Origin of the sequence: Erythrobacter sp. JK5 (assembly GCF_018205975.1) — a bacterium.
Classification (GTDB): Bacteria; Pseudomonadota; Alphaproteobacteria; order Sphingomonadales; family Sphingomonadaceae; genus Erythrobacter.
In genome coordinates, this window is record NZ_CP073577.1 from 112,101 (window position 1) to 227,443 (window position 115,343).

General features: G+C 64.8%; 80 protein-coding genes, 1 tRNA gene and 1 pseudogene (2 of these 82 cut by a window edge). 39 read left to right on the top strand and 43 right to left on the bottom strand.

The genetic code is table 11. The features are described from left to right. The 3 genes from KDC96_RS00570 to KDC96_RS00580 all read left to right on the top strand — a co-directional run. On the top strand, positions 1-2,908 hold the 3' portion of the coding sequence (locus tag KDC96_RS00570; protein WP_212449801.1) for a WD40 repeat domain-containing protein. The gene continues 284 nt to the left of window position 1, outside the view; only the last 2,908 of its 3,192 coding nucleotides appear in the window; its start codon lies off the left edge, out of view; its stop codon occupies positions 2,906-2,908. A 106-nt stretch (positions 2,909-3,014) separates the two neighbouring features. Further along, positions 3,015-5,054: a caspase family protein gene (locus KDC96_RS00575; protein ID WP_212449803.1), complete on the top strand. Its 2,040-nt coding sequence runs from the start codon at positions 3,015-3,017 to the stop codon at positions 5,052-5,054. A 3-nt stretch (positions 5,055-5,057) separates the two neighbouring features. After that, positions 5,058-6,200 carry a serine protease gene (locus KDC96_RS00580; protein WP_212449805.1) on the top strand — a complete coding sequence of 381 codons (1,143 nt, stop codon included), beginning with the start codon at positions 5,058-5,060 and terminating at the stop codon, positions 6,198-6,200. A gap of 44 nt (positions 6,201-6,244) precedes the next feature. Here the strand turns inward: KDC96_RS00580 and KDC96_RS00585 are convergent, their stop codons facing one another. From KDC96_RS00585 to KDC96_RS00605, 5 genes are all read right to left on the bottom strand, one after another. Next, a complete protein-coding gene (locus KDC96_RS00585; RefSeq protein WP_212449807.1) occupies positions 6,245-6,505 on the bottom strand; it encodes a hypothetical protein in 261 nt (86 codons plus the stop codon). 31 nt (positions 6,506-6,536) lie between these two features. Next, on the bottom strand, positions 6,537-8,474 hold the full coding sequence (locus KDC96_RS00590) for a TIR domain-containing protein (protein ID WP_212449809.1): 1,938 nt from the start codon (positions 8,472-8,474) through the stop codon (positions 6,537-6,539). An 84-nt stretch (positions 8,475-8,558) separates the two neighbouring features. Then, the gene (locus KDC96_RS00595) at positions 8,559-10,475 is read right to left on the bottom strand and encodes a hypothetical protein (protein ID WP_212449812.1); all 1,917 of its coding nucleotides are present in this window, start codon (positions 10,473-10,475) and stop codon (positions 8,559-8,561) included. 237 nt (positions 10,476-10,712) lie between these two features. Next, positions 10,713-10,803 (bottom strand) — tRNA-Ser (locus KDC96_RS00600). A 61-nt stretch (positions 10,804-10,864) separates the two neighbouring features. After that, positions 10,865-12,427 carry an aldehyde dehydrogenase (NADP(+)) gene (locus KDC96_RS00605; RefSeq protein ID WP_212449814.1) on the bottom strand — a complete coding sequence of 521 codons (1,563 nt, stop codon included), beginning with the start codon at positions 12,425-12,427 and terminating at the stop codon, positions 10,865-10,867. Between the two features lie 124 nt (positions 12,428-12,551). On the opposite strand from KDC96_RS00605, the gene KDC96_RS00610 reads away from it, so the two are divergent. The 3 genes from KDC96_RS00610 to KDC96_RS00620 are packed head-to-tail and all read left to right on the top strand — an operon-like array spanning position 12,552 to position 16,952. Then, the gene (locus KDC96_RS00610) at positions 12,552-13,955 is read left to right on the top strand and encodes a sugar porter family MFS transporter (protein ID WP_212449816.1); all 1,404 of its coding nucleotides are present in this window, start codon (positions 12,552-12,554) and stop codon (positions 13,953-13,955) included. 16 nt (positions 13,956-13,971) lie between these two features. Next, entirely contained in the window at positions 13,972-15,495 is a 1,524-nt protein-coding gene (locus tag KDC96_RS00615; protein ID WP_212449819.1) for a tryptophan halogenase family protein, read from the top strand. Further along, the gene (locus KDC96_RS00620) at positions 15,492-16,952 is read left to right on the top strand and encodes a tryptophan 7-halogenase (RefSeq protein ID WP_212449820.1); all 1,461 of its coding nucleotides are present in this window, start codon (positions 15,492-15,494) and stop codon (positions 16,950-16,952) included. The genes KDC96_RS00615 and KDC96_RS00620 overlap by 4 nt, the downstream gene beginning before the upstream one ends. A gap of 9 nt (positions 16,953-16,961) precedes the next feature. Here the strand turns inward: KDC96_RS00620 and KDC96_RS00625 are convergent, their stop codons facing one another. After that, positions 16,962-18,497 (bottom strand): tryptophan halogenase family protein, encoded by a 1,536-nt coding sequence (locus KDC96_RS00625; protein ID WP_212449821.1) that lies wholly within the window; start codon positions 18,495-18,497, stop codon positions 16,962-16,964. Beyond that, positions 18,494-20,062 (bottom strand): tryptophan halogenase family protein, encoded by a 1,569-nt coding sequence (locus KDC96_RS00630; protein WP_212449822.1) that lies wholly within the window; start codon positions 20,060-20,062, stop codon positions 18,494-18,496. The genes KDC96_RS00625 and KDC96_RS00630 overlap by 4 nt, the downstream gene beginning before the upstream one ends. 152 nt (positions 20,063-20,214) lie before the next feature. On the opposite strand from KDC96_RS00630, the gene KDC96_RS00635 reads away from it, so the two are divergent. Next, the gene (locus KDC96_RS00635; protein ID WP_249171852.1) at positions 20,215-23,604 is read left to right on the top strand and encodes a TonB-dependent receptor; all 3,390 of its coding nucleotides are present in this window, start codon (positions 20,215-20,217) and stop codon (positions 23,602-23,604) included. Positions 23,605-23,716: 112 nt separating this feature from the next. On the opposite strand, the gene KDC96_RS00640 is transcribed toward KDC96_RS00635, so the two are convergent. Together KDC96_RS00640 and KDC96_RS00645 are read right to left on the bottom strand one after the other, a co-directional pair. Further along, a complete protein-coding gene (locus tag KDC96_RS00640; protein WP_212449824.1) occupies positions 23,717-24,886 on the bottom strand; it encodes an endo-1,4-beta-xylanase in 1,170 nt (389 codons plus the stop codon). Continuing rightward, entirely contained in the window at positions 24,883-27,300 is a 2,418-nt protein-coding gene (locus KDC96_RS00645; protein ID WP_212449825.1) for a glycoside hydrolase family 3 N-terminal domain-containing protein, read from the bottom strand. Before KDC96_RS00645 ends, KDC96_RS00640 begins: the two co-directional genes overlap by 4 nt. Before the next feature lie 159 nt (positions 27,301-27,459). Between KDC96_RS00645 and KDC96_RS00650 the strand changes: the two genes are divergently transcribed. Continuing rightward, complete coding sequence (locus KDC96_RS00650) at positions 27,460-28,572, top strand: LacI family DNA-binding transcriptional regulator (protein WP_212449827.1); 1,113 nt, start codon at positions 27,460-27,462, stop codon at positions 28,570-28,572. After that, positions 28,569-30,350 carry an IlvD/Edd family dehydratase gene (locus KDC96_RS00655; protein WP_212449829.1) on the top strand — a complete coding sequence of 594 codons (1,782 nt, stop codon included), beginning with the start codon at positions 28,569-28,571 and terminating at the stop codon, positions 30,348-30,350. Before KDC96_RS00650 ends, KDC96_RS00655 begins: the two co-directional genes overlap by 4 nt. Positions 30,351-30,359: 9 nt before the next feature. Here the strand turns inward: KDC96_RS00655 and KDC96_RS00660 are convergent, their stop codons facing one another. The 7 genes from KDC96_RS00660 to KDC96_RS00690 all read right to left on the bottom strand — a co-directional run bounded on the left by KDC96_RS00660 (position 30,360) and on the right by KDC96_RS00690 (position 38,076). Continuing rightward, positions 30,360-31,238 carry an SMP-30/gluconolactonase/LRE family protein gene (locus tag KDC96_RS00660; RefSeq protein WP_249171853.1) on the bottom strand — a complete coding sequence of 293 codons (879 nt, stop codon included), beginning with the start codon at positions 31,236-31,238 and terminating at the stop codon, positions 30,360-30,362. Next, positions 31,235-31,999 carry an SDR family NAD(P)-dependent oxidoreductase gene (locus KDC96_RS00665; RefSeq protein WP_212449831.1) on the bottom strand — a complete coding sequence of 255 codons (765 nt, stop codon included), beginning with the start codon at positions 31,997-31,999 and terminating at the stop codon, positions 31,235-31,237. The genes KDC96_RS00660 and KDC96_RS00665 overlap by 4 nt, the downstream gene beginning before the upstream one ends. Before the next feature lie 31 nt (positions 32,000-32,030). Beyond that, entirely contained in the window at positions 32,031-33,155 is a 1,125-nt protein-coding gene (locus tag KDC96_RS00670) for a fumarylacetoacetate hydrolase family protein (protein ID WP_212449833.1), read from the bottom strand. Continuing rightward, positions 33,124-34,194, bottom strand: coding sequence for a glycoside hydrolase family 5 protein (locus tag KDC96_RS00675; RefSeq protein ID WP_249171854.1), 1,071 nt, complete (start codon positions 34,192-34,194; stop codon positions 33,124-33,126). Before KDC96_RS00675 ends, KDC96_RS00670 begins: the two co-directional genes overlap by 32 nt. 19 nt (positions 34,195-34,213) lie before the next feature. Then, positions 34,214-35,215 (bottom strand): cupin-like domain-containing protein, encoded by a 1,002-nt coding sequence (locus KDC96_RS00680; protein ID WP_212449834.1) that lies wholly within the window; start codon positions 35,213-35,215, stop codon positions 34,214-34,216. Positions 35,216-35,219: 4 nt separating this feature from the next. After that, entirely contained in the window at positions 35,220-37,667 is a 2,448-nt protein-coding gene (locus tag KDC96_RS00685) for a glycoside hydrolase family 3 protein (protein WP_249171855.1), read from the bottom strand. A gap of 136 nt (positions 37,668-37,803) precedes the next feature. Then, entirely contained in the window at positions 37,804-38,076 is a 273-nt protein-coding gene (locus KDC96_RS00690; RefSeq protein ID WP_212449838.1) for a hypothetical protein, read from the bottom strand. Between the two features lie 339 nt (positions 38,077-38,415). Between KDC96_RS00690 and KDC96_RS00695 the strand changes: the two genes are divergently transcribed. The 7 genes from KDC96_RS00695 (at position 38,416) to KDC96_RS00725 (ending at position 60,146) form a co-directional block, all read left to right on the top strand. After that, positions 38,416-40,641, top strand: coding sequence for an Ig-like domain-containing protein (locus tag KDC96_RS00695; RefSeq protein ID WP_212449840.1), 2,226 nt, complete (start codon positions 38,416-38,418; stop codon positions 40,639-40,641). Then, positions 40,590-53,552, top strand: a complete 12,963-nt coding sequence (locus KDC96_RS00700; RefSeq protein ID WP_212449842.1) for a DUF5801 repeats-in-toxin domain-containing protein — start codon at positions 40,590-40,592, stop codon at positions 53,550-53,552. The genes KDC96_RS00695 and KDC96_RS00700 overlap by 52 nt, the downstream gene beginning before the upstream one ends. A 120-nt stretch (positions 53,553-53,672) precedes the next feature. Then, positions 53,673-54,299, top strand: a complete 627-nt coding sequence (locus KDC96_RS00705; protein ID WP_249171856.1) for an OmpA family protein — start codon at positions 53,673-53,675, stop codon at positions 54,297-54,299. Positions 54,300-54,316: 17 nt separating this feature from the next. After that, positions 54,317-55,717: a TolC family protein gene (locus KDC96_RS00710; RefSeq protein ID WP_212449847.1), complete on the top strand. Its 1,401-nt coding sequence runs from the start codon at positions 54,317-54,319 to the stop codon at positions 55,715-55,717. A 19-nt stretch (positions 55,718-55,736) separates the two neighbouring features. Beyond that, positions 55,737-57,881, top strand: a complete 2,145-nt coding sequence (locus KDC96_RS00715) for an ATP-binding cassette domain-containing protein (RefSeq protein WP_212449849.1) — start codon at positions 55,737-55,739, stop codon at positions 57,879-57,881. Then, complete coding sequence (locus KDC96_RS00720; RefSeq protein WP_212449852.1) at positions 57,878-58,885, top strand: cell wall hydrolase; 1,008 nt, start codon at positions 57,878-57,880, stop codon at positions 58,883-58,885. Before KDC96_RS00715 ends, KDC96_RS00720 begins: the two co-directional genes overlap by 4 nt. 13 nt (positions 58,886-58,898) lie before the next feature. Then, a complete protein-coding gene (locus tag KDC96_RS00725; RefSeq protein ID WP_371815510.1) occupies positions 58,899-60,146 on the top strand; it encodes an HlyD family type I secretion periplasmic adaptor subunit in 1,248 nt (415 codons plus the stop codon). 27 nt (positions 60,147-60,173) lie between these two features. Here KDC96_RS00725 and KDC96_RS00730 read toward each other — a convergent pair whose 3' ends face one another. Further along, positions 60,174-61,106, bottom strand: a complete 933-nt coding sequence (locus KDC96_RS00730; protein WP_249171857.1) for a transglutaminase-like cysteine peptidase — start codon at positions 61,104-61,106, stop codon at positions 60,174-60,176. A gap of 355 nt (positions 61,107-61,461) precedes the next feature. Here KDC96_RS00730 and KDC96_RS00735 point away from each other — a divergent pair, with 355 nt between their 5' ends. The 7 genes from KDC96_RS00735 (at position 61,462) to KDC96_RS00765 (ending at position 71,131) form a co-directional block, all read left to right on the top strand. Further along, positions 61,462-65,076, top strand: coding sequence for a hydantoinase B/oxoprolinase family protein (locus KDC96_RS00735; RefSeq protein ID WP_212449856.1), 3,615 nt, complete (start codon positions 61,462-61,464; stop codon positions 65,074-65,076). Continuing rightward, positions 65,073-66,296 carry an Nramp family divalent metal transporter gene (locus tag KDC96_RS00740; RefSeq protein ID WP_249171858.1) on the top strand — a complete coding sequence of 408 codons (1,224 nt, stop codon included), beginning with the start codon at positions 65,073-65,075 and terminating at the stop codon, positions 66,294-66,296. The genes KDC96_RS00735 and KDC96_RS00740 overlap by 4 nt, the downstream gene beginning before the upstream one ends. A gap of 78 nt (positions 66,297-66,374) precedes the next feature. Then, entirely contained in the window at positions 66,375-66,854 is a 480-nt protein-coding gene (locus KDC96_RS00745; RefSeq protein ID WP_212449858.1) for a (2Fe-2S)-binding protein, read from the top strand. 3 nt (positions 66,855-66,857) lie between these two features. Continuing rightward, entirely contained in the window at positions 66,858-69,110 is a 2,253-nt protein-coding gene (locus KDC96_RS00750; RefSeq protein WP_212449861.1) for a molybdopterin cofactor-binding domain-containing protein, read from the top strand. A gap of 23 nt (positions 69,111-69,133) precedes the next feature. After that, entirely contained in the window at positions 69,134-69,538 is a 405-nt protein-coding gene (locus tag KDC96_RS00755; RefSeq protein WP_212449863.1) for a cytochrome c family protein, read from the top strand. A gap of 113 nt (positions 69,539-69,651) precedes the next feature. Then, complete coding sequence (locus KDC96_RS00760) at positions 69,652-70,554, top strand: XdhC family protein (RefSeq protein WP_249171859.1); 903 nt, start codon at positions 69,652-69,654, stop codon at positions 70,552-70,554. Beyond that, positions 70,547-71,131, top strand: coding sequence for an NTP transferase domain-containing protein (locus KDC96_RS00765; RefSeq protein WP_212449864.1), 585 nt, complete (start codon positions 70,547-70,549; stop codon positions 71,129-71,131). The genes KDC96_RS00760 and KDC96_RS00765 overlap by 8 nt, the downstream gene beginning before the upstream one ends. 15 nt (positions 71,132-71,146) lie before the next feature. Here KDC96_RS00765 and ccoS read toward each other — a convergent pair whose 3' ends face one another. The 9 genes from ccoS to KDC96_RS00810 all read right to left on the bottom strand — a co-directional run bounded on the left by ccoS (position 71,147) and on the right by KDC96_RS00810 (position 79,781). After that, the gene (gene ccoS / locus KDC96_RS00770) at positions 71,147-71,296 is read right to left on the bottom strand and encodes a cbb3-type cytochrome oxidase assembly protein CcoS (RefSeq protein WP_212449866.1); all 150 of its coding nucleotides are present in this window, start codon (positions 71,294-71,296) and stop codon (positions 71,147-71,149) included. Next, positions 71,293-73,416 carry a heavy metal translocating P-type ATPase gene (locus KDC96_RS00775; protein WP_212449868.1) on the bottom strand — a complete coding sequence of 708 codons (2,124 nt, stop codon included), beginning with the start codon at positions 73,414-73,416 and terminating at the stop codon, positions 71,293-71,295. Before KDC96_RS00775 ends, ccoS begins: the two co-directional genes overlap by 4 nt. Further along, on the bottom strand, positions 73,413-73,874 hold the full coding sequence (locus KDC96_RS00780) for a FixH family protein (protein ID WP_212449870.1): 462 nt from the start codon (positions 73,872-73,874) through the stop codon (positions 73,413-73,415). Before KDC96_RS00780 ends, KDC96_RS00775 begins: the two co-directional genes overlap by 4 nt. Further along, a complete protein-coding gene (ccoG, locus tag KDC96_RS00785) occupies positions 73,874-75,394 on the bottom strand; it encodes a cytochrome c oxidase accessory protein CcoG (protein WP_212449872.1) in 1,521 nt (506 codons plus the stop codon). The genes KDC96_RS00780 and ccoG overlap by 1 nt, the downstream gene beginning before the upstream one ends. Further along, positions 75,381-76,355, bottom strand: a complete 975-nt coding sequence (gene ccoP, locus KDC96_RS00790) for a cytochrome-c oxidase, cbb3-type subunit III (RefSeq protein WP_212449873.1) — start codon at positions 76,353-76,355, stop codon at positions 75,381-75,383. Before ccoP ends, ccoG begins: the two co-directional genes overlap by 14 nt. Continuing rightward, the gene (locus KDC96_RS00795; protein WP_212449874.1) at positions 76,348-76,509 is read right to left on the bottom strand and encodes a cbb3-type cytochrome c oxidase subunit 3; all 162 of its coding nucleotides are present in this window, start codon (positions 76,507-76,509) and stop codon (positions 76,348-76,350) included. The genes ccoP and KDC96_RS00795 overlap by 8 nt, the downstream gene beginning before the upstream one ends. Next, complete coding sequence (gene ccoO, locus KDC96_RS00800; RefSeq protein WP_212449875.1) at positions 76,506-77,267, bottom strand: cytochrome-c oxidase, cbb3-type subunit II; 762 nt, start codon at positions 77,265-77,267, stop codon at positions 76,506-76,508. Before ccoO ends, KDC96_RS00795 begins: the two co-directional genes overlap by 4 nt. 12 nt (positions 77,268-77,279) lie before the next feature. Then, positions 77,280-78,953, bottom strand: a complete 1,674-nt coding sequence (ccoN, locus tag KDC96_RS00805) for a cytochrome-c oxidase, cbb3-type subunit I (RefSeq protein ID WP_212449876.1) — start codon at positions 78,951-78,953, stop codon at positions 77,280-77,282. 66 nt (positions 78,954-79,019) lie between these two features. Further along, a complete protein-coding gene (locus KDC96_RS00810) occupies positions 79,020-79,781 on the bottom strand; it encodes a helix-turn-helix domain-containing protein (RefSeq protein WP_212449878.1) in 762 nt (253 codons plus the stop codon). Positions 79,782-79,927: 146 nt separating this feature from the next. Between KDC96_RS00810 and KDC96_RS00815 the strand changes: the two genes are divergently transcribed. After that, positions 79,928-80,602, top strand: coding sequence for an OmpW family protein (locus KDC96_RS00815; protein WP_212449880.1), 675 nt, complete (start codon positions 79,928-79,930; stop codon positions 80,600-80,602). A gap of 119 nt (positions 80,603-80,721) precedes the next feature. Then, positions 80,722-82,647: an acetate--CoA ligase gene (gene acs, locus KDC96_RS00820; protein ID WP_212449882.1), complete on the top strand. Its 1,926-nt coding sequence runs from the start codon at positions 80,722-80,724 to the stop codon at positions 82,645-82,647. A 4-nt stretch (positions 82,648-82,651) separates the two neighbouring features. On the opposite strand, the pseudogene KDC96_RS00825 reads toward acs, so the two are convergent. Both KDC96_RS00825 and KDC96_RS00830 read right to left on the bottom strand, forming a co-directional pair. Beyond that, positions 82,652-84,426: pseudogene (locus KDC96_RS00825) on the bottom strand (sodium:solute symporter family protein). Between the two features lie 5 nt (positions 84,427-84,431). Beyond that, positions 84,432-84,752, bottom strand: coding sequence for a DUF4212 domain-containing protein (locus KDC96_RS00830; RefSeq protein WP_249171862.1), 321 nt, complete (start codon positions 84,750-84,752; stop codon positions 84,432-84,434). Positions 84,753-84,949: 197 nt separating this feature from the next. On the opposite strand from KDC96_RS00830, the gene KDC96_RS00835 reads away from it, so the two are divergent. The 6 genes from KDC96_RS00835 to KDC96_RS00860 are packed head-to-tail and all read left to right on the top strand — an operon-like array spanning position 84,950 to position 91,252. Continuing rightward, on the top strand, positions 84,950-85,594 hold the full coding sequence (locus KDC96_RS00835) for a bifunctional 4-hydroxy-2-oxoglutarate aldolase/2-dehydro-3-deoxy-phosphogluconate aldolase (protein WP_212449885.1): 645 nt from the start codon (positions 84,950-84,952) through the stop codon (positions 85,592-85,594). Further along, on the top strand, positions 85,591-86,694 hold the full coding sequence (locus tag KDC96_RS00840; RefSeq protein ID WP_212449886.1) for an FAD-dependent oxidoreductase: 1,104 nt from the start codon (positions 85,591-85,593) through the stop codon (positions 86,692-86,694). The genes KDC96_RS00835 and KDC96_RS00840 overlap by 4 nt, the downstream gene beginning before the upstream one ends. A gap of 44 nt (positions 86,695-86,738) precedes the next feature. Continuing rightward, positions 86,739-88,877, top strand: a complete 2,139-nt coding sequence (locus tag KDC96_RS00845; RefSeq protein ID WP_212449888.1) for an FAD-dependent oxidoreductase — start codon at positions 86,739-86,741, stop codon at positions 88,875-88,877. Between the two features lie 27 nt (positions 88,878-88,904). Then, positions 88,905-89,348 carry a hypothetical protein gene (locus tag KDC96_RS00850; protein ID WP_212449891.1) on the top strand — a complete coding sequence of 148 codons (444 nt, stop codon included), beginning with the start codon at positions 88,905-88,907 and terminating at the stop codon, positions 89,346-89,348. Positions 89,349-89,357: 9 nt separating this feature from the next. Beyond that, positions 89,358-90,647 carry a NupC/NupG family nucleoside CNT transporter gene (locus KDC96_RS00855; protein ID WP_212449893.1) on the top strand — a complete coding sequence of 430 codons (1,290 nt, stop codon included), beginning with the start codon at positions 89,358-89,360 and terminating at the stop codon, positions 90,645-90,647. Continuing rightward, positions 90,647-91,252: a CDP-alcohol phosphatidyltransferase family protein gene (locus tag KDC96_RS00860; RefSeq protein WP_212449895.1), complete on the top strand. Its 606-nt coding sequence runs from the start codon at positions 90,647-90,649 to the stop codon at positions 91,250-91,252. The genes KDC96_RS00855 and KDC96_RS00860 overlap by 1 nt, the downstream gene beginning before the upstream one ends. Here the strand turns inward: KDC96_RS00860 and KDC96_RS00865 are convergent. Beyond that, a complete protein-coding gene (locus tag KDC96_RS00865) occupies positions 91,249-92,052 on the bottom strand; it encodes a DUF1499 domain-containing protein (protein WP_212449896.1) in 804 nt (267 codons plus the stop codon). The genes KDC96_RS00860 and KDC96_RS00865 overlap by 4 nt on opposite strands. A 233-nt stretch (positions 92,053-92,285) precedes the next feature. Here KDC96_RS00865 and KDC96_RS00870 point away from each other — a divergent pair, with 233 nt between their 5' ends. Beyond that, positions 92,286-92,864 carry a pseudoazurin gene (locus tag KDC96_RS00870; protein WP_212449897.1) on the top strand — a complete coding sequence of 193 codons (579 nt, stop codon included), beginning with the start codon at positions 92,286-92,288 and terminating at the stop codon, positions 92,862-92,864. Between the two features lie 118 nt (positions 92,865-92,982). Here the strand turns inward: KDC96_RS00870 and hemA are convergent, their stop codons facing one another. The 14 genes from hemA to bchF are packed head-to-tail and all read right to left on the bottom strand — an operon-like array spanning position 92,983 to position 108,508. Then, positions 92,983-94,203 carry a 5-aminolevulinate synthase gene (hemA, locus tag KDC96_RS00875; RefSeq protein ID WP_212449898.1) on the bottom strand — a complete coding sequence of 407 codons (1,221 nt, stop codon included), beginning with the start codon at positions 94,201-94,203 and terminating at the stop codon, positions 92,983-92,985. A 23-nt stretch (positions 94,204-94,226) separates the two neighbouring features. Next, positions 94,227-95,024 carry a putative photosynthetic complex assembly protein PuhE gene (puhE, locus tag KDC96_RS00880; RefSeq protein ID WP_212449899.1) on the bottom strand — a complete coding sequence of 266 codons (798 nt, stop codon included), beginning with the start codon at positions 95,022-95,024 and terminating at the stop codon, positions 94,227-94,229. Further along, positions 95,018-96,094 (bottom strand): magnesium-protoporphyrin IX monomethyl ester (oxidative) cyclase, encoded by a 1,077-nt coding sequence (gene acsF, locus KDC96_RS00885; RefSeq protein WP_212449900.1) that lies wholly within the window; start codon positions 96,092-96,094, stop codon positions 95,018-95,020. Before acsF ends, puhE begins: the two co-directional genes overlap by 7 nt. Further along, positions 96,091-96,420, bottom strand: a complete 330-nt coding sequence (locus KDC96_RS00890; RefSeq protein ID WP_212449901.1) for a hypothetical protein — start codon at positions 96,418-96,420, stop codon at positions 96,091-96,093. Before KDC96_RS00890 ends, acsF begins: the two co-directional genes overlap by 4 nt. Further along, the gene (gene puhC / locus KDC96_RS00895) at positions 96,420-96,914 is read right to left on the bottom strand and encodes a photosynthetic complex assembly protein PuhC (protein WP_212449903.1); all 495 of its coding nucleotides are present in this window, start codon (positions 96,912-96,914) and stop codon (positions 96,420-96,422) included. Before puhC ends, KDC96_RS00890 begins: the two co-directional genes overlap by 1 nt. After that, complete coding sequence (gene puhB / locus KDC96_RS00900) at positions 96,911-97,639, bottom strand: photosynthetic complex putative assembly protein PuhB (protein ID WP_249171863.1); 729 nt, start codon at positions 97,637-97,639, stop codon at positions 96,911-96,913. The genes puhC and puhB overlap by 4 nt, the downstream gene beginning before the upstream one ends. Beyond that, on the bottom strand, positions 97,630-98,430 hold the full coding sequence (gene puhA / locus KDC96_RS00905; RefSeq protein WP_212449906.1) for a photosynthetic reaction center subunit H: 801 nt from the start codon (positions 98,428-98,430) through the stop codon (positions 97,630-97,632). Before puhA ends, puhB begins: the two co-directional genes overlap by 10 nt. Positions 98,431-98,476: 46 nt before the next feature. Continuing rightward, complete coding sequence (locus tag KDC96_RS00910; RefSeq protein WP_249171864.1) at positions 98,477-99,913, bottom strand: BCD family MFS transporter; 1,437 nt, start codon at positions 99,911-99,913, stop codon at positions 98,477-98,479. Continuing rightward, the gene (bchM, locus tag KDC96_RS00915; RefSeq protein ID WP_212452260.1) at positions 99,910-100,629 is read right to left on the bottom strand and encodes a magnesium protoporphyrin IX methyltransferase; all 720 of its coding nucleotides are present in this window, start codon (positions 100,627-100,629) and stop codon (positions 99,910-99,912) included. The genes KDC96_RS00910 and bchM overlap by 4 nt, the downstream gene beginning before the upstream one ends. Continuing rightward, positions 100,629-101,525, bottom strand: a complete 897-nt coding sequence (gene bchL, locus KDC96_RS00920; protein ID WP_212449908.1) for a ferredoxin:protochlorophyllide reductase (ATP-dependent) iron-sulfur ATP-binding protein — start codon at positions 101,523-101,525, stop codon at positions 100,629-100,631. Before bchL ends, bchM begins: the two co-directional genes overlap by 1 nt. Positions 101,526-101,544: 19 nt before the next feature. Continuing rightward, the gene (locus KDC96_RS00925; protein ID WP_212449910.1) at positions 101,545-105,117 is read right to left on the bottom strand and encodes a magnesium chelatase subunit H; all 3,573 of its coding nucleotides are present in this window, start codon (positions 105,115-105,117) and stop codon (positions 101,545-101,547) included. After that, a complete protein-coding gene (bchB, locus tag KDC96_RS00930; protein WP_212449912.1) occupies positions 105,107-106,669 on the bottom strand; it encodes a ferredoxin:protochlorophyllide reductase (ATP-dependent) subunit B in 1,563 nt (520 codons plus the stop codon). The genes KDC96_RS00925 and bchB overlap by 11 nt, the downstream gene beginning before the upstream one ends. Positions 106,670-106,673: 4 nt before the next feature. Next, a complete protein-coding gene (locus KDC96_RS00935) occupies positions 106,674-107,966 on the bottom strand; it encodes a ferredoxin:protochlorophyllide reductase (ATP-dependent) subunit N (protein ID WP_212449914.1) in 1,293 nt (430 codons plus the stop codon). Beyond that, entirely contained in the window at positions 107,963-108,508 is a 546-nt protein-coding gene (gene bchF / locus KDC96_RS00940) for a 2-vinyl bacteriochlorophyllide hydratase (RefSeq protein WP_212449916.1), read from the bottom strand. Before bchF ends, KDC96_RS00935 begins: the two co-directional genes overlap by 4 nt. A 252-nt stretch (positions 108,509-108,760) precedes the next feature. Here bchF and KDC96_RS00945 point away from each other — a divergent pair, with 252 nt between their 5' ends. The 7 genes from KDC96_RS00945 to KDC96_RS00975 form a co-directional block, all read left to right on the top strand. Beyond that, positions 108,761-109,669 carry a B12-binding domain-containing protein gene (locus KDC96_RS00945; RefSeq protein ID WP_212449918.1) on the top strand — a complete coding sequence of 303 codons (909 nt, stop codon included), beginning with the start codon at positions 108,761-108,763 and terminating at the stop codon, positions 109,667-109,669. A gap of 11 nt (positions 109,670-109,680) precedes the next feature. Then, positions 109,681-111,102 (top strand): transcriptional regulator PpsR, encoded by a 1,422-nt coding sequence (gene ppsR, locus KDC96_RS00950; protein WP_212449920.1) that lies wholly within the window; start codon positions 109,681-109,683, stop codon positions 111,100-111,102. Positions 111,103-111,236: 134 nt separating this feature from the next. Next, positions 111,237-112,142: a chlorophyll synthase ChlG gene (chlG, locus tag KDC96_RS00955; protein WP_212449922.1), complete on the top strand. Its 906-nt coding sequence runs from the start codon at positions 111,237-111,239 to the stop codon at positions 112,140-112,142. Further along, a complete protein-coding gene (locus tag KDC96_RS00960) occupies positions 112,139-113,476 on the top strand; it encodes a BCD family MFS transporter (RefSeq protein ID WP_249171865.1) in 1,338 nt (445 codons plus the stop codon). Before chlG ends, KDC96_RS00960 begins: the two co-directional genes overlap by 4 nt. Then, positions 113,473-114,669 carry a geranylgeranyl diphosphate reductase gene (locus tag KDC96_RS00965; RefSeq protein ID WP_212449924.1) on the top strand — a complete coding sequence of 399 codons (1,197 nt, stop codon included), beginning with the start codon at positions 113,473-113,475 and terminating at the stop codon, positions 114,667-114,669. Before KDC96_RS00960 ends, KDC96_RS00965 begins: the two co-directional genes overlap by 4 nt. A 10-nt stretch (positions 114,670-114,679) precedes the next feature. After that, entirely contained in the window at positions 114,680-115,162 is a 483-nt protein-coding gene (locus KDC96_RS00970; protein ID WP_212449926.1) for a TspO/MBR family protein, read from the top strand. A 10-nt stretch (positions 115,163-115,172) separates the two neighbouring features. Next, positions 115,173-115,343 carry the 5' portion of a hypothetical protein gene (locus KDC96_RS00975; RefSeq protein ID WP_212449928.1) on the top strand. The gene runs 93 nt beyond the window's last position, so 171 of the gene's 264 nt are visible here — the first part of the coding sequence; its start codon is at positions 115,173-115,175; its stop codon lies beyond the right edge, outside the window.

The following is a 115,343-nucleotide window of genomic DNA, read 5'->3' on the forward strand; positions in this document are numbered from 1 at the left end:
CGGCATGGAGGTCACCCCGGACGGCAATACCGCCGTGATCGAAGGGCTGTCTGCGCGATACGTTCGGGAAGGCGAATATGTCGATCCGCGAACGATGCGATACGAACTGGATCTGAAAACGCACACGGTCACCATCGCCGCTTCGGATCCGGAGCCAGGCGTCGATCTACAAGAAATCGAGCTGGCCGCCGATGCGCTCGAGGCGATATTCGAGAACGACGAAGAGGAATTCGACACCCTCGACGAGGCGTTTGACGAACTCCCGAGCCTGCCGGACTCGCCTGATGGCACATGGACGCTGACGCGGCTACCGGTCCCGACCGAGCTCGAAGAGGACGAAATTCCGGAAGGTGGCCTCCTGCTTGTCAACACCGTTGATGGGTCGGAGAGGGAATTGCTTCACTCGCCGATGCAGAAGTACGACGCGGCGACGCTTTCGCCCACCGGTCGCTGGCTCGCGATGACCAATGACAAGCTGGACGGAGGCGGGGATGAAGAGGGCGGGCTCGAATATTCGATTATCGAAATCTACGACATTCAGACCGCGGCCTTCGAACCGCAAGTCAGGATCTTGGGCGATTACAGTCATATCCAGTGGCTGTCCGACGATCACTTCGTCGTTACCGAAACCTCGGTGCGACATGACGGGATGCGCGACGGTGCGCCAGACACGGGGCCGCCGCCCGATGCCGTTATCGTCAATGCGCGCGGCGGTGAAATCGAGCTGCGGATCGAGGCAAGGTGTTACATGCTGGCGGTGGCCGAAGAGACCTTCGTGGGCGCCGGGGCGAAAACCTGCCGGGCGTTTCCGCAGGGCTCTTATGGCCTCCAGAAATTTGATGTGGAGACCGACGAATGGGTCGGCTTCGGCCCGAGCGAACTCCAGGAAAACCCGCTGATCGATCTGATCGCCGTCTCCCCTGACGGCTCGCTACTGGCGGTGACCGAAGCGACGTCGGCTGATATCGATGACGGCGCGCTGGTCGGTCACATCATCGATGCGGCAACGGGCGAATTGTTGATAAGCCGGGTGTTCGAAGAACTGTCGTTCAGCGACATGATCGCATTCTCGCGGGACGGTGAAGACCTTTTTGTCTCCGGCAACGGGCAGATATTTCGCTGGAAATTCGAATCCGACGAATGGGGCCCGATGGCGATCTCCTCGCTCGATACGACGCTGTTGCACCAGCATGGAGATCTGTTTGCGGTTGCAGGCGAGGCCGACGATGCAATCGGATTGCTCGATTTCGCCAGCGGAAAATCCTTGCCCTCGCTGCACTTCGGCAATGTTTCGTCGGGCGGGTTCTTCCCCGACAAACCGTTGTTCTGGGCGTTCTCTGCCGAAGAGGGGCTGCGCCTGTGGGACACGCGCGACTGGTCGGTCGTGCTGACCACCTTCTTCTTCGATCATCAGGGCTTCCTCGCGGTCACGCCCGATGGCCGCTACGACAGCAACGTCCATCCCTACGATGCCCGATTCCGCTGGCTAGTCCCGGACCAGCCGAATGTGTCGCTGAACCCCGATGCCTTCAGCCGGGATTACTATACGCCCGGACTGACCGAGCGCTGGATCGATTGCACCGTCGACGACGATTGCGACAGTGCCTTTGCCCCGATCAAGCCGCTCGCGTTTCTCAACCGCGACTTGCCCAAGGTGGAGATCGTCGACGTCGTGCCGGGAGAGAGTGCGAGCGAGGCCATCGTAACCGTCGAGATCAGCCGTCCGCAGGGCTCGGGAACCGACGAAAGTCTTCCGTGGGCTTACGACCCGCGCGTGTTCCGCAACCACCAGCTCGTCTTCCGCCAGTCCGGCTCCGCGAATCAGGACGGCGACGACCTGCTGGAGTGGCGTCATTCCAACGCATTGGCATCAGAGGATGCAGACGAAACGGGGACCATTCGGCTGACCAGCGTGGTCTCGCTCGGCACGAGCGATCGACCCGAAGATCAGGTCCCTGTATTCACCGCCTATGCCTTCAATGAAGACCGGATCAAATCGGAAACCGCGTTTCTCGACTATACCCGGCCCGAAGTCGAGCCGCGCACTCCCAGGGCTTTCGTAATCGCGATCGGCATCGATCACTACCAGGAACCGCGCCTCAATCTCAATTTCGCCGGAAACGATGCGACCTTGATGGCCGAAAGTCTGGGCCAGATTCCCGGCCATGAAATACGCACGCTCTCGCTTCGCACCACAGGGACTGGCGCTGACACTGCACTTGCTGACCCGGGGGCGGATACAGGCAGGGTCGCCAGTGCGTCTGCATTCATCTCTCCTGCGATCATCAGCGATATTCTCGCCATTCTCTCCCAACCGCAGGCTCCCGAGGCGCGCCTGCGGCTGAGTGCGCTGGGCATCGACGCCTCGATGCTCGAGCAGGCGACACCCGACGATCTGGTGATCCTCTCATACGCGGGCCACGGCTGGACCGACAGCAGAGGCGAGTTCTACCTCGTGACTTCGGACGCCGTCTGGTCGGAGGACGAGGGCGCGCCCGACGAAGGCGGGCTCGTGTCTTCCGTCGACCTGGCCAACTGGATGAGCGCTATCGACGCCGGCACGATGGCGCTGATCATCGATGCCTGCCATTCGGCAGCGAGCGTCGAAAACGGCAGCTTCAAGCCCGGGCCGCTCGGCGATCCCGGCCTTGGCCAACTGGCTTTCGACAATGGCGTGCTCATCCTCACCGCGACCCAGGCCGATGACGTTGCGCTCGAAGATGCCAATCTCAATCACGGCCTGTTGACCTATGTCCTGGCTGGAGAAGGGCTCAATTCGGAAGGGGGCGAAGCCGACTACGATCGCGACAAGCAGATCACGCTGACCGAATGGCTCGACTATGCGGTCGAGCGATTGCCCGCCATGCAATCCGACCCAAGGGTCGGGGGCTGGCAGCGCGGACGGTGATTTTCCACGATCAACCCGAAGGTTTCGTCGAAAAGCGCATTCAGGAACCTTCGCTGTTCGACTTCACGGTGATCCCGCGCCCGATCGTCTTGCGACAGGCGGCGCGATGAAGCCGGGATGGGCCTTGACCTGCACGCTGGCGTTGGCGGCATTCCTATCGTCGTGCACCGATGAGGCGCCGGTCGAAGCCGATCAGGTGCGCAGCGCGCTCTTGAGCGCTGCTGGGGGAGACGAGGAGACGCTCGAAAACGTCTACGGCCTGTTCGTCGGCATCGACCGATACCAGTTTTCGCGAGCGCAGCTGAGCTCCGCTGAGTTTGAGGATCTGCGCGGAGCTGTCGGCGATACAAGGCGGTTCAAGGCCGCGCTGCGCGATGTCTACGGACTGGAGCTGGACGAGGTCCCGCAGGACGATTGCCGGTCGGAAAACGCGCTGTCATCGACCTTGCTCGATGCCTGTGCGACGCGCGATGAAATCCTGTCTGCGCTTGATCAGCGTATCGAGGCGCTGGGCCCAGGAGATACGCTGCTGTTCTATTTCGCCGGACACGGCTCGCAGTATCGCGACGACGAAAATTTCGATCAGGATTCCGGCTATAACGGGACGATCCTGCCCTACGATGCGCGCAATCCCGATGGCTCGCCGGGCGAGATCTTCGACATCGAGCTGAAGCGGCGCAAGGATCGCGCAACGGCAAAGGGCATCTATTTCGTTTCGGTCTTCGACAGCTGCAATTCCGGCACGGCGACGCGCGATGGAGCAAGCGGCCAATCGCGCAGCGTTCCGGTATCGACCACCCCCCCTCCTGTCACTCAGGAGCCGGTACAGGAGCCGGTTACCGTCGCCGCTGACGAGGGGTACTGGGTGCATCTGGCTGCGGCGCAGGATGGCCAGGAGGCGCAGGAAGCCGTCAGCGGCGAGATCGGCGAGCGCGCAGGGGTCTTTACCAATGCGCTGATCGAAACTTTGCATATGCCGGCCATGCGCCATGCAAGCTTCGGCGACATTATCAGCGAGGTGCAGCTGCGCGTTTCGCGCATGGGCCACACCGCGCAGGTTCCCTCAGCAGAGGGCGAATTGACCGCTGCCCTCGGGTCGCGCGCGGGATCAGCGATCGTCTTCAACGCGCAGGCTCAGGGTGACGCGGTGACACTCGAGGCCGGATCGCTCTCCGGGATGACGATCGGTTCGCGATTTGCCCTGTATCATTCGCAGACCGACGCAATCGCGCGCGAAAATTCGCTCGGGACGGCAGCGATCGCCGCGCTCACGCCCACGTCGGCACGGCTGGAACTGGAAAGCGAACCCGGCGATCCGTTGCCCCAACAGCTCTTTGCCGAAGAAATTGCGCATTTCTTCGCTCCGGAGAGCCTGCAGGTGAGCAATCGCATCAGCGGCGGCGTGAGCCGGGGCGAGGTTTCGGATGCACTCGCCGAGATTGCATTTGTCGCAGTCGTCCCCAGCGGCGCAATCCAGATCACGTCTGCGCCCGACAATCCCGCCTCGGTGCGCCTGCAGGCCAGCGACGGAACCTTGCTGGCCGAACTGGGCGATGCCGGGGCGCCGACCTTCGTCGCCCGGCTCGAAGCGGAGCTGACCAAGATCGCGCGGGTCAATCAGCTACTGTCGCTGAGAACCACGACCCGCTCCGGCGATCCCGAGAGCGAGGTCGGGCCGGTCGAATTCTGCATCGCCCAAGAGGGCTACCGGGCCTCGAGTTGTCCGGCACCGGATGCAGGCGGGATACGCCAGATCGCGCTTGGCGACATGACCTTTGCGACCGTCATCAACCGGGGACGCGAACCGCTGTTTGTCTACGTGCTCGCGATCGATCCCCTCAACGGCGTCATCCAGGTGTTGCCGCAAACGGGAGAGATCGACGCCAAGCTGGAGCCGGATCGCCCGTATCAGCGCGGCCCCATCTCGTTCGCCGAGCCCGGAGCCTATCGCTTCGTCACGATCGCCAGCGATCAGCGCATCCGGGTCGATGCGCTCAGGCAAAGCGGCAGTGGCATGCGCGACATCGCGGCGTGCCGAAGTCCGCTTGAACGGCTGTTGTGCTCGGCCAGCAAGGGCACGCGCGATCCGTCGGTCGGGGCGGTCGGCAACTGGCTGGCCAACGTTTCATCGGCGGTGGTGAGCTAGGTCATGGTGCGTACGACGCTTGCCGCGCCATTGGCCGTCCTGATCTTTGCAACAGGCGCGCTCACGGCGTGCCAGCAGAGCCAGCCTGCCAGCGAACGAGCCGAGGACGCAGCGCCTGTGGCTTCGGCCGAAGGCTCGTCGCGGAGCGAGCGGTGCAGGGCGCGGCTTGAAAGCAACAGCGGCGGCCGGATCGTCGGGGGCGAACCGGCGCGCCCGCGCTCGGCCCCATGGCAGATCGCGATCATGTCCGATCCCGGATATTCCGATGCCGAGCGCCGGTTCGATGCGACGCTGCAGGATGGCGACGAGTGCAAGAGCTACTTGGCGGAGCGCGAGGAGTTCGAGCTCGCGCACAAATGCGGTGGTTCGTATCTCGGCGACGGGTGGATCGTCACCGCGGCACATTGCGTGCTTTCGATCAAGGCGCCCGACGGGAGCGCGAGCGATGCGATCACACATCGCCACGTGCTGCTCGGCACCCAGAACCTGACCATCCAGGACGGCACATTCGAAATCGCCGCAGTGGTGGTTCATTCGGGCTATTCGAAACGCAACAAGATGGACGATATAGCGCTGATCCGACTGCGCGATGATGCAGCAACGAAGCGGCGACTGGACGCGCTGATCGCCGAAAAACGCCTCGCCGCGATCGAGCCGATGCAACCCGATGATCGCGATTTCGACGAGAAAGAAGAGCTGCGGGTCACCGGCTGGGGATACATGGGCCAGCGCAACGCCAATCGCGATTGGCAGCGCCTGCGCGACAGCCAGGGTGAGCTTCAGCGTCGGCCGGCCGCCCTCCAGCAACTGTCGATCAACTATCTCGACGACAATCTGTGCGAGGACCACTTTACCGATTTCGGCGCGGGTAGCCTTTGCGCCGGGCCAGCCATATCCGACGGCACCGTCGGCGAAGGGCGTGACAGTTGCCAGGGTGACAGCGGCGGGCCGTTGACGCGGCTCGAGGACGGCGGTCGCCGCCTGCTGGTCGGACTTGTCTCGGTCGGCAAGGGATGCGGAGCGCCGGGAGTTCCGGCGGTCTATGTGCGCGTTTCCCATTATGCAGACTGGATCGCGCAGGCCAAGAGAGCCGCGCGCATGTCAGCGGTCACCGAGTGGCCAAGGCCAGCGCAACAGGCGCGGTGAGGGGAGCCATTGCTCCCCTCAAATCGTTCTGAGCGAGATCGGCCCTAGCGGTCGTCTTCGCCGGTGCGATCATCCTCGCCGGTGCGGTCGTCCTCGCCGGTACGATCGTCCTCGCCGGTGCGGTCGTCCTCGCCGGTGCGATCGTCCTCTCCGGTCCGGTCATCTTCGCCGGTGCGATCGTCCTCGCCGGTGCGATCATCCTGTGCGGTTGCGGCACCATCGTCGCCTTCGGCTGCAGGCTGCCCACATGCGGCCAGTCCCAGGGACGTCGAAACCAGGCATGCAGCAAGAATTGTCTTTTTCATTGTTTTTCCCCCTCAATCGAGAAATGATTTTTTACACGAATCCCATCGCACTTGCCAACTGCGCGTATTGGGGTTCCTGCCGGACGGGGTCGAGAAGCGGATCGACGTAGAGCGCGATCAGACCGCCATCGCGCAGATTCCACGCTGTCTCGAGAGCCTCGACGGCTTTCGCGACATCTCCCCACTGGGCGTAGACCTGTGCGTACTGATAATGGCTCTTGTCGCCATATTCCTCGATCAATGCGGCGAGATGCGACGCGGCTTCCGCCTGGTTGCCGCGCTTGTGCGCGATAATCGCGTAGCCCGGCAACTGCCTCACGCTGCTCATTTCTTGCGAGAATGAAGCATACGCGCCGTCGAGATCGCCCAGCATCAATTGCGCATAGCCGAGAAGCGAATGATAATTCCCGATGTCCGGATTGAGAGCGATCGCGCGCCGATACTGGGTGATCGCCAGCTCATACTGGCGCCCGAAGAAGTGAACATCGCCGCTGGAACGGAAAACGCGCGAATTGAGCGGGTCGAGCTTGGCGGCGCGTGCAATCGCGTCGCTGGCGACCCGGTATTCACCGACCCGCGATTGAAAGTTCGCATAGCGGCTGACCGTATCGGCATCGCCCGATCCCAGCTCATAGGATGTCTGGAACGCCTTTCGGCCCGATTTCATATCGAGTTTGCCGGACGCAAAGGCAAATCCCAGCGCGGAGTAGCCATCGGCAAATTTCGGAGCCAGTTCGGTCGCTTGCTGCGCGGACTGGACGGCCTCGTCGTACAGCTGTGTCCGCTCCTCGAACGCCGAATAGAGGTTCGCGATCACGACCAGTATTCGTGATCGCGATGCGGCGGCCGCGGCGTAGCCCGGATCGATCGCAAGCGCTTCATCGAACTTGGCAAGCGCCAGCCGGTCGGAGGTTTCGTCGGCGCTGGATTCGTACAGCTCCTTGCCCCGCAGGTAGGCGTCGAAGGCTGCGATGCTGTCCGTTCCGCCAAGCTGAGCCGGGCCGTCGCCGTCACCGTCTTCTTCCATCGCCGCGGAAAGCGCCGAAGCGACCGCCTGCGCGATCTCCGATTGTACCGCAAAGATGTCCGTCAGGGGCCGCTCGAAACTCTCGCTCCAGCGGCTCGATCCGTCGCGCCCGTCGCTGAGGTCGGTCGTGACCTTCACGATGTCGCCTGCCTTCTGCACATTGCCGTCCAGCAGGAAGGCAACGCCGAGGCTGGAGGCGATTTCGCGCGCGCTGCCTTCGAAATCGCGAAACTCGTTCGACGACGTCTGCCCCACGACTTCCAGCAGAGCGTTACGGGAAAGATGACTCCTGATTTCGGAAGTCAGCCCTTCGGAAAAATAGGTCTGGTCCGCTTCGCCGCTGAGGTTCTTGAACGGAAGCACGGCCACACCGTTGGGGCTCTTGCCCGGTCCGAAGAGCCCGCTTCTCCACGCTGCCAGCCCGGCGACGGCGGTCGCCGCGACGCCGCCCCCGATAATCGCCGCGCGGCGCGTGATCCGGGGAGATGATGGCGGTGCCGGAATTTCCGGCGCAGCCTCCTCGCCGTGCAATGCCGCCACTGCCCGCACCAGCTTGACCATTTCGGGATCGGTCGCAGTAAAGCTCGCATGCGACAGATCGAGGCATTGGAACTGCCCGAAGCCAAGTGGCGGATTCGATCCGTCGAGCGAGAGTGGGACCAGACGCCCGCTGTCGCGCCCGCGAGTGGATTCGTCGTGCACCCAATGCGAATTCACCGAAGTCCTGGACCACAGGACAACGACCGCACGCGCGCGGTCCAGAGCAGCCTCCGTGATGTGGGCGAAGCGTTCTCCGCCCTCGAGCAGGCCGTCCCACCAGACCGAGAATCCCGCCTTCTCCAACACGTCGATGATCGGTTTGGCCTTGGCCTGATCGGCCCGCGAGTAGCTGAAGAAGACGGTCGTCTCGCGTCCCTTTGCAGGATCGTCTTGTTCTGACATGCCCCAGGCCCACCTCTTGCCGATACTCAAGATATTGCAATTGCGACCGAACCGTCACGTCATGCACGATATTGACCGTGCTCGCTAGACCGGGATCGTGATGTGCTTGCCTCCGAATACGGCCTGCCAGTTCTCGATCTCGGCGAAGACCACGTCATCGGCCGCGTGGGCGAGCTCGCGCACCGAGGCGTAGCTCAGGCGCTGGTCGGGTGCCTGGAGGAGCACGTCAATGCGGCGGGCGATCGCATCGAGCTGTTCTGCCGTCACTTCCGAGATCGCGGCGAACCTTTCGAAATCGCCGAAATACCGGATACCGGCGATCGCCGCGCCCAGGGTTGGGAACAGCACCCCCAGAACGGTGAAGGTTTTGGACAGCTTCGTCACCAGCCCCGAACTCCACAGGTCGAGCGCCGCGCCGCCCTTGAGCACCAGGTAGGTCGCAACCGAAATGAGGGCCAGCTTGAACAGGAATTCCGAAAAGCCATCGAGGTTGGCGTGGATGTTTTCGAGCCGCCGCGCCTTGACCTGATGATAGTCCCGCTGCGGGGTGACGTGGAACTTGTCCAGCATCTCCAGCACCGATCGCAGGTAGGATGCGGTCACCTTCGCGCGTGGCAGGCCGATATCGCGCAGCGCCTGGCGAACATACCATTCCGGCCACGAGGTTTCGGCGCCGCGCGGCCAGTGACCGGCGGGCCGCGCAACCCCGAGGATCAGCAGCAGCGGGCTATGCCGGAAATACTCCGCGATCCGGCGCGTTTCGAACCAGCGCGCGTGCCAGCGATACTTCCGGCCCCGGTAGGTGATGATGACGATCGCCACCAGAACCAGAAATTCGAACAGCGCAAAGCCCCATTTATGTTCCGGGCTGACGAGCGGCAGGTAAAGAACCCCGCCGACGATCGCGAGCGCCGACAACAGGAAATTGACGATCATGCCCGAGCGGTAGTGGTCGGACAGACGCGACGACACGCCGTCGGCCCATGCAAAGGGGCGCAACGCATGGCTCCTTATCTTCCGGGCAAGCTCGGCATCCCCGCCGGGGAGCCGATCGATGGCGCCGACCAGCCCGGCCCCGCTGCCCTGGGCGATCTCGCCGGGCTTCTCGTATTCGACCACCAGCGATCGGAAGCGCGATCCCTCGCCGGAGAACAGCGCTTCGATCCGGCGATAGGCGTGCACCCACCGCGAGCTCTTGTCGCGCCAGCTTTCCGATTGCAGACCTGCAAGACCGCTGCCCGCCGTATCGCCGTCTCCTTCGGCCAGATCGGCGGGGAACACCACGCCCCTTACCTGAGCCGCGAGCGCGGCAATCCGGTCTTCGTGCACGATCTTCGAATGCAGCGCGACGAGCGATTCCGAGGAATGGCGAATGCACCAGTCTTCGGGCTCCGCCGGATCGATCCAGATCACCGGCGTGCCGAGTTTGAGGGCTTCGAACACGGTGTGACCCGTGCCGCCGACATTGGCGGTGCTGGCACCGTCCCAGACCGCAATCAGGATGTCGGACTGCTCGATCAACACTGTGCCGGCCAGTTCCGCCCGCCTTGCGCCTTCCAGTGCAAAAGCCTCTGCCTTGGCGAAATCGTCGGGGGATTCGAGCTTGGCCAGGTACAGGTCGGCGATCGCTTCGTCCCGGTCCGCCAGCTCGAACAGGCGCGCATTCCTGGCCACGGTCGAGATGCTGTCCGCACGGTCTCTGGTGGCCGCGTCCAGCGGCGCTTCGCCCCGCAGCAACCGCCGTGCATCGTCACTGCTCTGCGGCAAGGCGTTGATCGCAAGGTTGAGCGCCTGCCCGAATGGCAGCGGGCTGATCAAGTCCCAGCCGCGCTCGTCGGCAAGGCTGGCGGCCAGCTGGTCGGTCCCGTCGACCAGCAGCGTGTGCAGCCGCGTGATCGTGGGATCCTGTTCAGGAAATGCGTCGGGAGCCGCGAGAACGGCCGCGTCGATCTGGTCGAACAGTTCGGCCATGACGGCGCGAATGCGGTCCACGTTCGCCATGTAGACGGGATGCTTTGCGCGATGACCGGTTACGCCGACGCTCAGACAGACGCGAGGCGATGCGGGAAGGGCGGTATCTGTCGATGATACGGAACTAGTTTCGATGAGCCCAATCCCTGCCCTGAATCATGGGCCATTTATATGGCCAGCGGAAAGATAGAGGAACGCGGGGCGCGATACAAACGCTGGCAACCATAGTTATCCGACCGCTCATCCGGGTCCGCGATTGCGATGTGGTGGCGGAGCAGGAGGGATTCGAACCCTCGATACGGGGTTGCCGTATACACACTTTCCAGGCGTGCGCCTTCGACCACTCGGCCACTGCTCCGCATGCCCTGGGGCAGGCCGCGCGCTCTAGCTTCGAACCCATGCCATAGCAACCTCCTCGGTCAGGTGCCGTGACGCATCTTTCCATCGACCAACTGGGGCATCCCCGGAGCACCGTCTTGGAGCTGTGCGGGCAACAGTGCGTCGGGCATGTCCTGATAGGCCACCGGGCGCAGGAACCGGTCGATCGCGAGCGTGCCGACCGAGGTGCTGCGACCGTCCGAAGTCGCCGGGAACGGGCCGCCATGAACCATCGCATGGGTGACGTCGACGCCGGTCGGCCAGCCATTGGCGATGATCCGTCCGGCCAGTCGCTCGAGCGTCGGCAGGAGCTGCCGGGCGGCTTCGTGATCGCCGTGCGTCAGGTGCAGCGTCGCCGTCAGCTGGCCTTCCATTCCAGACAGGATCTGATCGACCTGGTCGAGATCGTCGCACTGGATGAGGATCGAGCTTGGCCCGAACATCTCGGCGGCAAATTCGGGGTCCGAAAGGAACGCCTTTCCGGACGTTGTGTAGAGCTGCGCGCGACCGCACGATCCTTCGCCTTCCGCTCCGATCGCCACCCGTTCGGCCTTGTCCGCCAGACCGCCCACCAGCCGCTCGAAATTGTCGCGGATGCCGCCGGAAAGCATGGTTTGGGCGGGGACCGATTCGAGTGCCGCCTTTGCGGCGGCGAGGAATCGGTCCAGCGCCTCGCCGCGTACCCCCAGCACGATGCCGGGATTGGTGCAGAACTGGCCCGCGCCTAGCGACAGCGACGCGACATAAGCGGTGCCGAGGTCCTCTGCGGCCTGCTCAAGCCGTTGCGGCATCAACACCACCGGATTGACGCTGCTCATCTCGGCATAGACGGGGATCGGCACCGGGCGCGCCTGCGCGTGCCGCATCAGCGCCAGGCCACCGGCGCGCGAGCCGGTAAAGCCGACGGCGGCGATGTTCGAATCCTTCACCAGCGCCTCGCCGAGTTCGTGCGAGGTTCCCTGCAGCAAAGAGAACACGCCCGCCGGAAGCCCGCTTTCCGCCACCGCCTCGACAATCGCGCGCGCGACCAGTTCGGATGTGCCCGGATGCGCCGGGTGGCCCTTCACTACGACGCAGCACCCGGCTGCGAAAGCCGACGCGGTGTCTCCCCCGGCGACTGAAAAGGCGAGCGGGAAATTGCTCGCGCCGAACACCGCGACCGGGCCGAGCGGGATCATCCGCAGGCGCAGGTCGGGCTTGGGCGGAACGCGCGCCGGATCGGCATGATCGATCCGCACACGTTGCCAGCGGCCGGCCTCGATCTCGTCGGCGAACAGCCGCAGCTGGCCCACCGTGCGTCCGCGTTCTCCCTCGAGCCGCGCCTGCGGCAGGCCGGTCTCGCGCATCGCGCGCTGGGTTAGCGTGTCGCCCAGAGCATCGATCTTGGCCGCAGCGAGGCGGATGAATGCCGCCCGCTTTGCCGGGGCCAGATTGCCGAACACGGCCTGCGCCTCTGCTGCCTGCGAACACGCGAGCGCAACCTCGGCCTCTCCCGCTTCGTTGAAGGCTGGGTCGAGTGTCTCGCCGGTGCCGGCATCGACAGCGTGGAAGAAGGTGTCTCCGACATGCTTCTGGCCGGCAATGAAATTCGTTCCTTCAAGCATGGAGCGATTATCCTTTCGCAATCGGAGCGGGAAAAAATACCGGCTTGCCTAGTGCCGGATTTCCGTCGTAGGTAGCGCTAACATTTGCGAGGCGCAACGGTGACCTCGCTCGGGGAGGGGATCGATGGAAGACACGCGAGACAGTGCCAACATGGCGCTGATTTCCGCGATTGTGGCAGTGGCAACGATCGGCGGGTTCCTGTTCGGGTTCGACAGCGGAGTGATCAACGGGACGGTCGACGGGCTGCGCGCCGCGTTCGATTCGGACGACGTTGGGACCGGCTTCAATGTGGCATCGATGCTGCTCGGCTGCGCTATCGGCGCCTTCATCGCCGGCCGTCTGGCCGACGTGCTGGGGCGCAAGCGCACGCTGATGATCGCGGCGGTGTTCTTCATCGTCAGCGCCTATGGGTCAGGGATCGCCGGTTCGTCGACCGAATTCGTGATCTACCGGATTATCGGCGGGCTGGCGGTGGGCGCGGCAAGCGTGCTCGCGCCGGCTTATGTCAGCGAAGTTACCCCGGCGCATTTGCGCGGGCGACTTTCGAGCATTCAGCAGATCATGATCATCATCGGTCTCACCGCCGCCTTCGTTTCCAACTACCTTCTGGCCGAATATGCCGGAGCATCGACCAACCAGTTCTGGTGGGGGTTCGAGGCATGGCGCTGGATGTTCTGGATAGAGCTCGTCCCTGCAGCGGTTTTTCTCGCGGCGCTGGCATTGATTCCGGAAAGTCCGCGCTACCTCGTAGCCCGCGCGCGGACCGAGGAGGCGAAATCGGTGCTGACCGAGCTGTTCGGGCCGACCTTTGCCGCGCGCAAGGTCGAGGAGATCCAGACTTCGATCGCATCCGACCACGCGCCGCGCCTGTCTGACCTGATTGACCGCAACAGCGGCAAGGTCCGCGCGATCGTGTGGACCGGAATCGGGCTCGCGGTGTTTCAGCAGCTCGTCGGGATCAACGTGGTGTTCTATTACGGTGCGGTGCTGTGGCAGGCGGTGGGATTCAGCGAATCCGACGCGCTCAAGATCAATGTGCTCAGCGGATCGATCTCGATTGCCTCGTGCCTGGTTGCGATCGCGCTGATTGACAAGGTCGGACGCAAGCCGCTGCTGCTGATCGGATCGGTGGGGATGGCGGTCACGCTCGCGATCATGGCCTTCGCGTTCCTCAGCGGAGAGCTGGCCGACGGCGAGCTTGTGCTGTCTGACAATGCCGGGTTGGCCGCTCTGATCGCAGCGAACGCCTATGTCGCGCTGTTCAATTTCAGCTGGGGCCCGGTGATGTGGGTAATGCTGGGAGAAATGTTCCCCAACCAGATCCGCGGTTCGGGCCTCGCGGTCAGCGGATTCGCGCAATGGGCCGCGAATTTCGGGATAACCATGACCTTCCCGATCATGCTCGCGACCATCGGGCTGACCGGTGCCTATGGCTTCTACGCGCTGAGCGCGGTGGTGTCGGTGCTGTTCGTGTGGGTGATGGTGCACGAGACCAAGGGCATCGAGCTTGAGGCGATGGAGGGCTGATCCTAGAGTCGGCTGCATGATTTCGGGATCGCTCAATCCGGTGCGGGTCGTCGTCCTTGGCGGGGGTACCGCTGGATGGATGGCGGCTGCCGGACTGGCGAAGCTGCTGCCCGGACTGTGCACGGTCGATCTGGTCGAAAGCGAGGATATCGGTATCGTCGGGGTGGGAGAGGCAACGCTCCCGCATATCCGCGCCTATGTCGAACGGTTGGGTATCGACGAGGCCGAATTCATGCGCGCCACCCATGCCACCTACAAGCTGGGGATAGACTTTCGTGATTTCGGTCGGATCGGGGAGAGCTACATCCACCCGTTCGGATCGTTCGGGGAGGAAGTGGCGGGGATCGGATTCCATCACTTCTGGCTGGAAATGCGCCAGCACAGCCTCGCCGGTGAGCTGGGCGATTATTCGCTCGCGGTCGCGGCGGCGCGCGCCAACCGGTTCCAGCCGCCCGCCGCCGAGCCCTCGCTCGCCTCGACCTATGGCTACGCCTACCAGTTCGACGCGACCCTGTTCGGACCGTTCATGCGCGACTTCGGTATCCGCCACGGTGTGACCCGGTACGAAGGGATCGTCACCCGAGTGGAGCGCGACGCCGGGAGCGGCGACGTGACCACGCTGGTGCTGAAAGACGGGCGGCGGATCGAGGGCGATCTGTTTATCGATTGCTCGGGTTTCCGCTCGCTGCTGCTCGGGCAGGAAATGGATGAACCGTGGGAAGACTGGACCCATTGGCTTCCGTGCGACCGCGCAGCGGCAATGCCGTGCACGCACGAGACCGGGGACATTCGCCCCTACACAATCGCAACCGCGATGCCCGCTGGCTGGCGGTGGCAAATCCCGCTGCAACACCGGATGGGCAACGGATACGTGTTTTCGAGCGCGCACCTCTCTGAAGACGAGGCCTGCGAGACGATCCGCAACGCGGCGGAGGGCGATCCGCTCGCCGACCCGCGCATCCTGCGGTTCCGCCCGGGTCGTCGCAGCCGGTCGTGGAGCGGCAACGTCATCGGTGTAGGCCTGTCGAGCGGATTCCTCGAACCGCTCGAATCGACCTCGATCTACCTCGCGCAGATGGCGATTACCTACCTGATCGAGCTGTTCCCGTCCGGAGGCGGCATCGATCCGCGCGACCGCGACGAGTTCAACCGGCTGGTCGATATGGAATACGACCGGGTGCGCGATTTCCTGATCCTGCATTACCACGCCACCACGCGCGACGATTCCGAGTTCTGGAACCATGTCCGCACGATGCAGGTGCCCGACAGTCTCGCCGACAAGCTGCAGCTGTGGCGCAAGGCCGGGCGGGTGGAGAAGTATTCCGACGGGCTGTTTTACGACGCCAGCTGGATCGCGGTCTACGTCGGGCAGGGCATGCTGCCCGAACGTCACGATCCGCGCACGGCATTGGCCGATCCCGAACGGGTGGCGGGCGCGCTCGACCGGCTCAAATCGACAATCGCAGAGGAAGTAACGGCGATGCCCGCCCATCTCGACTACCTTCGGCGCGAGCGGACCCGGCTGGCCGAACCGGCATGAGCGAGGCGCGCCCAGCGCTCGACCGGATCGCGGTCGCTGGCGATGGTCAGGTCGGCGTGCTTGCTGCGCTGGCGCTCAAGCGGGCGCTGCCGGCCTGCGAGATCACCGTCGTGGGGCTGGCGCCCGATCCCGCCGCGTTCGCGGATCACGCGGCGACTGCGCTTCCGTTCACCAACAAGCTGCACGATCGGCTGGGCATCCGCGAAGACTGGATCGTCGCGCGCGCCGGTGGCAGCCACAGACTGGTGACGCGTTGCTTCGGATGGGGCGAAGAGGGGCAACACGGTCCGATCGCCTACGGTGCCAGCGCCGACCCGCTGCAATCCATGGCGTTCGGACGCGAATGGGGCGGGGGTTCGAGGACCGTGACCGCGCGCGAGCAGCCCGGTTCGCTGGCCGAGACGCTGGCCGGTGCGGGCCGGTTCAGGACGCCGCCGCCGGACGTCGAAACGCCGCTGGCAGAGGTCGATTATGCGCTGCGCTGGGTTCCGAGCGCCTATCGCGCGCTGCTGATCGAACTGGCGCAGCAGCTCGGCGTGCGACACGTGCAGGCGCGATCGATCGGGGTAGAGACCGATGGCGCGATCGGGGCGAAGGCGCTCGCAATCGAAGGCGGGTCGCGGATCGAAGCGGACCTGTTCCTCGACTGCAGCGGACCGGCGGCGCACCTGCTGCGCGCGTTGCCCACCTGTCGCGAGCGGGAGTGGTCGGATACCTTGCCGACGCGCCGGGTGCTGGTGGCCAGGCCCGGCGGCCCGATGCTCGCGCTGGAGGACCGGATCTCGCTGCTGGCGGACGGCTGGCTGACCGAGCTCGCCGGACGTGACGGCTTGCACACCGTTCTCGGCGTCGGCGAAAGGGTATCCGAAGCGGCGGCGATGCAGGCCCTGGCTTCGCCGTTGCAATACGCGGTCGAACTCGCCCCGGCGCGGGTCGCCGAACCATGGATCGGCAATGTCATCGCGATCGGCGATGCAAGCGCGCGGTTCGAACCGCTCGGCTGGCTCAATCTCGACCTTGCGCATCGCCAGCTGGCGCTGCTGCTGGAGCTGCTGCCGGGCAAGGTGATCGAACCGCTCGAGCGCGCCGAATACAATCGTCGTTCGGGCATGATGATGGACACTGCGCGCGATACGCTGGCGCTGTTCTACGCCGCACCGCGTGCCCGCCGGGTGTTCGCGAGTGTCACGCCGCAGCACGTCTCGCTGACGATCGACCAGTTCACCCGGCGGGGACGCCTGCCATTCCGCGAGGAATCGCCGCTGTTTGCCGAAGAGCAGATGGCGCTGCTGCGCGCGGTCGGTTTCGAACGCGGCACACCGCCGCAATTCAGCGCAGGCGATCCGCGCCAGATCGACGCGGCGCGACAGGCGTTTTCGGCCCGGGCACAGGCCGCACTGGACTACGCGCCGCCCTACCAGCAATGGCTGGCAAGCGTGACAGGCGCGACCGGCTGACGGCCGGGGCTAGGCGACCGCGCGCCGATCGACCGGGATCGCGCTGCCATTCTGCACAAGGAACTGGTCCTGTGTCGGCATCTGCGAAACCGTGCTGGTCACGACGTCGCGGATATGCGCCAGCCGCTTGCGCGTTTCGGCCTCGTCGAGCAGCCCGGCTAGCGGGTGATGCCCGCCCGCCTTTACGCCCTGGCCCACCATCACCGACAGCCAGCTCGTCTCGGTGAACAGCTCGTTGTGCTCGCGGATCACCCGGCCCGAACTTTCGAACATGGCGATCTTTTCGGCGAGGCTGTCGGGCAAACCCAGATTGCGGCAATAATCCCAGAACTCGCTGCCGGAGCGCTCGGTCGCGGTGTAATGCAGCACCAGGAAGTCGCGGATATCGATATATTCCTGTTCATTCTCGCGGTTGTAGCGCGCGATTTCCTGCGCGCCGAAATCGCGGGTCGGAAACAGCGTCATCAGCCGTGCGATGCCCGATTGCACGAGGTGGATCGCGGTCGATTCAAGCGGTTCGAGAAATCCCCCGGCGAGGCCCAGTGCGACGACGTTCTTTTCCCATGCCCGCTCGCGGTGCCCGGCGAGGAAACGCAGATGGTTGGGTTGCGCCAGCGGTGCGCCGTCGAGATTGGCGAGCAGCAGGTCCTCGGCCTCCGCCTGCTCCATGTGAGCCGAGGAATAGACATGACCGTTGCCGATCCGATGCTGCAACGGAATGCGCCACTGCCAGCCGGCCGGGCGCGCGGTCGAACGGGTCAGAGGCTCATGATCGCCGCCCAGTTCGCACGGGATTGCCACCGCGCGGTCGCAGGGCAGCCATTTCGACCAGTCGGTGAATGCCACGCCCAGCGTCTGGCCGAGCAGTAGGGAGCGAAAGCCCGAGCAGTCGATGAACAGCTCGCCCTCCACTTCGGTGCCGCTCTCCAGCCTTACCGCAGTGACGAACCCGGTCTCGGCATCCTGCATCACCTCGACGACCTTGCCCTCGATTCGGGTGACGCCCTGCCGTTCGGCGCGGCCGCGCAGGTAGCGGGCGTAGCGACCGGCATCGAACTGGAAGGCATAGCCCAGCTTCGACAGCGGCGAATTGGGCTGGTCGCGCCGCGGCCACAGGAACTTGCCCGCTTTCCCCGCCATCGCCGAAATCGAATAGGCATCGAGCGGCGTCTCGTCTCCCAGCCCAAGCCCGCGCAGCCAATAGTGGTGGAATTCGATCCCGAGCATGTCGAGGCCGTAGGTGCCGAACGGGTGGACGTAGGCATGGCCTTCGCGCCACCAGTCGACGAACTCGATCCCGAGCTTGTAGGTCGCGTGGGTCTCGCGCACGAACTCGCTCTCGTCGAGGCCGAGGAGCGCGTTGAAGGCCTGGATCTGCGGGATCGTTGCCTCGCCGACTCCGACCGTGCCGATCGCCTCGCTTTCGACCAGCGTGATCGAAAGGCCGGGAAAGTCGCCCATGATCTTCGATAACGCCGCCGCCGCCATCCACCCGGCGGTTCCGCCGCCGACGATGACGATCTTGCGGATCGGTTCGCCGCTCATTGCGCCGCCGCCAGGCCGGGTTCGACCCCCTCGTGCCATGCTCCCGCCTGCTTCAGGAATTGCTCCTGCGTCGGCATTTGGTCGGCGGCGGCGCGATAGGCTGCGCGCATCTGGGCCATCGCCTGCGCGACCTTAGCTTCATCGAGCGTGTCGGCAATCGCTTCGTGGCGCTCCGGCCAGATGTTCTGTCCCAGCATCACCGCTACCCAGCTCGGCATGGTGAACAGCTCGGCATTCTCGCGGAAGATTCGACCCCGGCTGCGCCACAGTTCGATCTTGTGCGCGAGGCTGTCGGGTATCTCCATGTCGCGGACATAGCGCCAGAACGGCGAATCGTCGCGCTGCGTTGCCTTGTAATGGAGGATGATGAAGTCGCGGACGTCCTCATAGGTTTCGCGCATCCCGCGATTGTACTCGTCGCGCTCGAGCCCGCAGTCGGGGCCATCCGGAAACAGCGCGAACAGCCGCGCGATGCCGTTCTGGATAAGATGGATGCTGGTCGATTCGAGCGGTTCGATAAAGCCCGAGGACAGCCCGAGCGAGACGACATTGTGGCTCCACGCCTGTTTGCGCATTCCGGTGAGGAAGCGCAGCGTGCGCGGCTCGGTCAGTGGCTCACCCTCGACATGGCGCAGCAGGATGTCGCGCGCCTCGTCTTCGTCCATGTACTGGCTCGAAAAGACGTGGCCGTTGCCGGTGCGGTGCTGGAGCGGGATGCGCCACTGCCATCCGGCGCTGTGCGCGGTGGCGCGGGTGAACGGATCGGGGGCCCCGCGATTCGCGGTGGGGACCGCGATCGCGCGATCCATCGGCAGCCAATGGCTCCAGTCCTCGTAGCCGGTTTCGAGTGTATCCTCGATCAGCAGCCCCCTGAAACCCGAGCAGTCGATGAACAACTCGCCTTCGATCCGATCGCCGTTTTCCAGACGCACGGCAGTAACATCGCCGCATTCGCCGTCGCGCTCGACCTCGACGATCCGGCCTTCGCGGCGCTGAGTGCGCTGCCGCTCCGCCATGGTGCGCAGGAAGGCCGCATACAGGCTGGCATCGAAATGAAACGCATAGCCGATCTGCGCAACCGCCGACTTCGCGCCAGGCGCAGGCCGGCCGAATCGACCCATCGCCGCCGCGACCGAGCTCATCGAATATTCCGCGATTCTTCCCGCCTGCGCTGCGCCACTGCGAGCGCATTCGCGCAGGTAGAGTTGGTGGAAGGCGATGCCGTGCAGGTCCTGCCCGTAATTGCCGAACGGGTGGAAATAGCGATCGCCCTTCCTGCCCCAGTTCACGAATTCGATTCCCAGCTTGAAGGTCCCGCGCGTGGCGCGCAGGAATTCGTTTTCGGGGATATCGAGCATCGCGTTGAAATTGCGGATCGGCGGGATCGTCGCTTCGCCCACGCCGACCGTGCCGATCGCGTCCGATTCGATCAGCGTGATCGTCCTGCGGCCATCGTCGAAGTATCGCGACAGCGCGGCGGCGGCCATCCAGCCTGCCGTCCCCCCGCCGACAATCACCACTTTTTTCAAGCGCCCGGTGGTAGCGGTATCTCGGCTCTCGGCCATTCCTCGCCCCTCCCATAGGCAAAGCTGCAACACCTTAAGGATAAACTTCCCAGCGATCTCTTGCCAAGGCCCTGTATCGCCGATATGCAGCGGTCTGGGAAAGAGAAAGCGCTGCGTTCGAAATTGGTAGCGCTAACATGGGGAGGGGAGCTGTGCGTCAAGCAACGGCTTTTTCAATCGGGCGTAAGGCTCGCGATGAAAATGTTTATCGAATTGCCCTGAAGGCGAGTGCGTCGGCTCTTGCGCTGGGTGGCCTTCTCGCAGCGCAGGTTGCGCATGCGCAGGACACGTCGGCCGACGAGGGAGACGACCAGGAAGAGGTCGCGTCCGGTAGTCCCGAGATCGTCGTCCGCGGTATTCGCCAGTCTCTCGAAAGCGCGCAGAACATCAAGCGCAACGCCGACACCGTGGTCGACGTCATTACGGCTGAGGACATTGGCGCACTTCCCGATCGCTCGGTGACCGAAGCGCTCCAGCGTGTTCCGGGCGTCGCGATCAACCGCTTTGCCGGATCGAACGATCCCGACCACTTCTCGGTCGAAGGTTCCGGGGTCGTCATTCGCGGTCTCAACTTCGTCCGTTCGGAATTCAACGGCCGCACCGCGTTCGTAGCCGGTGTCGGTGGGCAGGCGCTGAACTTCGCCGACGTCCCGTCCGAACTGCTCGGCTCGGTGGTCATCAGCAAGAATGCCACCGCCGACCTGATCGAAGGCGGTCTCGCCGGTACGGTGAACCTCAACACCCGCAAGCCGTTCGACAACAACGGCCTCAAGATCGCTTTCAGCGGGGAAGCGAACTACGGCGATTTCCGCGAGGAGTGGACCCCGACGGTTTCCGGGTTGATCAGCAACACCTGGGATACCGATTCGGGCCGGTTCGGACTGTTGATCAGCGGATCGTATTCGCGGATCAAGAGCCGTGCGGACGGTCTTCAGATCACCAACTTCCAGACCCGTGACAACGTGCTCGCCGAAAAGGCGTTTGCCGGCGGCGCACAGGTCTGCCGCAATCCGCTGCCTGGCACGGCCGACAGCCGCACCTTGCCACCGGGCGGGTCGGTGTGCGGCACCGCGCAAGGCCCCGGGGCGGATGGTTTCGCCGATTACGCCGATGTGCGCTATGCCCCGATCGGCGGCCAGTTCCGCACACAGGAATTCGATCGCAAGCGCGATGGGATCGCGGTTTCCGCACAATGGGAATCGAACGATGAGCGCACGCGCCTCACGGCCGAATTCATCCGCTCGCACAGCACCAATGAATGGGGCGAGTACACGTTCGAAACGCAGCCGGACAGTTCGGAATACAACACCTATCCGCTCGGCTGCAATCAGAACTCCAACGGCCCCGCCGAACGTGTTCCCGATGGTCGCGGCGGTTTCATGGACGGCGATCCGACCACTCGCGGCGAATGCCCGGTCGGCGGCTTCCAGGACTACATTTACGACAGCAACAACCTGTTCCAATCGGGCTATATTACCCGGCCGAGCGATGGCTGGCGCGGCAACGATGCCGCCGGTGGCTTCGTGCCGGCCGGCGGGATGCAGCAGCAGATCGCCCGTCGTCAGGTCGACGAGGAAACCACCAACACCGATTACAGCCTGCATCTTTCGCACCAGCTGACCGATCGCCTGACGATCGATCTCGACGCGCAATATGCGGAGTCGCGCAAGGAGAACCTCGACGTCAGCCTGTTCGGTTCGACCTTTGCGGACCAGGAGCTTGACCTGACGGGCAACCTGCCGATGGTGATCCCGCACAAGCCGAATTTCCTGTCCTACAGCTGGGCAGGCGACAACGCCGAACTCGCGGGACAGAGCGATGCGGAATACTTCATGGATCCGCGCTCGCAATTCTGGCGTGCGGCGATGGATCACATCGAGGACAGCCAGGGCGATCAGTTCGCGTTCCGCGCGGACATGCAGTACGATTTCCCGGACGACAGCTTCCTGCGTTATGCCAAGGTCGGTGCGCGCTATTCGGGGGCCGATCAGACGGTGCGCTACACCACCTACAACTGGGGTGTGCTCAGCGAAGTGTGGTCTGGCACGCCGGTTTCGTTCGACGAATTCGGCACCGACCAGCAGACCTTCTACGATTTCCCGGATTTCTTCCGGGGTCAGGCACCGGGTCCGGTCGGCGCATTCTACTATGCCGGCGATCTCACCGGAGACTACGAAGGGTTCCAGGCCTTCGGGCTCGGCGTGAACCAGGAATGGCAGAACCAGGGCGGCAGTGCGGGATGGGTCCCGCTCGCGCAGCGTAGCGGGGCGATTGACGGCACTCCATATCTGCCCTCCGACATTCAGCGCATCCGGCAGGACGACTACGCCATCTACGGCATGCTGTCCTTCGGCGACCAATACGAACCGATCTTCGGCGACGTTCGTCTGGGCGGCAATATCGGCCTGAGATATGTCAGCACGACGATCAGTTCACCGGGTATCTATAGCCTTGGCGGACGCCAAAATCTTGGTGTGCAAAACCCCTTTGACGAACGCTGTGGCGACCCGGTTCAGACACCCACTGGTCAGTTGGTAAGCCCTGGCGGAGTTTGTGCGCTGGGCGAAGATGCCTACAACAACCTGCGTGAGCTTGCGATTCAACCAGACATCAATGTCCCCTCAAAGACCACCTACGACTTCCTGTTGCCCAGCGCGAACCTCAAGTTCGGCATCGGCGAGGACGTGATCTTCAGGCTGGCGGCATCGCGGGTGCTCACCCGGCCCGACAACGCCTTCCTCAGGAACTTCCTGAACGTCAGCATCGATACCAACAGCGGGGCACTGTTCGCGCAGGCGGGCAATCCTGGCATCAAGCCGGCAACCGCGTGGCAGTTCGACGCCAGCCTCGAATGGTACTTCGCACCCGTCGGATCGATTACGCTCAACGGCTTCTACAAGTCGGTCAGCGACTTCTTCTTCCAGCGTGTGCGGGTGGAGAATTTCACGTTCGGCGATCAGTCGGTCGATATCCTGACCCGCGGGCCGGACAATTTCGACGAGAAGGGCAAGATCAAGGGCTTCGAGCTCGCGTATCAGCAGACCTACGACTTCCTGCCGGCACCGTTCGATGGTCTCGGGATAGCTGCGAACTACACCTATATCGACAGCGAAGGCCTGCCGAACACGTTCCTGAATGGGGGCAATCTCGCCAACAACACGGTGGAGTCGCCCTCAACGATTGCGCCGGGGAACCTCCCCCTCGAACAGCTTTCGAAGCACAACGTCAACGCGACTGTGTTCTACGAAAAGGGTCCGATCTCGATGCGCGCCGCCTACAACTGGCGCTCGCGCTTCCTGCTGACCGCTTCGGACGTGATCTTCCCGTTCTACTCGATCTTCAACGAGCCCACGGGTCAGCTCGATGCGTCGATCTTCTTCAACCTGACGGATAATGTCAGGGTCGGCGTGCAAGGGGTGAACCTCACCAATGAGGTCACCGAAACCACGCAGGCCTTTACCGGGGATCCGGACCTGCTCGCCCCGCGCTCGTTCTTCATGAACGACCGCCGTTTCTCCTTCATCGTCAGGGGCAATTTCTAACTCTCTCCCAAACCTCGGGAAAAACTGAGGGCCGTCGCATCGCAATGATGCGGCGGCCCCTTTTTTTGGATCTGGATGGAGCGGCGTGCGCGGCCCGGCAAGGTTGCAGAAGCTACGCCTGCAAGGCCGCAGCGATTGCGTCGCGCATCGGCTTCGTGCGGTATTTGCTGTCGTATGGGGTGCCGCGCACTTCGAGCCCATCCGGCCTTGCCGCCGGCTCGAAATATTGCAGCCAGTTGGAGGCATCGACCATGCCCCAGGCCAGAATGTCGTCGAGGTGATCGTCGTATTCGAGCATCAGATCGAAGTAGCGCCGCGTGTAATCGGCCACCTTGGCGTCGCGCAAAGCGATATCGCCCGGCAGCGCCGCGTCCTTGACGTCGAACTCGGTGATCAGCAACCGGTAGCCCATGCCGGTCACGTCATCGAGGAAGCGGCGCCAACCTGCTTCGTCATACGGTCCGACCCCCGTGGCGGGGTCGATTTCGAATATCTCGATATGCGACTGGATGCCTAAAGCATCGCACGGCACGCCGCGCTTCTTCATCCCTTCGAGCAGGCGCAGAACATCTGCGCAATGCCCGGCATGGGCCGGTTCCCAGCTCATGTAATCGTTGTAGACCAGCTGCGCATCGGGCAGCCGCTCGCGCGCGGCGTGGAAAGCGAGATCGATCACCGCTTCGGGGTTGCCCATGGCGCGGCTCAGGCTGGTTTCGATTGGCGCGCGGCGCTGGTGGTCGATCGCTTCGTTGACGACGTCCCAGCTGGCGATCTGGTCGCCGTAGCGGGCGGTGACCGTGGCGATGTGATCGACCAGCAGGCGCTCTGCCTCGCGCACCGGATTGGCACCGAAATCGTAGCTATTGAGCCAGTCGGGAAACCACTCGGGCCGGTGCCACAACAGCACGTGCGCCCGCAGCTCCATCGCATGCGCGAGGGCCCAGCGCGCAATCTCGTCCATCGCCGAGAAGTCGTAGGCATCGGGCGAGGGGCGCAGCGCCTGCCACTTCATCTCGTTCTCGGGCACGATAATGCCGCATTCGGACCTGACCAGCGCGGCGTAGTCCGGGTTGCTGAGCGACATTCCCGTGCCCGCCTCGTTCCAGGCGACGGCGGTGCCGAACCGCCTTCCGCCCCGGCGCGCAATCGCATCGAGGCTCGTGTTCCCGCCCGCAACGGGGCCGCCCACAGGCAAGACAGCGGGCGCTCCGGCGCAGGCGGTCAGCGACAGGCCACCCATTCCGGCGAGGACGCCCCGCCTGCTGGCTTGCCAGTCCCTCATTCCGCGACGGTGATGTTGACGGCTTCGACGTCGCGCGAGTTGGGGCCGACCATGAGCATGAATTCACCGGGCTCCACCACGCGCTTCATCTCGCGGTTCCACAAGGCAAAGGCATCGGGCCGGATCGCGATGTCGACAATCCGGTTCTCGCCCGGCTGCAGGGTCACGCGTTTGAACCCGACCAGCTCCTTGACCGGCCGCGTCACCGAACTGACGATATCGCGCAGGTAGACCTGCACCACTTCGTCACCTGCGACAGCGCTTGTGTTGGTCACCGGGACCCGCACGGTGACGCCTTCGCCCGGCCTGATCGATGCCGAGGACAGCGAGGGGCTGAAAAATTCGAACTCGGAATAGGACAGGCCGAAACCGAACGGATAGAGCGGCGCGGCATCGTCGAACAGGTAACCGCGGCGCGCGCTCGGCTTGTGGTTGTAGAAGAACGGCAACTGCCCGGCATTGCGTGCGACCGTGACGGGAAGCTTGCCGCCCGGATTGATCCGGCCGAACAGCGCATCGGCGATCGCATTGCCCTGCTGTTCCCCGGCATACCACGCTTCGAGGATCGCGTCGGATTGCTCGGCCACCGTCAGATAGCTGGGCGGGCGGCCATTGATCAGGACGGTCACGATCGGCTTGCCCAGCGCCTTGAGCGCGCGGAACAGTTCGTTCTGCTCGCCCACCAGATCGAGGCTGGTGCGGTCGCCGAGGTGATTTTCGGCCCAGCCTTCGCGGCTCGTCTGTTCTGTGTCGCCGATGAACAGGACGATCGTGTCGGCATCACGGGCCGCATCCACCGCCTGCGCAATCATGCGCCGGTTGTCGGCGGGATCGGCAAGCTCGACCTTGTCTTCCCACCAATCGTCATCGAGCGTGATTGTCACGCCTGGGGCATGGATTATGTCTGCTCGATTGCCGACAAGTCTGCGGATCCCCTCGAGCGGGCTGACCGTGTTCCTCGGGATACCGTAATAGCCACCCAGACGCGCGACGTCGGCATTGGGGCCGATCACCGCGATGGTCGGCCTTTCGCCCCTCGCTTCGGGCAGCGAGAGCGGCAGAACGCCGTCGTTCTTGAGCAGGATCAGCGATTGTTCCGCCGCCTTGCGCGCCAGCGCAACGCCCGCTTCCGTGTTGGACGCGAGCGCGGGCCCCATGTCGGTGACGAAGGGCTGTTCGAACAGACCCGCATTGAACTTCATCGTCAGGATTCGTTCGACGGCGGTGTCGATCTGCGCCTCGGTAATCTTGCCTTCGGCAAGCAACCCTTCGAGGAACTTGTAGGAAGCCCCATCGGGGAAATCGATATCGACCCCGGCGCGCATCGCCAGCACGGCCGCTTCGGGAATTTCGGCTGCGATCTTGTGGCGCGAGACCATCTCTTCGATGGCGAAATAGTCGGATACGACCGTGCCCTTGTAGCCCCATTCGTCGCGCAGGATGTCACCCAGCAACCAGGTGCTCGAATGGCTCGGAATGCCGTCGATCTCGTTGTAGCTCGCCATCACGGCGTCGATCGCGGTGCGGTCCACCACCTCCTTGAACGGCGGGAAGAACGCCTCGCGCAGGGTGCGTTCGGAAATCTGGGCCGGTCCGATATTGGTCCCGCTTTCCGGCTGACCATGCCCGGTCATGTGCTTGAGTGTGGCGAGCACCTGACCGTCCTTGAGCTTGGGATCGGTCCCCACGCCTTGCAGGCCCTCGACCGCTGCGACACCCATTTCGCCGACCAGAAACGGGTCTTCGCCGAATGTCTCCTCGATCCGCCCCCAGCGCGGATCGCGCGCCACGTCGACCACGGGTGAAAGCACCTGGTGCACGCCGCGCGCGCGCACTTCGCCGGCGATGTGATCGTTGACCTCGCGCACCAGATCCGGGTTCCAGGTTGAGGCCAGCCCGATCGCCTGCGGGAAGCTGGTGGCGTTAAGCGCAGCAAGGCCGTGAAGCGATTCCTCGTGCGTGAGGATCGGAATGCCGAGCCGCGATTGCTCGCGCGCCCATTTCTGGAGGGCGTTCACATAGGCGATGCTCTGCTCGATCGAGCGCGGGGTGTTCTGGCGCGGACTGCCCGGGCCGAGCAGGTCGGAGGGCCGGGTGAAGAAGCCGAGCCCGTGTGGATATCTCGCCGAAGCCTTGGCCGGGTCGAAGAAATTGTCGTCATCCTGGATCGCAGCCTTGTCGGTCCAGATGCTGATCATCTGGGCCAGCTTTTCCTCGATCGTCATGCGCGCCAGCAGATCGGCAACGCGTGCTTCGACCGGCAACGATGCGTCCCAGTAGGGCGCATCGGCCATCGGCTTTTCCGCCGAGATTTCGATCCTTGTGTCTTGCGCGATCGCCGGGACGGCATGGTGGACCGACAGTGCGGCAAGGGCAATTCCGGCCGACAGCAGGCCGCGCTTCAAGATGCTCATCAAATCCCCTCCAACCCGATCCGGCTTGACCGCCACATCATTTATGGTAGCGCTACCATGATGCAGGGGGGAAGGCTTGTCAATATCGCATTTCCAATCTCGCGCCGCAGGCTGCCGCACCTCTTGCTCGATTGCCGGTGATGCAGGTAGGGCGACAACATGAGCACTCACCGATCCGCCGGCAAGCCTGCCCGCAAGCGCAGCTCGCGCCGCAGCACTGTCGCGCCGACTATCGCCGATGTCGCGCGCGAGGCCCGCTGCTCGCCGATGACGGTCAGCCGGGTCATCAACGGTGAGGGCAATGTTCGCGAGGACACCCGCGAACAGGTCGAAGCCGCGATCCGCAAGCTCAACTATGCGCCCAATCGTGCCGCACGCTCGCTTGCAGGCGGGTCGCAGCTGCGGATCGGTCTGCTGTTCGACAATCCGTCCTCCTCGTATCTCGCCGAATTCCTGATGGGCGCGCTGGAGGAAGCGACTCATCGCGACATCCACCTCGAAGTACAAAGCTGCGACAACGCGCCCGACAATGCGCTCGTGATCGAGAAGATGCAGGCGGGCGGGACCACCGGTTTCATCCTGCCGCCGCCGCTGTGCGACGACCAGAGCGTGCTCGATCTGATCATCGCCAAGGGCGGGGTCGCGATCGCAGTCGGGCCGGGCAAGGCCAGCGGATCGCACGGTGCGGTGATGATCGACGAGTATCAGGCCGCATTCGACATGACGAAGCACATCATCCGCCTCGGGCACGAGCGGATCGGCTTCATCATCGGCAACCCCGAACAGGTCGCCAGCGGCAGGCGCTTGGCGGGCTTCAGGGCGGCGATGGAAAAGGCCGGCCTGCCGCTCGACGAGACACTGATCGCGCAAGGGCAGTTTACCTACCGATCGGGCATGGTTGCATCCGAAAAACTGCTGTCGGAGCCGAAGCGCCCGACGGCGATCTTCGCTTCCAATGACGACATGGCGGCCGCCACCATCGCGGTGGCGCATCGCCGCCACCTCGACGTGCCGAGCGACATCACCGTGTGCGGGTTCGACGACACCGATCTGGCGAGCTCGGTGTGGCCCGAACTGACCACCATCCGCCAGCCGATCCGGGAAATGACGGCCAAGGCGGTCGAAATGATCGCCTCGCAGACCCGGACGATGAAATCGGGCGAGAAGCCGAGCATGGAACATGTCATGATGCCCTACGAACTGATCCGTCGCAGCTCAGATGCTGCGCCGAGCCTCGTCGGCTCGCATCGTACCGACGATCCGGGCGAATGACGAAAGGAGGTCCACGCCGACTGCGTTCGCGCGACTGGTTCGACAACGCCGAACGCATGGACATGACCGCGCTCTATCTCGAGCGGTTCATGAATTACGGGATCACGCCGGAAGAATTGCGCAGCGGTAAGCCGATCATCGGCATCGCGCAGTCGGGCAGCGACCTCAGTCCGTGTAACCGGATTCACCTCGAACTCGCCAAACGCGTGCGCGACGGAATCCGCGATGCCGGGGGGATTCCAATCGAGTTTCCCGTCCATCCGATCTTCGAAAATTGCCGCAGGCCCACCGCCGCGCTGGACCGCAACCTGCTCTACCTGGGGCTGGTCGAGCTGCTCAACGGCTACCCGATCGACGGGGTGGTTCTGACGACTGGCTGCGACAAGACGACGCCGAGCCAGATCATGGCCGCAAGCACGGTCGATATACCGGCGATCGTCCTCAGCGGCGGACCGATGCTCGATGGCTGGCACGAAGGCGAGCTGGTCGGCAGCGGGACGGTGATCTGGCGCAGCCGGCGCAAGCTGGCGGCGGGCGAGATCGACGAGGAGGAATTCCTCGACCGCGCAACCTCGAGCGCGCCTTCGGCCGGGCACTGCAACTCGATGGGCACCGCCTCGACCATGAACGCGGTGGCCGAGGCGCTGGGCATGAGCCTGCCCGGCTGCGCGGCGATTCCCGCGCCCTATCGCGAGCGCGGGCAGATGGCCTATCGCACCGGTCAGCGGATTGTCGGCATGGTTCGGGAAGACCTGAAGCCGTCGGACATCCTCACACGCGATTCCTTCCTCAATGCGATCGCAACGGTCAGCGCGATTGGCGGCTCGTCGAACGCGCAGCCGCATGTGCAGGCGATGGCGGCGCATGCGGGCATAAGGCTGGAGCCGGAGCTGTGGCAGACCCATGGCTACGACCTGCCGCTGCTGGTCAACATGCAGCCCGCAGGGGCGTATCTCGGCGAACGGTTCCATCGCGCCGGGGGCGTTCCTGCGGTCCTGTGGGAGCTGCACGAGGCCGGGGTGCTTCACGGCGGGGCGATGGCCTGCACCGGGCGCACCATCGGCGAGGAGATCGAGGGGCGGGAGAGTCGCGACCGCGAAATGATCCGCCCGTTCGCCGAACCGCTAATGACCAAGGCCGGGTTCCTCGTCCTCTCGGGCAATCTGTTCGACTTTGCGATCCTCAAGACCTCGGTGATTTCGCAGGAATTCCGCGAACGCTATCTCAGACGACCCGGCAGCGAGGGCGTGTTCGAAGCGCGCGCGGTCGTGTTCGACGGATCGGATGATTATCACCACCGCATCAACGATCCCGAGCTCGCTATCGACGCGGATTCGATCCTCGTCATACGTGGTTCGGGCATCGTCGGTTGGCCGGGCAGCGCCGAAGTGGTCAACATGCAGCCGCCCGACGCGCTGATCCGGCAGGGCATGCAATGGCTTCCGACCATGGGCGACGGACGGCAATCGGGGACGAGCGACAGTCCGTCCATTCTCAATGCCTCGCCAGAGAGCGCCAGGGGTGGCGGGCTGGCCTGGCTGCGCACCGGCGATACGATCCGCATCGACCTCAACCGCGGCAATTGCAACGCGCTGGTCGAGGATGCCGAGATCGCGCGCCGCCTGGCCGAGGAGCCCGCGCCCGAACCGCCGCCGAGCCAGACCCCTTGGGAAGAACTGTTCCGCGAAAAGACCGGCCAGCTTGGCGAGGGTGGGGTGATGGACTTCGCGCTCAAATACCGCGGGACCAGCCGCAAGCCGCCGCGACACAATCACTAAGGCGGCAGTTCAGCCCAGTACGACCGGGGCCTGGGCGAACCCCGCGACCGGCGCCGCGAACGCAAACAGGCTTCCCGCCATCGGATGACGCTCCATGTCGGCGCCGCCCATGTTCTTGGTCGCGGTGGTTACGAAGGCGGTGCGCAAGTCCGCGCCGCCGAAACCCATCTTGGTGATGTCGCGCGCGGGCATTTCGATCCGGTCGACCAATGCGCCGTCGGGCGAATAGCGCGCCACGTGGCTGCCGAGATAGAGCCCGGTCCAGACGTGATCCTCGGCATCGACAACCGGCCCATCGGGAAAGGCATCGGGAAAATGTTCGGCGGTGTTCGCGAAAGGCTGCGCTTCGCCGGCGCCTTCGCGCGTGAGCGGGGCGACCATGATGCGCTTGGACAGCGTATCGGTGAAGTAGATCCTGTCGCCCTGCGCGTTTGCGGCAGGTCCGTTGGTGATCGCAATTCCGGCCGGGCCGGCGGGTCTGATTTCTCCCCGGTCGAAGACATAGAACCGCCCCGATGCGTCGGTTTCGGCGTCGTCCATCGATCCGAACCAAACCCGGCCCCACGGATCGGTGCAGGCGTCGTTGAGGCGGTTGGTCGCAGGCTCGCCCGGAACGGAGGCCAGTTTCGCGAAGCTCTGGGCTTCGGGATCGTAAAGGTAGAGCCCGTCCTTCAGACCGCACAGCAATGGTCCGGTCTGCGAGGGGAGCGCCCAGCCGATGGGTTGCGGTGCCACCGCAAAGGCGTTCGAGCCGGTTTCCGGATCGTAGTGCCACAACCGGTTCTGCTTGATATCGACGAACCAGGCCACCTGACGGCGCGAATCCCACACGATCCCTTCACCCAGCTTCGCCCTGGCCGCGACCGCGACATCGACCGCGGGACTCATCGCCAGCCTCCATCGATCCAGAAGTTGTGCGCCGTGCAGAACCGCGCATCGTCGGACGCGAGAAACAGCGCCACGGCTGCCACGTCGCCGGGTTGGATGCGACCGTCGAGGCATTGGGCCGCCACGATCTCGGCCTCGCCTTCGGGAGTGTACCACTGCTGCTGGCGCGGGGTCTGGACATTGCCCGGCAGGATCGCGTTGACGCGGATATTTTCGCGGCCCAACTCGCGCGCGAGGCTCCGGGTCAGACCCTCGACCGCCGCCTTGGCGGTCTGGTAGACGGCGAGATCGGCCAGTCCCAGATGCCAGCTGATCGAGCCGAGATTGACGATGCTGCCGCCGCCCGCTTCGCGCATCGCCGGGACGACGGCCTGCGCCGCGAAAAACTTGTGCTTGAGATTGATCGCCATGCGCCGATCCCAGTATTCCGGCGTGACCTCGTCGATCCGGTGGCGATCATCGTTGGCGGCGTTGTTAACCAGCACGTCGCAGCCGCCAAGCATGCCGATCAGGTCCTTCAGGCAGGCCTGATATCCTGCGGCATCGGTGATGTCGCACTTGCGATAGATCGGCGGGGTTTCGCAATCGGCCAGCTCTTCGCAAAGGGCATGGCTGGCCTCATCGGCGATATCGACGAATGCGACCTTGGCGCCCTGCCGGGCGAAACCTTCGACAATGCCCGCGCCGATGCCCGAGCCGCCGCCGCTCACGATTACGCGCTTGCCGACGAGACTCGGATAGATTGCAGCATTCGAATTCAATTCGGTTCTCCCCCTGCGCGAAACCTGCCGCTCAAATCCTGTCGGCCAGCCCGCGCTCCGTCAGGTTTCGGACGAACCCGCCGATCCCCATTTTCCAGCTGGGCGCGTCTTTCGAAGTTGTAACGGTGTTGGTCAACGTCCCGATCCGTTGCGACCGGATCGTTACGCGATCGCCGACCTTGTGCGTGAAGCCGGCCCCGGGCTCGTCGCGATCCTGTGTCGGTGCGAACAATGTCCCGCAGAACAGCACGAAGCCATCGGGATAATGGTGTTCCGACAGGCATTGCGCGACCAGATCGAGCGGATCGCGGCTGATCTGCGACATTTCGTTGGTGCCTTCGAGCCGGTAACCTTCCGGGCCTTCGATCAAGAGTTCGACCACCGCCGAGCGCACGTCGTCGATCCCGAACGTGTCTCCGAACAGGCGGATGAAGGGGCCTATGGCGCAACTGGCATTGTTGTCTTTCGCCTTGGACAGCAGCAGCGCCGAACGCCCTTCGAAGTCGCGCAGATTGACATCGTTGCCGAGCGTCGCGCCGACGACTTCGCCGTCCGGCGTGCACACCAGTACCACTTCGGGTTCCGGATTGTTCCAGCTCGAATCCGACCGGATGCCGATTTGCGCACCCGCTCCGACCGAGGACAGCACGGGGGATTTCGAGAAGATTTCCGCATCGGGGCCGATCGCTACTTCGAGATATTGCGACCACATCCCCTGTTCGATCAGCGCGGCCTTGAGCTGCGCGGCCCGATCGCTGCCGGGCACGACCGAGCGGATCCCGGCACCGACCGCATCTTCGAGCTGGGCGCGGATCGCGCGTGCCTGCCCGGCGTCGCCGCGCGCGCGCTCCTCGATCACCCGCTCGATCGCCGAAAGCGCGAAGGTCACGCCGCTCGCCTTGATGCATTGCAGGTCGATCGGGCTGAGCAGGGTCCAGCCGTCTGGCAGGCCGTCCGCGACCGGGCCGAGCGTTTCCCCGCCATCGACCAGGCCCCGCGCGATCGCGCCGGAAACGCTGGCCACATCGCCAGTCAGATCGAACAGTTCGCCGCCGCGAATGCCGATCACGCACGGCCCGTCGGGCGAGAGCGCCCGGCCGAGGAACTGTCCGGACGCGTAGTCGTCAGGAAGAAAATCGGTCAGGTTGGCGGTCATTCCGACGCTTCGGCCTCGCCGCCTTCAAGCCCCATCGCCTCCAGCATGCCGGGCAGCCAGCTACCCGTTTCGCGATCCCAGAACGGGAAGGTGTTGGCATAGCCCCAGGTGCAGATGCCGACCCCAGCGGCGCGAAGGCTTCGCGTACCGCGCGATGATAGGTTGCACGCTCCTGGGTCGGGCTGTGCAGGTCGTAGGCCCCGGTCTCACCCATGAAGGGCAGTTTCCCGGTGCGTGCAATATAGGCCTTTACCTTGGCGACATCGGCCGCCAGCCGCTCCTTGTCGGCCTGGGTTCCGTATCTGCGGCCGGGTTCGAGCACCAGCGGCGCGACCCAGCTGGCACCCTGATGGGTGTAGTCGAACGGCTCGTAATAATGGAACGTCGGATAGATGTTGGGATCGTCGGGCAGCGGCAGGGTCGCGAGCGAATCGATCCCGCTCCAGTTCTCGCCGCCATAGATCACCGGGCGGGTCGGGTTGGTCGCGCGCACCGCTTTCAGCGCTGGATCGAGCGTTTCCAGCAAGTTGGAATGGTTGAAATTCATGTGCGGTTCGTTTTCGAGCTCGAACCACAGCCGGTCTTCAGGGTAATCGGCGAACTGCACGGCGATCTGCCGCCACACGCCGCCGTGCCACTGCGCGGTTCCCGCAGGATCCACATGGATCGGGTCGAAATGATGGCTGTTGAGGATAACGTTGAGATCGGCATCGAGCGCCCAGTCGACGATCTGCCTGACCCGGGTCATCCATTCGGGATCGACGGTGTAGGGCGCCTCGGACCGGCTCCTTGCGTGCCACCGCACCGGAAGGCGGATCGTGTCGAACCCGGCCGCTTTGATCCGCGCAAAGTCCTCCGCCGCGATCGGCTCGCCGCCCCAGCCGTTTTCCGTTGGCGGTTCGAGCGAGTTGCCCATATTGACGCAGGTTCCGACCGGCAGCGCCTGCGGAGCATCGCCAGATGGCTGGGCGACTGCGGAGTAGGGCACGGCGAGCGCAACCGACAGCGCGAGCGCTGCGAGAGATGGTTTGGTCAGCATGTCGTGGCTCCTGCGGCAATCATGAGGACAAGACCTGAAGGATGAAGCGGCGGATCTGATCGTCGCGCGCGGGCGAGGGCGGCCCGTTCACACCCTGGGCGTGTTGGGGAAGATGTGCGGCGGCGTCCGGCGCGTCGCTTCCGAATACCATGTGATCGAACCACGCGCGCCACGCCTCGCGCTGAGCGGGTGGCTGGTCGCGGATCGCCAGCATCGCATGCACCAGCGCGAGGAACCCGCCGCCGCGTTCGGCATCGTTGTGCCAGTAATTGACTAGCACGTTGATCGGATCGCTCGCGGCGACATGGTGCCACCACAGCGTCGGGATGTAGATCGCATCGCCCGGCTCAAGATCGACGACCAGCTTGCGCCTTTCGGCATTCGCGTAACGCGGAAATCGGTCGTGATCGGGCGCGAGCGGATCGACCATGCTTACCGGCTGGCCGGCGAGCGTGACGTTGAGCGGACCGACGTAAAGATCGGCAACCGCCTCGGGCGGGAACAGGGTGAACCGCCGCTTTCCGGTCGCCACCACCGCGATGTTGTCGGACAGGTCGAAGTGTGTGGCGACCTGCGTCGCATTGCCGATCCAGATCCGCGAGACCGCCCCCATGTCGTCGATCAGCGGCAGCCGATTGGCCTTGTCGAAACCGGGCAGGTGCGAGGCGATGGCTGTCGCCCCGGCATAGATTCCGATCGGATCGGGCTGCTCCGCAATCTCGCGCAGGTGCGCCGCCAGATTGCCCAGCGTCAGGCTTTCGCGCCGAAAATTGAATCCGCGCATGTCGTCCGAATAGAAGAACCGCCCGCGCTCCGTTTGCGGCGCGATCATGACGTCGGTCGGCCGGCCCGTATCGAAGCCCGCGATGTGTTCCAGCGCAGCCTCGGCGGATACCTTCCCCGCATGAACGACCGGCCAGCCGCCCGCGACCCCGCGCATGACGACCGGGCGGAACTGCGGACGCACGTCTCGCTCGAATGTCGGCGCATCGACTGGCGCGATTTCCTCGACCTGGTTCATGGGATCACTCGCAGGGCAGGACCACCTCCGCATCGGTGCCGAGCCGCACTTCGCCGATCGCGAAATCTGTGCTTCCGGTCGTCGACAGGACAAACGGCTCGGTCAGCTCGGTCACGTCCGCGCCTTTCGAGCGCAGGCACTTGAGCGGAATGCCATAGCGCACGAAGCCTTCGCTTTGGGGCAGCGCGAACGCGGTGAATCCGCGACTGGCTGGCCCGATCACGCCGAGCTCCGCGCTGTCGGGTGCATCCCAAACGCGGGCCGTCACCAGCAACAGGATGTCGGCGTTGGTCTCGCGATCGATATCTACCGGTTCGAAGTTGCGCAGGCTGATCTTCGCCTCGCCGTCCGACACGGCGAAACGCCGCGCGCCTTCCTGCACGAGGAAGTTCTCGGCACTTACGCGGATCCGACCGTTCAGCGCTTCGGCGGGAACGGTGGTGATGCGGGTCTGTTCGGCCGAACCTTCGCCCCCGACCAACAGCGACCAGCGCGCAGCGGGAGCGCCTGCACTGAACCACAGCCGGCTGTCGCCAGCGCCCTCGTTCATGTCGATCTCAGCCAGAGCAGCCCAGCCGGCAGCGGGGCTCGCGTAGCTGAGGCCGAAGCCATAATCGAACAACACACCGTCATCCATGCTCGCGGTGCGCGGCCATGCGGCGGGCAGCTTGCCGGAAAAGTCGAAGCGCGGCTCACCGTCCTTGTCTCCCACCAGCACGTCGGCGATCCCGCCGGCTTCGCTGCCCGGCAACCAGGCGACGACGAAGGCGTCGGCGGAATTGAGCGCCGGGTTCACGTAGAGCGGCCTTCCCGTAATCATCAGCGCAACCACGGGAATGCCTTCGGCCCGAAGCTTACGCATTGTCGCATACGGCCCGGTGAGGTCCTGATCGAGTGCGAGCAGCGCACGGTCGCCCTGGAATTCGGCATAGGGTTTCTCGCCGAAAACGACGACCGCAGCGTCGGGCTTCCGGGAATAGGAGCCGTCGGGCGAAAGCGTGGCGCTGCCGCCGGCTGCCTCGACCGCCTGCTTGAGCCCGCCGAAGACCGAGGTTGCGCCTGGGAAATGGCTGTTGTCGATGCCGGTGCCCTGCCAGGTGATGGTCCACCCACCGGATTGGCGCGCAATGTCATCGGCGCCTTCGCCAGCGACCAGCAACCGGCCACCCGGTGCGAGCGGGAGAACGCCCTGGTTCTTGAGCAGAACCAGCGACTTGCGAACGGACTCGCGGGCCAGGGCGCGGTGCTCTGGCGATCCGAGCAGCTCGTATTCGCCCGCGAAAGGCCGCGTGGAAGGCTTGCCCGCCTCAAACAGGCCGAGCCGCAGTTTGACCCTGAGGATGCTGGCGACCGCATCGTCGATCCGTTCGATCGGGATCTCGCCCGCCTGCGCGCGCGCGAGCAGATCGTCATACACCGCGCGCCATGTATCCGGGGCCATGTACATGTCGATCCCGGCTTCGAGCGCCTTCGGGCAGCTTTCGTTGGTGCAGCCGGCGACCTGCCCGTGCGCATTCCAGTCCGACACGACGAAGCCGCCGAAATCCATCCGCTCCTTGAGTACGCCCGTCAGCAGCGAATGGTTGCCGGTCATCTTGACGCCCTGCCAGCTGGAAAAGCTCGCCATGACTGTCGCCACACCCTCGGCGATGGCCGGGCCGTAGGGTGCGCCGTGAATGTCGCGCAGCTCCTCTTCGCTGATTGAGCTGTCGCCCTGGTCGACGCCGTTGTCGGTGCCGCCATCGGCGAGAAAGTGCTTGGTCGAAGCGATGACGTAAGGGCCGGCGAGCAGGTTGTCGTTGTCGGGCGGGCCTTGCAGTCCGCGTACCATCGCGCCGACATAGGAGGCGACGAGGAGAGGATCGGAGGAATAGCCTTCGTAGGCGCGGCCCCAGCGAAAGTCCTGAGGCACCGCGACCGTCGGGGCGAAGGTCCATTCCTGGCCGGTGACGCGAATTTCCTTCGCGGTCACCGCGCCGATCTTCTCGATCAGGCCCGGATCACGCATCGCGCCGAGACCGATATTGTGCGGGAAGATCGTCGCCCCGATGATGTTCGAATGGCCATGCACCGCGTCGGTGCCCCACACCACCGGGATGCCAGCGCCGCCGTCCGACGTGTCGATCGAAGCGTCGTAGAATTCGTCCGCGGCCCGCAGCCACTCGGGCGCGGGGGCGAGATCGTCGCCGTAGGGGCCGCTGTTCCCGCCGACCAAAATCGAACCGAGATTGTAGGTGCGGACATCACTGGGCGTAACGCAGCACAGGTCCGCCTGCACCAGTTGCCCGATCTTTTCGGGCAGCGTCATGCGGGCAAGCAAACCCGCGATGCGGGCTTCATGTTGCGGGTTGGTCGGGACGGGATAGGTGTAGGCGGGCCAGATTTCCGGACGAGCGACACCGGGCTGCGTGTCCGTAACAGCAGGCGCGCTGGCGCTCCCTGCGCTCTGCACATCCCCGTAGACTGTCGTGCAGCCCGCTGAAAAGGCGGCTGCAGCAGCAATACCAACAGCCCGCGCCCAAGGCTTCATGTCCCCATCTCCCCAATTTCCCACGCACACGACCATAGAACGGGTCGCTATGGTAACGCTACCATTTTTTCCCGATCGCGAATTTTTCCGTCTCATGCAGGGGCTTGGTGGTGTCTGGCAGGCAGACGTTATTCGGCGTGTTCGGGAACGCTCGGCGCCTGGACGGCGCCTGATCTTGCGATCGGCTTTGCATCCGGAAACCAGCACCGCGATCGAGCGGCTGCATCTCTTCTGCGCGGCTCCAGCGGTGTGGCGGATACGTGCACGGTTCGGGAAAGACGACCGAGAGCAACCTGCGATTGCGGTCGGGGGCCAGAATCATGCGCGGCATCGCAGACTCCGGCACCCGATTCGCCCGAGTCGTTAGCCGGGTTTTAACGCGTGTCGCTCGGAATACCTCGTGCGTCCGCAATCTCACACAAGTAAGATACTGTCTTGTAATCACTTTTCCGCTGGTCGCAGGTCAAGGTTAATACGCTTGAAACTATGTTCATTTGCTGTTCTGCTATAGATCGGGACGGGGCACGCTTTTCGCGTGACACATCAGTCTGTTTTTTGGGCGCAAGTTCGTGGTGTGTGTCGCCAGTCCTTGGGCTGATTCCACTCCATTTGTCTCTCGAGCTTGCGCCGAAACTCGTCCCTGCGATGACGATGCAAGGTGACGAGTATTATGGATTTTCATGACCGTAACGACGAGAACGCCAATCTCGCTCAGGACCAGGACCCGTTCGGCGATCCCGGCACGGGGGCCGTCATCCAGCCCGACGCGCAAAACGTCGTAACGCTCCCGCCGGGAGCCTCGCTCGAAAATCTTATCGTCGAGGGACGCGATCTCGTGATCGTGCTCGAGGACGGGTCGCGGATCGTCATCCCCGACGGCGCCGTCTACGTGCCCCAGATCGTGATCGACGGTGTGGCCGTCCCGCCGCTCAACGTCGCGCAGCTGCTGACCGGTAACGAGCCCGAGCCTGCGGCCGGCGCGACCCAGAGTTCGGGCGGCAACTTCGCCGACGACGAAGGCGCGATCCAGGCTGCGTTCGATCTCGGCGATTTGCTGCCGTTCACCGATTTCGGTTTTCCGGAAGATCGGGAAGAGGAAATCATCCCCTTCAACGACGAAGAGCCTGAAGTTCTGATTCGGACCGAAAACGATCCGATCGGCTCGCAGGATGCGATTGCCAGCGTCGACGAAGCGGGCCTGCCCGCGCGCGGCGGTGAAGGGGGCGAACCGGCGGGCACCGACGAACCTTCGAATTCGGAAACCACCGTTGGCACCATCGCGTTCAACGCGCCGGATGGGCTCGCGGCGGTCACCGTCAACGGGCAGCCGGTGACCACTGTCGGACAGACGATCACCACTCCGGTCGGCACGCTGACGATCACCAGCATCAACCTCGCCACCGGCGAAATCGGCTACAGCTACACGCTCGACGACAACACGCTGGGCGAAGGCGCGACCGATGTTTTCGAAGTCGTGGTCGAGGATGCCGACGGCGACCAGGCCACCGCAACCCTGACCATCAATATCGGCGACGATGCACCGATCGCCGCAGACGATGTCGGGGTGGTCGAAGCCGGCAGCCACGCCCCGATCACGGGCGACGTGCTGATCAACGATGTTCCGGGCGCGGACGGCTATGCCACCGACGGGGCGGTGCTCGAATTCGGCAACGAGTCGGGCACGGTCGAACCGGGCTCATCGCTGCAGGGCGAGTACGGCGTGCTCACGCTCAATCCCGATGGCACCTACACCTATGTCCGCGACGGCAACACGCCGGGCGGAGTCGAGGATACCTTTACCTACACGATCGTCGATCAGGACGGCAGCACCTCGAGCGCGACGCTGGTGATCGAGATCGGCGATGCCCCCAATGCCATCACCAGTGTCCCGCAGGCTGGCGAGGGTACGGTGGTCGAAGAGGGCGGCCTGCCGACGCGTGGCAACGAGCCTGCGGGCACGGGGGAAATCGCCGACAACGACGCCGACAACAACAGCGATCCGTCGGAAACGAGCGGCTCGACGATCACCTTCAATTCGCCCGATGGCCTCGCCAGCGTGACGATCAACGGCGTCGCGATCAATCCGGCGGAACTGCCGCACACTCTGATCCAGGACGGCAACGGGACCCTCGTGATCACCGGGTTCACATACGATCCGGTCACCGGCGACGGCACCATCGAATACGAATTCACGCTGGGCGACAACACGTCGGGCGACGATACCTCGTTCGATTTCGAAATCGTCATTACCGATCTCGACGGCGATACCGCCACCGATACACTGACTATCACCGTGGTCGATGATCAACCGGTGGCCGTCGACGATTTCGCCACCCAGGCTACCGAGAACGCGCCGGTCACGGTTGACGTGTTCGCCAACGATACGCCGGGTGCGGACGATGTCGCGCTCGATGCGATCGCTTTCGTCGAAGGGTCGCTCAACGGGCAGGGCACCGTCGTCTACAATGGCGACGGCACCTTCACCTACATTCCCGCCCCGGGCGAAGAGGGCACCGGCGGCGGAGAGGGTGGCGAAGGTGGCGAGGTCGGCCCGATCACCTTCGATTACACGATTACCGATGGCGACGGCGACGTTTCGACCGCGACGGTCACGATCAAACTGTTGCCGGATTCGGAGCCCGAAATCTTTGCCGAAGGCGACACCGGAGTCGACGAAGCGGGTCTTCCCGCGCGTCCCGGCGAGCCGGCCGGTTCCGACGAAGCAAGCGACAGCGAAACCGCCACCGGCGTGATCGGCATTTCGACCGGGAACGACACCATCGGTTCGCTGGTGATCAACGGCGTCGACGTCACCACAGGCGGCACCGTCACCACCCCAAGGGCGTGCTTGTCGTTGCCCCGACCGATGGCGGCTATACCTACACCTACACGCTGACCGACAACACGCTGACCGATCCCGATAGCGACAGCTTCTCGCTGATAGTCACCGACAGCGATGGCGACACGGCGAGCACCACACTGGTGATCGCGATCGCCGACGATGTGCCGAGCGCCGAAGACGATTCCAACGCGGTCGCGGCGGGCGAATTCGGACCGGTCGGTGGCAATGTGCTGACGAACGATACCGAAGGCGCCGACGGCGCGGATGTCACGAGCTTCACCGGCCCTGGCGGTACGGGAGCACCCGGCGACACGATTTCGGGACTTTACGGCACGCTCACCATCAACGCCGACGGCACCTATACCTACACCCGCAATCCGGACACGCCGGGCGGGGTCGAAGACACCTTCACCTACACCATCACCGACGGCGACGGGGACACCGCGACCGCCAATCTCGTGATCGCGATCGCCGATGCGCCGACATCGCTCGATCTCCCGGTCACCGGGCAGGAACCGGGCACGGTGGTCGAAGAGGCCGGGCTGGCCGGTCCTCCGGCCGGATCGGACGCAGGGTCCGACAGCGAGTTCACCAGCGGGACGTTCACCTTTACCGCGCCCGATGGTCCGGCAACCGTCACCATCGACGGAGTCCCGGTCACCACGGTCGGCCAGACCTTCACCGGCGCGTTCGGCACGCTCACCATCGACGCGATTGAAGACGGGTCGATCTCGTACACTTACGAGCTGACCACCAACACCAGCGGCAATGCGACATCTGACAGCTTCGTTGTTCGGGTGACCGACAGCGATGGCGACTTCAGCGAAGGCCCGCTCGAAATAGCGATTGTCGACGACGTCCCTACTGCCGTTGCGGACTCGGATTCCGTCACCGAAGACGGCCCGCTCACCGCCGACGGCAATGTCCTGACCGGTTCGGGCGGCAGCGATGCCAATGCCACCGACGGCGTCGCCGATGTTACCGGCGCAGACGATGCGGTGGTGACCGGCGTTGCGTTCGGCACCACCGACGGCACTGTCGGCTCACCGATTGCGGGCGAATATGGCCAGCTCACCCTCAATGCCGACGGCAGCTACAGCTATGAACTCAACAACCAGGACGACCGCGTCCAGGGCCTCGACAGCACCGAGACGCTGACCGAGGTATTCACCTACACCATCACCGATGGCGACGGCGACTTTGCGACCACCACCCTGACGATCACCATCAACGGCGCGGACGACGATGTGGTCATCCGCGGTCTCGACGGCGAGGGTCCCGAGGCCTTCCTGCTCGAAGACGATCTTGCCGACGGGTCCTCGCCCAATCCCGGTGCGCTAATCCAGACCGGCACCTTCACCGTCCTGTCGCCCGATGGGCTGGCGACCCTGACCGTCGGTGGCGTGACCGTGTTCGACGGCACGGCGATCGCCTTCCCGGTGACGATCGACGATCCTGTCTACGGCCTCCTGACCATAACCGGCGTTACGCCGGTCACCGATTCCGACGGCGATGTCGTCAGCGCGACCGTGTCGTACAGCTACGAATTGCAGGACAACTCGCTGCTGCACACCGGCGGCAACGATGGCTCGTTCACGGACAGTTTTCCGGTGGTGGCGACCGATACCGATGATTCGACCGCCACTGCATCACTCGACATCACGATCGTCGACGATGCGCCGAGTGCCAATCCCGATGTCGATGAAGTCACCGAAGACGGCCCGCTGACCGCAGACGGCAACGTGCTGACCGGCACGGGTGGCAGCGATGCCAACGCCACCGACGGCGCCGCCGACGTGGCCGGTGCCGACGGCGCGACCGTCACGGCGGTGGCCTTCGGCACCACGGACGGAACGGTCGGTGCCGGACTGGCGGGCGCATACGGCACGCTCACGCTCAACGCCGATGGCAGCTATTCCTACGTGCTCGATAACGACAACCCGCTGGTGCAGGGGCTCGACAGCCAGGACACGCTGACCGAGGAATTCACCTACACGATCACCGATGGCGATGGCGACACCGCGACCACCACGCTGACGATCACGATCAACGGCGCGGACGACGATGTCACGATCAACGGGCTCGATCTCGACCCTGCAGAGCTGACCGTCGACGAGGATGATCTTGCGGACGGTTCCTCGCCCGATCCTTCGGCGCTGACCCAGACTGGCAGCTTCACGATTACCGGCCCAGACGGCCTCTCGAGCATCACCGCTGGCGGACTTACCGTATGGACTGCCCTGGGCGGCTTTGTCGCTGGCCAGACCGTCGTCACCGCGATCGGCACGTTCGAAATCACCGGCGTCACGCCGACCGCTACCGATGCCAACGGCGACGTCACCGAAGCCACGGTGACTTTCAGCTACACGCTGAACGACAATACGCTGACGCATTCGGGCGCGGGTCAGGATTCCATCCTCGAAAGCTTCGCGATCACCGCGAGCGATACCGACGGATCGAACGACATCGCTTCCGTCGATGTGCTCGTGATCGACGACGTTCCCGATGTGACGGCTGTCGATACAGTTGCCCCGACGCTGGCGACCGACGACAGCGATCTCGGCAGCATCGCGGGAGCGACCGCGACCGGCAATTTCGCCGGACTGTTCAGCACCGAGTTCGGTGCCGATGGCGCGGCCGCATCCGATGCGACCGTGTTTGCGCTCTCCATCAATGGTGGCGACGGGACCGATTCCGGGCTCGACGACACGCTGACCGGCGAGAACATCCTGCTGCGTCTCAACGGCGACACCATCGAGGGCTATCTCGAAACCTCGGGCGATATCGCCTTTACGCTGGCGCTCGATCCGGCGAACGGCGACATCACCCAGACGCAGCTGCGCGCGATCGAGCACGACGATCCGAATGACAGCTCGGAACCCGTCGGCGGCGGTGCCGAAACGCTCGCCAGCGACCTCATCAGCCTGACCGCGACCGTCACGGACGGCGACGGCGACACCGATAGCGAGAGCATCAATATCGGCAGTTCCTTCGCTTTTGAGGACGATGGCCCGAGCTTCGGTTCGGTTCTTGTAGGGTTGGTCAAGGACGAAGACGATCTCGCCAGCGGAAATGGCGATTCCGCGCCGGGCGATGGCGGCAACGCGTCCGGCACGGTTTTCCCGTTCCAGGTCGATTTCGGTGCCGACGGCGCAGCGATTGACGAACTGACGGTGTCTTTCGTGTCCGCCGAGGGCCGCAATCCGAACACCGGGCCGCTGACCCTGACTTCGGGCGGCGATGCGGTTCTGTTCGACTGGGATCCTTCGACCAACACGCTGACCGGCTACACGACCGACATTTCCGATCCTGTCCTGACGATGGTTTTCGATACCACCGCCGGTACGGTGACGATCGAGTATCTCAAGCCGATCGATCATCCGTCGAACGATGCGGACGGCGCCAATGACGGACCCGAAGCCGGGTTCGAGGACGATATCAGCCTGATCTTCGAAGTGGTCGCCACCGATGGTGACGGCGACAGCATCACCTCTTCGCTCCAGCTGCTGATCGACGACGACTCCGCCGTCGCAGTAGCCGACAGCGAAACGCAGACGACCGAAAACCAGGCCTTCACCATCGATGCGCTCACCAACGACGCGTTCGGTGCGGACGGGGTCGACACCACCGATGCGACCAAGGTGTTCGTCTCCACCCAGGCGAGCCAGGGCACGGTGACCTACGATCCGGGCACCGGCCTGTTCACCTACACCCCGAATCCGGGTGCGGGGTCTCACCAGAACACCGCCGATTTCTTCGAATACACCATCATCGATGGCGACGGCGATGCCTCGACCGCAAGAGTCGACATCACGCTCCAGCCCGATTCCGAGCCGGAGGGCGGCGAAACCACCGCGACCGTCGACGATGACGGGCTGGCCGACGGCAATCCGCTTTCGACCGTCGGCGATCTCGACGCCAACGCGGGCGACGATCCGGGCGACACCAGCGAGGCGAGCTTTACCGGCACGCTGCCGTTCAACGTCGGGACCGATACGCCGGCCGCGATCGCGTTCGACCCGGCGCTCGACGGATCGACTGCGACGATCGGCCAGGAAACCGTCACCTATGCGGTGGTCGGCAACCTCCTCACCGCAACGATCACCGGGGGCGACCGCGACGGAACCGACCTGTTCACGGTCGAACTGACCGATACCGTGACCGGCACCTATGTGGTCACGCTGCTCGACAACGTCCTGCACACGGTCGGCAACGATGAGAACAACGCCTTCACGTCCATCGACTTCGTGGTCACCGACAGCGAAGGCGATACGACAACCACCAATCTTGGCATCGTGTTCGACGACGACGCCCCGACGGCGACCGATCAGTCCAATGTCGACGTGGCGGAGGATGCCGCCGGAACGATCGGCGGCAACGTCGTTACCGATGGCACGCCGGATGCCGCGGGCGCCGACGGCGCGACGGTGACCGCGATCACTGTAGGCACCGTTACCGAAGTTGTGCCGCAGGACGGCAGCACCGCTACGCTGGTGACCGCCAACGGCACCTACACGATCGACATGGACGGAAACTGGACCTTCGATCCGAACCCCAACCTCGATCACACCAACGGCAACATCTCGGCCGATTTCACCTACACCCTGACCGATGGCGACGGCGATTCCGACACGGCGAGCCAGCCGATCACCATCACCGATGGCGAAGGACCGACGGCCGGTCCGCCGATCAGCCTCGCGCTCGACGACAGCAACCTCGCCGACGGCTCCAACCCCGCCGGTCCGGATTCCGCGAGCGACACGATCGCCTTCACGCCGGGATCGGACGACATTGCCTCGATCGTTTTCGGTGGCGTCGGCGGCCTCGGCGCCGGGCTCGACTGGGTCCGCGTCAGCGACACGCAGATTACCGGTTCCGATGGCGGTCGCCTGGTCGTCACGCTCGACCTCTCGGTCCTGAACAACGTCGCCACTGTCACCGCGACGCTCAACGACAATTACGACGATCACCCGCTCGTCAATGCGCCCGATATCGTCGATCTCGGCGACGTCGATGTGGTCGCGACCGATATCGACGGCGACACGGCCAGCGCGACGGTGAGTATCTCGATCGACGACGACGAGCCGACCATCACCGCGAGCGAACCGGCAGCGGATGCGCTGACGGTCGACGAAACCGATCTCGCGACCGACGCGACGGCGGATTTCTCCGGTCTGTTCACGGCGAGCTTCAACGCCGACAATCCCGGCACGGTCGGCGATTACACGCTCGGCATCAATGCGGGGACCACCGGGCTGATCGACGTGGCGACCGGTGAGCCGGTCGAGCTGCGGCTGAATGGCGATGTGGTCGAAGGCTTCAGTGCCACCGGCGGCGTTGTCTTCACCGTATCGGTCGATGCGAACGGCGTCGTGACGCTCGATCAGCAGCGCGCCGTGACGCACCCCGATGCGAACGATCCGGACGATCCGGCAGGCTTTGCCGCAGCCGACCTGATTACGCTCAGCGCAACCGTTACCGACAGCGATGGCGACACCGCGACCGCGACGGCCAACATCGCGGGCGGCATGACCTTCCTAGACGATGGCCCCGATGCGGTGGTGGTCAATGCAATTGCCGACACGCTGACCCTCGACGAAAGCCCGCTGCCCACGGATGGAGACGGAATCCGCTCGGTCACGGCGGCTTTCGCCGACAATTTCGGCGCGCTGATCGACTACGGTGCAGATGGGGCTGGCAGTGTCGGGTACGCATTGCTGCTGAGCGCCGACGGCATCGGTTCGGGCCTATACGCGCTCGGCGCGAACGGTGCGCAGGGTGACGAGATCCTGCTGAGCCTGTCGGGCGATACCGTCACCGGCTCGGTCGGCGGCACGGACTATTTCACCATCACCCTCGACGCGCTGACCGGCGAGATCACCTTCACCCAGCTCGAAAACATCTGGCACGGCGATGCTGCCGATGCCGACGATGCCGAGACCCTGACGCTGGACGGCGTCGGCGAGTTCCTCCGGATCGAGCAGACGGTGACCGACCGCGATGGCGACAGCGACAGCGCGACGATCGAGCTTGGCAATGGCGCTTTCACGATCGAAGACGATGGCCCGGCGGTAACGCTGACCGGCAGCGCTCCGACGCTGCAGGCTTCGGATACCGATCTTGCCACCGATCCCTCGATTTCTTTCGCAGGCGCGTTCGATGTCGATGGCGGCACCGATGGCCTGCTGGGCACGGCCTACACGCTCGGAATCTCGTCGACCGGCGCGGATTCCGGCATAGTCGATCTCGCCACCGGCGAAGCGGTGCTGCTGTTCCTCAACGCTGGGGTGGTCGAAGGCCGCACTGCGGGCTCCAACGAAGTGGTGTTCACCGTTTCGGTCGATACTGCAGGCACGGTCACGCTCGATCAGCAGCGCGTGATCGATCATGCGCTGAGCGCAGGCGACGGTGCGACCGCTACGCTGCTGTCAGACGGGTTGATCCAGCTCACCGCGACCGCCACCGACAATGACGGCGACACAGCATCGCAGACGCTCGATATCGGCAGCGACCTGTCGTTCACCGATGCGGCTCCGACCGCCAACCCGGACACCAACAGTGTTCTGGAAGGTGGCACCGTCAATTCGATCAGCGGCGTCCTCGCGAACGATCAGAGCGGCGCGGACACTCCCACGCTCGTCACTGGCGTTGCGGTCGGAGATACCGGCACCGATGTCTCGGGCAATCTCAACACGGCGATCACCGGCACCTACGGCACGCTGACGCTGCAGGCCGATGGCAGCTATGTCTATCAGGCTGCGCCCAACACCGATCCGCCGAGCGGCGCGAAGGACGTGTTCACCTACACGATCACCGACGCGGACGGCGATACCAGCACCTCGACGCTGACGATCACGATCAACGACGTCATGCTTATCGCTGATGATCAAACGGTTAGGGTCAACGAAGCGGCGCTCGACCTTGTTCAGGATGGTGACGATCTCGCGCCGGGCACGGTCGAGGGATCGAACCCGACCAGCACCGACGAGACGGTCTCCGGTCAGGTCACCGTGGCCGGAACCGGCGTTACTTATGCGCTCAACGGCACCGGTATCGGCAACAACGGCGTGATCACGCTCGACCCGATCACCGGCGATTACACCTACACCCTGACCAGCCCGGTCGACGGGCCGGACGCCAATGACGGCACCAACACCGAGCCGGGCGTCGAGACCTTCACCTACACCGCGACCGACGCCAACGGGAACACGGTGACCGGGACGATCACGGTCGACGTGATCGACGATGTGCCGCTAGCGCAGGCGGCTTCGATCACCGGCACGGTCGATGAGGACGGGCTGGCTGACGGGATTGCGGGAGGCACCGGCGATGTCGCTGGCGAAAACGTGCAGGCGACCGGATCGGTCGCGAGCCTGTTCGTGCCCGGCGCCGACGTTCCGCTGACCTATTCGCTTGGCACCGACACCAGCGGCCTTCCGGCGCTGTCTTCGGGCGGAGTTGCGCTCACCTATGCGGTAAACGGCAACACGCTGACCGCATCGGCGGGTGCCGATGACGTGTTCACCTTCACGTTGAACCCGACCACCGGCGTATGGACTTTCACGCTGCTGGCTCCGCTCGACCACGCGAATGGCGGGGACGAGAACGATATCCAGATCGAACTCGGCGGGCTGATCATCGCGACCGATGGCGACGGCGACCAGGCGACCGCGACCGGATCGCTGCTGATCACGGTCGATGACGATACGCCTGTGGCGCAGAACGATGCCAATGCGCTCTCAGAAGACACCGCCTCGGTTGGCGGCAACATTCTGACCGATCCGACCGCCGACGGGTTCGGCGCGGACGGTGCGGGTAGCGCTTCGATCACCGCGATCAGCGGCTCGGGCGGGCCGGGCACGGTCGGCAGCACCACCACTGGGACGTGGGGCACGCTGACGCTCGCGGCGGACGGCACCTACACCTACGCGCTCGACACCGGGCTGGTGCAGGGGCTGGACGACGGCGAGACCGAAACCGACACCTTCACCTACACGATCATCGATGCCGATGGCGACACGAGCACTGCGACGCTGACGATCACCATCAACGGGGCGAACGACGCACCGGTGGCGAATGCCGACACCAACTGGACGATCGAGGACGCAGCGGCGGCGATCACCGGCAATGTGCTCGCCACGGTCCCGCATCCCGGGGCGCCGAGCGGCACGTTCTCGGACGTTGCCGACGTCGATGTCGATGTCGAACCGCTGACGGTCTCGACGGTCGGCACCTTCGCCGGCCTGTACGGCGAACTGACGCTCAATGCTGACGGCACCTACAGCTACCGCCTGTTCACCGAGGCCGAGAACCCCGGTGCCTATGCTGCGGTCCAGGCGCTGAACGAAGGCGATACCCCGCTGACGGACAGTTTCAACTACACCGCCACGGACGGTGACTTGGGTTCGAATTCGACCCTCACGATCAGCATCTTCGGTGCCAACGATGCGCCGGTGGTGGGCACGGCGACGGTCGCGACCTCGGATGAAGGGCTTGCGGGCGGCCTGCCCGACACGACCGGCAATCCGACCGACACGACCAACCTCGCGACCGCGAATGGCACCATTTCGATCACCGATGTCGACGACAGCACCTTCACCGTCACCTTGTCGGTCCCGACCGAGACGCTGACCTCCGGCGGCGAGACGATCGCCTGGTCGCTCAGCCCCGATGGCAAGACGCTGACCGGGTCGACCACTTCGGCGGGCACCGTCCTGACCGTGGTGATCGACGATCTGGGTGCGTTCACGGTGACCCAGTCCGCGCGGATCGACCATGCCGATACCACCAGCGAGGACGTGACCGGCTTCACCGTCGACGTGAACGTCAACGACGGAACGACCACCACGACGCAGACCGATGCGATCACTGTCAACCTCGAAGACGATAGCCCGATCATCACCGCGCCGATCGCGGACGAGCAGGTGCTCAACGATCCGAACGTCGCTCCGCTGGTCGGTGATCTGAACTTCGCGCCGGGCGGCGATGGGCCGGGCACCAGCATGATGATCATGGCCGATGTCACCGGACTCACGGCGGGCGGCCAGCCGCTGACCACCGTGCAGGAAGGCAATGTCCTGATCGCCTATGTCGACAGCAACAGCAACGGTGTGCGCGACGGCGGAGAGCTCGATGTCTTCACCATCACCGTCGATCCGACGGCTGGCACATCGGGCACCTACACGTTCGACCTGCTGGTGCCGCTCGATCCGGAAATCACCGCGGTCGATATCGGCACCGACGGCGCATTCGGGGTAGGCCCGAGCCAGAGCGTGATCGTGTCGCAGAGCAGCACGGGCGACGGTCTGGTGTTCGTCACCGGCTGGCAGCCCGACGGCAATGGCGGCCTGTTCACCGGTGCGGAACTGACCGCCTGGCTTGGCGGCGGTAATCCCGATCTCAACCAGCGGGCCGACGTCAACGGTTCGACCGCGGGCTTCGGGCTCGGCAACAACAACCTCAACGCCGGCGAATTCATGCGGTTCGATTTCGGTCCGCTCGATGATTACGACGGAGCCGGTTCGTATACGCCCCCGGGCGGGACGGCGCTGCTCAACGCCTCCTATGTCTCCTTCTCGTTCTCGAGCTTCGGCAGCGGTGACGTGATCAACTTCGTCGCGCATTTCAGCGACGGTTCGACCCAGTCCTTCACGCAGACCGGTAGCGGCGGGAATTCGACCGGCACGCTGACCATCGATGCGCCTGCGGGCACGACGATCGCCTTCGTCGACGTTTATCAGTCGGCGGGGACGGTCAAGCTCAACCTCGACGAGGTCGGCACCATCGCCACCACGATCGACGTCGATATTCCGGTATCGATCAAGCTCACCGATGGCGACGGCGATCCGGCGATGGACGATTTCGTCATCAACATCTTCGACGATGCGCCCGACGCGATCGACGATCTCGCCACTACCGAAGTGCTCGGCGAAGACATCAACGCCGCCTTCGTCCTCGATTTCAGCGGATCGGTCGACGATTCCGAACTCAACCTTCAGCTCAACGCCGTCAAGGATGCCGCGTTCGAATTGTTCCAGAGCACGACCGGTGCTGTTGCGCTGACGCTGGTGACGTTCTCGGGCGACCAGACCGGAGTCGCGGATGCGATTTCCTACGGGGATTTCACCGATTTCGCGAGCTTCGCGGCGGCGGTCGACGGTCTCAACGAACAACTCGGCGGGGATCGCGTCCAGAGCGCCTTCACCAACTTCAGCGCCGGTATCAGCCTCGGCATCGACGAGCTGCAGGGCCTGATCGACGCCAATCCCAGCGCGAACAACCAGTTCTTCTTCCTGAGCGATGGCAATCCCAATCGCGACACCGGCCCGGGCGGCACATCGTTGTCCTCGACGGTCGCTGCGCAGTGGCAGACCTTCGTCGACGATAACGATGTGAATGTCACCGCCATCGGAGTCGGTGGCGGTGTGAATATTGCTCGCCTGCAGGATGTCGATGTCGATGGCGAAGGGGTGCCGATCCTGGCTGCGGCCTTCGAAGATCTCATCGACACCCTGATCTCGGCTGTCACTCCGCCGATCGGGGGCAGCGTACTCGATAACGATATTGCCGCCACCAACGGCATCGCCGTTACCTCGATCTCGGTCGACGGTATCACCTATGTCTTCGATGGTTCGAACACGATCACCCCCAGCGTCGGCGCGCCGATCACCGGGACCTCGTTCACCGTAACCACCGTTTTCGGAGGGGTGCTGACCTTCGACTTCTCCGATGGCAGCTACACCTACGAGCCGCCGGCGGTGGCCGTGCCGGAGATCGAGAACTTCCAGTACACCGTCGTCGATGGCGATGGAGATACGGACTCCGCTGTTCTGCGGGTCGATATCACGGCGATTTCGAACGACCCGAACTTTGCGAAAAACGATGTGGTCATCACCAATCGCGGCTCCACCGTCGCCATCAATGAGGCATGGTTGCTCGCAAACGACGACGCGGGCACGGCGATCACCAGCGTCGGCAATGCCACCAGCGGCAGTGTTTCGCGCGGCGGCGGCATTGCCACCTTCCTCGACAGCGGCGATGCGGGCGGCAGCTTCACCTATGCGGCCACGCACGGGTCCGACACCGACAACGCTTTCGTTACCGTCAACCGCGAACAGGCTGGCGAAAGCCAACTCGATGGAACCAGCGGCAACGACATCCTGATCGGTCGCGACGGAGCCAACGACACGATCGTCGGCGGTGATGGTGCCGATATCATGATCGGCGGCACCGGGAACGACGTGTTCCTCATCAACGATGGCGACGCTGCCGTCACGATCTCCGGATCGGGCGACAACGGCATCATTCGCGGGTTCGACACGATCATCGATTTCAACACCGTAAACGACGATATCGACTTCACCGATGGCGGCGCGCGGGTGGTTGCGGCCAACACGGCGGGAACGAACGGGGTCAATTCGACGCTTACGGTGGGCGGCGCGACGATCAAGTCGCATGCCATCACCAACGGGATCATGCGGTTCAGCACCTCGGACAGCTTCAGCAGCCCGCTGACGCTCACGACCGACGCGCATCTTGCGGCAGCGGTGCAGTACATCCAGGCCCAGGGCACCTCGACCGACCTTGGCGAGAACACGGTGGTCGCGTTCGTCGTCGGCGGCAGCACCTACATCTACAACCAGGACCAGAACAACGTTGCTCCGAGCGAGGACTCGCTGATTAAGCTCAGCGGCTTGGTCCTCACCAATCTGACGACGCTGGTGCCTTCGGCGATCATGCCGGTCGTGCTCGATCTCGATGGCGATGGAGTCGAATTCGTCGGCATCGATGCCGGGATCACCTTCGATTACGGGGGCGACGGGTTTGCCGAGACGACCGCATGGGTCGGCGCGGACGATGCCATTCTCGCGTTCGATGCGAATGGTGACGGTATCGTGACCGATGCTTCCGAGTTCGTGTTCGGTGGCAAGGGTCAGACCGACCTCGAAGCGGTCGCTGCGCGGTTCGACGAAAACGCCGACGGCGTCCTCGATGCTGCGGACAGCGAATTTGCGAAGTTCGGGATCTGGCAGGACGCCAACCAGAACGGCGTGGCGGACGCAGGCGAGTTCATCTCGCTATCCGAAGCCGGGATCGTTTCGATCTCGCTGGTGTCGAACCAGGCCGGCGGGGAGGCCGCCGGCGGCGACGTCATCATCTTCGGCAATGCGACTTTCACCTTCGCCGACGGCACGACCGGGATCGTTGCCGATGCGGGCTTTACGATCGCGCCGGTCAACGACAACGATCAGAACCGGGCCAGCCAGCGCACGGCCGAAGTCGCGACGGTTGCCGCCCTTGCGGCGTCATTCATGCTCGACGCCGCGCTCGTCCACGACACGCACTCGGCCGCCGGCGCGCGCGTGATCGAAGACCCCGGATTCGTCGCCATGCCGATCGAATACGCCCGGTTCGACGCTTCAGAACTCACGTCCGGATCGATCGGCGACGGTGCCACGGCACTGTTCGGCAATGAGCTGGCTACGGCGACACCCGACTTCGCCAGCATTCTGGGCGAAGTTCAGGACTTCGGCGAGATCGGCGGCATGCAGACGATCGTCGCTCCGCAACCGACCCAGCTCGAAGCGATCGAGTGGTTCGCCGGTCTGGCGGAACCCGCTGCCGCCAATACGCATTCGGCCTTCGCTGGAAGCGATGTGGCGCAGGCGATGGAAGCGCTGTTGCTGCTCGATGCGCCCGCCGCCGAGCTGGGCGACCCGTCCGATCCCCTGATCGACCCGGTCGATGCAGTGCTAGCTGACATCGCGGCGGAGACCCTGCTCGACCAGATCGTCGATCAGTTCGACGGGCACTCACAGACTTCCAACCTTCTGACGGCAGAAAACGGCGCGATTTCGCACGGCCTGCTCGATCAGATGGTGGATGTTTCCATCACTGCGCCGCAGGCGCTGCACCTCGTCGATCAGCAGATCGACGATGCAGCGAACGCAGCGGCTCAGGCTTAATCGAGAGTAGACCCTTGGGGGAGCACGAAGATGAAAACAGGATGCCACTTTGTTACGGCGTTAACCATAATTTCCGCCGCATCGACCGCCGCCGCGGCCCAGGACGGGGCCGGCAGTTTGATGTCGGCTGATACCGACACGCTGCGGGGCGAAATCCAGACCCGATACAACGAGGCGCTGGCCGCGACCAACGACCAGTCGATGGTGGCCGCCAACGATGCGCGGTACCTCTGGGCATCCGAGGCCAAGGTCCAGTGCGGGATCGCGCTCGGGTTTCTCAAGTCGAAAACCCGCGACGAGACCAGCATCGGCAAATGCGACTATGCCTACAACCGGATGCGGATGCGGACGGTCGCACCCCGGGCACCGGCACCGCCGGTGGCGCTCCCGCCGCGCAGGCAGGTGTGCGACGGCGTCGAGCCGGGCCTGGTGTTCTTCGAATTCGATTCGAGCGTGCCTGGATCCGATGCCGCGCAGACGGTCAGGGCGGTCGCCACCAACGCCCGCGAATGCGGCTGGAACCGCTTTCGCGTGGTCGGGCACACGGATCGCTCGGGCAGTGACGCCTACAACGACGCGCTGTCGATGCGCCGCGCCGAAGCGGTCGCCAACCTGATGGCCAGCCTCGGCATCCCGCGCGAGCAGATGGCGACATCGGCGCAAGGTGAAAGCAACCCCAGGGTTCCGACCGCCGACGGGGTGCGAAGCCCCGAAAACCGGCGTGTCGAAATCACGGTATCGCAATAAGAACGGAGACGGATCCCATGCGCAATTCTCTCATATCCGCAGTCGCCGCCGCTCTTCTGGCGGGTACTGCCCCGATCGCCCATGCACAGGATTCCGGCTCTGCCGTGACCATGCAGGAAGCGATCGATATCGCCGTGCGAACCAACCCGGAGATCCTCCAGGCTCAGTTCAACAAGGAAGCGATCGAATTCGAACGCAAGCAGGCGCAGGGCCTCTACAGCCCGCGGGTCGATGTCGAAGCCGCCGCCGGAGTCCGGAGGCTGGAAAACAACACCCGGCGCAATCTCGGCATCGCCAACAACGAGCTTTACCCGGTCGAGGTCGGGATTACCGGCGAATGGACCGTGGTCGATTTCGGCCGTCGGCGGGGTGAATTGCTGCGCCAGGCTGCCCGCGTCGACGGCGCGTCGCTGCGGGTCGTGGAGCGGTCCGAATTCATCGCGCTGCAGGTCTCGCGGCAGTATCTCGACGTGCTGCTGCAACAGCGCGTCGCGGCTGCATCCGAAGACAACCGGCGGTTCCACGAAATGCTCGTGCGCGATCTGTCCAGCGGTGTGGCGCAGGGATCGATCAGCGTCGCCGACCAGCAGCAGGCCGAAGAGCGGCTGCAGGCCGCGATCGTGCGCGAAGAAGAGGCGAAACGATCGCTGACCGACGCACGGATTTCGCTGCGGACGCTGACCGGGCTCGATGTCTACGACGTGATCCTGCCACCCGATCTGCTCGCGGCCATGCCGCCGAGCCTCGATCAGGCGATCGGCACCGCGCGGTTGCGCAACCCGCTGGTGCGCGAGGCGCAGGCCGATGTCGATGCCGCCAACGCGGTGGTCAAGTCCGCCACCGGCGAGCTCTATCCCACGATCGGCCTCGAAGTGCGCGGAAGACTGGGCGAGGACATCGATGGCTTCAACGGCGAAACCAACGATGTGCAGGGCCGCGTGGTGCTGCGCTGGAACATCTTCGACGGGGGCATCAACCGCGCCCGGATTCAGGAGACCGTCCGCCAGGCCTCGATCGCGCGCTACGCGCTTCACCAGCGGCAACGCGAGGCCGAAGAGGACGTGCGCGCAGCGTGGAACGCGCTCGAGTCTCAGGGGCGTGTGGTCAGCGCACTCGATCGCCAGTCGAGCGTGTCGGACGATCTGCTGCTGTCCTATCGCAGCCAGTTCAACATCGGTCGCCGTTCGCTGCTCGACGTTCTCGACGCGCAAAACACTAGGTTTAACACCCAGGTTCGTCTCGAAACGGCACGATTCTCCGAAAGGTTCGCCCGATACCAGATTTTGGCCGCAACCAACGCGTTTCTGGACGCATTGAGTGTTTCCCCCGGGGCCGGTTCGGGTGCAGAAGAACGGCAGCGGTTCGACTACGGTCCGCCCGTCGATGCCGAGCTGCAGCGCCGGGTCTATCCCGAGTAACTGCGAGAGAGGAGGATGAGTGTCGCGATTGGACGAACGGCTGGAGGGTATCGAGATCGATAGCCTTTCGCGGTGCGTGGCAGAGATTGCCGCGCGCTATGCCACGGTCGTAGCCCCTTCGGCATTCGCCCAGCTGCCCCGCAACGCCGATGGCCGTCTGCCATGGCATCAGGCCGAATCCGCGCTCGAACTGGCGGGGGTCAATTTCGATGCGGTGACGCGAAGTCGCCTGCCCACGGGCACCGGCGTCTACCCCGCTCTGGTCGAGCTGCTCGACGGGCGGTTCGTCCTGGCGATCGAAGCGCGCGACGGCGATCTGCTCGTCTGGAAACCCGATATCGAAGGCGAGGTATGGGTCCCGCGAGCGGAGATCGCTGACCAGTTCGCCGGGCGGCTCTATTCGGTGTTCGCCAATCCCGACATTCAGCGCGAGGGCGAAGCGCCGTGGCACGCCAAGGCGCGCGGCCACTGGTTCTGGGGCGAGCTGCGCAAGGAGCGCCGGTCGTTCTGGCCGGTGATACTCGCTTCGCTGCTGATCAATGTGCTGGCGGTCGCGCTGCCGCTGTTCACCATGAACGTCTACGACCGGGTCATTCCCAACCGCGCGACCGAGACCCTGTGGGTCCTCGGCGCAGGCGTGGCGCTGGTGTTCGCGCTCGAATTTGCGCTGCGTCGCGGGCGCACGGCAGTGCTCGACCAGATCACCAAGCGACTCGACCTCAAGCTGTCGCAGAAGATCTTCGGACGGCTGCTGGCGACGCCCCTGCAGGAGCGGCAAGGCCACACCGGTTCGCTCGCGGCCCGGGTTTCCGAATATGCGATCGTGCGCGACTTCTTCGCCTCGACCACGGTCGTGCTGATGATCGACGTGCTGTTCCTGTTCGTGTTCGTCGGGGTCATCGCGATCATCGGCGGATGGCTGGCGCTGATCCCGCTCACGATCATCACCGCGATGCTGATCGCCGGCTATATCCTGCAACGCAAGGTGACCGCTGCCGCGCAGGACGCGCAGGCGGATTACGGGCTGCAGCAGACGCTGCTGGTGGAATCACTAGCCGGCATGGAAACGCTCAAGAGCATGGGCGGGGAGGGCGGCGCACTGGGCCGCTGGTATCGCCTCGCCGAAGCCGGAGCGCATTCGCAGGAGCGGCTGCGCAACATCAACTCGGTCGCGGTCGGTCTCGCCCAGACGTTCCAGCAGGTCTCGACCGTGTCGCTGATCATCGGCGGCTACTTCCTGTTCGCGGCTGGCCAGATCTCGATGGGGGCGATCATCGCCATCGTCATGCTCGCCTCCCGCTCGCTCGCACCGGCGGGTCAGATCGCCTACGTGCTGACTCGCGGGCGGCAGGCCAATGAAATGCTCGCCAGTATCGAACGCCTGTTCGAGGCCAGCGACGAGCGCCAGCGCGGCGGGTCGCTCGCCCCGGCGACGGTCAGCCGTCCGCTGATCACGTTGAAGGATGTGCGCTTTTCCTATCCCGAAAGCGGACAGCCCGCGCTCGACGGGCTCAATTTCGAATTCAAGCCGGGCGAACGCGTTGCGATCGTCGGACGGGTGGCTTCGGGCAAATCGACGCTCGGGCGGATCCTGTGCGGATTGTATCAGCCGAGCGAAGGGACGATGCTGGTCAACGGGCTCGATGCAGGCCAGTACCGCCCGGAGCAGCTGCGCGATGCGCTGCGCTTCGTCGGGCAGGATGCCGACCTGTTTTCGGGCTCGATCCGCGACAACCTTTCGCTCGGTCGGCGCGATGCGACCGACGAACGCATGCTCGCCGCGCTGCGTCAGACCGGTGCCGACCAGTTTCTGGCGCGCGACAATGGCGGGTTCGAACGGCCGGTGGGCGAGGGCGGCAGGCGGCTGTCGGGCGGCCAACGCTCGTTCCTCGCGTTGACCCGCGCGCTGGTTACCCCGTGCGAGCTGCTGTATCTCGACGAACCGACCGGGGCGATGGACAGCCAGACCGAAAAGCTGTTCGCCGACCGGCTCGCCGGAGCGCTCTCTGAGCATCAGACGCTGGTGATCGCCACGCACCGCCCGGCGCTGTTCGCGCTGTGCGAGCGGCTGATCGTGCTGAGCAATGGCAAGGTCGCCGCCGACGGCCCGATCAAGCAGGTGCTCGAAAGCGCCGGAGCACAGTTCGAAGGATTGGCGCGATGAGCCGGATCAAGGAACTGTTCGCCCGCTCGCTGGTGCTGGTGCCGATTTTCGCAGTCGTGGCGTCGCCCTCGCTGCCCGCGATCGACGCATCCTACGCCGCCGAACTCGGCGCAACCCTGCCCGATCTGCAGCGCGAGATCGCCGAAATGTCGACCGGCGAAGACCAGCAACTGATGCTTGCCGGCACCGATGCGCAATCGCGCAACGCGCTGATTCCGATGATTGGCGGCAGCCATGCGGGACTGTCCGCCTACAGCCCGTTCGCCGCCGGATCGGACAGCTATTCGACCGCGCTCACCTGCATGACGCAGGCGATCTATTACGAGGCGGCGAACGAACCCGAGACCGGCAAGCGCGCCGTCGCGCAGGTGGTGATGAACCGCATGCGTCACCCGGCCTATCCCAATTCTGTCTGCGGTGTGGTCTATCAGGGCGTCAACGCGCGGGTATGCCAGTTCAGTTTCACCTGCGACGGGGCGCTGCTGCGCAAGCCGTTGCAGCGGCAATGGAGCCAATCGCTGGCGGTGGCGAAGGACGCACTGGCAGGCAGGCAGCTGCCCGAAGTCGGCACGGCGACGCACTACCACGCCGATTACGTGGTGCCGAAATGGGCGTTTACGCTGGAAAAACTGAAGGTTATCGGAACGCACATATTCTACCGCTTTCCGGGGCGCGCCGGCCGAAGCGCGGCGTTTCAGGCGCGCTGGTCGCAATCGGAACGCATCCCGCAGATCAACTGGGCGCGCTTCGATGCGGATGAGGAAATGGTCGAGGAGCTGGCCGTCATCGAGGAGGACGCGTTCGTCCCTGGCCTCACCGTCACCGCCGATCCCAAGGACCGGCATGCACCGACCGACGTGGGTGGAAGGATCGACACGACCAAGGAATGGCGGCTGAGCATTCCCGATCCGGTGGGCCAGAAAGGCAGTTACGCCGCGACGGTCAGCCGCCAGGGAGACCTCGCGGCACCGGGCACCGGGTCCGCAACGGAGAGCGGATCATGAACGTGCTGGGTTGGTGGGAGGCGATGGATGCCCCCGCAAGCTGATCGTCTCATCGGCAGTCGGCATGGCGCTGCTGCTCACCTGGTCGGCCATTGCCGAGGTCGACAGCATCACCCGCGGCACGGGCAAGGTGATCCCGACCAGCAAGGCCCAGCTGGTGCAGCCGGCCGAACCGGCGGTGATCGAGGAGATCCTCGTGCGCGGCGGTCAGACGGTCAAAAAAGGGCAGTTGCTGGTCAGGCTCGACGATGCGCAGTCCGCATCGGAACTGGGCCAGCTCCAGACCGAGAACCAGCGGCTGGCGGTTCGGGCGCAGCGGCTCCAGCAGGAAGCGTCGGGCGGGTCGCTCGGCTGCGAGCCTGGTTCGGTGTGCGCGGATGAACAGCGACTGCAGCAGGCGCGGGTTTCGGCTGCGCGGGCGCGCGAACGCTCGCTCGCGGCAGTGATCGATCAGCGCCGCCGCGATCAGCGCGAGGCCGAAGCCACGATCGCTTCCCTGACCGACAGCGAGAGGCTGGCGCGCGAACAGGTAAGGATGCTCGAACCGATGGCAGCGCAGGGTATCGTCCCGCGCACCGAATTGCTGACCGCCCAGCGCGAACTGGTCGACGTCCAGGGACGGCTCTCGGCCGCGCGGCAGGCTTCAGGCCGGGCCGCAGCAGCGATCCGTCAGGCACAGGCCGATCTCAATTCCGCGCGGCTCGATTTCCGCCAGCAGGCGCTCAACGAGCGCAGCGAGGTATCCACGCGCATCGCAGTCAACGAGGAGACCATTCGCGGAGCCGAGGCGCGCCAGCAGCGCAACGAATTGCGCGCGCCTGCCGACGGCATCGTCAACGATGTCCAGATCACCACCGAAGGCGGCTTCGTGAATGCCGGCGAAAAGATCATGCAGATCGTTCCGATCGGTGAGAAACTGCTGGTCGAAGCCCGCGTCGCGCCGAGCGACATCGCCTTCATCAAGGTCGGAGATCGCGCCAACGTGAAGGTCACGGCCTACGATTTCTCGATCTATGGCGGGCTCAACGGGATCGTGCAGCAGGTCTCGGCCGACAGCGTGTTCGACGAGGTCGAGCGCGAAGCCTACTACACCGTCCTGATCGAAACGAACGACGCCTTCATTACACGCGGCGGCCAGTCGTTCCCGATCGTGCCCGGCATGATCTGCGACGTCGAAATCCTCACCGGACGGCGGACGATCCTGAGTTACCTGATGAAACCGGTGGCCAAGGCGTTCGACCGGGCGCTGACCGAGCGATAGGCCCGGCGACGCGCGCAATCGCCCGGTTCAATAGCCGTGCAGCCAGGCGGCTTCAGCGTTGAAGCTCAGCACCGGATTGTAATCGTGCGACAATCGTCCGTCGAGCAGCTTATCGGTGGTATTGTCGAGCACGACGTAGCGATCGTCGAGCTTGACCACCAGCAGGGCATGATCCGCCCGGCGGACCGTGTCGCGCGCGATCGTGAGGTACATGTCGCGGCGGGGAACACCGGCGGCGGCCAGCAGCTGCATCTTCGCCAGCGCAATGTCCTCGCAATCGCCCTTGCCCAGCAACAGCGTCAGCCGCGCCCCGGCCCAGTAGTCGGCCCGGCCGTAAAGCTCGCGGTCCTCGACGTAGCGGATCTTGCGATTGACCCAGCGATTGACGCTGGACACCAGTTCCGTCGTCGCTTTGCCCTCGGCGCTGGCGCGCAGGGCAGGCCGGGCCGAGATCCGTTCGGATCGCACCCGGCGCCAGTCGCGGTCGAAATTCGTCCTGCCGATCCGTACGCGCTTGGAAGCGAGGAAATCGTCGTTCGAGAGGCGGTCGAGCGGGGATGCTGCGGCGCTCACGGCGAGTTCCCCGAACGGGCGCGCGCAGTCGCGCGGGCCCGAAGCTGCAGGTTGCAGCGGTTCGACCGCCAGGCTCGGCGAAGCGATCACGGCGATCTCGTTTGACTGGGATTGTTGCATGCGCATCCGGTCGAGCGCGCTCATCTCGCCGCCGAGAATGGCGGCTCCCTTCGAAAGAGAAGGGCCGGCGATGGCCGGTTGCGACAGCACAATGCCTTGCGATGGCGCGGTCGGGCATGTCATCTGCGATGTGGCGGCCGCAATCACGCTTTCGCTGAGCGACAGCGGCACGCGCGCGCTCGCGCTGGCCGACCCGAACGCCGTCAATACGGCGATGGTGCCAAGCGCGGTCCGCGCCGCATTTCCGAGATGACCCGACAGGTGCATATACGTGGATTTGCACAGGCCGACGAAAGGTTCGGTTTGCAGATGCGGTTAATTCGCCAATAACCACGATCGGGTTTTCAGGCCTCGGAAGTCCCGGATCGAAGACTCGGATCGGTATCGCCCTGATGGCTCAGGATCTGGCCCGAGCCGAAGCTGCACGGTTGCATTTCCGCAGCCAACGCGGCGACGGATTCGGGCGAGCAACCCAGCAGTGCGGCAAGTGCCGAGGCGCGTTCGGAGACGTCGATTCGTCCAGCATGCTTCGCGCGTCGCGATAGCCAAGCCGCATCGTGAGGCCGATCCGGTCTCTGCGCGAGGGTTTGCCAAACGCAACTGGCTGTTTCATCACGACACCATGGCAAATTCCCGCAGCGTGGCCGAGACCGGCCCCTGGCAGTTCTGGATCGATCGCGGCGGGACCTTCACCGATATCGTGGCGCGCACGCCGGATGGTGCATTGGTGACGCGCAAGTACCTGTCCGAGAATCCGGAACACTACGACGACGCCGCACTCCACGGAATGCGCGAGCTGACCGGCGAGAATGAGCTTACATTCGAAACGATTCGTTCGATCCGAATGGGCACGACGGTCGCAACCAATGCGCTGCTGGGACGCAAGGGCGAGCCGGTGCTGCTCGCGATCACCCGAGGATTGGGCGACGTGCTGGAAATCGGGACGCAGGCCCGGCCCGATACGTTCGCGCTCGATATCCGCAAGCCGGCGCCGCTCTATGCCGATGTGATCGAGATCGCCGAACGGGTGAGGGCCGACGGCACGGTCGAGACCCCGCTCGACCTCGATCAGGCCAGAAGGGTGTTGGACGCGGCCTACGCCAGGGGCCTGCGCGCGGTCGCGATCGTGCTGATGCACGGTTATCGTTACCCGGAGCACGAACGCGCGCTGGCCGGGCTGGCGCGGGAAATAGGTTTCACCCAGGTCTCGACCAGCCACGAGGTCAGCCCGCTGACCAAGATCGTTCCGCGCGGCGAAACCAGCGTGGTCGACGCCTATTTGACCCCGATCCTGCGCGATTATGTCGACCGGATTGCCGAGGCTTTCGAAGATGCGCGCGCTCCCGGACAATTGCTGTTCATGCAGAGCTCCGGCGGGCTCACCGATGCGGCCAGGTTTCGCGGGCGCGACGCGATCCTGTCCGGACCGGCGGGCGGGATTGTCGGCTGCGTCGAGACGGCACGGCGGGCCGGGTTCGACAAGGTCATCGGCTTCGACATGGGCGGCACCTCGACCGATGTCTCGCATTACGCCGGGACGCTCGAGAAGGTCTACGAAACCGAAGTCGCGGGCGCGAAGATGCGCGTCCCGATGCTGCACATCCACACCGTCGCAGCAGGCGGCGGATCGATCCTGAAATACGAGGACGGACGGCTTCGCGTCGGGCCGGAAAGCGCCGGGGCCGATCCGGGGCCGGCCTGCTACCGGCGCGGCGGGCCGCTGGCGGTGACCGATATTAACGCCTGCCTCGGCAAGCTCGATCCGGAGCATTTCCCAAAGATATTCGGGCCGGACCAGTCGCAGCCGCTTGACGCGGAGGCCTCGCGAGCAGGCTTTGCCACGATTGCGGACGAGCTGGGCGACGGTCGCTCGCCGGAGGAAATCGCCGAGGGATTCCTCGCCATCGCCAACGAGCATATGGCGCAGGCGATCAAGCAGATCTCGACCGCGCGCGGGCACGACGTGAAGGACTACGTGCTCAACTGCTTTGGCGGGGCAGGGGGTCAGCATGCATGTCTCGTGGCCGAGCGGCTGGGGATCGGGCGTATCATGATCCACCCGTTTGCGGGGGTGCTCTCGGCCTACGGCATGGGCTTGGCGAAGACCGAGGTGGAGCGGCAGCGCGTGATCGGGGAGCCGCTGTCGCCGGACTTGCTGGAAGACGTCAGCGGTGCGGTCGCTGAACTGGAAGCCGAGACAGGTCGGGAACTCGCCGAGCAGGGCGTCGCATTCGACCAGGTCTCGCACAGGGCGAGCGCGCTGATGCGATATGCGCGGACCGAAACGGCCATCAGGGTCCCGATTTCCGACGCCGACACAATGGAGGTGGGGTTCGATCGATTGCATCGCCAGCAATTCGGCTTTGCCGCGCCGGAAAAGGTCCTGCTGCTCGACACGCTCATCGTCGAAAGCGAGGCGGGTGGAAGCGAAAACACGCCTCGACCTGATTCCACCATCAGCGACCACGAGCCGCAGGCGCAATCGGTCACTCGGTTTTATTCGAAAGGCGGGTGGCACGACGCACCGCTGTTCGATCGCGATTCGCTCCAAACCGGACACGCAATCGGAGGACCGGCGATCGTTATAGAGACGACCGGCACCGTCGTGATCGAGCCGGGCTGGGAGGCAAGGGTCGATGGCGAAGGCTGCCTGATCCTGTCGAACCGCGACGCATCAGCAGCCAGCCAGCAGCGCGGCACCGCTTTCGATCCGGTCACGCTGGAAATCTTCGCGAACCTGTTCATGTCGATCGCCGAGCAGATGGGGATCGTGCTGCGCAACACCGCGCAATCGGTGAATGTGAAGGAACGCCTCGATTTCTCCTGCGCGATCTTCGATGCGGGCGGCAATCTCGTCGCCAACGCTCCGCACGTGCCGGTCCATCTCGGTTCAATGGATGCGAGCGTGAAGACCATCATCGCAGGCGGCGCGGCGATCGAACCGGGCGACGCCTTCGTGCACAACAACCCGCACAAGGGCGGATCGCACCTGCCCGATGTCACGGTCGTTTCCCCGGTGTTCAACGAGGCCGACAGCGAAGTGCTGTTCTATGTCGCCAGTCGCGCACATCACGAGGATATCGGCGGGATCAGCCCCGGCTCGATGTCTCCGCTGGGCCGCACCATCGGCGACGAAGGTATCCTGCTCGACAATGTGAAGCTGGTCGAAGGCGGCGCGTTCCAGACCGCTCGGATCGAGCGCATCCTCGGCGACAGCCCGCATCCGGCGCGCAATATCGCGCAGAATATCGCCGACCTGATGGCGCAGGTCGCAGCCAACGCTGCGGGCGCGGGCGAGTTGCGCAAGCTGGTGGCGCAATACGGCCTCGCCGTGGTTCAGGCCTATATGGGCCACATCCAGGACACCGCCGAGGCTGCCGTGCGCAGGGTCATCGGCGAAATCGAGCGGGGCCAGTTCGCGCTCCAGCTCGATTCAGGCGCCGCAATCAAGGTGGCAATTGCGCCTGACCGCGAAACCGGCACGGCTACCATCGACTTCACCGGCACCAGCCCGCAGCAGGACAGCGCCTTCAACGCGCCGCCTGCGGTAACCCGCGCGGCAGTGCTCTACGTCTTCCGCTGCCTGATCGACGACGACATTCCCTTGAACGCCGGGTGCATGAAGCCGCTGAAAACCGTCGTGCCCGAAGGATCGATGCTCAATCCTGCCCCTGACGCAGCCGTGGTTGCGGGCAATGTCGAGACCAGCCAGGCGATCACCGATGCGCTGTTCGCAGCATTGGGTCGGCTCGGGACAAGCCAGGGGACGATGAACAATCTCACTTTCGGCAATGCCACGCGGCAATATTACGAAACCATCTGTTCCGGTGCACCCGCCGGGCCGGGCTTCCATGGCGCAGCGGCGGTGCACACGCATATGACCAACACCCGCATGACCGACCCGGAAGTGCTCGAAAACCGCTATCCGGTCGTGCTCGACTCGTTCCGGATCGATCGCGGATCGGGCGGTAAGGGCGAATGGAACGCGGGCGACGGGGTGACTCGCGCAATCCGGTTTCTCGAGCCGATGGAATGTTCGATCCTGTCCGAGCACCGCTCGGTTCCGCCACCGGGGATCGCGGGCGGGGCGGACGGACGATTGGGACGCAACTGGATCGAACGGGAGGACGGATCGATGGTGCATCTTGGTGGCTGCGATCAGGCCGACGTCGAAGCGGGTGACCGGATCGTGATCCGCACGCCGACCGGCGGCGGCTTCGGAGCATCGAAAGCATGAGCATCGCCCAGCGGCTTCGCAATGTCGGCCCCGGGGCGATGGTCACCGCGGCGTTCATCGGTCCCGGCACCGTCACCGCCTGCACGCTGGCGGGCGCGCATTTCGGCTATGCGCTGCTGTGGGCGCTGCTGTTCGCGACCGTGGCGACGATGGTGTTGCAGGAGATGTCCGCGCGGCTGGGCGTGGTCGCGCAAAAGGGGCTGGGCGAGGCGCTCGCCGAATTGCTCAGGAGTTCGCCCTGGCGCTGGCCGCTGATCGCGCTGGTGATCGTCGCGCTCTATATCGGCAACGCCGCCTATGAGGGCGGAAACCTGTCAGGCGCGGCTCTGGGGATCGCAGCAATCGCAGGGGAGGGCGACGCGGCGTTCCGGCTCAGCGTCGCCGCGATTGCTGCCCTGTCGGCCCTGCTGCTGTGGACCGGCAGCTACCGCCAGATCGAAGCGGCGTTGATCGCGCTGGTGGCTTTCATGACGCTCGCTTTCGTTGCCACCTTTGCGGTCGTGCGACCGGAGCTGGGTGCGCTGCTGGCCGGACTGGTTGTGCCGAGAATACCCGAAGGCGCATTGCTCACGGTGATCGCGCTGATCGGCACCACGGTCGTTCCCTACAATTTGTTTCTCCACGCCAGCGCGGCAAAGGCGAAGTGGTCGCGCCCCGAAGACCTTCCCGCGGTGCGGATCGACACGATGGTCACGGTCGGGATCGGCGGATTGATCGGCATCCTGATCGTTTCGACCGCCGCCGCCAGCCTGTTCGCCTTCGCAGTCGCGGTCGAGAGTGCGGCCGATATGGCGACGCAGTTCGAACCGCTGTTCGGTCCGCATGCCAAGTACCTGATGGGCGCGGGACTCTTCGCCGCCGGGCTGACCAGCTCGATCACCGCGCCGCTCGCGACTGGCTATGCCGTAAGCGAGATATTCGAAGTCGTGCCAGAACGCAGGCAGCGCACTTTGCGGATGGTTGCGCTCAGCGTGATCGCCATCGGCGCAGGGCTGGCGCTCACCGGCATTCGCCCGGTCACGATCATCCTCTCCGCACAGTTCGCCAACGGGTTACTGCTGCCGGTGGTCGCCGCGTTCCTGCTGTTCGCCATGAACCAGACGCAGATACTCGGCCAGTTCATCAACAGCCGGACAGCCAACGCGCTGGGGGGCGCGGTGGTGCTGGTCGCGGCGGGCCTTGGCCTGCGCCTGATCCTGAGCGCTGCCGGTTGGCTTTAAATCTCGCCCTTCCCTTGCGTCACGCTTGCAGATAGGTTGCGCCAAGCAACCGAGCGCCGCAATCCGGAGAATACCCCAATGGCGAGTTTCACCTTGAACGGGCAGGCGACCACTGCCGATGTCGATCCGGCGATGCCGATCCTGTGGGTGGTGCGCGAGAAACTGGGGCTGAACGGCACCAAATTCGGCTGCGGCATCGCGCAATGCGGGGCCTGCACCGTGCATCTCGATGGCCAGCCGGTGCGCAGCTGCTCGACGCCGATCGCAGAAGCCGAGGGACGCGCCATCACCACTATCGAGGGGATCGGCGGTCCTGAGGGAGAGCTCACCGCCGTCCAGCAAGCCTGGGTCAGCGAACAGGTGCCGCAATGCGGATATTGCCAGTCCGGCCAGATCATGAGCGCGACCGCCTTGCTGCGCGACAATCCAAGCCCGACCGACGCGCAGATCGATGCCGCGATGGCGGGCAATATCTGCCGCTGCGGGACCTACACCCGGATCCGCCGCGCGATCAAAGTCGCGGCCGGCCAGATCGAACCGCGCCAAGAGGAGGCCTGAGCCATGAACGACCTGTCTCCCGAGAAGAAAGAACGCAGCAAGCTCGCCAAGTGGAGTCGGCGCGGGTTTATCGGCGCGGGCGTGCTCGCTGGCGGCGGGCTGCTGATCGGTATCGGCGTGCGCCCCGGCAACCCGATCGACGGGCTGGCGGGCAAGGTCGCCCCCGGCGCAGGCGAACAGCTGGTCAACAGCTGGGTCAAGATCGATACCGACAACATCGTCACCGCCATCGTCCCGCATTGCGAGATGGGACAGGGGGCGCATTCGGTGCTGGCGCAGATGCTCGCCGACGAGCTCGATGCGGCGTGGGACAAGGTTCGCGTGATGCAGGCCCCTGCCGATGGCAGCTATGTCGTGACCGATACCGCACGCATGTTCGTCGCCCCCTTCACCATGAACGCGGCGGACTGGATCGAGCCGACCTGGAACGGATTGTTCACCCAGGTTGCGCGGCTTGCCGATGCGATGATTACCGGCGGCTCGTCCTCGATCCGCACCACCGGGCAACACCAGATGCGCATCGCCGGAGCAGCAGCGCGCAAGATGCTGATCGGGGCCGCGGCCGATGCGTGGGATGTGCCCGCGAGCGAGATTACGACGCGCGACAGCACGCTGTTGCACAAGGCGTCGGGCAAGTCCGCGCCCTATGCCGAATTCGCCAGCGCCGCCGCCGAGCAGCCGATGGACCAGACGCCGGTGCTCAAGAAGCGTTCCGAATACCGGCTGATGGGCAAGAGCAAGGCCCGGACCGACATTCCCGACAAGATCACCGGCCAGGCCGAATTCGGCATCGATGCGGTGCCCGAGGGACTCGGCCTGTCCTACGCCGCGACGATCCGTCCGCCGGTGCCGGGGACCAGCGTCGTCAGCATGGACGCGGCGCGCGCCAAGGAGATGCCGGGCGTCCTGCAAATCCTCAACATGGGCAATTTCGTCGCCGTGGTAGCCGACAGCTACTGGCAGGCGCAGCAGGCGGTGAACACGATCGAGATCGGCTGGAGCGCGTCCGAAAGCCCGGTCAAGACGATGGACGACCAGTTCGCGGTGTTCGCCAAGGCATTGGATGAGGCCGGAGAAACGGGAGGCAAGGAAGCCGCTGCCAAGGGCGATGCCCACGGCGCGCTGGCCAGCGCCGCGACAATCATCGAAGCGGAGTACAAGGCGCCCTATCTTGCACACGCGCCGATGGAGCCGCTGAACTGCACCGCGCACTACAGGGACGGCAAGTGCGACATCTGGACCAGCACCCAGGTCCCGCTGATGGCGCGCAGCGAAGTCGCCAAGACGATCGGACTTTCGACCGACGATATCACCATCCATCACCCCTATCTGGGCGGGGCCTTCGGGCGGCGGCTCGGATCGGAATATGTCGCGATGGCGGCGCGGATCGCCAAGGCGACCGGCTATCCGGTCAAGATGATCTGGAGCCGCGAGGAGGACACGCAAAAGGCGTTGTATCGCTGCGCCGACACCAACCGGCTGCGGGCCGGTCTGGATGATGCGGGCAATCTCGTCGCCTACGACAGCGTTTTCACCCAGCGGCACGACCCGGCGGAGGCCTGCGTCCCGGCGATGTACGCGATCCCCAACACGTCGGTGCGGGTGGCCGAGGCCGAACTGCACCTGCCGTTCCAGGCATGGCGCTCGGTCGATCACTCGCAGCAGGGCTGGTTTATCGAGAGCTTTATCGACGAGGCGGCACACGCGGCGGGCAAGGATCCGCTCGAATACCGCCTGGCGATGCTGCAGGAATCTCCGCGCCAGCGCGCGGTGCTGGAGAAAGTGGCGGAGATCAGCGAATGGCGCACGCCTTCGGGTGAGGGCAGGGCCAAGGGCGTGGCGATCGTCGAAAGCTTCGGCACCATCGTCGCCGAAGTGATCGAGGTCGATATGACCTCCGGCAAGCCGAAGATGACCAACATCTGGGCGGTGTGTGACGCGGGCTACGTGATGAACCCCGACGGCTTCCGCAACCAGATCGAGGGCGGTATCGTGTTCGGACTGACCGCCGCGATGTATGGCGAGCTGGAACTGGAAGGCGGGGCGATCAAGCAGAGCAACTTCCACGATTACAAAATGCTGCGGATCAACGAAGTGCCTGAAATCACGGTCGAACTGATCAACAGCGGTGACGTGCCCGTGGGCGGCGCGGGCGAACCGGGTCTGCCGCCTGCGGCTCCGGCGCTCACCAACGCGATCTTCGCGGCCAGCGGCACGCGCATTCGCGAACTGCCGATTGCGAAGCAGTTCGCCTGATCCGGATCGAGGGGGAAATACCGATGCGCAAACAGGCGATTCTCGCTGCCAGCCTGCTGACCTTGCTCGCGGCCTGCGGTGGTTCGGAAGAGCAGCCACCGGTCGAACAGATCGTCGTGCGCGAGCCGGGGACGCCGGTCGATAGCCCCGCTGTCGCCAGCGAGGGCGGCGAGGTCGATCTGGTCGCGGCGGGCGAAGCGGCCTTTGCAGTCTGCTCCGGCTGCCACGTCGCCGAAGCGGGTGAACCGTCGATGGCCGGTCCCAACCTCTACGGCGTGTTCGGTCGCAAGGCCGGGGCGCTCGACGACTTCGCCTATTCGGATGCGCTGGCGAGCTCGGATATCGTCTGGGACAATGCCACGCTCGACCGCTTCCTCGCCAATCCTTCCGGCTATGCCCCGGCACCAGCATGGTCGCGGGCGGAGTAAGCGACGGCGAGACCCGCGCGGCGGTGGTCGCGTATCTGCGTAGTCTTTCCGAGTCCGAGTAAGCGCAAAAGGTGGATCTTCACCGCGTATTGCTGTTTCTAAACGAGTGCCGCTTGCGCGGCGAGCGCAGCGTGATGGTGACTGTCGGCGCGGTCGAGGGTTCCTCGATGCGCAATCCCGGCACGATCATGGGCGTCGCCGAGGATGGCAGCTTTGCCGGCTCGCTCTCGGGCGGATGCATCGAGCAAGCGGTTGTATCCGAAGCGCTCGACGTCTTGAAAGAAGGAAGTCCGCGCGTCACGCGGTTCGGGGCAGGGTCGCCCTATGTCGATATCAAGCTGCCCTGCGGCGGAGGTCTCGACCTGCATTTCCAGCCGCTTGGCGCGGATGAAGTTGCGACCGCGTGCCTGAGCACCATTCGCGGGCGCACGCCGTTCTCGATCCGGCTCGATCAGGACGGTGCGCACCACGTTCCCGAATGGCGCGCGAGCGAGTTCGATGCTTCCAACGGGGCGGGGGTGTTCGGACACTGGCCCGCGCCCAGGGTTCAGATCGTCGGCCATGGAGCGGCCGTTCCTGCGCTAACCGAAATGGCGCGCTCGATGGGCTGCTGGGCGAGCGCGCTGACTCCGGACGAACAGCTCATCAGGTCGATGAAAGAGCAAGGTCTGGCCGCTGACCTGGTCAAGCGAACCACCCAGACCGACCTGTTAGAAAGCGACCCGTGGACCGCGATCGTGTTCCTGTTTCACGATCACGACTGGGAGATCGATCTGATGGCGCGCGCGTTCGAACTGCCGCATTTCTACCTCGGCGCGATGGGCGGGCGGAAGGCGCATGCGATGCGGTGCGAGGCGCTCAAGGCGAAGGGCATATCGAAGGAGCAGTTGGCCACCGTTCGCGCGCCGATCGGCGTGTTCCATTCCTCGCGCGATCCGCAGACGCTGGCGCTGTCGACGCTTGCGGAGATCATCCGGACCTACCAGGACACCGATTTCGAGGCGGCGCTTGGCTGAGGCTATGCGCCTGATGGTGGCGGTGCTCGCCGCCGGGGCGTCGCGGCGGTTCGGCGACGCTGACAAGCTCTGCGCTATCGTTCGCGACAAGCCGCTTGCACTGCATGTCAGCGATATGTTGTCGCGATTGGATGCCGACCATCACGTGGTGATCGCCGCCGACGAAAACCATCCTTGCGCCAAGGGCTGGCAGTCGGCTGGGTTCTCGGTGGTCCGCAATCCCAATGCCGATGAAGGGATGGGAACCTCGGTCGCGGTAGCGGCGAGGCTTGCACGCCGGACACAGGCCGACATTCTGCTCATCGCGCTCGCCGACATGCCGCTGGTTCCGCTGGCCCACTACGCCGCGCTGGTCGATGCTGGGCAGGAGATGGGCGCTTCCGCCATCGTTGCATCGTCGGATGGCGCATCGCGCATGCCTCCAGCGGTGTTCGGAAGCGCCCATTTCGATGCACTGGCGGAGCTTGGCGGCGATCAGGGTGCGCGAGATTTGCTCCAGCAAGGCGAGCCGATCGCCTGCCCGCCCGAATGGCTCACCGATATCGACACTCCGGAGGCGTTGGCGGCGCTGGGCTAGCACTTGAAACGAAGACTAGTCCTTTTCCTCCTCGTCGATCAGGATGCGGTTGGCGGCGCCGTCCATGTCCTCGTACTGGCCGCTCTTCATCGCCCAGAAGAACGTCGCGAGGCCGAGCGCGCCCATGCCGAGCGCAATCGGGATGAGGAAAGCGAGACCGGTCATCGAGTGGATCTCGCGAGCCGCAGCGAGTTCGCGACAACCAAGATCGAACTCACCGACATCGCGATCGCGGCGATCAGCGGCGTAACGTAGCCGAACAGTGCCAGAGGGACTGCGAGCACATTGTAGCCGACCGCAAAGGCGAAGTTCTGCCGCACAATCCGCATCGTCCGCCGCGCGACCCGGATCGCTAGCGCGACCGGCATCAGCTTTTCGCCGATGAACACCGCATCGGCGGCCTGCTGGCTGGCATCGGACGCGGTGCCCGGGGCTATCGAAGCGTGCGCGGCGGCGAGCGCGGGGCCATCGTTGAGGCCGTCGCCGACCATCAGCGGACGTTTGCCACCCTCGCGCAGTTTTATCAGTTCCGCCAGCTTGTCCTGCGGTTTGGCCGCCGATTGCGCTGGAATACCGAGCTTGCGCGCCACGGCATCGACGGCTTCGGCGCGGTCGCCCGACAGGATGCTGGCCGCGATCCCGGCATCGGCCAGAGCCTCGATCGCATCCGACGCATCGCTGCGGAGCGGATCGGTGAACAGCAAGGTATGGCTGTCCTTGCCGATGCGCAGCCGGGTCGCCAGTTTCGCCGATGTTGCTTCGGGCCGGTCCAGCGCCACGTCGAGTCCGTGCCAGCGCCCGGTGAGGCCCTTGCCGCTGACTTCCTCGACCTGCTCCACATGCGCTGGCTCGACGCCCTCGGCGCGCAGCGCGGCGCTCAGCCCCTTGCTCAGCGGGTGGCGGCTGTTCTGCGCCAGGCCGAGTGCGACCGACCGTGTTTCCGCATCGAGCGCGGCGAGGTCCGGGCGCGGCTCGCCCAGCGTCAGCGTGCCGGTCTTGTCGAATAGCGCGATGTCGCATTCGGCGAGCCGTTCGAGCGCGCTGCCGTCCTTGACCAGCAAGCCGCGCTTCAGCAACGCTCCGGAGGCGACCACCTGCGCGGCGGGCACGGCGAGGCCGAGCGCGCAGGGGCAGGTGATGATCAGCACCGCGATCGCGATGACGAGCGACTGGTGCCAGCCCGCGCCAGCGATCATCCAGCCGACGAAAGCGAGCGCCGCCAGCGTATGGACCGCCGGGGCATAGAGACGGCTCGCGCGGTCGGCGATACGGACATAGGTGCTGCGCGATTGCCCTGCCTCGTCCATCAGGCGCGCAATTTCGTCGATCGCGGTGTCGCCCGCCACCCGGGTCAGCCGCACGCGGATCGGCGCGGCGAGATTGATGGCCCCGGCATGGACTGCGCTGCCGACGCCGACGGGTTCGGGTGTGCTCTCCCCGGTCAACATCGCATTGTCGAGCGCGCTGGCGCCTTCTTCGATCGTTCCATCCGCGGCGAGCGCTTCGCCTGCCGCGACCAGCACCAGCATGCCGGGTTCGAGCTGGTCGGCGGGCAGGCGCTCAGTCGATCCGTCAGCTCCGATCACGCTCGCGCTCTTGCCCATCCGTCCGAGCAATGCGCCGATTCCGGCGCGGGTGCGGGTGCGCATCTCCGCATCAAGCGCGCGCCCGATCAGCAGGAAGAACAGCAGCATCACCGCGCTTTCGAAATAGGCATGCCCGCCACCTGCCACGGTTTCGTAGATGCTGAGCCCGGTCGCGAGCAGCACTCCGATCGAGATCGGCACGTCCATATTGGTGCGGCGGAACCTGAGCGCCATCCACGCCGAAGCGAAGAACGGGCGGCCCGAATAGGCGATCACGGGAATCGCGATCAGGCCCGACAGCCAGTGGAACAGCTCGCGTGTCGCCCCCTCTGCGCCTGCCCAGATGCTGACCGAGAGCAGCATGATGTTCATCATGCCGAAGCCCGCCACGGCGACCGCGCGGGTCAGAAGCTTGCGTTCGCGCTCGTCGCTGCCGAGCGGGTTGTCGGCGATCGCCTGCGCTTCGTAGCCGATTTGCCGCAGCGCTTCGCCGAGCGCCGCCTCATCGAGCGTCGGATCGTGTTCGATCGCGACCCGCTTGGCGGAGAAATTCACCCGCGCGGCGGTGATACCTTCGACCTTGGGAAGCTCGCGCTCGATTGTGGCGATGCACCCCGCGCAGCGCAGCCCCGGCACCGTGAAACGGGTGCTTATGACCTGGCCTGCGGGCGTGTCCTCAAGGGCGAAGGGGGCGTTCACCGCAGGTCGCTTTCCGCGCTCCAGCTGTCACCGCCCGCCGCGATCGCCAGGCGCATGGTCCAGCGTCCGGCGCTCACGGCCTCGGTCGAGCGGTATGTGCCATCGGCCAGCGGCGCGAAGGTCAGGTCGGCATATTCGCGCTCGCCCAGCGGACGGCGGAGTTCGGCGGTCACCGTCGCGCCGGTCGGCACGCCTTCGGGGCGCACCACGACATGGCCTGCCGCGTCGCGCTCGGCGTCTGCCTGCCAACCGAGCGCGCGCTCGGCTTCGGCTTCGGCCAGCCAGGTGTTGAACTTCTGGCTCGCGACGTAGGAGTTCTCGACCACGATCCCGTGGAAGCCACCGACCGCGAGGCTCGCCATGGTGAAGTTCACCACGGCGACGATGCCGAACCCGACTACCATGACGCCAAGCATGTGCTTGCCGGTGAAGGTGCCCTTGGCTTGTTTGCTGGCCATCATAGATCTCCCGGGCCGGTAAAGGTGACGGAGGCAACGTCCTGCTCGCGTTGCTCGTCGAGCGAGGTGAGGCGGAAGTCGAATGCGCTGGCGCTCTCGCCGCTCGGCACAGTGACATAGGCGCGGACCACGCGGGTCTCATTTGCGGGAACGTCGATGACCTGGCTCGGCGCGGCCTGTTCGCGGTTGATCGCATCGGTCCACATCAGCGCCCCGGCAGGCAGACCTTCGAGCGCAAGCTCCATTTCGCGCGGGCGCGCTTCCATGTTGCGCAGCCGCAACGTGTAGGCGTTGCGCACCGCGCCGTCCTTCATCAGCAGATAGGGCGGGTTGCGGTCCGGCGAAACGGTGAGATCGGTGTGGGTACGAGTGCCGAGCGCGAACAGCATCGCCAGCCCGATCGCGCCCCAGATGCCGAAATAGATCGCCAGCCGCGGGCGCATCAGCGCCTTCCATGCCGGTTCGGTTGCGCCACCTGCCGCTTCGCGATCGCACTGGTCCAGCGTCGCGTAGTCGATCAGCCCGCGCGGGCGGCCGATATCCTTCATCACCCGGTCGCAGGCATCGATGCACAGCGCGCAGGTGATGCAGCCGATTTGCTGCCCTTCGCGAATGTCGATCCCGGTCGGGCACACGGCGACGCATTCGCGGCAGTCGATGCAGTCGCCGAACTTGTCGGGGGCCTTCTGGGCTTTCTTGAGGCTCCCGCGCGGTTCGCCGCGCCAGTCCTTGTAGGTGACGATCAGCGACTGCTCGTCGAGCATCGCCGCCTGGATGCGCGGCCACGGGCACATGTAGACGCACACCTGCTCGCGCATGAACCCGCCGAGCCAGAAGGTGGTGAAGGTGAGGATGCCGACGGTCGCGTAGGCGACCAAGGCGGCCTCACCGGTGAAAAAGTCCACGAACAGAGTCGGCGCGTCGGCGAAATAGAGGATCCACGCGCCGCCGGTGACCATGCTGATCAGCAGGTAGACCGCCCATTTCGATTCGCGCCGCGCGATCTTGGAGGCGGTCCACGGCGCCTTGTCGAGCCGCATGCGCGCATTGCGATCCCCGTCGAAGAAGCGATCGACATGCTGGAACAGGTCGGTCCAGACGGTCTGCGGGCAGGCATAGCCGCACCACGCGCGGCCGACGGCGGTGGTGACGAGGAACAGCCCGACGCCCGCCATGATCAGCATGCCGGCGACGAAGTAGAATTCGTGCGGCCAGATCTCGATATCGAACATGTAGAACCGGCGATGCGCGAGATCGACCAGCACCGCCTGATCGGGCGCGTAAGGCCCGCGATCCCAGCGGATCCATGGCGTCACGTAATAGATCGCCAGCGTGACGACCATGATCGCCCACTTGAACCGCCGAAACGGCCCGTCGATCCGCTTGTTGTGGACCGACTTGCGCTTTTCGTAGAGGTCCTGGTGCGATGGCGGGCCGCCCGACCCGCCGCCCTTCCTGGGCACGGCACCGCTCCAGTCGCGTTGGCTTATAGCCGGTTGGGCGGCGTCAGCGTTGACCATCGCTCCGATCCGCAATCGCGACTTCTTCGGGCTGTTGTTCCATGATCGGTGGCGCGTCGCCCGTGGTGTCCGCAGGCGCTTTGGTCGCTTCGCCGCCGCCGCGCGAATGGACATAGGCGGCGAGCATCTTGATCGTCACCGGATCGAGCTTGTCGCTCCAGCCCGGCATCACGCCATGGCGCGGATTGAGGATCTGCGCGCGCACATCGGCCATGTCTCCACCATAGAGCCAGATCGCGTCGTTGAGCGCCGGCGCGCCCTGCACAGGGTCTCCTCCGCCCGCGGGCTGGTGGCAGGCTGCGCAGTTCTGGGCGTAGAGCTCAGCGCCGGTCGCATTAGTCTGAGCCTTGCCGCTCAGCGAAAGGACGTGCTGCGCCAGTGCATCGACCTGTCCCTTGTCGAAAATACCCTCGAACGCGGGCATGTAAGCGAGCCGGGTCTGGTTCGATCCCTCCCAGCGGATGCCGTGGATCAGCGTGTTTTCGATCGCGTTGATGTCGCCGCCCCAGATCCAGTCGTCATCGTTGAGATTGGGATAGCCGTATTGCTCGAACCCGGCCGCGCCCGCGCCGTGGCACTGCACGCAATTGACCTTGAACGCGGCCGCGCCGCCCGCGACCGCGCGCTGCATCAGTGCGGGATTGGCGAGCAGTTCCTCGGTCGACATGCCGGCCAGCTGCGCCCTGAATCCGGCCTGCGCGGCTTCGGCCTTCCGGATGTCCTCCGCCAGGTCGCCGCGGCTCGACCAGCCGAGCGTTCCGGCAGTCGCGCGCTCGACCAGCGGCCAGGCCGGGTAGAGGATGACATAGACCAGGCTCCACGCGATCGTGGCGTAGAACGTCCACAGCCACCAGCGCGGCAGCGGGGTGTTGAGTTCCTCGATCCCGTCCCATTCATGGCCGACGAATTCGGTGCCGGTGGGTTCGTCGATGCGGTTCTCTGGCCGGTCTTTCTCAGACATCGTCGTCTTCCTTGAAAATCGAGTTTTTCGCGTCCTCGACGTGGGATTTGGCGCGCGGCAGGAAGTGCCAGCCGCACAGCAGCAGATAGAGCCCGAAGATCACCACCAGCCCGTAGCTGTCGGCGAAGTGACGGAAGATTTCGTAGAGGCTCATCGCCCGACCTCCTCGGCCAGTTCGGCTTGCGCGGCGGCGCTGTTCACGTCGACCAGTGTGCCGAGCATCTGGAGGTAGGCGACCAGCGCATCCATTTCGGTGACGCGCGAAGGATCGCCGTCGTAATCGCGCCGCTGCGCCTTGGGATAGCGGGCCTCCAGATCGCCCGCGTCGGCCTCCGGATCGGCCTGCGCCGTCAGGTCTGCTGCGGCCTGAGCGATGTCGGCGTCGCTGTAGGGCACGCCGACGCGGCGCAACGCGGTGAGGTTCGCCGCCGGATCGGCGACCTTTAGCGAGGTGTCGGCGAGGAAGCTGTAGGACGGCATGATGCTTTCCGGCACCACACTTTGCGGGTCCTTCAGGTGCTGGACGTGCCATTCGTCCGAATAGCGCCCGCCCACGCGTGCCAGATCCGGCCCGGTCCGTTTCGATCCCCACTGGAACGGATGGTCGAACATGCTCTCCGCCGCCAGCGAGTAGTGGCCGTAACGTTCGACCTCGTCGCGGAACGGACGGATCATCTGGCTGTGGCAGGTGTAGCACCCTTCGCGGATGTAGATGTCGCGGCCCGCCAGCTCGAGCGGGGTGTAGGGCCGCATCCCCTCCACCTGTTCGATCGTATTGTCGATCCAGAACAGCGGCGCGATTTCTACGATCCCGCCGATGGCGACCGCGACGAAGGTCGCTACGCCGAGCAGCGTGACGTTCTTCTCCAGCGTCTTGTGGCTGGCGAAGGTTTCTTTTTCCTGGTTGGTCATCGTCCCTGTTCCTTACTCTGCAGGTTCGGGCTGGGGCTGGGCGCGCGGGGGCAGCGGGTGATCGGCGGAATTGTCGTGCGCCGTATCGCCCAGCGGCGCTTCGTCGCGCAGGCGACCGGCGATGGTCATCCAGACGTTGTAGGTCATGATGATCGCGCCGGTCAGGTACAGCGCCCCGCCGAACGCCCGCATCCAGTACATCGGCTTCAGCGCGACGACCGTGTCGACGAAGCTGTTAACGAGGTAGCCGTCCGAGCCGTATTCGCGCCACATCAGGCCCTGCGTGATCCCGGCGACCCACATGCTCGCGGCGTAGAAAACGATGCCGAGCGTCGCGAGCCAGAAATGCCAGTTGATCATTCGCAGCGAATACAGCCGCTCGCGCTTCCACAGCTTGGGCACGAGGAAATAGACGCAGGCGAAGGTGATCATCCCGTTCCACCCCAGCGCGCCGGAATGGACGTGGCCGATGGTCCAGTCGGTGTAGTGCGACAGGCTGTTGACCGCCTTGATCGACAGCATCGGCCCTTCGAACGTGCTCATCCCGTAGAAGGCGAGCGCGAGCACCATCATGCGGATGATCGGATCGGTGCGGACCTTGTCCCATGCGCCGTTGAGCGTCATCAGCCCGTTGATCATCCCGCCCCAGCTCGGCATCCACAGCATCACGCTGAACACCATGCCGAGCGTCTGCGCCCAGTCGGGCAGGGCGGTGTAGTGCAAGTGGTGCGGACCGGCCCAGATGTAGAGAAAGATCAGCGACCAGAAGTGGATGATCGAGAGGCGGTACGAATAGACCGGTCGGTTCGCCTGCTTCGGCACGAAGTAGTACATCATCGCCAGGAACCCGGCGGTGAGGAAGAACCCAACCGCGTTGTGCCCGTACCACCACTGCGTCAGCGCATCCTGCACCCCGGCAAAGGCGCTGTAGCTTTTCGCGCCCAGCAGGCTGACCGGGATCGCGAGGTTGTTGACCACGTGCAGCATCGCCACGGTCACGATGAAGGCGAGATAGAACCAGTTGGCGACGTAGATGTGCGGCTCGTGCCGGCGCAGGAGCGTGCCGACGAACACCGCGAGATAGGCAAGCCAGACGATCGTCAGCCACAGGTCGACATACCATTCGGGCTCGGCATATTCCTTCGACTGGGTGATGCCGAGCAGGTAGCCGGTCGCGGCCAGCACGATGAACAGCTGGTAGCCCCAGAACACGAACCGCGCGAGCGACGGGAAGGCGAGCGTGGTGCGGCAGGTGCGCTGCACGACGTAGAAACTGGTCGCGAGCAGGGCGTTGCCGCCGAACGCAAAGATCACCGCCGAAGTGTGCAGCGGGCGGACCCGCCCGAAATTGAGATAGGGTTCGATATTGAGCGCGGGAAAGGCGAGTTGAACGGCGATGAAAACCCCGGCGAGCAGGCCGGCGATCCCCCAGAACATCGTCGCGATCACGCCCCAGCGCACCACGTCGTCATCGTAGCGCGATGGATCGGTCGGCATCCTGAAGATGCTCTGCGCCTTTTCCAACGGATCGTAGCGGCCGAGCGTGAACAGGATGACGATCACCGCGACGACCGCGACGATTCCCATGTGGATCGCGAAACCGGTGTCCTGCGCCCCGGCAATTGCCGCAAGGCAAGCGAGGAGGACCACGAGCCAGATGCCGATCCGTCCGAGTACAGCTTCCATGTCAATAATCCCTTCCGTGCCCGCCAAGCGCCTAGCGCGGCCTGATTTTGCGGTATTTGATGCAGATCAATTTTGCGGTGGTTTTTCCCGGATCGGGGTCCGGCCGGCCTCTTCGGCCAGCGCGGCAATGTCGGTCAGGCGGACGTGCGAGCGTCCCTCGGTCTCGATCAGGCCCGCTTCGCGCAGCTCGGTGAACTGGCGGCTGACGGTTTCGATCTTGAGGCCCAGGCTGTCCCCGATGTCGCGGCGGCTCATCGGCAGCGCGAACTCGCATGCTCCGGCGGTACGGCCTTCGAGGCGTTCGGCCATCGAGACGAGAAAGTCCGCGATCCGCTGACGCGCTGATTTGTGGCCGAGCCGCATCATCTTGGTGCGGCTGCGATGCAGCGCCTCGAGCGAGCGGCTCAGGACCGAGCGCAGCACGACCGGATCGTCCTGCGCGATGTCGAGGAATTCGATCGATGGAAACGCCACGAGATCGAGATCGACCAGCGCGACGAGCCTAAAATCGCCATCCGACCGGCGCAGGACCGACACGATTTCGCCCGGGAAATGAAAGGCGAGGATATGGGTGTTGGTGGTCGACGAACAGGCCTGCCCGGCTGACGCGCAAGACGACTTCGCGGCGAGCTTTGCGCATCCTTCGGCGATGAACACCAGCCGGTCCTCCTCCGGATCGGCGCGCAGTTCCTGACCCCGCGCAAGCCCCCGATACCTGCCGATCGCGCACAACCGGTCGGCGGTGTCCGACGGGCCGTTGCCGAACGGCACCGCCGTGCGGAATGCCGCCATGCACGCGATCTCGGGAGAGAGGGTGAGGCTTGCCATGATGGGGCCTGTTGATGGCGCAGCGCTGTCCGGCGGTCTTTGATCCGGATCAATGAAGTCGCGGCGGCATGCAGCCTATCGGGCGCCCCGAAGCAGCAATCTCTCTCGACCGTCAGGCTGGTCGATGTTGCTCGATAGGAGGAATGATGAAGACACTGACCGTGATCGCAAGCGCCGGGATCGCTCTCGCCGCCACGCCCGCCATCGCCCAGGATCGCGCGGGCGATGTGCAGGTGAAGGTGCTTGGCACCGGGGTTCTGCCCGATGGGGAGATCGACCAGACCAATGTCGATCTGGTCGGACTGCCCGCCGGCACCGACACAAAGGCCAACGACAATTTCGTCCCGACGATCGCCGTCGAATACTTCATCAGCGAGAATTTCTCGGTCGAGACGATCGCCGGGACGACTCTGCACGATGTCGATGCGGTATCGGGGCTTCCCGGTGGAACCGAGCTCGTCTCCGATGCGCTCCTGCTTCCGGCGACCGTGACGGCAAAAGTCCATTTCGATGCGGGCGGTATCAGGCCCTATGCGGGGGCCGGGGTGGCCTATTTCGTCTGGCTCGACGTCGACGACGATGCAGCCGGAACGCGCCCGCTTGGCGTTACGAACACGACACTTTCCGATGAGTTCGGGTTCGTGCTGCAGGCGGGCGTTGACATTCCGGTCGGTGACGAGGGTTTCGGGGTCACGCTCGATGCAAAGCGTTATTTCATCGGCACGACCGCGCGGTGGTTTGTCGGCAACACGCTGGTGATCGAGAATGAGCACAATCTCGATCCGTGGGTGCTGAGTGCTGGTGTCGCTTACCGCTTCTGATCCTGATCCAACCCACCGAACGGCCTCGTCAGCAGAGCGCTGGCGGGGCCGTCGCATTTTGACGGTGGCATTGTCGGGTCGCGCTCGGCTAGAGCAGGGACGGAGACAGGAGACCAGCCATGGATCACGCCGTCGCGCGTCCCGCAACCCAGCGCGCAACGCATTGCACCGCCGAGCAATACCGGGAGATGTACGCGCGCTCGGTGCGCGATCCCGACGGCTTCTGGCTGGAACAGGCGCAGCGGCTCGACTGGTTCAGCGCACCGACCAGGGGCGGCGAGTGGTCCTATGACCCTGTCGATATCCGATGGTTCGAGGACGGCACGCTGAACCTGTGCCACAACGCGGTCGATCGGCATCTGGAGACGCGCGGAGACGATACCGCGATCATCTTTGAGCCTGACGATCCCGCCGCGCCCGGGCGCACGCTGACCTATCGCGAGCTTCACGGCGAAGTCGTGCGGATGGCGAACGCACTGAAAGCGCTCGGCGTGACGAAGGGCGAGCGGGTAACGATCTACATGCCCAATATCGTCGAAGGCGTGACCGCGATGCTCGCCTGTGCGCGCTTGGGGGCGATCCATTCGGTGGTGTTCGGCGGGTTTTCGCCCGAAGCGCTGGCAGGCCGCATCACCGATTGCGAAAGCCGCTTCGTCATCACCGCCGACGAAGGGCTGCGCGGGACCAAGAGCGTCCCGCTCAAGGCCAATGTCGATGCCGCGCTCGCACGCGACGGGGTCGCGGTGGACGGGGTGCTGGTGGTCCGGCACACCGGGCGCGACGTGCCGATGGTGAGCGGGCGCGATCGCTGGTTCCACGATCTTGCATCGGATGCCGACTGCCCGTGCGAAGTGATGGCGGCGGAAGACCCGCTGTTCATACTTTACACCTCAGGCTCGACCGGCAAGCCCAAGGGCGTGCTGCACACCACCGGCGGCTACGGCGTCTGGACCGCGACCACGTTCCACTACATCTTCGATTACCAGCCGGGCGAGGTGTACTGGTGCACCGCCGATATCGGCTGGGTCACCGGGCACAGCTACATCGTCTACGGTCCGCTGATGAACGGTGCGACCAGCCTGGTGTTCGAGGGGGTGCCCAATTATCCCGATCACGGCCGGTTCTGGGACGTGGTCGACAGGCACGGCGTCAACATCCTCTACACCGCACCCACCGCGATCCGGGCGCTGATGCGAGAGGGCGACGATTTCGTCACCAGCCGCGATCGGTCTTCGCTGCGGCTGCTCGGCAGCGTGGGCGAACCGATCAATCCCGAAGCATGGCGCTGGTATTTCGATGTCGTGGGCGAAGGGCGCTGCCCGATCATCGACACCTGGTGGCAGACCGAAACCGGCGGCTGCATGATCACGACGCTGCCCGGCGCGCACGACATGAAACCCGGCAGCGCGGGGCTGCCGATGTTCGGTGTGCAGCCGCAGCTGGTCGATAACGAGGGCGCGGTGCTCGATGGCGCGACCGACGGGAACCTGTGCATCACGCACAGCTGGCCTGGGCAGGCGCGCAGCGTCTACGGCGATCACGAGCGGTTCGTGCAGACCTATTTCCGCACCTACAAGGGCAAATACTTCACCGGCGATGGGTGCAAGCGCGATGCGGACGGGTATTACTGGATCACCGGGCGCGTGGATGATGTCATCAACGTCTCGGGCCACCGGATGGGCACCGCCGAGGTCGAAAGCGCGCTGGTGCTGCACGATAAGGTCGCCGAGGCGGCGGTCGTGGGATATCCGCACGAGATCAAGGGGCAGGGCATCTATTGCTACGTCACGCTGAACGCCGATGCCGAGGCGTCAGACGAACTGGTCGCCGAACTGCGTGCGCATGTGCGCAAGGAAATCGGCCCGATCGCAACGCCCGATCACATCCACCTCACGCCTGCGCTGCCCAAGACCCGTTCCGGCAAGATCATGCGCCGGATCCTGCGCAAGATTGCCGAGAACGATTTCGGTGCGCTGGGGGACACCTCGACGCTAGCCGATCCGGGCGTGGTCGAAAGCCTGATCGAAGGGCGTCAGAATCGCTAGCGGCTCAGTGCTCGTACGCTTCTCGGGCTCCGCGCGGAACGCGGATCGAGTCGACCAGCTTGCGAATTTCGGGCGGTGTCCCGGCGGTGACGCTGGCGACCGCGATCGCGATCGCGAAATTGATCGCCATCCCAACCACCCCGATCCCTTCGGGCGAGATGCCCATCAGCCAGTTGTCAGCCGAATTCGCTGCCGGATTCATCAGCTTGAAGTAGAGGATGTATCCGAACGTGAAGGCAAGGCCCGAAACCATGCCAGCAATCGCGCCTTCGCGGTTCATGTCCTTGAAGAAAATGCCCATGAAGATCGCCGGAAACAGGCTCGCCGCCGCCAGTCCGAAGGCGAACGCGACCACCTGCGCCACCCATCCGGGCGGATAGATGCCGAGATAGCCCGCGACCACGATCGCGGCCGTGGCGGCGAGGCGCGCCGCGAGCAGTTCGCGTTTTTCGGTGATGTTCGGTGCAAAGGTCCGCTTGAGCAGATCGTGGCTGACTGAGCTCGAAATCACGAGCAGCAATCCCGCAGCGGTGGACAGCGCGGCGGCGAGGCCCCCCGCCGCGACCAGCGCAATCACCCAGCCCGGCAGGTTGCCGATCTCGGGGTTGGCCAGCACCATGATGTCGCGATCGACATAAACCTCGTTGGCGCTTTCGGCATTGGGTGCATTGGCCACCAGCCGCTCGCCCGAGGCACCGGTCGCGCCGGTGAATTCGGGCGCACCGTCGAACGGATCGCCCGCCCGGTACTGCATCACCCCGTCGCCGTTCTTGTCCTGGTAGGCGATCAGGCCATTGGCCTCCCAGTTCCCGAACCAGCCGGGCGCCTGCGAATAGCTGGTCTCGTCCACGCTATCGATGAAGTTGATCCGGGCGAACGCGCCCACCGCCGGAGCCGTGGTGTAGAGCAGCGCGATGAACACCAGCGCCCACCCCGCCGAGAGTCTCGCATCCGAAGCCTTGGGCACGGTGAAGAACCGCACGATCACGTGCGGCAGGCCTGCGGTGCCGACCATCAGCGCCAGCGTGATGCAGAACACGTCGATCATGCTCTTCGAGCCGTCGGTGTACTGCCCGAACCCGAGGTCCAGCAGGACGAGATTCAGCTTCTCCAGCACGTACAGCCCCGATCCGTCCGCAACTTCCGAACCGAGCCCGACTTGCGGGATCGGGTTGCCGGTGATCATGAAGCTGAGGAAGAAGGCCGGGACCATATAGGCGAAGATCAGCACGCAATATTGCGCGACCTGGGTGTAGGTGATCCCCTTCATCCCCCGAGCACGGCGTATACGAAGACGATCCCCATCCCGATGATCACTCCCAGCGTGATTTCGACATCGAGGAAGCGCGAGAACACGATCCCGACCCCGCGCATCTGCCCGGCGATGTAGGTGAAGCTGATGAAGATCAGGCAGATCACCGCGACCACCCGCGCGGTCCTGGAATAGTACCGCGTTCCGATGAAATCGGGCACGGTGTATTCGCCGAACTTGCGCAGATACGGCGCGAGCAGCAGCGCGAGCAGCACATAGCCGCCGGTCCAGCCCATCAGGTACACCGAGCCATCGTAGCCGGCGAACGCGATGATCCCCGCCATCGAGATGAAGCTGGCGGCGCTCATCCAGTCGGCGGCGGTGGCCATGCCGTTCACCACCGGATTCACTCCGCCGCCGGCAACGTAGAAATCCCGCGTCGATCCCGCGCGGCTCCACAGCGCGATGGCGATATACAGCGCGATACTGCCGCCCACGAACAGGTAGATCAGGGTCTGCGTGTCCATGCGCGTCAGTCGTCGAGATCGAACTTGCGCTCGATCTGCCGCATCCGGACGACGTAGACGAAGATCAGCACGATAAAGACGTAGATCGAGCCCTGCTGGGCGAACCAGAACCCGAGCGGGTAGCCGCCGAGCATGAACCGGTCGAGGAAGTCGCGCAGCAGGATTCCGGCTCCGAACGAGCAGGCGAACCAGATCGCCAGCAGCGACAGCAGCAGCCGGATATTCGCGCGCCAGTAGGCGTTTTCCCGCTCGCTGGTATCGTTGGACCCGGGCGACATCTCTTCGCCCCTCTCTGCGCTGGTGCCCGGTTCTGCTTCGTTGCTCATGCCCGCTCCCGTTGGCTTGCGATCGACCATAGCAGTGGTTTCGGGGCTTGCATCCCATTGTTGCGCAATGCGTGGGGAGCCCGATACCGGAGACCGGCTGCGGCCGCGCGGGCTCTCGCGATCGAAATTTGGGCTGGCCAATCGCGTGTCGCAATTCCAAGAGAGTGCGAGCTTTCGCTGTCCGGAAAGGAACCTTCATGTCCACGCTTGCCGATACACTGCAATCCGCCCCCGTCGTGCCGCTCGTGAACGAGAGCGATCCCGGCAAGGCGCTGGCGACTGCGGAGGCGCTGAAGGCCGGAGGGCTCGGCGTGATCGAGGTGGTGCTGCGCAGCGACGGCGCGCTCGAAGGGATGAAGAGGATGCTGGCCGAAGGCGAAGGCATGATCGTCGGCGCGGGTACCGTGCTGACGCTCGATATGGCGAAAGAGGTGCACCAGGCGGGCGCCGAATTCATCGTCTGCCCCGGCCTGGTCGATGACATCGCGCATTACTGCATCGACCAGAAAATCCCGTTTTATCCCGGTACCATGACCGCCGGCGAGGTGCAGCGCGCCTATGCGCTCGGCCTGCGCGAAGTGAAGTTCTTCCCCGCGAGCCTTGCGGGCGGGGTGCCGATGCTCAAGGCGTTCGCGTCGGTTTTCCGCGAAATGCGGTTCATGCCGACTGGCGGCGTGTCGGCGGGCAATCTCGCCGAATTCCTGGCGGTCGAGCAGGTGCTGGCGTGCGGCGGCAGCTGGCTGACGCCCAAGGACGCGGTCGGATCGGGCGATTTCGCCGCGGTGACGCGCCTAGCCGAAGAAGCGGTCGCGATCGCACGGGCCGCCCGCGGGAGCGCGTGAACGACGCGCGCCTGCTGCTGATCGGCGGAGGGCATGCGCATGTCGCGGTCCTCGCCGACTGGGTCCGAAGCGGCCTGCCTGCCCGCCGGGCGACATTGCTGACCCCGCATCCGACGCTGAGATATTCGGGCATGGTTCCCGGCTGGATCAGTGGGCAATACGGGCGCGACGAGGGGCTGGTCGATCTCGCCGGACTTGCGCGCCAAGCGGGCGTCGAACTGGTGCTCGACCGGTGCGCTCGCATCGCCCCCGATAGGCGAATGGCCTTCACCGAAAATGGGCAGGAAATCGCATTCGATATCGCCTCGATCGACAGTGGCGGGGTGGGCCGCGCCCGGGCTGTCCTCGGCGAGGATCCGAGGGTGCTCGATATCCGTCCGATCGCCGAATTCGTGCGAAGATTGCATGCGCAGTCCCGGTCCGACCGGATCGCGATCGTCGGAGGCGGCGCGGGCGGGGTCGAAATCGCCTTTGCCCTGCGCAATGCGAGCGCCATCGCGCCGCGACCCGAAGTGCTGCTGGTCGCGGGAAACGACGGGCTGCTGCCCGGTTTCTCGCGCTCGGTCCGACGCCGGGTGCGCGCCGAACTCGCGGCGCAAGCCATCGGGCTGATCGAGGTCGATGCCCGGATCGATGACGGCACGCTGATCGCCGGGGACGCCGCGCTCGAGCCGGTGGACCTGATCGTCGCCGCGCTCGGAAGCGCTGCGCCCGAATGGCCGCGCGCAAGCGGGATGGCCTGCGACACAGACGGCTTCATCGCGGTCGATCGGCACCAACGCTCGATCTTGCATCCGCATATTTTCGCGGTCGGCGATGTCGCCTCCAGACAAGACCGAGACGTCCCGCATTCGGGGGTGCACGCGGTTCGCGCAGGTCCGGTGCTGGCGGCCAACTTGCGGGCGGCGGCGAATGGACTACCGCCGGGCAAGTCCTACCGCCCCCGCCCTGCCAGCCTCTATCTGCTGTCGACCGGCAACGGCTCCGCCATCGCCAGTTACGGCCCCGTGTCCGCGCAGGGGCGCTGGGTCGCACGGCTCAAGAGCCGGATAGACACCAGCTGGATCGACACTTACGCGCATATCTCAAGCCACTCGTAACCAATCGCCGTCACGGCGCGAACCCGGCCATTCAAGGGGCAACCATGAAGAAGATCGCCATCCTCGCCGCGCTGGCCGCCATCGTTGCGGCCTATTTCTACTTCGATCTCGGAGCGTATCTCTCGCTCGAGGGGATCAAGCAGATCGCGGCCGATATCGACACGTTCTATCGCGAAAATCCGGCGCTGGTGCTGGGTGCATTCTTCCTGATCTATGTCGCGGTGACCGCCGCCTCGCTGCCCGGTGCGGCGATCATGACGCTGGCGGCGGGCGCGCTGTTCGGGCTGGTGACGGGCACGATCCTCGTCTCCTTCGCTTCGACCATCGGTGCGACGCTCGCCTTCCTCGCCTCGCGCTACGTCCTGCGCGACAGCGTCGAAAGCCGGTTCGGCGAGCGGTTGAAGGCGATCAATCAGGGGCTGGAGCGCGACGGCGCTTTCTACCTCTTCAGCCTGCGGATGATCCCGATCTTCCCGTTCTTCGTGATCAACCTCGTCATGGGACTCACGCGGATCAGGACCTGGACCTTCGCCTGGGTGAGCCAGATCGGGATGCTGCTCGGCACGATCGCCTATGTGAATGCGGGCACGCAGCTGGCGCAGATCGAAAGCACCTCCGGCCTGCTCTCCCCAATGCTGATCGGATCGTTCGTGTTCCTCGCCTTCGTGCCGTGGATCGCCAAGGGGATCATCGGCGTGATGAAGCGGCGCAAGGTTTACAAAGGCTTCAGCAAGCCGAAGAGCTTCGACCGGAATCTCATTGTAATCGGGGCAGGTTCTGCTGGCCTCGTCTCGGCCTATATCGCCGCGCAGGTGAAGGCCAAGGTGACGCTGGTCGAAGCCAACGAGATGGGCGGCGACTGCCTCAACACCGGATGCGTGCCGTCGAAGGCGCTGATCAAGAGCGCCAAGGTCGCCGCAACCATGCGGCATGCCGACAAGTATGGCCTCAAACCCGTTGAACCCGACGTGCCGTTCCGCGACACGATCGCGCGGGTGATGGACACGATCAAGGCGATCGAGCCTCACGACAGCGTCGAGCGCTACACCGGGCTCGGGGTCGATGTGGTCAAGGGCTACGCGAAGTTTCTCGACCCGTGGACGGTCGAGATCGCCCTCAATGACGGCGGGACGCAGAAGCTCACCGCGCGCAGCATCATCATCGCCAGCGGGGCGGAGCCAATGGTCCCGCCGATCGAGGGGATCGAGGGCAGCGACTACCTCACCAGCGAGACGATGTGGGTCGCCTTTGCGCAGATGGATGCGGCGCCCGAACGCGTCGCGGTGCTGGGCGGTGGACCGATCGGATGCGAGCTTTCACAGGCACTTGCGCGGCTCGGCTCGAAGGTGACTCAGGTCGAGATGGAAGACCGCGTGCTCGGCCGCGAGGACGAGGACGTTTCGGCACTGGCCAAATCGGTGCTCGAAGACGCCGGGGTCGACGTGCTTACCGGGCACAAGGCGGTGACGGTCGAGGGCGGCACCCTCTTCGCCGAGTACGAAGGCGGCACGCGCGAAATCGGCTTCGACACGCTGATCGTCGCGGTCGGGCGCAAGGCGCGGCTGACCGGTTTCGGGCTGGAGGAACTTGGCGTCGACACCAACCGGACCGTCACGACCGACGAGTTCCTCGCGACCAAGTTCCCCAACATCTTCGCTGCGGGCGACGTCGCCGGGCCGTACCAGTTCACCCACGTGGCGAGCCACCAGGCCTGGTACGCCAGCGTCAACGCGCTGTTCGGCCAGTTCCGCAAGTTCAAGGCCGATTACCGCGTGATCCCGGCCGTAACCTTCCTCGATCCCGAATTCGCCCGCGTCGGCCTCAACGAAACCGAGGCAAAGGAGCAGGGCACCGACTACGAGGTTACCACCTACGAGCTCGACGATCTCGACCGCGCGATCGCCGAGAGCGAGACCAGGGGCTTCGTCAAAGTGCTGACCCCGCCGGGCAAGGACAAAGTTCTGGGCGCGACCATCGTCGGTGCCCATGCGGGCGAGCTGCTGGCCGAATATGTGCTGGCGATGAAGCACAATATCGGCCTCAACAAGATCCTCGGCACGATCCATTCCTACCCGACCATGGCCGAAGCCAACAAGTTCGCCGCGGGCAACTGGAAGAAGGCCAACAAGCCCGAAGCCGTGCTCAAATGGGTCGAGAAATATTTCAACTGGCGACGCGGATAACCCGTCGCGCGTTTCGGAGACACGATTATGCTGACCAAGATTTCCCTCCTCATCATGCGCATCGGCACCGGTGGGCTGCTGGTTGTTTGGGGTCTGGTTCGCGCGGTCGGAGGCATGGGTCAGGGCCTGGCCGACAAATATTACAGCGGCGTCGGCTCCGATGTCACGCTGCAGCTGGCTTACGGCTGGGCCGAAATCGCGCTCGGGTTGCTGGTGATCCTTGGTCTGTTCCGCACATACACGCTGATCGGATCGGCGGTTATCCTGGTCGGCGGAGCGATCCCGCTGTGGCGGCATTTCCTCGATCCGTTCGGCGAGTATCTGTTCGCCAGTCCGGACGATGCGAATATCCTGTTTTTCCCGTCGCTCACGGTGGCGGGCGCCGCGCTCGCGCTGATTGCGCTGCGCCGCTTCGACACGCTGGCGCTCGACAGTCTTTTCGGCAAGAAGGCTTCCGACACCGAAATCTAGGGGACGGTATTGGACATCTTCGACCAGCTGCGCGGGATCGCCGGGATCGCGGTCCTGCTGCTGATCGCATGGGGACTGAGCGAGGATCGCCGCGCGCATCCCGGCTGGCGCTGGGTGCTGGGCGCGCTGGCATTGCAGGCTGCGCTGGCGCTGCTGATCGTGCGGGTGCCGTTCGTATGGGCGCTGATGGGTTACGCCAACGAAGGGGTGGCAGCGATCGAGCGCGCGACGCTCGACGGGTCGTCCTACATGTTCGGGTATCTCGGCGGCGCGCCCCTGCCTTTCGAACTGAAGGATGGCGTGCAACCGCCTCTGATCATTGCGTTTCAGATCCTGCCGCTGGTAATCGTGTTCTCCGCGCTCGCGGCGCTGCTTTGGCATTGGGGCGTGCTGCGCTGGCTGGTGAACGGGCTGTCGTTCCTGCTGCGCCGCACCCTCGGCGTCAGCGGTGTGGTCGGCCTGTCGGGCGGGGCCAACATGTTTCTCGGCGTGGTCGAAAGCCCGCTGGTGGTGCGCGCCTATTTCGCGAAGATGAGCCGCGCCGAGCTGTTCCAGGTGATGGTGCTGGCGATGGCGACGATCAGCGGCGCGATCCTGATCCTGTATGCGACCACGCTGCGCGAAACGGTCGACGATGCGGTGGGGCACATGATCTCGGCCTCGCTGGTGTCGCTGCCCGCAGCACTGCTGATCGCGAAGCTGATGGTGCCGGGCGAAGGGACGACCGAGACGGGCGAAGACGAAGGCAACGACAACGAACCGGGCCTCAAATACGAAAGCAGCATCGATGCGATCGTGAAGGGCACAATGGATGGGATGCAGCTGTTCCTCGCGGTGATCGCGGTGATCATCGTGGTGTTCGCGCTGGTATCGCTGGCCGACCAGGCGCTGGCATTGCTGCCGCTGGTGGGCGACGAGCCGCTGACATTGAAGCGCGCGTTCGGCTGGGCCTTTGCGCCGCTGATGTGGCTGATCGGCGTGCCTTGGGCCGAGGCGCAGGCGGCGGGCGGGCTCATGGGGACCAAGGCGATCCTCAACGAATATGTCGCCTATCTCGAACTCGCGGCATTGCCTGAGGGGACCTTTTCGGATCGCAGCCTGCTGATCGTCACCTACGCGCTATGCGGGGTGGCCAACCTGGCGAGCGTCGGCCTGCTGGTCTCGACGATCGGCACGCTCTGCCCCGAACGCCGGGCCGAGGCGGCCGGGCTTGGCATCCGCAGCTGGATTGCGGGCAATCTCGCCACCGCGATGACGGGCGCATGGATCGGGCTGGTGACGTTCGGGAGTTACGGCTGATGCTCGATGCGATGCTGCGCCCGTTGATCGATCCGCCGCTGGCGCGCGCGGGCCGGGCGCTGGCCGGGATCGGTATTACGGCCAACATGCTGACATTCGGCGGGCTTGCGCTGGGGCTGGGCGGGGCGGTTGCCATCGCGACCGGCAAGGTCTGGCTGGGCCTTGCGCTGATCCTCGCCAACCGGCTGCTCGACGGGCTCGATGGAGCGGTCGCGCGGGTGCGAGGGCCGACCGCGCTGGGCGGCTATTTCGACATCGTCGCCGACTTCGCCTTCTACGTTTCGATCCCGCTCGGTTTCGGAGTGCTGGCTGCCGCAAACACCCTTCCCGCGCTGGTGCTGGTGGCGAGTTTCGTGCTGACCGGAGTGAGCTTCCTCGCCTTCGCCGTGATCGCCGCCGAGCGCGGCGCACAGACCGAGGCGCATGGAAAGAAGAGCTTCTTCTATTCCACCGGCCTCGCCGAGGGCACCGAAACAATCGCGGTGTTCGTCGCGATGTGCCTGTTCCCGGCGTGGTTCGCGGTCATTGCATACAGCTACGCCGCGCTCTGTGTGATGACGGTATTCCAGCGCAGCGCGACGGCGATCGCGCTGTTCCGCGACTAGCGCTGGCCGATCCGCGCCGCGGTCTTTGCGCGCAGCACCCGGATGCGTTCGGCATTGGCGCCGAGATCGCTGCGCCCGACGCGGCTGACCGAGCGGAAATCGATCTGGTTCTCGCCCACCCGGGCAACGACGTCGTCCTTGAACCCGAACCAGAAGGTTTCCGCCACGCCTTCGACCATCCCGGTTTCGACGTCGGAGCGGATATTCTCGAAGCCCATTTCGCCCATCGCCGCAGCCACTGCCGCGATCGCATCGGCCGGGCTTGCGCCGCCGAGCGGCAGCGGCGCGAGCCCGGCATAACGTTCGGTGATGATCTGCGCGTGCGACTGGATCGAGAGTTCGGGCGGCGTGCCTTTGAACATCTCGATATCGCGCAGCGGTGTCTGGTAATCGTGGACCGGGTTCGCCCCGGCCTGTTCGCGCTCGGCCATCGTCGCCGCGGAGAATTGCGGCGGATTGCCGGTGTCGGTTGCAACGTCGTGAATCGGGTTCTCGTCAGCCGTGCCCGCCGCGCTCAGCCCGACCAGCGCGAATGCGGCGGGCACGATCAGCGCCAGCGCCGCGAGCGGCCATCCCTTGCGAGGCACCTTGCGCACGATCAGCACCAGCGAGATCAGTCCCACTACCGCGACGATGCCAAGCAGGAAAGGCCCGGCCCCGAAGGTCAGGCTCAGCAGCCCGGTCTGCCAGCTCCACAGGCCGATCTTCGTTCCGAGCGCTGCAATCGCGAAATAGACCGGCAGCAAGAGCGCCAGACCGAAGGCGATCCATGCGTGACGAGGCGTTTTTGTCTGTTCCATTGGCGCTGTTTAGCGCCGACGCCCGGCAAGGCAACCGCTAGCTGCTGGTCCACCGATCGGTCGCCGGTCGACATTTTCGGGAAACCCTTCGTGATTCAAGCGTTGAGGCAGCGCATAGACGGGGGGACGCTCAGCGAAAGCGCGGGCGGGATCGCCTTCTTTCCATGCCTGCGAAAGTGGATTAATACCCGCGCTGTCGCGGACGGATAGACGTTACCGAAGGGAAGAGAAGAATGAAGCGTAACACACTGCTTGGCGCGGTCGCATTCGCGAGCCTCGTTACCTTGTCGGCCTGTGGCGAAAGCCCGTATCAGGAGCCGACCGCCGAAGAGAGCGAAGCCGTTCCTGCGGCGGATGCCGATGCAACCGCGGATGCCGCCGCCTCGACCGAGCCCGAAGTCGAAGCCAACGGCACCGTGATCGATATCCAGATGTACACCCGCGATCCCGACGACGCGAGTGGTCTGCAGGTGTTCAAGCCGCGTCTGATCATGGCGAAGGTCGGCGATACCGTGCGGTTCGTGCCGACCGATCCGACCCACCAGTCCTCCTCTATCCCCGAGATGCTTCCTGAAGGTGCGCGCGGATGGCAGGGCGAGATCAACAAGGAAGTCTCGTACGTCCTGCCGAAGCCTGGCATCTACGGCTACAAGTGCGTGCCGCACTATGCCGCCGGCATGATCGGGATGATCATCGTCGAGGGTGACGGCAAGACCTCGAACCTCGAAGCCGCCAAGGCCGTGACCCATCCGGGTCTCGCCGGACGCGAATTCAACGAGATCTTCGAAGAAGCGGCGTCGATGCTCAACTGAGCTCTTCAACCCGGCAATTGCGAAGGGCGGCGTGGGTAGACCACGCCGCCTTTTTCGTTTGGATTGCAAGCTGTGCGTTTCCGCCTGAGCGAGGAGTCTCGCTGCGGCGCAAATGTCGTCACGCGGCAGTTTTCATCCGCGCCAGCTCGCACTGCGACCAGATTTCGCTGAGCGCGTTGATCAGCCGGTCGATATCGCCGTCGTCATGCACCGGCGACGGAGTCAGCCGCAGCCGTTCGGTGCCGACGGGCACGGTCGGATAGTTGATCGGCTGCACATAGATGCCGTGATTGTCCATCAGCCAGTCGCTGATCATCTTGCACTTCTTCGCGTCGCCCACCATCACCGGGATGATGTGGCTCGGGTTGTCGAGATGCGGGATGCCCATCATGTCGAGCTTGCGCCGCACCGTCTTCACCCGGTCGCGTTGCAGCTCGCGCTCTCGATCGCTGTCCTTGAGGTGGCGGATGCTGGCCGCTGCGCCCGCGGCGACAGCCGGCGGCAGCGCGGTCGAAAAGATGAAGCCGCTGGCGAAGCTGCGCACGAAATCGACCAGACTTGCCGAAGCCGCAATATAGCCGCCCATCACGCCGAACGCCTTGCCCAGCGTCCCTTCGATCACGGTGATCCGGTCCATCAGGCCTTCGCGCTCCGCAACGCCGCCGCCGCGCGGGCCGTAGAGGCCGACGGCGTGAACCTCGTCGATATAACTCATCGCGCCATGCTTTTCGCAGACGTCGAGGATTTCGGCGATCGGGGCGATGTCGCCGTCCATCGAATAGACGCTCTCGAACGCGACCAGCTTGGGTACGTCCGGCCCGTAGTCGGACAGCAGCTTGTCGAGATGTTCGACGTCGTTGTGCTTCCAAATTGTGTAGGGCGCGCGGGAATGGCGGATGCCTTCGATCATCGAGGCATGGTTGAGCGCGTCGGAAAACACCACGCAGCCGGGAATCTTGCTGGCGAGCGTGCCGAGACCCGCCCAGTTCGAGACGTAGCCGCTGGTGAACAGCAGCGCCGCTTCCTTTCCGTGGAGATCCGCCAGCTCGCGCTCCAGCTCGACATGGTAGTGATTGGTGCCCGAAATGTTGCGTGTGCCGCCTGCGCCCGCGCCGCATTCGTCGAGGCAGTCATGCATCGCTTCGATCACCTTGGGATGCTGGCCCATGCCGAGGTAGTCGTTCGAACACCACACGGTGACCGCCTGCGTCCCGTCATCCACGAACCGCGTCGCCTGCGGAAACTTGCCGCGATGCCGCTTGATATCGGTGAATACGCGGTAGCGCCCCTCTTCGCGCACGGCGTCGAGCTCGCTGGCGAAAAATGCTTCGTAGTCCATGGGCTTTCCCTCTGTTTCCCAAGTCATGTCGGTTCTCTCATCGTCCCGGTCCGGGCGCGCCGGGGCAGCGCCCAGCCCCACAACAGGCCGTCGCGAAACGGCAGCGCCAGAAATATGTGTTCGAGCGCGCCGAGCAGGCACAGTGCGAACAGCAATGTCGCGCCGACCATCTCCGCGCTGCCGCCGGGTGCGGCGATCGCGAGGCTGGCGAACCAGCCGCCGAGACCTATGATTGCCGCGATCGAGAGCGCCAGCAGCGCGGTCATCCGGTTGCGGCCGAAATAACTCTTCAGGTAATCGAGATGCGGCGGCAGCATTTCGGTGCTCGAATTCGGCACGCCGAAGAACAGGTTCAACTTGGACAGCAGCCGCAATCCGAACATCAGCGCGAACACCGTCGCACCGATCTGGTTGGGCGCACTCCACGATAGCGAGATCAGCATCAGCGCAGTCAGCGCAAGAGCGATCTCGTGATGCATCACCGTCGCGCTCGCCTGTGCGAAACGTTCGAAACCGCGCGAGTGCGGCGGGCAAGGCGTGCGTCGCGGCCCGGCGGCGGCACCCGTGAGAAACCCGATCTCGTGCCAGGCCCAGACCAGCAGCGCGCCGCCAAAGGCGGCATAGACCGCGCCGACCGAAACCGACCACGATGCGACAAGGATCGTGATCAGCCCGGCAACCCCGCCGATCCCGCCCACGATCAGGCTCTTGAGAAACGTATGGCGCTCACGGTTGTCCGCCCAGGCGATCAGCCCGGTGGCGACAAACCAGATCGCGACCGTCACCACGAACGGTACAATATGGCCGCTCCAGCTCACCATGCGGGCTGGAGCCGGATCGATTGCGGCAGGGTGTTGGGTCTGGTGCGATGGAAATACATCCGCGCGAAGTTGTAGCCTGCGCCCGCAGCCCCGGCGATGCGCTGTGCGAGGCCGACGATCCCGCCGCGCTCCTTGCCCGCTTCGATCTTCAGGGCCGCCTGCCGCAGGTTTTCCATCCTGCGGCGGAACGCCGGATCATCGATGTCGAGCTCGACCGGGAAGACCTGCCGGCTGATCTGGTTGGTGATCTCGAACACCTGGTAATCGTATTCGGTCGGGTCGACGCCCAGCGCCTTGTGAAACACCGGGCGGTTGTGGTCGCGCACATACATCGTGGCGTAGACCGACAGCAGGAAGAACCGCACCCACAGCGTGTTCATTCCTTGCAGCAGCTTGGGGTCGGACCGCAGCAGCATCGCAAATGCCTCGCCGTGGCGGAACTCGTCGTTGCACCATTCCTCGAACCAGTCGAAAATCGGGTGGAACTTGTTCTGCGGGTTCGCAGCCAGGTGCCGGTAGATCGTGATGTACCGCGCATAACCGATCTTTTCCGACAGATAGACCGCGTAGAAAATGAATTTCGGCTTGAAGAACGTGTATTTCTTGGTCCGCGTGAGGAACCCGAGATCGACGCCGATCCCGGCATCCTTCAGGCTTTCATTGATGAAGCCGGCGTGGCGGCTCTCGTCCCGCGCGAGCAGCTTGAATAGCTGCTTGACGTCGGGGTTCTTGGTCCGCTTGGCGATCTCTGCATAGAGCACGCATCCCGAAAACTCCGAGGTCAGCGAACTCACGAGGAAATCGGTGAACTCCGCCCGAAGTTCGGGTTCCAGCCCTTCGATGACGCCGGTGAAGCTGTCGTTGTGACGGAAGTGCTTCTTGTTGGGATCGCCGATCATTTCCTCGATCAGCGCGTCCCACTCACCGCGCACGCTCGAAACGTCGATCGCGTCGAGCGCGTCGAAATCGGTGGTGTAGAACCGGGGGCTCAGCATCGTGTTCTGCGTGGCGATGGCCATCGCGTCTTCTTTGGTGATCGGTGCCGCGGCAATTGCAGAATGCGCGTTCATTTGATCCTCCCGGCATTGAAACTGACTTCGTACAGCTCGGCCAAATCGAAATAGGCGGCGAAGCGGGTGAGGGCGCGTTTCAACGGTCCCGCGCGCGTCACCGTGGCAGTGCGCTCGAACACGGCCTTGCTGCCGAACGGGATCGCTATGGGATCGCCGTGCACGCGCACCTTGTCGCCCGGTTCCATCTCGATCCCGTCAGCCAGATCGACGTGGGCATGGAAATGATCCGGGCTCTGTTCGACCGTGATGGTGCAGGGCGTGTCGAATCGCCTCGCGCCGGCTGGGGTCGTCCGTCCGGCGATGTCGGCTGCGCGCGCACCCATCATTCGGCTCCCTTGTCGAGCATCGCGGCGAACACCGCGCGGTTATCCTTGCCGAAAGACGCGAGTTCGACCGTGCCGCCGGTGGTGGTATCGCGAAGGGTGAGCGCGCCGTTGTCCCACTCGATCAGTTCGAACGGGGTGGCGCGGCCGATCCCGTTGATCCGACGCTGGTGGACGAGACTGCGCGCGGTCGAGCGCACGAAGCCGCCGGTACCGGGTTCGAAACGGGCGATCTCGGCACCACTGGCTGCGTCCTCGACCCGCACCGTGCCGTCCGGCTCGTCGTAGAACTGCACCGAACGGGTGGCGATCGCCAGCGTGCCCTCGGCTGCGCGGATTTCGCTCGGGATTGCCTGCCGTTCGAAGATCCCGAAGCTCACCATTGTCGTCAGCGCGAGCGAGAACGCGACCACGCCGCCCATCATCATCAACGGCAGCTTGTGGATCGCGAATTCGTCTTCCTCGTAGGTGCGGACGATGGCGGCAACGATCATGCGGGCACTCCTTCCAGGCCATTGTCCGGGATGCCTTCGTGCGTCCCGGGGCGGGCCGACGGGACAGCGCCCCTGGCCTGCGTAGCGGCTTTGCCGGGCGCATCCTTGATCTCGGTCAAATTTCGCTCGATCGCCTGATGCCCGGCGCAGGCGTCGGCCAGCATCGCCGCGACCGTCTGCGCGTCAGGCACCGCGCGCAACATCGGCTGCGGCATCGCGAACTTGAACGGGCGCACGTGCGGCCACAGCAACACATGGCCGAGCATCCGATCGCCGTTGAGTTCGAGCGCGATATCGCCGTGCCCGGTGCCGCGATCATTGAGATGCGCCGCACCGATATGCTTCAGCGGGATGTTGATCCGGGTCTCGAGCGCCATCCCGATCCGCATGATCAGCCGCGCATCGGTGAGAATGTAGAGCGTGGTCCGCGCGCTGCGCCACGCGAGCAAGTGCAGCACGGCGATCGCCGAAAGGCCCAGCACCGTGCAGACCACCGCCGCGCCCAGGTTCCCCGCTGCTGCAGAAATCGCGACCAGCGCGAGGAAGTAGATCGCGATTGTGCGCGTATGGAATGCCGTCCGGGCAAGGATCGGCAGGTTCGGCTGCCCCTTCCACAGCACTTTCTCGTCCGCAGCGGGCGTGCCCATCGGGTCGCCATGGGCGGTCGGGCCGTCGTGCTCTTCAATGAACGCGGGCGAGAACTCGGGGGCGGCGTTCAGATCCACGGCTCGCTCCTTTCCGCGGTCGCATACATGTATCCGCCGCCGTAATACGCCTGGATCTTGTCCTCCTCGAGCCGGGTGATCTGGCCGGGCGTGGCGATCGGCGGCACGTTGTCGAACTGGTCGGCGGTGATCGCGTCGATATCGATCAGTGGGGTCAGATTGCCGAACATCAGGCCCTTGCCCTGCACCGCGGCGACACCCATCGGGGCAAGCACTGTCTTGCCCGAATTGGTCGTCACTTCGAGGTAGCGGATGATGTGTTCGGCCTGATCGACCCACACGTCGCTGACGGTGCCTGCCAGCTTCTTGTTGGCGTCGTAGACCGGCAGGCCGACCGGATTGGTATCCTGCGGAGCGATGGCGATTTCGTGGCTGTCGGCGATCGGAACGATGCGCGGGCGCCCGTCATAGGTGAGATCGGGGTAGTCCTGACGGTTGGCATAGGCTGCCGCGCCGAGACCGTCCTGCATCGCGTTGCCGGTCGGTACCCATGGCGCGCCGTGGCCGTTGAACGCCTGTTTCGCAGCGATATCGAGGGTGTCGCGCGGCACGTCTTCGGGAATGTAGGTCCCGCGTCCGTGAGGCAGGCTGAAGGTCTTCTTGCCGCCGTCGGTCAGCGGCACGCCGCTGTCGACCCGCCCGGTGACTTCGTCTTCCAGCGGATAGCCTTCGCGGCGGCTCTCGCGGTTGAGATAGATGACCAGCCCGATGAAGAACACGAAGAAGGCCAGGAAGGCCAGCTCGGCGACGTCGAACGTTCCGACGATGTATGTGACACCTTCACTTTGCATTGTACGTTCCTCTCATTCGTATGACGGCCATGGCGGCAGCCACGTGTCAGGTCGGAAACTCGCGCAGGCCGAACGGCTGGCCTGCGCTGTTCCGGGGATCGTTGGTGGTTCTGCGAGCGTGGCCGACCAACGGTCCGATCGCGGCGAGGCCTGCCAGCAGCAGCAGGATTTCGAGAATGTAGACGGTGCCATAGCCGGTGGCGCGGGTGGCGAGCACGGCGGACAGGCTGCCATCTGCGGCGAGCCACGCCATCACGTCGCGGGTCGCGCCGCCGAGCGCGATGCCCGCCCCGGCGCAGGTTGCCTGCACCGCGCCCCACGCTCCGAGAGCGAGCCCTGCGGTTTCGCTTTTCGCGAGGTTCATCGCTTCGATCAGCGTGCCGACCGAAAACAATCCGAGCCCGAGCCCGATCGCGGCTGCACCGCCGAACAGCATCACGGGCGATCCGAACGGTGCGGCGAACAGGATCAGCAGGAACGCGGCCACGCCGGTAACCAGGCCCGTGCCGGCGATGCGCAGCGGGTCCGCCCCCTTGGCGAGCGAGCGCCCCGACAACAGGAAGCCGAACAGCGCTCCGAATGCCCAGGCGCCGGTCAGCGCGGTGGTGGTACCGACCGACAGGCCGAGCACTTCGCCGCCATACGGTTCGAGCAGCGCGTCCTGCATCGCGAACCCGGCCGCGCCGATGCCGATTGCGGTCAGCAGCCGGGCATTGCGACCGTCCTTGACGAAGGTGTGCCACAGTTCGCCAAAACCCGGCGCATCGGGATCGGGCTTGGTCCGTTCGGGCGCGCGCGCTTCCTGCTTCCACAACGCGGTGAGGTTCAGGATCATCGTCAGCACAGCCGCACCTTGGATCACTTGTACCAGCCGGGTCGGGGTGAATTCGATCAGCAGACCGCCGATCACGAAGGCGGCGAACATCATGCCGACCAGCAGCATGACATAGAGCAGCGCGACCGCGCGTGGGCGCTTGTCCTCCGGCGCGAGATCGGTCGCGAGCGCGAGGCCCGCAGTCTGGGTGATGTGAAAGCCCAGTCCCGTGAGCAGGAACGCCGCGGCGGCGGCGATGACGCTGATCGGATAGGTATCGGGACGGCTCAGCAGCAGCAGTGCGAACGGCATGATCGCAAGCCCGCCGAACTGCATCAATGAACCGAACCAGATATAGGGTACGCGCCGCCAGCCGAGCGCCGAAACATGCCGGTCGGACCGGTGCCCGATCAGCGCGCGAAACGGCGCGACCAGCAGCGGCACCGCGATCAGCAGCGCAACCAGCCAGGTCGGCACGCCCAGCTCGACGATCATCACCCGGTTGAGCGTGCCGTTGAGCAGCACCGCCGCCATGCCCACGCTGAACTGGAACAAAGACAGGCGCAGCAGCTGCGGCAAGGGCAGCTCGGTGCTCGCCGCATCGGCAAAGGGCAACCAGGCGATCATCGCCTGGCTGATCTTCATCGGAGGGCGAGCGGTCTTGCTCATCCGCACTTCACCAGCTCGAGCGCCTGCGAGGTATAAAACCCGCTGGAGACTCGCCGCGTGCGACCGATGACCCAGCCGCGCAGGCGGGCGAGACGGTCGAAAAGCTCATCTTCGGCGACGGGCACGATGGCGGGCGAACGATCGCTCTTGGGAAAGACCTTGCCGACCCGATGCATCGCGCCGAGCAGCCGCGTGTGCGGCGCGAAAGTGAACAGGATCGAGCCTGTGCAACGCTCGCTCAGTTCCTCGATCGCATCGACCAGGTCTTCAGGCGTGTAGTGGATCAGCGAATCCATCGCGACGATATGCGCGAATGTGCCGAGCGCGGGATCGAGCATGTCGCCCGCGATCCAGCGGATACGTCCGTGGCCGATGAAGGAGGGGGTGCGCTCGCGCGCAACGTCGACGAGGCCGTCCGCGACATCGACCCCGGTGACCTCAGCCCCTCTGCACGCCGCGCCGATCGAAAGCGCCCCCGTGCCACACCCAGCGTCGAGCACCGGCGTCCGGCGCAAGTCCGTCGGCAGCCAGCTGAGTAGCGTTGTGCGCATTTCCTCGCGGCCCGCGCGCACCGTTGCGCGAATCCCGCTGACCTTGGCGTCGGAGGTGAGGTCGATCCACGCCTGCTTGGCGGTGCTGTCAAAATAGTTCGCGAGCGCTTCGCGGCGCTCGGCATAGGGACCGGCTTCGTAGAGCGAGGGAGAGCGTGTTGCCATCATTCAAACCCCAGAAAATCGAAGATGTCGCGGTCTTTCATCGGCTGTGCAGTCGAAGGCTCGACCCCAGCCCACAGCATCGCGGCGAGGCGCAGATATTCGTCCTGCGCAGCGACCACTTCGGGGTCGTCGCCCATTTCGAACAGCGTGCATTTCTTGAGGCGACTGCGCCGGATCGCGTCGACATCGCGGAAATGCGCGAGCCGCTGCATGCCGATCTCGTCGCAGAACCGGTCGATCTCGTCGGTCTCGCGGCTGCGATTGGCGACCACGCCGGCCAGTCGCACGTCGTAATTCTTCGCCTTCGCGCCGATCGCGGCGACGATCCGGTTCATCGCGAAGATGCTGTCGAAGTCGTTCGCGGCAACCACCAGCGCCCGCTCGGCGTGCTGGAGCGGAGCGGCAAACCCGCCGCACACCACGTCGCCGAGGACGTCGAAGATCACCACATCGGTGTCTTCGAGCAAATGGTGCTGTTTGAGAAGCTTGACCGTCTGCCCCACCACGTAGCCGCCGCAGCCGGTGCCCGCCGGGGGCCCGCCTGCCTCGACGCACATCACGCCGTTGTAGCCTTCGAACATGTAATCGTCGGGCCGCAGTTCTTCGCTATGGAATTCAACCGTTTCGAGCACGTCGATAACGGTCGGCATCAGCTTCTTGGTGAGCGTGAAGGTGCTGTCGTGCTTGGGATCGCAGCCGATCTGCAGGACCCGATGGCCGAGTTTCGAGAACGCCGCGGAGAGGTTCGACGAGGTGGTCGATTTCCCAATCCCGCCCTTGCCGTAGACCGCGAACACCTTCGCGCCCTTGATCCGATCGTTCGGGTCGAGCTGGACCTGAACGGACCCTTCGCCGTCAAGCCTGGAAAAGCCGGATTTGGGTGTGTGCAGGTTCATGGTTTCGATCCCTCGGTTCTCATTCGGCCACGAAGACGCCTTCGAGGCGGTCTTCGAGCTCGTCATTGGCTTCGCGCAGTGCGGCGAGCGTCGCTTCGTCGGGTGCCCACAGCTCGCGGTCGCAGGCTTCGAGCAGGCGACCCGCGACGCGGGCGGAGCTTTTCGGATTGAGTTCGGCGAGGCGGCGGCGCATGGCCTCGTCCAGCACGAACGTCTCGGAAATCTTCTGGTAGACCCACGGCTGCACCTGCCCGGTCGTGGCCGACCAGCCGAGCGTGTTGGTCACGTGCATCTCGATATGGCGGACGCCCTCGAAGCCGTGATCGAGCATCCCTTCGAACCATTTCGGGTTGAGCGTGCGGGTCCGGGTTTCGAGATCGACCTGTTCGGCCAGCGTGCGGACCTTGGCCGAGCCGCGCGTCGCATCGAGGATATAGACCGGCGCGTCCTTGCCTTTTGCCCGCGCGATCGAGCGGCTGACGCCGCCCAGACCGTCGACATACTGATCGAGATCGGTAATCCCGACTTCGACACTTTCGAGGTTCTGGTAGGTGAACTCGACGCCTTTCAGCGCGCTCTGGAGCAATTCGCGTTGCTGCACCGGAGTGCCGTTGACGCCGTAGGCGAAGCCCTTGTTGATCTCGAACGCGTTGGCGAGCTCGTCCGGATCGGTCCAGACGCCGCCTTCGATCATCTGGTTGACGTTGGCGCCGTAGGCTCCCTCGGCGTTCGAGAAGACCCTCAGCGCCGCCGTTTCGAAGTCGCAGCCATGCGCTTCGGCATGGGCGAGGCTGTGCTTGCGCACGAAATTGGCTTCGAGCGGTTCGTCGGCCTGCGACGCGAGCAGCGCTGCCTCGGCCAGCATCCGGGTCTGCAGCGGCAACAGGTCGCGGAAGATGCCCGACAGCGTCATCACCACGTCGATGCGCGGGCGACCGAGCTGTTCGAGCGGGATCAGCTCCGCGCCGCACAGCCGACCGTAGGAGTCGCGCCGGGGCCGCGCGCCGAGCAGCGTCAGCGCCTGCGCGATCTGTACGCCCTCGGTCTTCATATTGTCGGTGCCCCACAGCACCATCGCGATGCTTTCCGGAAACGGCTCGCCGCTTTCGACATGGCGCGCGATCAACCGTTCCGCCTGCTCGCATCCCAGCTGGCAGGCATAGGTGCTGGGCAGGCGGAACGGGTCGAACCCATGGATGTTGCGACCCGTGGGCAGGACATCGGGATTGGCGACGATATCGCCGCCGGGAGCAGGCTGGACGTATCCGCCGTCGAGCGCGTGGATCAGCGAGCCGAGTTCGTCGCTCGCATCGAGCTTCTCGCCGAGCGCCTTGCGGTCGCCATCTTCGGAGGCTTCGAGCATGGCATCGAGCATATCCTCGCGCTCGGCGCCGTGCGGATTGCGGCCCAGAACGTGCAGCCCATGCGGAATCAGCGTCGATTCGAGTTCGTAAAGCCGTGCGGCAAGCCCGCCGATGTCGCCGCATTCGATATCGAGCGCGGCGCTCTGGTCGCGAATGATTTGCGCAAGGTCGGTGCGCTCGGCCTCGTCGGTCGCCAACCGCCAGCGTTCGATGCTTCCCTTGAGTTCGGACAATCCCTTGTAAAGTCCGGCCTGCGCCAGCGGCGGAGTCATGTAGCTGACAAGCGTCGCGGCAGAGCGACGCTTCGCCAGCATGCCCTCGGACGGGTTGTTGGCTGCGTAAAGGTAGTAATTCGGCAGATCGCCGATCAGCCGCTCGGGCCAGCAATCGCCGGTCAGTCCCGCCTGCTTGCCGGGCATGAATTCGAGCGCGCCGTGGGTGCCGAAATGCAGCACCGAATGCGCAGCGAAATCTTCGCGGATCCAGCGATAGAATGCGCTGAAAGCGTGGGTCGGGGCGAAATTGCCCTCGAACAGCAGGCGCATCGGGTCGCCTTCGTACCCGAATGCCGGCTGGATCCCGACGAACACGTTGCCGAACTGCGCGCCGAGCACCTGGATATGCCCGCCGTCGCTCTGCGCCTTGCCCGGGGCGGGGCCCCATTGCGCTTCGATCTCGGCGAGATGCGGTTCGCGGCGCACGTGCTCGTCTGCCGGAATGCGCGCGGCGACATTGGCATCCGCGCCGAAACGCTCCGCATTGCCTTTCAGGATTGCGTCGCGCAGCGCGTCGACGCTTTCGGGGACGTCGACCGAATACCCTTCGGCTGCAAGCTTTTGCAGGGTCGCGAACAGCGATTGATACACCGACAGGAACGCTGCCGTGCCGGTTGCCCCGGCATTCGGCGGGAAGTTGAACAGCACGACGGCCAGCTTGCGCTCGGCCCGCGCGGAACGGCGCAGGGCGATCAACTTGCGCACCCGCGCAGCGAGCGCCGCAGCCCGCTCCGGATCGCAGGTCATCGTGTTGATCGAACCCGGGGTGCTCGACGATCGCCCACCGAACACGCTCGGCGCGATCGCGCCATCGAGCTCGGGCAGCGCGACCATCATAGTGGCTTCGAGCGGGAGCAGACCCTGCGGCCGTTCGCGCCATTCCTCGATCGCCTGAAACTCGATCGCGTGCGCCGCGATATAGGGAACATCGAGGTTGCCGAGCACCTCGCGCGCCGCTTCGGCATCGTTGTAGGCCGGGCCGCCAACCAGCGAAAAGCCGGTGAGATTGACGATGGAGTCGACCGTCGGCCTGCCGTTTTCGACAAAGAATTTCTCAATCGCGGGGCGCGCGTCTAGGCCGCTGGCGAATACGGGAATGACCGTCATGCCCGCCGCCTCGAACGCAGCGATCGCCCCGTCGTAATGCCCGGCATCGTGACCCAGCAGATAGGAACGCAGCAGGATCAGGCCGACCGTGCCGTTCTTGCCGCCGCCATCCTGCTTGGATGCCTTGGGCAGCAACCGCAGGCTCTCCGAGATGCGCTGCTTCGCGCCGGGATGATATACGCCGGTTTCGGGATATTCGAGCGGCGCGTCTGCCTCGGTCTCGCCGCGTCGGCCCTCGCGCTCGCCCGCCGCGTAGCGATCGATCAGCGCACGGACCATCGCGACCACGTTCTCGTCCGATCCGGCCAGCCAATATTGCAGCGTGAGGAAATAGGCGCGGACATCCTGCGCCGTGCCGGGAATATACTTGAGGATCTTGGGCAGGCGGCGCAGCATCTTCATCTGACCGGCGCCCGAGCTTGCGCCCTGCTTCTTCGATCCGCGCAGCTTCTTGAGCAGCGCCAGCGGGCCTTTGGCCGGCGCGTCCATGCGATAGCCGCCCATGCGGGTCAGCTTTACGATCTCGCCCGCCGACATCATGCACACCATCGCATCGCAATTCTCGCGCCGCGCTTCGAGGGTCGGCAGGATCGCGCGGCAGTGATCGTCGAGGAACAGCATCGTCGCAATGACGATGTCCGCCTCGGCAATCGCGTCCTTCGTGTGGTCGAGCGCCGCCGGGTCGCGATCCCAGTCCGATGCAGCGTGCAGGCTCAACGTGATCCGGTCGGTTGCGAGAACCTGGTCCGCCCGCTCGACTGCCCCCTTGAGGTGATTGTCGAGCGTGACGATCGCCACCTTGACCGGGGCGGGGCCGCTGGGGGAGGGGAGTACGCTACCGTGCATAATGCGCCTTCGCATCGTAAAGCGTGTCGAGATCGATCTGGGCGCGGCCCTGTTCGACGGCGAAGGCTTCGGTGTTGCGGCGCGCCTTGCCGCGCACGAAGAACGGGATTTTCTTCAGCTCGCGCTCGGCCTCGGAGGTCCACATCGCGCCGTCATGGGCGGTGACGCGCAATTCTTCCTCGATCACCGGCTCGTGAGGCTGGCCCGCGGGCTTCTTCGGAGCATGCGCCGCGTGGTGCGAGGGGCCGTTCTCGTCCGAAAACTCGAAATCCTCGCGGAACATGGTGAGTAGGTGCTCTTCCAGTCCCATCACCAGCGGATGCACCCAGGTGTCGAAGATCACATTGGCGCCTTCGAACCCCATCTGGGGCGAATGGCGCGCCGGGAAATCCTGCACGTGCACCGGTGAGGAAATGACCGCGCAGGCCAGGCCCAGCCGCTTGGCGATGTGCCGCTCCATCTGCGTGCCCAGCACCAGTTCGGGCGCGGCGGCGGCGATCGCGTCTTCGACAGCAAGGTGATCGTCGGTGATCAGCGGCTCGACGCCATAGAGTTTCGCAGCTTCGCGGATCTCGCGGGCGAATTCGCGGTTGTAGCAACCCAGCCCGCAGACCTCGAAGCCGAGCTCTTCCTTGGCAATCCGCGCGGCGGCCACGGCATGGGTCGCGTCGCCAAAGATGAAGACGCGCTTGCCGGTGAGATAGGTCGAATCGACGCTGCGGCTCCACCATGGAAGCCGGGAATGGGTGTCGCCGAGGGCAGGCGTGGGATCTGCGCCTGCCAACTCGGCGACTTCGGCAATGAAAGCACGTGTGGCCTTCACACCGATAGGGATTGAGCGGACTGTCGGCTGCTTGAACGTGCGTTCGAGCCAGCGGGCCGCTTCATCTGCAATTTCTGGGTAGAGAACGATGTTGAAATCGGCATTGCCGATCCGGGTGATGTCCTGCGGGCTCGCATCGAGCGGCGCGACGAGGTTCACTTCGACGTCCAGCATGTCGAGGATCTTGCGGATCTCGACGAGGTCGTCGCGGTGGCGGAAACCGAGCGCGCAGGGGCCAAGGATGTTGGCGCGGGCTTTGCGGCCTTCACGCGGTCCGGCGTTCACGTCCTTGTCCGCAAGGTGGCGCACGATCTGGTAGAACGTTTCCGCTGCGCCCCAGTTTTCCTTGCGCTGGTAACTCGGCAGCTCGAGCGGGATCGCGGGGCAAGGCAAGTCCATCGCTTCGGTCAGACCGCCAGGATCGTCCTGGATCAGTTCGGCGGTGCAGGACGCGCCGACGATGATCGCCTGCGGTTTGAACCGCTCGACGGCTTCGCGCGCGGCATCCTGGAACAGCTGCGCCGTGTCCTTGCCCAGGTCGCGCGCTTCGAAGGTGGTGTAGGTGACCGGCGGGCGTTTGTTGCGGCGCTCGATCATGGTGAACAGCAGGTCGGCATAGGTGTCGCCCTGCGGAGCATGGAGGACGTAGTGCAGGTCTCTCATCGCGGTGGCGACGCGCATCGCCCCAACGTGGGGCGGTCCTTCATATGTCCAGACGCTCAGCTGCATTGCCCTACACCTCCAGCACGTCACGACGCCGCAGCGGCCGTGCAAAGAGTTCGGCAAGATCGCCTGCCTGGTCGAAACCGTGGATCGGCGAGAAAACGAGTTCGATGGCCCACTTGGTCGAGAAGCCTTCCGCTTCGAGCGGGTTGGCAAGGCCAAGGCCGCAGACCGTAAGATCGGGCCGGTCGGCGCGCACCCGGTCAAGCTGGCGATCGACATGCTGGCCTTCGCTGATCCGCGCCGATGGCGGGATAAGGTCGAGTTCCTGTGCAAGGTGGGCGCGGTGGAGATAGGGCGTGCCGACTTCGACCGGTTGCATATCGAGTTCGGTCGCAAGGAAGCGCGCCAATGGCACCTCAAGCTGCGAATCCGGGAGAAAGGTGATGCGTTTGCCCGAAAGCGCGGCGCGCGAATGTTCGATCGCGCGTTTGGCGCGTTCACGGCCCGGTGCGCACACGGCATCGGCATGCGTTTCGTCGATACCGAACGCGGCGGCGGCAGCTTTGAGCCATCCGGTGGTGCCTTCCGCGCCGAACGGAAACAGCGCGTCGATGCGCTGTGCGCCGCGATTTTCCAGCGCCATCGCCGTTTCCGCAAGGAAGGGCTGGGCAAGAAGATAACGGGTGTTCGAACCAACCGCAGGCAGGTCGCGGGCGTTGCGCGCTGGCAGGACGCCGACGCGCTCGATCCCCAGCTGTTTGAACAGCCGCAGGAACTGGTCTTCCACGATATCGGGAAGCGCGCCGACGATCAGCAGCTCTTGCGGAGAGTCGGCGGCCAAGGCGGGCATTTCAGGGACAAGCGCGGCGAGGCACGCATCTTCGCCCTGGGTAAAGGTCGTTTCGATCCCGCTGCCCGAATAATTGAGGATGCGAACCTGCGGCATGTGCCTTGTGTCGAGGCGTTCGGCGGCTTTGCCAAGGTCCAGCTTGATGACTTCCGACGGGCACGATCCGACGAGGAACAGCGTCTTGATGTCGGGACGGCGCGCCAGCAGGCGATCGACCACGCGGTCGAGCTCGTCCTGACAATCGACCATCCCGGCCAGATCGCGCTCTTCCATGATCGCGGTGGCAAAGCGGGGTTCGGCGAAGATCATCACCCCGGCGGCGCTTTGCAGCAGATGAGCGCAGGTGCGCGAGCCGACGACAAGGAAGAAGGCGTCCTGCATCTTGCGGTGCAGCCAGACGATGCCGGTCAACCCACAGAATACTTCGCGCTGACCGCGTTCGCGCAGGACCGGGCGCTGCGTTTCGGTTTCGGCCTGGGTGCAGCCTTCGAGAGTGCCGATCGCGTTCATGCCGGCACCGCCTGCGTCCGCGCCGCGTCGAGCCGGGCCAACCGCAGCTTCCACAGAAACTGCCCGGCATTGACGACATAGGCGGCGTAGGCCCCGAGAGCGACCAGCAGCCGTTGCTCCATCGTGCCGATCCCGCCCAGCAGCATCACCAGGTAAGTGGTGTGCAGCGCCAGCACGAGCATCGAGAAGACGTCCTCCCAAAAGAACGCCGGGGCGAACAGCCAGCGCCCGAACACGACCTTCTCCCAGATCGAGCCGGTGATCATGATGGTGTAGAGAACCAGCGTCTTGACGACGATCGAAAGATCGGCGGCGAAGGCTCCTTCGCCAGTCGTGAGCGTGCGCACGACGAGCGCGAGGCTGATGAGGAAGACAAGGAACTGGAAAGGGGCGAGGAGGGCTTGCACCACGGTCCAGTTCGACTCGTCCCTCCGGCGGCGCTCCGCTACTGAGTAGAGCGCCTTCCCGATCCCCTGTGCTTCGCTTGCCTGCGCCTTTTCTGCCGCAGGCTCGACCGGGGATGCCTGATCCTTCGGTGCCATTTGCCTTGCGATTGGCCTTTCTCCTGAGACTCGAACCTTTGAACCTCGTGGCGCAATGTGTCAATTCTAATTGACGCTCAATCAACTTGACACTTGGCGTCCGGGTCGGCAGCTTGATTGCGTATCTGGTGATTCAGGCGTAAGGCATGCTTGTCGGCACGAGGTGAGTCGAAGCGCATCTCCTTACCGATATCGACGCGATCCGCGCCGCATCCGGCCTGGTAACAGTCCGGCAGGATGGGAGGGTCAGGCATGGCTCCTGTAGGGAAGGTTGGAGTAATCGGCGCAGGCTCAGCGGCCTGGCGCAAGGTGATTGCCGACCCCCTGAAACGCCGCATGACCGGGGGCAGCGGACATTTCGACGACAACGGCGATCTCGCCAGCGATTCGATCAACACCATCATCGAAGGCGAGATTATTCCGCGACTGCTGGTCGCACACTGTGCGACGGAAAACCTCCATCCGCCTGTCCGCAACGATGAAATCGATCATGCCGAAGCCATGCGTTTCGCCGCGCTGCCGCTCGAACTCGAAGCCGCAGCGCTGCTCGAAGAGGTGGACAGCTATCTCGAACAGGGCATCAGCGTAGAGACCGTGTATCTCGATTTGCTCGCGCCCGCCGCCCGTCGGCTGGGCGAGATGTGGGAACAGGACGAGTGCGATTTCATCGATGTTACAATGGGATTGTGGCGCCTGCAGGAGGTGATGCGCGACATCGCCGCGCGGTCTCCGCCGATCGTCGATGCGCTCAACGCTCCGCGCAGCGCGCTGTTCTGCCCGGTACCCGGCGACCAGCACAGTTTCGGATCGATCATGATCGAGGACGTGTTCGCCCGCGCCGGCTGGAACAGCGAAGTCATTCCCCGGCCGGAGCGCCGCGAATTGCTCGATGCGGTTGCGAAAAGGCCCTTCGACCTGCTGGGATTGACCCTGTCGCGCGATTGCACTAGCGCGGCGGTCTCGAAGCTGGTGGTGGCTGTTCGCAGCGTATCACTCAATCCTCACATCTCTGTTCTTGTCGGTGGTAGAATGGTCAACCAGAACCCCGCAATGGTAGCCGAGGTGGGAGCCGATGGAACCGGGGTCGACGCGCGTGCAGCGCTGGAAGTGGCAGAGCGCCTCGTGCTCGCCGCTCCGGCGCTTGCCCAACCAATGAGATAGGTCGAACCAGGATGCTGACGCGCAAGCACAGTATCGAGGGAAAACACTCCTTCGGGCATGCTGCCGAGCTTTTCGATACGCTCGATGCCGACGCGGCGATGAAGCTGGCGATGGTCGCCGGGGACGTCACGCTGGTGCTCGACGATGCCGGCACCATTCTCGATGCGGCATTCGACCCGACCGATTTCCCCGATTTTGAAAACTGGGTCGGGACCAACTGGATCGAAACCGTGACCAGCGAAAGCCGGCCCAAGGTCATGGAAATGCTGGCCGCTGCCCGGCGCGGCGAGGTGCAGCACTGGCGACAGGTCAACCACCCTTCGCCCGCGGGGATCGTTCCGGTTCGCTACGCGGTGCTGACCGTCAATGGCGGGGAAAATCGCATCGCCTTCGGGCGTGACATGCGCGAGGCGGGCAAGCTTCAGCAACGCCTGCTGCAGGTTCAGCAATCGCTCGAACGCGACTATCTGCGGATGCGCCAGCTCGAGGCGCGCTATCGCATGCTGTTCGATCAGTCGGTGGAGCCGGTCCTGATCGTCGAAGCTGGTTCGCTGCGGATTCGCGAGGCCAACCCGGCCGCGCACAGCCTGCTCGGGTCCCGCGCCGGAACCCTTCCGGGCAAGAAGCTCCTGACCATGATCGACAAGGGATCGCGCGACGCGCTGCAATCGCTGGTCGGTGCGGCGCAGGCATCGAATGCCGTCACGCCGATCGAAATCCAGGTGACGAAGAATTCCCGGACCGTGACCGCGTCGGTCGCCGGTTTCATGCAGGATCGCGGGCACTTCCTGCTGATGCGGCTGATGCCAGCCGGTGATGCGGCGAAGGGCGAAGAATCGCCGGTGATCGATCTGGTTGACCGGATGCCCGACGCCTTCGTCGTCGCCAACGCGGATCTCGATATCGTCAGCGCGAACCACGCCTTCGTCGAGATGGTGCAGGCCGCCAGCCTCGATCAGCTCCGCGGCCGCCATCTGGCGACGATCATCGGGCGCCCGGGGATCGATCTCGATTTGATCGAGGGGCAGATCGATCAGCATGGCTCGGCGCGCAATGTCAGCACCGTTCTGCGCGTGGGCCAGGATCCCGAAGGCGAGCCGGTGGAAATCTCGGCGGTGCGCAGCGGCGGCGAAGATCCGCTCTACGCCTTCGTCATCCGCCCGATCGGGCGCCGCCTGCGCGACCTGCCGCCGGGCACGCAGGACCTGCCGCGCTCGGTCGAGCAGCTTACCGATCTTGTCGGGCGCATGTCGCTCAAGGATATCGTGCGCGAAAGCACCGACCTGATCGAGCGGCTCTGCATCGAAGCGGCCTTGTCCTACACCTCCGACAACCGCGCTTCCGCAGCCGAAATCCTCGGCCTTTCGCGGCAGAGCCTCTATTCCAAGCTCCATCGCTACGGACTTGGAAATCTCAACAGCGACGACGACTGATCAAGCTGGCTTGACACTGCCGTATTGATCCGACTTGACGCTTTTTTGCGCCGAGTTCCGCGCGATTGCGATAATCGCGCAGAATACTGTCAAAACAATTTGACGCCCTCTACTGTCAGGCATAGCCTGCCGGCATGGAACGATCAGCGGTCTCGACTTGCGCAGCGCCGATTCCGGCGCTTCCCGACGTCGTGCAGCTGCTGAAACCCATCACCTGGTTTCCCCCGATGTGGGCCTTCCTGTGCGGCGCGGTGTCGTCCGGCGTGGGACTGGACGGGCGCTGGTTGTTCGTGCTGGGCGGGGTGCTGCTCGCAGGGCCGCTCGTCTGCGGCACCAGCCAGGCGGTGAACGACTGGTTCGATCGTCACGTCGATGCGATCAACGAACCCGACCGACCCATTCCTTCGGGCCGGATTGCCGGACGCTGGGGGCTCTACATTGCGCTGATCGCGACCGCAGTCTCGGCGCTGGTCGGTTGGGCGCTCGGCCCGCTGGTGCTTCTCGCGGCGCTTGTCGGTCTCGCGCTTGCATGGGCCTACAGCGCGCCGCCGTTCCGCTTCAAGACCAGCGGCTGGCTCGGCCCGGCAGTGGTCGGCTTCACCTACGAAGGGCTGAGCTGGTTCACCGGCGCTGCCGTCATGCTGGGCGCGCTGCCCGATGCGCGGGTGCTGATCGTGCTTGGCCTCTATTCGATCGGCGCGCACGGGATCATGACGCTCAACGATTTCAAGGCGGTCGAAGGCGACCGTGCGACCGGCCTCAAATCGTTGCCGGTCACGATGGGCGTTGCCAACGCCGCGCGGCTGGCCTGCGCGACGATGGCGGCCGCGCAGCTGGCGGTGATCGTCATGCTGACCGTTTGGGGAATGTTTCTGACGGCGACCATCGTCGGCCTGTTGCTGATCGCGCAGGGCGTAGCGATGCCGCGGCTTTTGTCCGACCCCGCGAGATACGCGCCCTGGTACAACGGCGTGGGTGTCACGCTCTATGTCCTGGGCATGCTCGGCGCGGCATTCGGTCTCGGCGGATATATCCTGTGAGTGCCGCTGCGCCAACGGGCCTCGGTTGGCTTGCAATTGTGCGGATCGGGCTGGTTCAGGCGTGTCTGGGCGCGGTCGTGATGCTGGCGACAACGGTGCTCAACCGTCTGATGGTGGTCGAATATGCGCTGCTGGCGGCAATCCCGGCGGGGCTGGTCGCGTGGCATTACGCGGTCCAACTGTCGCGCCCGCTGTGGGGACACGGCTCGGACCAGGGCCGCAGGCGCACCCCGTGGATAATCGGCGGGATCGCAACCCTCGCCGTCGCGGCCGTGCTCGCGAGCCAGGCAACCTTGATGCTGGCGGCGCAGCCGGTGCTCGGCGCGGTGCTCGCAGTTCTCGCCTACACGCTGATCGGGGTCGGCGTGGGCGCGGGCGGGACGTCCGCGCTCGCCTTGCTCGCCTCGGGCGTTGCGCCGCAACGGCGTGCCGCAGCGGCTGCGGTGACGTGGATCATGATGGTCGCCGGGATCGTGATCTCGGCCATCACAGTCGGCGAACTGCTCAAGCCCTTCTCGCCCGGGCGATTGCTGACTGTCGCGAGCGGTCTCGCAGTGGTGGTGATTGCGATCGCCGCGCTGGCGACCTACCGGCTCGAGCGCGCGGACTTCGTTTTCACCGAAACCGCCAAGGACGGGCCGCCGCCCGATTTCCGGGCCGCGCTCGAGGAGATCTGGCGCGAGCGCGCGGCGCGGCGCTTCACCGTATTCATTTTCGTTTCGATGATCGCGTTCAGCATGCAGGATCTGATCCTGGAGCCGTTCGCGGGCCTGGTCTTCGGCATGTCGCCGGGCGAATCCACGCAGCTCGGCGGCCAGCATCAGGGTGGCATCCTAATCGGCATGATCGCCGCCGGGATCGGCGGCAGCGCCTTTGCCGGACGGTTGCCGAGCGATCTGCGGATCTGGATCGTCTCCGGCTGCCTTGGATCGGCGCTTGCGCTGGTGGGGCTGGCCGCTGCGGCGATTGCCGGGCCGGGCTGGCCGCTCGGTCTCAACGTGTTCGTGCTCGGCCTGTGCAACGGCGTGTTTGCGGTCGCCGCGATCGGCGCGATGATGGGGCTCGCCGGGGCGGGCGAAAAGACCCGCGAAGGCGTGCGCATGGGAGTGTGGGGCGCAGCGCAGGCGATCGCCTTCGGGCTCGGTGGGCTGACGGGCGCGCTGGGGGTCGACGTTGCCCGCCGGGTGCAGGCGCATGACGGCGGCGCGTTCCAGCTGATCTTCGCCATCGAGGCCGCGCTGTTCGTGATCGCCGCAGCGCTCGCGCTGCGCGCGACCCGGTCGGTTTCTCCACGCCGCCCGCAACTCAAACCCGATTCAGAGGTGTTCGCATGACCGAGACGATTTTCGATGCCGTCGTAATTGGCGGCGGGCCGGCCGGCGCTACGGCCGCGACAGAACTGGCTCTGGCCGGTCATTCGGTACTGCTGATGGAGCGTGGGGGCCGGATCAAGCCCTGCGGCGGCGCGGTGCCGCCGCGGATGCTCAAGGATTTCAACGTGCCGCAAAGCCTGCTGGTGGCGCGCGCGCGATCGGCACGGATGATCTCTCCTTCGGGCCGCAAGGTCGATATGCCGGTGGGCGAGATCGGCTATGTCGGGATGGTCGACCGCGACGTGTTCGACGAATGGCTGCGCGAACGCGCGCGGATGTCGGGCGCGCAGCGGGTGCAGGGGACCTTCGAGAAGATCGAACGCGACGACAACGCGCATCCGATCGTCAGCTTCCGCCGCGAGCGTGGTGGGCCGATCGAGCGGGTGCGCGCGCGGGTGGTGGTCGGTGCCGATGGCGCGCGGTCGTCGGTGGCGAAGCAATGCCTACCCGATGCCGAACGGGTCAAATGCGTGTTCGCCTATCACGAGATCATCAAATCGCCCGAAGGCGACAGCGACGCGTTCGACGGCGCGCGCTGCGATGTTTTTTATCAGGGGCGGCTGTCGCCCGATTTCTACGCCTGGGTGTTTCCGCATGGCGACACAGCCAGCATCGGCGTCGGCAGCGCGAACAAGGGCTTTTCGCTGCGTGGCGCGGTGTCCGAGATGCGCTCCGATCTCGATCTGACCCGCTGCGAGACGCTGCGCCGCGAAGGCGCGCCGATTCCCCTGAAGCCGCTCAAGCGCTGGGACAACGGCGCCGACGTGATCGTCGCGGGCGATGCCGCCGGGATCGTCGCTCCGGCTTCGGGCGAGGGCATCTATTACGCTATGGTCGGCGGGCAGGTCGTTGCCGAAGCGGCGAGCCAGTTCCTGCGTACCGGCGAGGCGAAAGCGCTGAGGACCGCGCGCAAACGCTTCATGAAGGAGCACGGCCGGGTGTTCTGGATTCTCGGGATGATGCAGTATTTTTGGTATTCGAGCGACAAGCGCCGCGAACGGTTCGTGACGATGTGCGACGACAAGGACGTGCAGCAGCTCACCTGGCAGGCCTACATGAACAAGAAGCTGGTGCGCAAAAAACCGCTGGCGCATGTGAAAATCTTCCTCAAAGACACCGCGCACCTGCTTGGCCTGAGGGCGGCGACGCGCTAATCCCCGAAGCATGAGCAAGACCTGGATATTGCCGGGCCTGTTGGCGGCGGTCGCGGCGATCATCGTCGCAGCACTGGGTGCGACGATTACCGATCTCGGCCCGTGGTATCAGAGCCTCGACAAGCCGGGCTGGAACCCGCCCGATATCGCGTTCCCGATCGGCTGGACGCTGATCTACGCCTTCAATACCTATGCGATCGTCGCCGCATGGCGCGCCGCGCCCGACAGCAAGGTATCGGACACCATTATCGGGCTGTTCGCGCTGAACGCGTTTCTCAACATCACCTGGAGCATGATCTTCTTCCGTATCCAGCGGCCCGACTGGGCGTTTGTCGAGCTGCTGCTGCTGTGGCTCTCGATCCTCGCGCTGGTGTGGTATTGCGGGCGGTACTCCAAGACTGCGGCGCTGTTCTTCCTGCCCTATCTCGCCTGGGTGACCTTTGCCGGTGCGCTCAACTGGGCGGTTGTCGAGCTTAACGGCCCGTTCGGCTGAGAGCGCATCCATGGACATGATCGAGACCTTTTTCGCCCGCGGCCATGCGGCGGACCTGGTGCTGGTCGTGCTGGCGATCGAGGCGGTTTGGCTCAAGACGCGCGGCTGGAGTTTGAGCCGGATTGCAGGGCTGATCGGCCCGGCGGTATTTATCGTTTTGGCATTGCGGGCGGCGCTGGTC

What these genes read in the sequence shown, in the direction of transcription:
- KDC96_RS00575 (WP_212449803.1), top strand. Translation starts at nt 3,015, where the DNA reads ATGAAGCCGGGATGGGCCTTGACCTGCACGCTGGCGTTGGCGGCATTC.
- KDC96_RS00580 (WP_212449805.1), top strand. Translation starts at nt 5,058, where the DNA reads ATGGTGCGTACGACGCTTGCCGCGCCATTGGCCGTCCTGATCTTTGCA.
- KDC96_RS00585 (WP_212449807.1), bottom strand. Translation starts at nt 6,505, where the DNA reads ATGAAAAAGACAATTCTTGCTGCATGCCTGGTTTCGACGTCCCTGGGA.
- KDC96_RS00590 (WP_212449809.1), bottom strand. Translation starts at nt 8,474, where the DNA reads ATGTCAGAACAAGACGATCCTGCAAAGGGACGCGAGACGACCGTCTTC.
- KDC96_RS00595 (WP_212449812.1), bottom strand. Translation starts at nt 10,475, where the DNA reads ATGGCGAACGTGGACCGCATTCGCGCCGTCATGGCCGAACTGTTCGAC.
- KDC96_RS00605 (WP_212449814.1), bottom strand. Translation starts at nt 12,427, where the DNA reads ATGCTTGAAGGAACGAATTTCATTGCCGGCCAGAAGCATGTCGGAGAC.
- KDC96_RS00610 (WP_212449816.1), top strand. Translation starts at nt 12,552, where the DNA reads ATGGAAGACACGCGAGACAGTGCCAACATGGCGCTGATTTCCGCGATT.
- KDC96_RS00615 (WP_212449819.1), top strand. Translation starts at nt 13,972, where the DNA reads ATGATTTCGGGATCGCTCAATCCGGTGCGGGTCGTCGTCCTTGGCGGG.
- KDC96_RS00620 (WP_212449820.1), top strand. Translation starts at nt 15,492, where the DNA reads ATGAGCGAGGCGCGCCCAGCGCTCGACCGGATCGCGGTCGCTGGCGAT.
- KDC96_RS00625 (WP_212449821.1), bottom strand. Translation starts at nt 18,497, where the DNA reads ATGAGCGGCGAACCGATCCGCAAGATCGTCATCGTCGGCGGCGGAACC.
- KDC96_RS00630 (WP_212449822.1), bottom strand. Translation starts at nt 20,062, where the DNA reads ATGGCCGAGAGCCGAGATACCGCTACCACCGGGCGCTTGAAAAAAGTG.
- KDC96_RS00640 (WP_212449824.1), bottom strand. Translation starts at nt 24,886, where the DNA reads ATGAGGGACTGGCAAGCCAGCAGGCGGGGCGTCCTCGCCGGAATGGGT.
- KDC96_RS00645 (WP_212449825.1), bottom strand. Translation starts at nt 27,300, where the DNA reads ATGAGCATCTTGAAGCGCGGCCTGCTGTCGGCCGGAATTGCCCTTGCC.
- KDC96_RS00650 (WP_212449827.1), top strand. Translation starts at nt 27,460, where the DNA reads ATGAGCACTCACCGATCCGCCGGCAAGCCTGCCCGCAAGCGCAGCTCG.
- KDC96_RS00655 (WP_212449829.1), top strand. Translation starts at nt 28,569, where the DNA reads ATGACGAAAGGAGGTCCACGCCGACTGCGTTCGCGCGACTGGTTCGAC.
- KDC96_RS00660 (WP_249171853.1), bottom strand. Translation starts at nt 31,238, where the DNA reads ATGAGTCCCGCGGTCGATGTCGCGGTCGCGGCCAGGGCGAAGCTGGGT.
- KDC96_RS00670 (WP_212449833.1), bottom strand. Translation starts at nt 33,155, where the DNA reads ATGACCGCCAACCTGACCGATTTTCTTCCTGACGACTACGCGTCCGGA.
- KDC96_RS00675 (WP_249171854.1), bottom strand. Translation starts at nt 34,194, where the DNA reads ATGCTGACCAAACCATCTCTCGCAGCGCTCGCGCTGTCGGTTGCGCTC.
- KDC96_RS00680 (WP_212449834.1), bottom strand. Translation starts at nt 35,215, where the DNA reads ATGAACCAGGTCGAGGAAATCGCGCCAGTCGATGCGCCGACATTCGAG.
- KDC96_RS00690 (WP_212449838.1), bottom strand. Translation starts at nt 38,076, where the DNA reads ATGCCGCGCATGATTCTGGCCCCCGACCGCAATCGCAGGTTGCTCTCG.
- KDC96_RS00695 (WP_212449840.1), top strand. Translation starts at nt 38,416, where the DNA reads ATGGATTTTCATGACCGTAACGACGAGAACGCCAATCTCGCTCAGGAC.
- KDC96_RS00705 (WP_249171856.1), top strand. Translation starts at nt 53,673, where the DNA reads ATGTCGGCTGATACCGACACGCTGCGGGGCGAAATCCAGACCCGATAC.
- KDC96_RS00710 (WP_212449847.1), top strand. Translation starts at nt 54,317, where the DNA reads ATGCGCAATTCTCTCATATCCGCAGTCGCCGCCGCTCTTCTGGCGGGT.
- KDC96_RS00720 (WP_212449852.1), top strand. Translation starts at nt 57,878, where the DNA reads ATGAGCCGGATCAAGGAACTGTTCGCCCGCTCGCTGGTGCTGGTGCCG.
- KDC96_RS00730 (WP_249171857.1), bottom strand. Translation starts at nt 61,106, where the DNA reads ATGCACCTGTCGGGTCATCTCGGAAATGCGGCGCGGACCGCGCTTGGC.
- KDC96_RS00735 (WP_212449856.1), top strand. Translation starts at nt 61,462, where the DNA reads ATGGCAAATTCCCGCAGCGTGGCCGAGACCGGCCCCTGGCAGTTCTGG.
- KDC96_RS00740 (WP_249171858.1), top strand. Translation starts at nt 65,073, where the DNA reads ATGAGCATCGCCCAGCGGCTTCGCAATGTCGGCCCCGGGGCGATGGTC.
- KDC96_RS00745 (WP_212449858.1), top strand. Translation starts at nt 66,375, where the DNA reads ATGGCGAGTTTCACCTTGAACGGGCAGGCGACCACTGCCGATGTCGAT.
- KDC96_RS00750 (WP_212449861.1), top strand. Translation starts at nt 66,858, where the DNA reads ATGAACGACCTGTCTCCCGAGAAGAAAGAACGCAGCAAGCTCGCCAAG.
- KDC96_RS00755 (WP_212449863.1), top strand. Translation starts at nt 69,134, where the DNA reads ATGCGCAAACAGGCGATTCTCGCTGCCAGCCTGCTGACCTTGCTCGCG.
- ccoS (WP_212449866.1), bottom strand. Translation starts at nt 71,296, where the DNA reads ATGACCGGTCTCGCTTTCCTCATCCCGATTGCGCTCGGCATGGGCGCG.
- KDC96_RS00780 (WP_212449870.1), bottom strand. Translation starts at nt 73,874, where the DNA reads ATGGCCAGCAAACAAGCCAAGGGCACCTTCACCGGCAAGCACATGCTT.
- ccoG (WP_212449872.1), bottom strand. Translation starts at nt 75,394, where the DNA reads ATGGTCAACGCTGACGCCGCCCAACCGGCTATAAGCCAACGCGACTGG.
- ccoP (WP_212449873.1), bottom strand. Translation starts at nt 76,355, where the DNA reads ATGTCTGAGAAAGACCGGCCAGAGAACCGCATCGACGAACCCACCGGC.
- KDC96_RS00795 (WP_212449874.1), bottom strand. Translation starts at nt 76,509, where the DNA reads ATGAGCCTCTACGAAATCTTCCGTCACTTCGCCGACAGCTACGGGCTG.
- ccoO (WP_212449875.1), bottom strand. Translation starts at nt 77,267, where the DNA reads ATGACCAACCAGGAAAAAGAAACCTTCGCCAGCCACAAGACGCTGGAG.
- ccoN (WP_212449876.1), bottom strand. Translation starts at nt 78,953, where the DNA reads ATGGAAGCTGTACTCGGACGGATCGGCATCTGGCTCGTGGTCCTCCTC.
- KDC96_RS00810 (WP_212449878.1), bottom strand. Translation starts at nt 79,781, where the DNA reads ATGGCAAGCCTCACCCTCTCTCCCGAGATCGCGTGCATGGCGGCATTC.
- KDC96_RS00815 (WP_212449880.1), top strand. Translation starts at nt 79,928, where the DNA reads ATGAAGACACTGACCGTGATCGCAAGCGCCGGGATCGCTCTCGCCGCC.
- acs (WP_212449882.1), top strand. Translation starts at nt 80,722, where the DNA reads ATGGATCACGCCGTCGCGCGTCCCGCAACCCAGCGCGCAACGCATTGC.
- KDC96_RS00830 (WP_249171862.1), bottom strand. Translation starts at nt 84,752, where the DNA reads ATGAGCAACGAAGCAGAACCGGGCACCAGCGCAGAGAGGGGCGAAGAG.
- KDC96_RS00835 (WP_212449885.1), top strand. Translation starts at nt 84,950, where the DNA reads ATGTCCACGCTTGCCGATACACTGCAATCCGCCCCCGTCGTGCCGCTC.
- KDC96_RS00845 (WP_212449888.1), top strand. Translation starts at nt 86,739, where the DNA reads ATGAAGAAGATCGCCATCCTCGCCGCGCTGGCCGCCATCGTTGCGGCC.
- KDC96_RS00850 (WP_212449891.1), top strand. Translation starts at nt 88,905, where the DNA reads ATGCTGACCAAGATTTCCCTCCTCATCATGCGCATCGGCACCGGTGGG.
- KDC96_RS00860 (WP_212449895.1), top strand. Translation starts at nt 90,647, where the DNA reads ATGCTCGATGCGATGCTGCGCCCGTTGATCGATCCGCCGCTGGCGCGC.
- KDC96_RS00865 (WP_212449896.1), bottom strand. Translation starts at nt 92,052, where the DNA reads ATGGAACAGACAAAAACGCCTCGTCACGCATGGATCGCCTTCGGTCTG.
- KDC96_RS00870 (WP_212449897.1), top strand. Translation starts at nt 92,286, where the DNA reads ATGAAGCGTAACACACTGCTTGGCGCGGTCGCATTCGCGAGCCTCGTT.
- hemA (WP_212449898.1), bottom strand. Translation starts at nt 94,203, where the DNA reads ATGGACTACGAAGCATTTTTCGCCAGCGAGCTCGACGCCGTGCGCGAA.
- puhE (WP_212449899.1), bottom strand. Translation starts at nt 95,024, where the DNA reads ATGGTGAGCTGGAGCGGCCATATTGTACCGTTCGTGGTGACGGTCGCG.
- acsF (WP_212449900.1), bottom strand. Translation starts at nt 96,094, where the DNA reads ATGAACGCGCATTCTGCAATTGCCGCGGCACCGATCACCAAAGAAGAC.
- KDC96_RS00890 (WP_212449901.1), bottom strand. Translation starts at nt 96,420, where the DNA reads ATGGGTGCGCGCGCAGCCGACATCGCCGGACGGACGACCCCAGCCGGC.
- puhC (WP_212449903.1), bottom strand. Translation starts at nt 96,914, where the DNA reads ATGATCGTTGCCGCCATCGTCCGCACCTACGAGGAAGACGAATTCGCG.
- puhA (WP_212449906.1), bottom strand. Translation starts at nt 98,430, where the DNA reads ATGCAAAGTGAAGGTGTCACATACATCGTCGGAACGTTCGACGTCGCC.
- KDC96_RS00910 (WP_249171864.1), bottom strand. Translation starts at nt 99,913, where the DNA reads ATGAGCAAGACCGCTCGCCCTCCGATGAAGATCAGCCAGGCGATGATC.
- bchM (WP_212452260.1), bottom strand. Translation starts at nt 100,629, where the DNA reads ATGGCAACACGCTCTCCCTCGCTCTACGAAGCCGGTCCCTATGCCGAG.
- bchL (WP_212449908.1), bottom strand. Translation starts at nt 101,525, where the DNA reads ATGAACCTGCACACACCCAAATCCGGCTTTTCCAGGCTTGACGGCGAA.
- KDC96_RS00925 (WP_212449910.1), bottom strand. Translation starts at nt 105,117, where the DNA reads ATGCACGGTAGCGTACTCCCCTCCCCCAGCGGCCCCGCCCCGGTCAAG.
- bchB (WP_212449912.1), bottom strand. Translation starts at nt 106,669, where the DNA reads ATGCAGCTGAGCGTCTGGACATATGAAGGACCGCCCCACGTTGGGGCG.
- KDC96_RS00935 (WP_212449914.1), bottom strand. Translation starts at nt 107,966, where the DNA reads ATGAACGCGATCGGCACTCTCGAAGGCTGCACCCAGGCCGAAACCGAA.
- bchF (WP_212449916.1), bottom strand. Translation starts at nt 108,508, where the DNA reads ATGGCACCGAAGGATCAGGCATCCCCGGTCGAGCCTGCGGCAGAAAAG.
- KDC96_RS00945 (WP_212449918.1), top strand. Translation starts at nt 108,761, where the DNA reads ATGGCTCCTGTAGGGAAGGTTGGAGTAATCGGCGCAGGCTCAGCGGCC.
- ppsR (WP_212449920.1), top strand. Translation starts at nt 109,681, where the DNA reads ATGCTGACGCGCAAGCACAGTATCGAGGGAAAACACTCCTTCGGGCAT.
- chlG (WP_212449922.1), top strand. Translation starts at nt 111,237, where the DNA reads ATGGAACGATCAGCGGTCTCGACTTGCGCAGCGCCGATTCCGGCGCTT.
- KDC96_RS00965 (WP_212449924.1), top strand. Translation starts at nt 113,473, where the DNA reads ATGACCGAGACGATTTTCGATGCCGTCGTAATTGGCGGCGGGCCGGCC.
- KDC96_RS00970 (WP_212449926.1), top strand. Translation starts at nt 114,680, where the DNA reads ATGAGCAAGACCTGGATATTGCCGGGCCTGTTGGCGGCGGTCGCGGCG.